Consider the following 115,343-nt stretch of genomic DNA (forward strand, 5'->3'; position numbering starts at 1 on the left):
ACTCGTCATCCAACAAGTGCTTGCCACCCCGGCGAGCGACCCGTTGACCGAACGTGGATCCCCGCTGAACATCCTCGGCGCCGTCAATCGCCTGCCCGAAAAACTCGGCACCGTCCTGGACCGCTTCAAAGTGGATAGGCCCTCAGACCTGAGTGCTCCCATCGCCGAAGCCGGTACTTATCAGCACCTCTACCGTTCAGGGCAGCACTATTACGTGCCCGTGGGCGCACGCTGGTTTCAGGTCTCGGCTCAACCGGACGAGCCGGTGCACATCATCGATCCGAAACAACCGGAACGTAGCGGGCCGATGCTGGTGCACAATGCCGCCGGCCAATGGTTTATCGATACCCGCTTGCGCTTGCGCGGTGGTGGCCCCAAACGGGCGATCAAGCGAGCCAGCCTTGAAGCCGCGGAAAGAGCCAAGCAACTGCGCGACAAACTGCAAGCCTTCGAGAAAGCCAAAAAAACCGCACAGGTTGAATTGCAGCAAGCGCACACAGCCATAACCGATGCCCCCGGCACCTCGACCGAGGCCAAGCGCCAGCTTTACCTGCAAAAGCTCGCCAGCCAGCGCGCGGACTATGAAACCGCACTGCAACAGCTCAAAGAACTGAACGTGTTTGACCCCTTGCCCGATTACCAGCCCAGGGCCATGGCGTACCTCAAGGCACAGCTGGATTTATCCGAAGCCAGCATCAGCGAGACCCAGCGCAGCTTTACCCCGGTGTTCCGCCGCGTGTTGGACCAGATCGAACGCCAGGCTCATGCACCCCAAGAGCGGCATATCGAAGACGCTCGAACCCTCACCGAAATGAACCGAGACATGATCGAACGCCTGGACTACGTGCAGTCGCGCTTCGAACAGTTACGCCAATTGCCCTCCGAAGGGCTGCGCCAGATCCAGGAACGGAAAAAACGCCTGCCCGCCTACAACAGCAGCGATCTACGGGCCATGCAAGTGACCATGGCGCGCAACCTGTGCATGCGTGAAGCCTCGCTGAGCAGCGCGCCCGATGCGTGGGAGGCCTTGGACCAGATCGTCAATGCCGCCGATATCGCGATCCAGGCCCTGCGCGACACCTTGCACGAACGCAGCGAAACACGCCTGGATGAGCGCATCGAGGCGCTGGGGAGTCTGATTGAACAATTTGCCGTGATCGATGAGCGCCTCGAAGACCTGCCGCAAGATTTTGCCGACGCCATCATTCCCGAGCAGCTGGCCAGTTTGCGCAGCAAAATACGCCAATACTCACAAGACACGCAGGTGCAACTGGCCCTCCTGCACCTGGACCGCGATGCCCTCAGGAGCCGCCCCACGCCGCCGCCCACGCCGCCCAAGCCCAAGATGAAATTCATCCACACCCGCTACAACGGCGTATTGATCGGCGAACCGCGCTTGACGCCGGTCGGACTGGAAACCGGCCTGGTGGATATCAAGTCGCCGATCACACAGCAGGTGATCGCGACCTATCACCAGAAAGGTCAGGATGTGTACGTGCAGCGCATCAGCACACCGACGCCAACGCCGCCCGCCGTGCCGGATATCCAGGTTGCCCTCGATAAAGCCAAGGGGTTTCTCGACAATTTGCACAGCTTCAAGACCCGCGCCGACGAACAGGCGGCCAAGCCCACCCGCACCGCAATGGGCATTGAGTACCTGTACCACCAGCACGCCCTGCGGCTGGAAGAGACCGACCAGGCCATCGAGCATGGCTTGGCGTCGGCCAGCCTTACCGCCGACCAGCACCGCGCCGCCGCGATTCTCAGCCGCAAACTCAAAGAGGCCACCGCCGAACTCTACCAAGAGGCCACGCAACATATGCTGCGCATGATCCGCGAAAAGCCGCCGACCATCGCCGGTGTGGATTGGCTGCTGCAACGCCACAAAGTCACTTTGAAGAAAACCATGAGCCGCCGTCGACTCAAGAGCGCCAAGCCCGATTACCTGGATGAATACACCGTCGCCGATCGCACCACCCATGAAGTGCTCTGGTACGCCCACTTCCACTACTCAACGTCATGGACGCCGGCCAAGGCGTTTATTTCCGCTCGGTTGAAAACCCCGGCCGAGCGCCGTCTGGGGCTGGCCGCCGACACCGTCAATGGGCTGAACGCGCAGCAGCGGCTGGATTACTACCGCAGCGAAATCAATCTGGAGCAAGCCCGTCGGTTGTTCTTCAACCTCTGATCGGGCATTGCACGCGGCATGGGAATTGCTCGCTTCTGGCAATCGTCCCAGGGACTTACCCCATGCTGCACTCGCACCTGACCACTCTCAACGCCGTTTCGCTGGTACTCGAAGCCTTCAGCGCCGACGGCATCCATCAGCAGGTGCTGCTGGCCGGCAGCGGCATTGCGAGCGCGGACCTGCACCAGCCCGACACGCGAATCACCACGCGTCAGGAGATGCGGGTCTGCGCCAATGCCGTAGCGCTGCGCCGCGACCTGGGGCTGGACCTGGGCCAGCGCATGCACGTGTCGTCCTACGGCATACTGGGCTATGCGCTGCTCACCAGTGCCACCTTCGGTGACGCTTTGCGCCTGGCGCTGCGCTACCCCGCATTGCTGGGAACACTTTTCGAGCTGAGCCTTGAAGAGGACGGCCAACGGATCTGGTTCACCGCCAGTGATTATCGGGAAGACCCGGCGCTGGCCGCGTTCAATATCGAGCTGTGCCTGGTGTCGCTCAAAGTCATCTGCGACGACCTGCTCGGCCAGCCGCTGCCACTGTTGGGGGCGCGCTTCGACTATCCGGCGCCGGCCTATCAGGCACGCTACCGCGAACGTTTCACCTGCCCGTTGCAGTTCCAGGCCGCCGGCAACGCGTTTGCCTTCGACCGTCACTGGCTCGACCAACCGTTGCCGCTGGCCGATGCCATCACCCATCGCGCCATGGCCGAACGCTGCCGCAAACAGAACACCGAATTCACCGGGCGCCAGGCGTGGCTGGGGCGCGTGCGCCAGTTACTGGCCTCGCAACTGCACGCCGCGCCGGGGCTGGATCGGCTGGCCGAACAGCTGAACTGCTCGTCACGCACCTTGCGGCGGCACCTGCACGATCTAGGCAGCAGCTACCAGGAGTTGCTCGACGAATTGCGGTTCGAGCGCGCCAAGCAATGGCTGGCAGAGGATGCGATGCCGATCCACTGCATCGCCGAGCAGTTGGGTTTCAGTGAAACCGCGAGTTTCCGGCATGCCTTCGTGCGCTGGAGCGGGGTCGCGCCGAGCCAGTTCCGGCCATGAAGGGGGCAAAAGAGGCCAGACTGGACAGCGCGCCTGGCCATATTTATCCCCTTTTGGCCGCTCCTGTCGTTCTCTTGCCGCGCCGGCGCGGCAACACTGCAAGGCATCACCCTCAGCCCGCGAGAACAACAACATGCTGACGATCTACTCGGACGATCATCACCTGCACCACGGCCGCTGCGAACTGATGGATGGGCAACTGATGCCCTGTTTCGAAATGCCCTCCCGCGCCGACCATGTATTGCAGCGAGTCCAGCAACGCGAACTCGGCCCAGTGCAGGCGCCCCACGACTTTGGCCTGGCGCCGCTGGCACGCATTCATGACCCGGCCTACCTGGAATTCTTCAAAGGCGCGTCGGCACGCTGGGCCCTGTCGGGTCAGGAGGGCGACTTGCTGCCCTACACCTGGCCCGCCCGCACGTTGCGCCAGGTAATGCCCACCAGCCTGCACGGGCAATTGGGCTATTACAGCTTCGACGGCGGCGCGCCGATCACCGCCGGCACCTGGCAGGCGGCATACAGCGCGGCGCAAGTGGCGCTCACCGCGCAGCAGGCGATCCAAAACGGTGCCCACAGTTCGTTTGCCTTGTGCCGCCCGCCCGGTCACCACGCCGCCGCCGACCTCATGGGCGGTTATTGCTATCTCAATAACGCAGCCATTGCCGCCCAGGCGTTCCTCGACCAGGGCCATCGCAAAGTCGCGATCCTCGATGTGGATTACCACCACGGCAATGGCACCCAATCGATTTTCTACGCCCGCAACGACGTGCTCTTCGCCTCCATCCACGGCGACCCGCAAGCCGAGTTCCCGTTTTTCCTCGGATATGCCGATGAGCGCGGCGAAGGCGCCGGCGAAGGCTTCAACTTCAATTACCCGTTGCCGGCCGGCACCGGTTGGGCGCGTTGGAGCGCTGCACTGGACAGCGCTTGCGCCGAGATCGAAGGCTATGGCGCCGATATTGTGGTGGTGTCGCTGGGGGTCGACACGTTCAAAGACGACCCGATCTCACAGTTCAAGCTCGACAGCCCGGACTACCTGGCCATGGGGCAACGTATCGCCCAACTCGGCAAGCCGACGCTGTTCGTGATGGAAGGCGGTTATGCGGTGGAAGAAATCGGCATCAATGCCGTCAACGTTCTCGAAGGTTTTGAGGGGTCAGCCGAATGAACATATTCAGGTCTCTGTTGCTCTGCGCCGCCGTGGCGAGCAGCGCCGTGCACGCCGAAGAAAAAACCCTACGGGTCTACAACTGGTTCGACTACATCACGCCCAAGGCGCTGGATGATTTCAAGGCCGCCAACCCGGCCATCAAGCTGATCTACGACATCTTCGATACCAACGAAGCCCTGGAAGCCAAGCTGCTGACCGGCAACTCCGGCTATGACGTGGTGGTACCGTCCAACGTATTCCTGGCCAAACAGATCGAAGCCGGGGTGTTCCAGCCTCTGGACCGCAGCCAGTTACCCAACTGGAACCACCTGGACCCCAAACTGATGAAGCTGATCGAGGCCAACGACCCCGGCAACAAATTCGCCGTGCCCTACATGTACGGCACCATCCTGATCGGCTTCAACCCGGCCAAGGTCAAGGCGGCGTTGGGCGACGATGCGCCGGTGGACAGCTGGGACTTGATCTTCAAGCCGGAAAACATCAGCAAGCTCAAGCAGTGCGGCGTCGCCCTGCTCGACTCGCCTTCGGAAATCCTGCCCCTGGCCCTGCAACACCTGGGCCTGGACCCCAACAGCCAGAACCCCAAGGACTATGAAAAAGCCGAAGCGCTGCTGCTGAAAATCCGCCCCTACATCACCTACTTCCATTCCTCCAAATACATGGCCGACATCGCCAATGGCGACATCTGCGTGGCCGTGGGTTACTCCGGTAGCTTTTCCCAGGCCGCCAACCGCGCCAAGGAAGCCAATAACGGCGTGACCGTGGACATGCGCCTGCCCAAGGAAGGCGCACCGATCTGGTTCGACATGCTGGCCATTCCCAAAGGCGCGAAAAACCCGCAGGACGCCTACACCTTTATCAACTACCTGCTGCAACCCCAAGTGATCGCGCCGATCAGCGATTTCGTCGGTTACCCCAACCCGAACAAGGACGCCACCGCGCAGGTCGACCCAGCGATCCGCAACAACCCCAACCTTTACCCCACCGAAGCAGCGATGGCCACGCTGTACACCTTAAAACCCCTCGACAACAAGGCCGAGCGCGCCAGGACGCGGGCCTGGACCAAGATCAAGTCCGGCACCTGAGCCGGCCGCCACCTGGGCAATGTGCGAACTGTCCTTTACTGAAGTTCGCCACAGTCAGAACCAGGCTTTACGCAGTCGCATCAAGGCCTGGGCGATGGCCGCCTCGGGCACGGCGGCGAACCCCAGCACCAGGCCGGCGCGCTGATCCGGCGCAATGGCCGAGTGCGGCAGCCAATAGCTGCTCAGGCCATTGACCTCGACATCCACCGCGCGGGCCTGTGCCAACAATTGTTGCTCCCGGGCGAGGCTGTCCACCCGCACGGTCAGGTGCAGGCCCGCTGCCACGGTGGGCAACTCGCCTACCCCCGGCAGCGCCGCCGGCCAGCCTGCCAGCAAGGTGTTGCGCCGACTCAGCGCGGCGCGGCGCATGCGGCGGATATGCCGTTGAAAGTGCCCCGCCGCCATGAATTCGGCCATGACTGCCTGGGTACTGACTTCCGAGTGGCGCATATCCACGGCGCGGCGCCGCGAGAACGCATCCACCAGCCCCGGCGGCAACACCAGGTAGCCCAGGCGCAAAGCCGGAAATGCGACTTTGCCGAACGTGCCGACGTACAGCACCCGGCCGCTACGATCCAGCGCCGCCAGGGGCGACAGCGGTGCACCGCTGTAGCGGTACTCGCCATCGTAGTCGTCCTCGATAATCCAGCCGCCCGTGCGCTCGGCCCAGGCCAGCAGTTCCAGGCGCCGCGCCAGGCTCATTACCACCCCGAGCGGGTACTGATGGGACGGCGTGACATAGGCCGCGCGGCAGTCAGTCAAGGTATCGAGCACCTCACACTCGATGCCGTCGGCATCCACCGGCACACCATGCAGGTGCGCACCGGCCAGGGCGAAGGCATGGCCCGCGGCGCGATAGCCCGGATTTTCCACCGCCACGCCGTCACCGGGCTCCACCAGCAGCTGTGCACAAAGGCTGATCGCCTGCTGCGCGCCACTGGTGATCACTATTTGCTCAGCGGAGCACTGCAAGCCCCGCGAACTGCGCAGGTACGCCGCGATCAAGCCACGCAGGCGACCGTCTCCGGCAGGATCGCCGTAGCACAACTGCTCCAGGTTCGGCTTGCGCCAGAAAGCCCCGTTGAGCTTGGCCCATACCTCAAACGGGAACAGATCGAACGCCGGCACGCCGACACGAAAAGCCTTAGGCGGGCCAGCCGGCGGTGGCGGCAAATGGTTGTTTTCCAGACGATCCAATCCCGCCTTGTGGATAACTTTGGGGAGCGAATTAACCGGTAAATCCAGCCAATTTGTGGATAAGGCTGGGGATAAGCCTGGTGATAACCCTGTGGACAGTTTTGTGGATAGTTTTTCAGCGGTCGGCAATTGGGCAACATAGGTGCCGTCTCCCACCCGCCCTTCGATAAAGCCTTCGGCATACAACTGGTCGTAGGCGCGCACCACGCTGTTACGGGAAATCGCCAAGGCCGCCGCCAGATCACGGCTGGCGGGCAAGCGCGTGCCGCCAACCAAGCGCCCATCCAATACACGCTGGCGCAGGGCGTCGTAGAGCTGGCGGGTCAGGCCCTGGCGGCGGTCCAGCTCGATACCGGCGGGGTTGAATGACAACGGTGGTGCAATGGGCGACATATTGGACCTATGAAATTGGCCACAGATGGCTCTTACAACAGACCATTAGCCTGCCTAGGATGCAGCCATTCGCCAAGGAAAATAATCATGTACACACCGCGCGCCTTTGCCCTCGACGACTTGCCAGAAATACAGCAATTGATCCAGCACACCCGTCTGGCGCAACTGGTCAGCGTCGGCGAGCACGGCTTGCAAGCCAGCCACCTGCCGCTGTTGCTCAACCCCGATGAGGGCGCCAATGGCACGTTGTACGGGCATATGGCCAAGGCCAATCCACAGTGGCGCGACTTGCAAAACGGCGCTGAAGCCTTGGTGATCTTTGCTGGCGCCGACGCCTACGTCAGCCCCGCGTTCTACCCGGCCAAGGCCGAACACGGCAAAGTCGTGCCCACTTGGAATTACCTGGCGGTGCACGCCTACGGCAAGGCCGAGGTGTTCACCGATGCCGAGCGCTTGCTGGCCGTGGTCAGCGCTTTGACCGATCGCCACGAAGGCGGCCGCCCGCAGCCGTGGGCCGTCAGCGATGCGCCGGCCGATTACATTGACGGCATGCTCAAGGCCATCGTTGGCTTCGCCCTGCCCATCGAGCGCGTGATCGGCAAACGCAAGCTCAGCCAGAACCGCAGCCAGGCCGACATCAACGGCGTGCGTAACGGCCTGGCGGCCAGCGACGACGTACGCGACCAGACCCTCGCCCGCTTTATTCCACAAGGAGTTGCTGAATGAGCCAGATCGACATCCGCCCAGTCACCGCCGCCGACCATGCCGCATGGCTGCCGCTGTGGCAGGCGTACTTGAAGTTCTACAACACCGAACTGCCGGACGCCGTCACCCAAAACACCTGGCAGCGCCTGATCGACCCCAGCGAACCGACCCATTCGGCGCTGGCCTGGCAGGACGGCAAGGCGGTGGGCATGGTCAACTTCATCTACCATCGCTCCAACTGGAGCATCGAGAATTCCTGCTACCTGCAGGATCTGTTGGTGGACCCCGCCCAACGCGGCACCGGCGTGGGTCGCAAACTGATCGAATTCGTCTACGCCACCGCCAAGGCCGACGGTTGCTGCAAGGTGCACTGGCTGACCCACGAAACCAATGCCACCGCGATCCAACTGTATGAACGCATCGCCGAACGTCCGGGTTTCATTCAATTTCGCCAAGGTCTTTAAGGAGCGCAGCATGCCCACTTCCCTCGCCGACTGGAAAGGTGCCCCGGCCCCCTCCGCTCAACTGCTCGAAGGGCGCTTTATCCGCCTGGAAAAACTCGACCCCGCACGCCACGCCGAGCAACTGTGGCAAGCCCTCGAAGGCCCCGGCGCCGACCCCAAACTGTGGGATTACTTGCCCTATGGCCCGTTTACCGAGCGCACCGCTTTCGATGCCTGGCTGAACAACCACGCGGCCAACAGCGACCCGTATTTCTTCAGCGTGATCGACCGCGCCAGCGGCGAGGTGCAAGGCATCCTCAGCCTGATGTCGATCGTGCCGGCCCAGGGCCGCATCGAAATCGGCCACGTCACCTTTGGCGCACCGATGCAGCGTTCGCCGAAAAGCACCGAAGCGGTGTACCTGCTGGCCAAGTACGCCTTCGAGCAGGGTTATCGCCGCCTGGAGTGGAAATGCAACAACGGCAACGCCCGCTCCAAGTACGCGGCCGAACGGTTGGGGTTCAGTTTTGAAGGGGTGTTCCGCCAGCACATGGTGGTCAAGGGGCAGAACCGGGACACGGCGTGGTATTCGATTTTGGACGGGGAATGGCCGGTGGTGGGCGCGGCTTTTGAGCAATGGTTATCGGAGGCCAATCAGACCGCTTCGGGGCAGCTTAAGAGCCTGGCGGAGTGCCGCCAGGCGCTTTAAACGTCAGTTCAGCTTCTGCGCCAGCACCGCAATATGCTCCGGCCCGATCCCGCAGCAGCCGCCCAGGTGACTGGCGCCACGGGCCTGCCAGTCGGCAGCCCATTGCAGGTAGCCCGGCGGGTCGAGGTCTTCGCGCAGCGGGTCCAGGCCGTCGTTGGCCGTGGCTTCCTTGGGTTGCGGCGGGAAGGCATTGGCGTAGGCGCCGATCTGGATCTGCACGCCCAGGCGTTCGAAGGTCTGACGCGCCGCATCGATCGCCGCGCCAATCACTTCAGGCTGGCTGCAGTTGAACAGCAGCACCTGTACACCCAATTGCGCCGCCGCCTCGGCCGCGTCCGCCACCGGCTCGCCGGAACGTAGGCGCGGCACTTCATCGGTGTCTTCGTCTTTCAAGGTAAACGACAGCCAGAATGGCTTGCCGTCCTTTGGCAGACCGGCGTGGATCGCCCGCGCCTCGGCGATGGAACTCTGGGTTTCCGCCAGCCACAGGTCGACATAGGGCGCCAGGCCCTGCACCAAAGGCGTGAGCAATTCGCACACTCGCGCCGGCTCGAACAGATCCGGCCGGTACGAGCCGAATAACGGCGGCAACGACCCCGCCACGCGCACGGCTTTGCCCGAGGCGTCCGCTGCGCGGCGCGCCAATTCACCCGCCAACGCCGCCAGGGCCTGGCCTTCGGCGGCAAAGCGCGCTTCGCCGATATGGAACGGCACCACGGCGTAGCTGTTGCTGGTGATCACATCGGCGCCGCTGTCGATGTAGGCCGCGTGCACCGCCTCTACCGCTTGCGGGGCCTCGCTCAGGGCCAGTGCCGACCACTCCGGCTGCCGGAAGGGCGCGCCGCGCCGTTGCAGTTCACGGCCCATGCCGCCGTCGAGAATTACTGTGCTTTTAGCGCCCATATAGCTTTTACTCATATGCTTATGAAAATAACTCACTATGAGAGTCGTTCTTATAACTATTTAATGCGTACCAATCGGTTAATAACAACTTCTTTTTTATTCAGGTGTTCATTTTGAAACTCAAACCGCTATTGGCCCTGGGCCTGACGATGCTGGCCGCTTCAACCCAAGCCTTTGGCGGCGCCACGCTGGATCGGATCGAACAGAAAAAAGAACTGGTGGGCGTGCTGATGGAAAGCTACCCGCCGTTTTCGTTTCTCAACGATCAGAACCAGCTCGACGGCTTCGATGTCGACGTGGCCAAGGCCGTGGCGCAGAAACTGGGCGTGAAGCTGCGCCTGGAAACGCCGTCCTGGGACGTGATCGCCGCCGGCCGCTGGAGCGGGCGCTATGACATCTGCATCTGCTCCATGACCCCGAGCAAGGCGCGCGCCGAGGTGTTCGACTTCCCGGTGGAGTACTACGCCTCGCCTGCGGTGATTGTGGTCAACGCCAAGGATGAGCGCATCCACGGCGCCAAGGACCTGAGCGGCAAGAAGGTCGGCCTGACCAGTGCCTCCAGCTATGAAAGCTACCTGAATAAAAACCTGGTGATCGAAGGCGCTGAGGACACGCAGTTGCAGTACCCGTTCGAAGACGTGCAAATCGCACCGTATGACACCGACAACGTGGCATTCCAGGACCTCGGCCTGGGCGCGGGCGTACGCCTGGATGCGATCCTCACCAACCTGGTCACTGCCCAGCCGCGCCTGAATCAAGACAAGCGCTTCAAGCTGGCTGGCGAGCCCCTGTATGCCGAGCCCAACTCGGTAGCCATCGAAAAAGGCGACCCGCAGTGGGACAGCAAAGTGCGTGAAGTCTTCGCGCAGTTGAAACAGGACGGCACCTTGAGCAAGCTGTCGCAAAAATGGATCGGTGCCGACATCAGCCAATGAGTCATCTCCCCAAACCTGCGCGCGGGCTGTTCGGTTTTCGCACGCGCCTGTACCTGACCTGGGCGGCATTGTTCGCCCTGTTCGCCAGCTTTTTCCTGAGCTTCGACCTGAAGTTCTCGATCATCCTCGACAAGCTGCCCAACCTGCTCGGCGTGCACCTGGCGCCCAATGGCTTCCTGCAGGGCGCGGCGCTGACACTGTTCCTGTGTCTGTGCTCGATGCTGGCGTCGTCGGTGCTGGGCTTTATCACCGCCCTGGGGCGCCTGTCGAAAAGCGCCGTGGCCTTTGGCATTGCCAGTTTCTATGCGTCTTTCTTCCGCGGTACGCCGCTGCTGATTCAGATCCTGCTGATCTACCTGGGCCTGCCGCAGCTGGGGCTGGTGCCGGGCGCAATCGTCGCCGGGATCATCGCGCTGTCGCTGAACTACGGCGCGTACCTGAGCGAGATTTTCCGCGCCGGTATCCTTAGCGTCCCCCAGGGCCAACGGGAAGCCGCCCTGGCCCTGGGCATGCGCGACCGCGAGATCTTCTGGCACGTCACCCTGCCCCAGGCCATGCGCACGATCATCCCGCCGGCCACCAACCAGTTCATCTCGATGCTCAAGGACTCGTCACTGATCTCGGTGATGGGCGTATGGGAAGTGATGTTCCTGGCGCAGTCCTACGGCCGTTCGAGCTACCGCTACATCGAGATGCTCACCACCGCCGCGATCATCTACTGGGTGATGTCCCTGGGCCTGGAACTGATCCAGGCACGCATGGAGCGGTACTACGGCAAGGGCTATGCGGGGCGGGGGTGAAGGGGTGTCGATCGCGACTGATTCACCGTGCACTCAATGCTGTGCAGATTTAACGAATTGTTTTATCGCAACGGACTAGAGACATCTCCCGCAAACCCGCAGCAACCGGCCTGACAGTTATCCCCCAGACACCTCGCTAAATTCCCCGCCTCATACATCACGAGGTGGGTTTACATGCCGCTCATACACAAGCAATTCGCACTCGCCATCACCTTGGCATTGGGTGCAATCGGGGCTCAACATGCACAGGCTCGCGGCGATATGGCGCCAGAGGATGAAGTGCTGCAGCCACTTAGAATGAGCAGCACCAAACACCCTTATCAGCCGGTGAAGCCCGCACCGGAAGACTTTTATTTCGCCGACCGTGCCATCAGCCGCAACGGCCTGAGCGTGGCCCGTGTGCTGGATGCGGCGGTAGACGAACTGCTGGCATCGGATGAATTCGGCCCACGGGAGAAATACCATCTGGAACATTACGCGCAGTATCTCGCCAGCCTCGAACCCGGTCGCCTGGGGGTTTGGCTTGAGCAACTGGCGGGCAGCCATAACGCCAACCTGGGCACGGCCACCCAAGCCAGCTTGGAGCCTTTGAACGCCAGCCTGCTTTCGGCCATCCGCCAGTTGGATAACGACACCGACGAGGCAGGCCGCGTGTGGCTGCAGGCCTTTGGAAGCAGCGGCAATCTCGACGCACAACACGGCAGCGCCGGTTTGAAACAGCGTCGCCAAGGCGTGTTGCTGGGAGCCGATTGGTCCCTTGATCACGCTTGGCGGATCGGCCTGGTGGGCGGCAAATCCGCTAGCGACCTCAGCGCCGGTCGTTTCAAGGGCGACGTGGACAGCTGGCACCTGGGCGCTTACGCGGCACGTCAGGACGGGCCGATTGCACTGCGCCTGGGTGCGCTGTACAGCCGCCACGCGGGGCAAAACAAGCGCGAGGTCGATTTCAATTTCATCGATTACCGCGAACATCTCACCGGCCAATACAAGGCCGTCAGCCAGAATGTATTCGCCGAATTGGGCTATCGATTGGACACCGGCGACCTACGCGCCGAACCGTTTGCCGGTATCGGCTTCGCGCGTTATCACCGTCAGGGTTTTCAGGAAAAAGGCGGCTACAGCGCGCTGAATGTCGGGTCTCAGACTCAACAAAACCTCAGCAGCACCTTGGGTCTGCGGGTGGCCAAGAACTTCACGCTGGATAACCAGATGACCCTCAAACCGAACCTGAGCGCCAGTTGGAAACACCTGTATGGCGACGTGAGCAGTCGCGTGCGTCAGTCGTTTGTTGAGGAGAAACGCGAAGACTTCAACAGCGAGTTCACCATCGGCGGCACGTCCCTGGACCGAGATAACCTGACCCTGCGCACCGGCCTGGATCTGGCACTGTCGGCCGAACACAGCGTGGGCCTGACTTACACCGCCGCCTTCGGCAGCCACAGTCGCAACCAAGGCTTGATGGGGCAGTGGGCGATGGCGTTCTAAGGCGTCAAATCCGGCGCAAAAAAAAGGGGAGCACCTGCTCCCCCGAGGATTAAGCGGTTGTATCGAAGGCTGTATCAGCCTTCGATTTCAATCAGGATTTCGCCAGGGTTGACCCGATCGCCCTTGGCCACATGCACGGCCGTCACCTTACCGGCAATGGCGGCCTGCACTTCGGTCTCCATCTTCATGGCTTCGGTGATCAACACAGCCTGACCGGCTTTGACCATGTCGCCTTCCTTGACCAGTACATCGACGATATTGCCCGGCATCGCGGTGCTCACATGGCCCGGCGCCGTGGCGTGCTTGCGCTGGTTACCGCCGCTGCTGACGAATTCATTGAGCGGTTCGAACACCACTTCTTCCGGCATGCCGTCGATGGACAGGTAGAAATGCCGCTTGCCTTCGGCCTTCACGCCCACACCAGTGATGTCGACGCGGTAGCTTTCGCCGTGCACGTCAATGACGAACTCGGTCGGCACCCCTTCGCCACCGGCACGGGCCACGCCGCCGGCTTCTGGGATCGGCAACAGCACTTCCGGCGCCAGCGTCCCGGCTTCGCGCTCTTCAAGGAACTTGCGCCCGATGTCCGGGAACATGGCGTAGGTCAGCACGTCTTCTTCAGACTTGGCCAGCCCACCGATTTCCCCACGCAGCTTGGTCATTTCTGGCTTGAGCAGGTCAGCCGGGCGCACGTCGATCACGTCTTCGCTGCCAATGGCCTGACGGCGCAGTTTTTCGTTCACCACGCCCGGCGCTTTGCCGTAGCCACCTTGCAGGTACAACTTCACTTCGTTGGTAATGGTCTTGTAGCGCTCACCGGCCAGCACGTTGAAGAACGCCTGGGTGCCGACGATTTGCGAGGTCGGGGTCACCAACGGTGGGAAACCGAGGTCTTCGCGTACCCGCGGGATTTCCGCCAGCACTTCGCTCATGCGGTTGAGGGCGCCCTGCTCTTTGAGCTGGTTGGCCAGGTTGGAAATCATGCCGCCAGGCACCTGGTTGACTTGCACCCGGGTGTCGACTGCGGTGAATTCGCTCTCGAACTGGTGGTACTTCTTACGCACCGCGTAGAAGTACAGGCCGATCTCTTGCAGCAGCTCCAGATCGAGGCCGGTGTCGAACTCGCTGCCCTTAAGGGCGGCGACCATCGATTCAGTGCCCGGGTGGCTGGTGCCCCAGGCGAAGCTGGAGATGGCGGTGTCGATATGGTCGGCACCGTTTTCGATGGCCTTGAGTTGGCACATCGCAGCCAGGCCGGCGGTGTCGTGGGAGTGGATAAACACCGGCAGGCTTTGCTCGGCTTTCAACGCCTTGACCAGTTCGCCAGTAGCGTACGGCGTCAGCAGGCCAGCCATGTCCTTGATCGCGATGGAGTCGCAGCCCATGGATTCCAACTGCTTGGCCTGGGCGACGAATGCCTCGACGGTGTGCACGGGGCTGGTGGTGTAGGCGATGGTGCCTTGGGCATGTTTGCCCGCGGCTTTCACCGCTTCGATGGCCACGCGCAGGTTACGCACGTCGTTCATCGCATCGAAAATGCGGAATACGTCGATGCCATTTACAGCCGCCTTGGCTACGAAGGCTTTGACCACGTCATCGCTGTAGTGGCGGTAGCCCAGCAGGTTCTGCCCACGCAGCAGCATTTGCAGGCGCGTGTTGGGCAACGCGGCGCGCAGTTTGCGCAGGCGCTCCCATGGGTCTTCCTTTAGGAAGCGCACGCAGGCGTCGAAGGTTGCGCCGCCCCAGACTTCCAGGGACCAGTAGCCGACTTTGTCGAGCTTGTCGCAGATCGGCAGCATGTCGTCGGTGCGCATGCGGGTGGCCAGCAACGATTGGTGGGCGTCGCGCAGGATGGTGTCAGTAACGAAGATCTTTTTAGTCATTGGTATCTCCTCATAGCGGCAAGCTTCAAGCTACAAGCCGCAAGAAAAAGCCAATCTGCCTTTACTTGCAGCTTGCCGCTGACAACTTGCCGCTGTTTATTCATAAACCCGCATGCGCGGCAATGGCGGCGGCGATGGCCAGGGCCAGCTCTTCGGGTTTGCGCTTGATCGAGTAGTTGGTCAGCTCAGGGTGGCTTTCCACAAAACTGGTGTTGAACTGGCCGCTGCGGAATTCCGGGTTGCGTAGGATTTCCTGATAGTAGGCGGCGGTGGTCTTCACGCCTTGCAGGCGCATGTCGTCCAGGGCACGCAGGCCGCGGTCCATGGCTTCTTCCCAGGTCAACGCCCAGACCACCAGTTTCAGGCACATGGAGTCGTAGAACGGCGGGATGGTGTAACCGGTGTAGATCGCCGTGTCGGTGCGCACGCCGGGGCCGCCGGGGGCGTAGTAACGGGTGATCTTGCCGAAGCTGGGCAGGAAATTGTTCTTCGGGTCTTCGGCGTTGATACGAAACTGCAACGCAAAGCCACGGTGCTGGATGTCTTCCTGTTTCACCGACAACGGCAGGCCCGAGGCGATGCGGATCTGCTCACGAACGATGTCGATCCCGGTGATTTCTTCGGTGATGGTGTGTTCCACCTGCACCCGGGTGTTCATCTCCATGAAGTACACCTCGCCCTCGGCGAGCAGGAACTCCACGGTGCCGGCGTTCTCGTACCCCACGGCTTTGGCCGCGCGCACCGACAGGTCGCCGATGTAGGCGCGCTGTTCGGGGGTCAGCTGCGGGCTGGGGGCAATCTCGATCAACTTTTGGTTACGGCGCTGGATCGAGCAATCGCGCTCGAACAAATGCACCACGTTGCCAAAGCTGTCACCGAGGATCTGCGCTTCGATGTGCTTAGGGTTGACGATGCATTTTTCCAGGAACACTTCCGCCGAACCGAAAGCTTTGGTGGCTTCGGAGATGACGCGGGGGAAGGCTTGTTCGAGTTCTTCGCGGCTGTTGCAGCGACGGATGCCGCGACCGCCACCACCGGACGTGGCCTTGAGCATCACCGGGTAACCGATACGGTCGCCTTCGGTGAGCGCTTCGTGGATGTCGGCCACGTTGCCTTCGGTGCCGGGGGTAACCGGCACGCCGGCCTTGATCATGCTGCGGCGCGCTTCGGTCTTGTCGCCCATGCGGCGGATCACTTCAGCGGCGGGGCCGATGAACTTGATCCCACGTTCGGCGCAGATATCCGCCAATTCAGCGTTTTCCGACAGGAAACCATAGCCAGGGTGCAGGGCATCGCAACCGGTTTCCACCGCCAGGTTCACCAGCTTGCGCGGGTTGAGGTAGCCCGCCAGAGGCTCGGCGCCGATGCTGTGGGCTTCGTCGGCCCGTTTGACGTGCAACGCGTGGCGGTCGGCATCGGAATAGACCGCGACCGAACGGATACCCATCTCGGCGCACGCCCGCACGATGCGGACGGCAATTTCACCGCGGTTGGCGATCAGGATCTTTTTTATCACTTGGAAATTCCCTTGAGCCGATTGCTGCATTCTTCGACCCGCTGGAGCCGGGTCGACGCGTGACCAAATGTTTCAGGTCAGTCGCGAGACACACACTAAGCCGCGCAAGGGATTAACAAAAATCAATAATTATTGGGTCGTGCATAAGTAAAGACTTATAGTTGGCCGGACGGCCTTGGGCGAAAGGAATGAAATAATGCGTAAGTCATTGATGCGTATGACGTTGCGTCAATTGCAAATCTTCAATGAAGTGTGCGATTTGCGTTCTTACAGCCGCGCCGCCGAGGAAATGTCCCTGACACAACCGGCGGTCAGCCTGCAAATCCGCCAGCTCGAAGAGCTGATCGGCCAGCCGCTGTTCGACTATGTCGGCAAGAAACTCTATATGACCGAGGCCGCCGAGGCTCTGCAACGGGCCAGCCGCGATATCTTCGGGCGCCTGGAAAACCTCGATATGCAGTTGTCGGACATGCAGGGCTCGCTGCAAGGCCAGTTGAAGCTGGCGGTGGAGTCCAGCGCCAAGTACTTCGTGCCGCACCTGTTCGCCGCCTTCAAGCGCCAGCATCCGGAGGTGCAACTGCAACTGACCGTGGTCAACCGCGCCCAGGTGATCCGCCGCCTCTCGGACAACCGGGACGACCTGGTGATCATGTCCATGGTGCCCCAGGACATGGGCCTGGAATTCCTGCCCTTCCTGAATAACCCCATCGTCGCCGTGGCGTTGCCGGATCATCCGCTGAGCCTGCAAGGCCCACTGCGCCTGCAAGACCTGGAACCCTACACCCTGCTGCTGCGCGAACCCGGCTCCGGTACACGGCTGGCCTGCGAAGAATACTTCAAGGAAAAACGTGTGCACTTCACCCAGACGGTAGAAGTGGCCTCGGCCGAAGCGCAGCGCGAATGCGTGGTGGCCGGCCTGGGCATCGCCCTGCTGACCCGCCACGCCCTGAACCTGGAACTTGCCACCGGCGGGCTCAAAGAGCTGCCGGTGGAAGAGCTGCCGCTTTACCGCAGTTGGTGCCTGGTGCAGGCCAAGGCCAAGCGCCTGTCACCGGTGGCCCATGCGTTCCTGGGCTTTATCCGCAGCGAACGGGTGCAGATCAGCGCGCTGGCTGAGCGCTTCGCTGGGCGGCCGCGGGTGCCTGCCAATGAAGTTCCGGGTAGTCACTGATGCTCTGGAGCAATTGGCGCTCCTCACAACGGTCTTCGATTGCGCGACGAAACGCCATGCGGCGCTGGTCTTCCTGCTGACGACGGGTCTTGACGGCGCTGTTGCTGTCTTCGTAGGGACGTGCCATTTGGAATCTCCCAATGCGAGTACGGGAGTTCAGGATGGCCTTGGGGGATGACGGGGCGATGACAGCCTGATGAAGATTCTGGACACACAGGACAATCCAATGTCGGAGAGGGCAAGCGCCCTCCCACATTTGCCTGTATCTACAGCGTTCAGTCGTCGAGGGCTTTGACGGATTTGGGCGAGAGACGCAGGCTGCGCAAGCTGCGCTTCACGCTCTTGAGGTGATTGACCAGGCTCGGCCCGCGCGCCATGGCCACGCCCATGGCCAACACATCGATCACCACCAGATGGGCGATACGTGAGGTCAGCGGGGTGTAGATTTCAGTGTCTTCGTGCACATCGATGGCCAGATTGACCGTGGACAGTTCCGCCAACGGTGTCTGGCTCGGGCACAGGGTGATCAACGACGCACCGCTTTCACGCACCAGGTTGGCGGTGATCAGCAGGTCCTTGGAGCGGCCCGACTGGGAAATGCAGATCGCCACGTCGGTCGGCTTCAAGGTCACGGCCGACATCGCCTGCATATGCGGGTCGCTGTAGGCCGCCGCCGTGAGCAATAGACGGAAGAATTTGTGCTGGGCATCGGCCGCTACCGCACCGGAGGCGCCAAAACCGTAAAACTCCACACGCTGGGCCTGAGACATGGCCGTCACGGCTTTTTGCAGCGCCACCGGGTCGAGCTTTTCGCGCACTTCCATCAGGGTGTGCAAGGTGGTGTCGAAGATTTTCAGGCTGTAGTCGGCGACGGAATCGTCTTCGTGAATCGCGAACTGACCAAAGCTGGCGCCAGCAGCCAGGCTTTGGGCCAGTTTGAGTTTTAAGTCCTGGAACCCGGAACAACCGATGGCGCGGCAAAAACGCACGATGGTCGGTTCGCTGATGCCCACGCTGTGGGCCAGGTCGGCCATGGAACTGTGCATCACAGCCGCAGGGTCAAGCAGCACATGATCGGCAACCTTGAGTTCCGATTTGCGTAACAGGTGGCGCGACTGGGCGATATGTTGCAACAGGTTCAAAGGGCAGGACTCTTGTTATTGGCAGGGCCAGGGGATGTAGCAAGCTTGTAGTTATACTACAAGAATTGCGCTTTTGCCCGTCCAACACGTCACTAAATCGCCCTGCTGCCCTCTGATTCAAAGGGCAGACGCTTTGTAGCCACAATGGCGCCCTCGGCGCCCCTAAGGAAAATCCGCATTTTTCCGTAACAAATCCGCCACCCCCTCGGCCTGCATCGGCCGACTGATCAGATAGCCCTGCACCTCGTCGCACTGCTCTGCGCGCAGGAAATCCAACTGCTGGTGATCTTCCACCCCTTCGGCCACCACCTTGAGCGCCAAGCCGTGGGCCATGGCGATGATCGCGCGAGTGATCGCCGCGTCTTCGCGGCCTTGGCCCAGGCCGCGAATAAACGTTTGATCGATCTTTACGTAATCCACCGGAATGCGCTTGAGGTAACTGAGGGACGAATACCCCGTGCCAAAGTCATCGATGGCCAGCTTCACGCCTAGATCGCGTAATTGCTGGAAGGTCGCAATGATGTGTTCGACGCTGTCGAGCAACTGACTTTCGGTCAGTTCCAGCTCCAGGTACTGCGGGTCCAGACCGGTTTCCTCCAACACCTGGCGCACCAGGCTGACCAGTTTGCCCTGACGCAGTTGGTGCACCGACAAATTCACCGACACCCGAATCGGCGCCAACCCCTGACGCTGCCATTCGCACGCCTGCCAGCAGGCTTCACGCAACACGAACTCCCCCAGCGGCACGATCAGGCCGGTCTCCTCGGCCAGGCCGATAAACTCGGCCGGCGGCACCATGCCCCACTGCGGATGCTCCCAGCGGATCAGCGCCTCGGCGGCGTTGAGCTTGCCGGTGGCCAGGCACAACTTGGGCTGGTAGAACACGCTGAGCTGGCGCTCTTCGATGGCTTTGCGCAGGTGGTTTTCCAGCTGCAAGCGCTCCAGGGTGCTGGCTTGCAGGCTGTCGGTGTAGAACTGGAAGTTGTTGCCGCCCAGATGCTTGGCATGTTGCATGGCCATGTTGGCTTGGCTGACCAGCGCGGAAATTTCCCGTGCGTTATCCGGCAAAAGGCTGACACCCATCGACGCACTGACCACCAATTCATGCCCCTCCACCGTGACCGGCACCCGCAGCTTGGCCAGCAGCCGCGTGGCCACCCGCGCCAGGCTCGACAGGCTGCCGTAGGCATCGAACAACACGGCAAATTCATCGCCGGACAAGCGCGCAATAGTGTCGGCCTCGGGCAAGGCGTTGATCAGGCGGCGCGCCATTTTCTGCAGCAACTGGTCGGCCACTTCGTGCCCCAGGCTGTCATTGAGCAGCTTGAAGCGGTCCAGATTGATATGCAGCAGCGCCAGGCTGCGCCCTCCTTTACGCACTCTTTGATGGGCTTCACGCAGCCGTTCACGGAACAGCGAGCGGTTAGCCAGGCCGGTCAGTTCGTCGTAGTGAGTAAGGTGACGCATGCGTTCTTCGGACTCGCGGCGCGCCGACAAATCGGCGAAGAATCCCACGATATGACTGACGTTTCCCCGAACATCGCGCACTACATTCAATTGCAGCCATTGCGGGTAGAGTTCGCCGTTCTTGCGCGTTTCCACCAATTCGCCCTGCCAGGTGCCGTGCGTGAGCAGTGCCTGACGGATCATCGGGAAGTGACGCCGCGCATCGCGGCTGCTGGGCAACTCCACCACGTTGCGGCCCAGCATGTCATCGCGATCAAAGCCGGTGACACGGCTGAACGCCTGGTTGACGGCAATCAGCACGTAGTTCGGGTCGAGGATCACAATGCCTTCGCTGGCCGCCTCGAACACCGTCGATGCCAGGCGCTGTTGCTCTTCCAGGGCTTTGCCGGCGCTGATATCCCGGCGGGTGCCGAGCATACGGATCACGCGCCCGCTGGGGCTATGTTCAACCGCACGGCCGCGGTCTTCGATCCAGACCCAGCGACCGTCGGCGTGCCGCACACGGTATTCCACCTGGTAGTCCTCGCTACGGCCTTTGAGGTGCTCTACCAGTGCGCGCTTGAGCAATGGCAGGTCATCGGGGTGCAGGCGCGGCTTGAGGTGACTGAGCATGGCCGTGATGCATTCAGACTCCAGGCCGAACAGCTCTTTGATCTGGGTGTGATGCACTTCGTCGGTTTGCAGGTTCCAGTCCCACAACCCCAACTCACTGGCCTGCAACGCCATGGCCAGGCGCGCTTCGCTTTTATTCAGGGCCTGACTGGCGAGATCCAGCTCCTGGCTGCGTTGGGCCACGCGATCCTGCAAGCCGACTTGCACATCGCGCAACTCCTGCTCGACCTGGCGCCGTTGCTCGACTTCACGCACCAGGTCCTGATTCAACTGCTCACTGCGCTGCTGCGCCTGCTGCAGATGCTCGATCAATGCCTGGTTCTGAAAGCGACGCAATAAGCCACGCTGAATCAGGCGATTGACCTGCCATGCCACCAGGCTCAAGGACGCCAGCAGAATCAGGCCGAGTACGCCCCAACCTTGTTGCTGCGGCTCGCCGTTCCAGAACAGATAGACAATGGAAGGCACCAGGCAGGGCAAAGCAAATGACAGAAACGCAGGAAAACTTACGGCATACGCCACGCTGGCCGACAACGTGGCTGCACCGATCAGGCCGAACACCCAGGCCTGCTGCATAAAGCTGTTGACCGGCGCCAGGGCGATGGCGGCGGTGGCCAAGGTCAGACCGCTGACTGCCGAGCCGAGCATGAACATGCGTCGCCAAATCGGCCTGGCCTGACGGCTGGGCATGGCCGAATCGAAAGCCGCCACCTGGATCACGCGCAGCGCCACCAATGCCAGCAGCCACACCAGCCAGATGCTGTCGAGCAGGTATTGGGCGGGGTTCCACAACAACCAGGCACACACCACCCCGTTGACCAGCATCAACAAGGTCGGCAGCAGCGACCCCTGATACAACAGGCGTGTGCGTTCGACGGCCATTTCGGTGGCGTACTGTTTGTGAATAACCTGCGCGGGCGCGGGCGCGGCCGAGGAGCTGGGCAGGTCAGTGCTGAGGGTCATAGGCAGTGTTCTTATAATGGTGAGCCCGAAACGTCGACGGAGCATACACAAGCAAGCGCTCCGGCCAAACTGCTCCACGTCATAAAAACCTCACGGCTGCGCCGCGCAAACCTTTGGGCCAGACGGCTTGAGCGAGACACCGCGCGGGCTGCGTCACCTGACCAACCGGTCATCCGCCGCGCCGGCGCATGGAGCATGCCGAAGGTTTTGTCTCGACCGCCCGGCATTGGCATTTGCCCCACTCCCCCGAGGGCCATAGAATGCGCCGATGCGCGATGATCTCTCTCTTTTGCTTAATTCCCTCAACGATGCCCAACGCCAGGCCGTAGCAGCCCCCGTTGGCCGTCAGTTGGTCCTGGCCGGTGCTGGCTCCGGTAAAACCCGAGTGCTGGTGCACCGTATCGCCTGGTTGATCCAGGTCGAGAACGCATCGCCGCACTCCATCCTGTCGGTGACGTTCACCAACAAGGCCGCCGCCGAGATGCGCCATCGCATCGAGCAGCTGATGGGCATCAGCCCGGCCGGTATGTGGGTCGGCACCTTCCACGGCCTGGCGCATCGCCTGTTGCGTGCCCACTGGCAGGAAGCGGGCCTGAGCCAGACCTTCCAGATTCTGGACAGCGACGACCAGCAACGCCTGGTCAAGCGCGTGATTCGCGAGTTGGGCCTCGATGAACAACGCTGGCCCGCGCGTCAGGCCCAATGGTTTATCAACGGCCAGAAAGACGAAGGCCTGCGCCCGCAACATATTCAGGCCAGTGGCGACCTGTTCCTGGCTACCATGCGCAGCATTTATGAAGCCTACGAGGCTGCTTGCGTACGCGCCGGCGTGATCGACTTCTCCGAATTGCTGCTGCGCGCCCTTGACCTGTGGCGCGACAATCCGGGCTTGCTGGCCCATTACCAGAAGCGCTTCCGGCACATTCTGGTGGACGAGTTCCAGGACACTAACGCCGTGCAGTACGCGTGGTTGCGCCTGTTGGCCAAGGGCGGCGACAGCCTGATGGTGGTGGGCGACGACGATCAGTCGATCTACGGCTGGCGCGGCGCGAAAATCGAGAACATCTATCAGTATTCCGAGGATTTCCCGGACGCGGTCACTATCCGCCTGGAGCAGAACTACCGCTCCACCGCCGGCATTCTCAAGGCCGCCAACGCCTTGATCGCCAACAACACCGGGCGTCTGGGCAAGGAATTGTGGACCGACGGCGGCGAAGGCGAAGCGATCAACCTGTACGCCGCATTCAACGAACACGATGAAGCGCGCTATGTGGTCGAAACCATCGAAAGCGCCTTGAAAACCGGCATCGCCCGCAGCGATATCGCCATTCTGTACCGCTCCAACGCCCAATCGCGGGTGCTGGAAGAAGCCTTGTTGCGCGAGCGCATCCCCTACCGCATTTATGGCGGCCAGCGCTTCTTCGAGCGCGCGGAAATCAAGAACGCCATGGCCTACCTACGGTTGCTGGAAGGCCGTGGTAACGACGCGGCGTTGGAGCGGGTGATCAATATCCCGGCCCGTGGCATCGGTGAAAAAACTGTTGAAGCGATCCGCGAGCATGCCCGCCACGCCGGTGTGTCGATGTGGGAGGCCATGCGCCTGCTGATCGCCAACAAGGGTTTGACCGGTCGCGCAGCCGGGGCGCTGGGCGTGTTTGTCGAACTGATCGAGAACCTCGCGGCCAAGTGCGCGGAAATGCCCCTGCACTTGATGACACAGACCGTGATCGAGCAGTCCGGATTGATCGCCTATCACGAAGCGGAAAAAGGCGAGAAAGGCCAGGCCCGGGTGGAAAACCTTGAGGAACTGGTCAGCGCGGCCCGTGCATTCGAGAACACTGAGGAAGACGAAGAACTGACCCCGCTCGCCGCATTCCTCGGCCATGCGTCCCTGGAAGCCGGCGATACCCAGGCCGACGAGCACGAAGACAGCATTCAGCTGATGACCCTGCACAGCGCCAAGGGCCTGGAATTCCCGTACGTGTTTCTGGTGGGCATGGAAGAGGGCCTGTTCCCACACAAGATGAGCCTGGAAGAACCCGGCCGCCTTGAGGAAGAACGCCGGCTGGCCTACGTGGGCATTACCCGGGCCATGCAGAACCTGGTGATGACCTACGCCGAGACCCGACGGCTGTACGGCAGCGAAACCTACAACAAGGTGTCGCGCTTCGTACGCGAAGTGCCCAAGGGTCTGATCCAGGAAGTGCGCTTGTCCAACAGCGTCAGTCGCCCGTTCGGCGGTGGCCAGCAGCAGAACTCCAGCAACATGTTCGCCGGTTCCGAGATTCCGGAAACAACGTTCAGCCTTGGCCAGCAGGTCAAGCATGCGATCTTCGGCGAAGGCGTGATCCTCAACTTCGAAGGCGCCGGTGCCCAGGCCCGCGTGCAGGTGAACTTCGCCGAAGGCAGCAAGTGGCTGATGATGGGTTACGCCAAGCTCGAAGCGATCTGAACCGCGGGCTAGCCGCTCGTTATCCTTGTTTTTAACGAGCGCGAGCCCATACCTGTAATTAGTCCTACAGATCTTTCGGATTCAGTCCTACGCAAAAGCCCGAAACATTATGTCGCTAGCCACTGTCATTACACCTGTGCAACATGGCGCGCGTGCAATCCACAAATGGGAATTCCCTTTATGAAACGTTTTCTTAGCATCGCCATGGCGTTGTGCATCGGCCTGACGATGAGCCTCGACGCCAACGCCAAACGCTTCGGTGGCGGCAAAAGTTCGGGCGCAGCCCCCACTCACCAGACCAGCCAAATGGCCCCATCCGCCGGTGCGGGCGGTGCAGCAGCCACCGCAGGCGCGGCCGGTGCAGCAGGCGCTGCGGCCAAAGCTGGCGGCGCTTCGCGCTGGTTGGGCCCTCTGGCCGGTATCGCAGCCGGTGGCCTGCTGGCATCCATGTTCATGGGTGGTGGCTTCCAGGGCATGCAGATCTTCGACATCCTGATCCTGGCGGTCATCGCCTTCGTGATCTTCCGCTTTATCGCCGCCCGTCGCCGCAAGCAGCAGGAGCACCTGGCTCCGGCCGGCGCGCCGATGCAGCGTGAAGTGTTCGAGCAGAAGCCGGCCATGGGCTCGATCTTCGGTGGTTCGGCAGCGCCTGCCGCCCGTCCGGTGATCAATGCACCGGCCTGGTTCAACGAAGAGCGTTTTATCGAAGCGGCCCGCAGCCACTTCCAGTCCCTGCAGCAGCACTGGGACGCCAACGAAATGGACAAGATCGCCGAGTTCGTGACCCCACAACTGCTGGAGTTCCTCAAGCGCGAACGCGCCGATCTGGGCGACGGTTTCCAATCGACCTATATTGACGACCTGCGCGTCCAGCTTGACGGTGTGGATGACCGCGCCGACAAGACCATCGCCACCCTGACCTTCAGCGGTGTGTCGAAAACCTCGCGTTTCGACCAGGGCGAAGCGTTCAGCGAAAGCTGGAACATGGAACGCGCCCAGGGCGATAACCAGCCTTGGCTGGTCGCCGGTATCCGCCAGAACGGCTGATCCCCGCTCGCTTGAGGCCGCAACAACGAAACCCCGGACCTGTCCGGGGTTTTCTATTTCACGGTTGCACTTATAGCGAGCTACTGTATAAAACGCCCCTATCAACCCGCGCCATCAGCAAGAGGATCCCGGCCGTGGAAGAAATCATCGAACAACTGCGTGAAGCCAACGAACCGGTTCCGGTTCCGCTGGAACTGCCTGACGAAGACCTGCTGGTGGAAATCGAAGAACAGCTGTTCATCGATATCCCCTTTGTCTTCCGCGAATTTCTGCTGACCGTCAGCGACGTGGTCTACGGCAGCCTGGAGCCGGTGACCGTCACCGACCCTCAATCTCATACCTACCTGCCGGACGTGGCCGCCAATGCCTGGGATGCCGGTGTGGAGCGTAGCCTGATCCCGATCTGCCAGGACGGCGACGACTACTACTGCGTTGAGGAAGACGGCACTGTGGTGCTGTGGTCCGCCGAAGAGGAACTTGTCCAGGAAGAAACCTGGGAATCGGTCTGGCACTGGGCGCGGGACGTCTGGCTGGAAAGCTGAGTCCCGTACTCGGCGCTTTAGTGCTCCGGCGTATCGTTATGGTTGTCCAGCGTTTCCAACAACGCGACCTGCATCCGCGTATGCACGCGGATGAACCAGCGCCAGAGCACCGCCGCCACCGCCGCCGCCACCACCGCGATCAGCACCAGCAACTTGTTGGTCGGCAGGATACTGGCCGACAACGCGGCCAAAAGCAGAAAGATCACCAACAGCGACAGAATCGGAATCAGCTCGGCAATCACCCGCCGCACACGCTGGGTATGCCGCCCGGCCATTTCCGGCTTGACGCTCATCTCCGCTAGCAACATCGACAGGGCTTTGAGCTTGCGGTACGCCGCGATCAAAAACGGCAGCGACAACAGCAGCGCCCCGCCCCAGATCAATGCCTTTTGCCAGCTGGGATCGCTGATCCAACCTTCCAGATACCCGCCGATACGTGCGGCGAAATAGCTGCCGGCAAAGAAGATCGCCACCACCAGCGCCAGATTCACTCCCACTTGCAGGACGATTTTGCGGATCATCGCCGCCAGCATCGCGCCCTCTCCCTGAGGCTGAATGCTGCGCAGCCATTCGCCATACATACCGAACACCCGGCTCATGCGCCGAGGCATCACTGCCGCCATCTTCAATGACAACGGGTCGGCCCCACGAATCAGATAGGGGGTGAGCAAAGTGGTAATTGCCGAGACCGCCACCGCCACCGGATACAGAAAGTCGCTGGTCACCTGCAACGTCATCCCCAGCGCCGCGATGATGAAGGAAAACTCACCTATCTGTGACAGGCCCATGCCAACCCGCAATGACGTACGCCCATCGTTACCCGCGATAAACGCCCCCAGGCCACAGGAGAGCATCTTGCCCAGCACCACCGCCACGGTGATCACAGCGATAGGCCAGGCGTACTGAAGCAGGATTTGAGGGTCGATCATCAGACCGATGGCGACAAAGAAAATCGCACTGAACATGTCGCGAACCGGCTCGATCAGGCGCTCAATCTTAAGCAACTGCCGCGACTCGGCCATGATCGCGCCAATCAGGAACGCGCCCAGCACCATGCTGTATTCCAGCTTGACCACCAGCAGGCAGAAACCGAAGCACAGGCCCAACACGGTAATCAGCAACATCTCGTTGCTTTCGAACTTGGCCACATAGGCCAGCAGGCGCGGCACCAGCAAAATACCGATCACCAGCGCGACGACCATGAACAGCGAGAGCTTGCCGACCGTGGAAAACACCTCGCCGGAGCTGACCGTGCCGCTGACGGCGATGCTCGACAACAGCGCGATGATGCCGATCCCGAGGATGTCTTCCACGATCAGCACGCCGAAAATCAGTTGGGCGAAGCGCTGGTCTTTCATCTTCAGGTCATTGAGGGCTTTGACGATGATGGTGGTGGAAGAGATGGCCAGGATCGCGCCGAGGAACAGCGAGTCCATGGTGCTCCAGTCGAACCAGCGGCCAATTTCGTAGCCGATCCAGATCATCAGGATGATTTCCAGGAACGCCGCGATAAACGCAGTGGCCCCCACCTTGAACAACTTGCGTAGGCTGAACTCCAGGCCCAGGCAGAACATCAGGAAGATCACCCCCAGCTCGGCCAGGGTCTTGATGGTGTCTTCGTCGTGGATCAGCCCGAAGGGTGGCGTGTGGGGGCCGATGATAAAGCCGGCGACGATATACCCCAGCACCACAGGCTGCTTAAGCCGATGAAACAGGATGGTAACCACCCCTGCCACCAACATGATCACAGCCAAGTCCTGGATAAAGCTGATGGCGTGCATGGCGAGGGGGCTCCTTGAGGGTACCGGCGCTTTTCCCACTTCAGCTCGCAGCGTTAACTGGTCTTAAAAAGCTGAAGGAAAAGTCTACCTAAATCGTAAGAAATGCCCTGAGACGGGCTTTTGAAGGTTAACACCGCGACTTCCGGCGAAAAGCCGGTGCAATATATGGAAACAGATCGGCCTACGCGTGACGGCAAGCCGCCCGCCGGCGTCCCGTTAGGGCTAGCGCAGTAAAGAGTCCAGCACCCGCAGAGGTGCTCCCCCCACCAATGCCTACAACCCGTGAGTGTGCTATGGAACCCGGAAACGCCCAGCTGTCGATGACGGTCTTGATGACCCCTGATATGGCCAACTTCTCAGGCAATGTCCACGGCGGCACGTTGCTCAAGTACCTCGACGAAGTGGCCTACGCCTGCGCCAGCCGTTACGCCGGGCGCTATGTGGTGACGTTATCGGTGGATCAGGTGATTTTCCGCGAGCCGATCCATGTCGGCGAGCTGGTGACCTTTCTCGCTTCGGTCAACTACACCGGCAATACCTCCATGGAAGTGGGCATCAAGGTGGTCACCGAGAACATTCGCGAGCGCTCGGTGCGGCATACCAACAGCTGCTTCTTTACCATGGTGGCGGTGGACGACCAGCGCAAACCGGCGGCCGTACCGCCATTGCAACCGCATAACAGTGAAAGCAAGCGGCGCTTTGTGCAGGCTCAGCAACGTCGGCAGATCCGCCAGGAGCTGGAAAAGCGCTATCAGGAAATCAAGGCCGACGCACCGTAAGTCCGAGGCCGTAAACCCAACAACAATGTGGGAGCGGGCTTGCGCCCACATTGGGTCAGGTGTGCTTACAAAGTGATGGGTGTCGCTTCGAAGCGAACGCGAGGATGGGCGATACGGTCCTGGGCGCGCACCAGTTCCAATTCATAACTGGCGCAAGCCTGGGTCTCCAGCAGTACTTCGTGGACGGCCGCAGCGGTGAACTCAAAGGCCGCCAGTAAGCTGTCGCCCAACAACACACGGGCCAGGAATAACCCGGATGTCAGGTCTCCCACCCCCACCGGCTGGCGCGGGAAGGCCAGCAACGGCCGGCGCAGGTGCCAACTGGCGTCGGCGGTTACCAGCAGCATCTCGAAGCCGTCCGGCAACTTGCCCGGGTAATCCAAATGCTTGACCAGAACCGCCTTGGGCCCACGGGCTAGCAACGCCTTGGCCATGGCCAGGCAATCGAACAGCGAGCGCGGTTTGCGCCCGGCAAAACTATCCAGTTCCAGTTGGTTGGGGCACAGGAAGTCGGCCATGGCCGCGGCTTCATCAAGCAGAAAATCGCTGACTTCCTGGGGCACGATGCAGCCTTTTTCCGGATGCCCCATTACCGGGTCGCATAAGTAAAGCGCCTTGGGATTGACCGCCTTGATGCGCGCCACACCATTGAGGATCGCCCGGCCCTGGTCCGCACTGCCCAGGTAACCGGACAGGATGGCGTCGCAGTTACCCAGCTCGCCGATGGCGGCAATGCCTTCCACCAACGCAGGAATTTGCTGCGGCGCCAACACTTCTCCCGCCCACTGTCCATACTGGGTGTGGTTGGAGAACTGCACCGTGTTGAGCGGCCAGACGTTTACCCCGACCCGCTGCATGGGGAACACGGCGGCGCTGTTTCCGGCGTGGCCAAAGACCACATGAGACTGGATCGCAAGCAGATGAGGGGTGCGTTTCATGCAGGGGATTTCCGTAAAGCCGTTTGGATTCTGGCCGCGCAGTATGCGACTAAACGCAGCCTGTACGACAGACCGGCGACACAGTTAAGCTGCTCTCACTTTGTTGGAGTTCATCGCATGCTGACCCTGGGAAACATGTTTGTGTTGATGCTGCTGGCGACCGGTGCCGCCTGGGTGTGGCACAACCACGGCTTGCGCGAGCGCGCGTTGGAGCGGGTCAAGCAGCATTGCGCCAAGCTCGACATCGAGCTGCTGGACGGCGCGGTAGCGCTCAAGCGCATCGGCTTTGTAAAAGATGCCAATGGGCGGCGGCGTTTGGCGCGGGTCTACAATTTCGAGTTCACCGTGACCGGCGAAACCCGCCACCCCGGCACCATCACTCAGTTCGGCGCCCATAGCGCGCAGATTGAACTGGCGCCCTACCCGTTCGAGATCAAGACACCTTTGCCCAGCGCCGAGATTATCGAGCTGAGCCAATGGCGCCAGGACCACAGCACCAAGCACCGTCAATAACGGCAGGCCGCCAACTCGGCCTGCAATGCCGCCACGTCCTGTGGCGTGCTGAAGATCAATTCAACACGAGAATCACGGCGCCATTCGCTGGGCAGCCACGCGAGCGAGCAGTTATCCACCGCATTGGCGCTGACCCAACCGTCGCGGCTGTGGATAACCAGCTTGGCGCGCCGCCACGCGAGGTCTGCCAGCCACGCCGCCACGCGTTGAGTGTCGAATTGCTGGCTAGGATGCCAACGCCAACCCACACTCCAGCCGCCGTCCTGGGCATGGCTCAAGCAGATCGGCACGGTCGGATCGCTCCAGATCGCCGGTATATGCGCCAAGCCTTGAGACTCATGACCTTTATCCACAGCCTCGCCCGCGTGCTGATCCAACCCCGGCAGCAGGGCCAATGGCAGATGCGCCTGATGGGTCCAGTAACGCGGGCAATCGGGTAACCGGGCCTCAATCGCCTGACGCTGCACCGCGTCCAGCCCCTCCTCCTTGTTCAAGACCAGCAGCCCAGCATTGGTCAGCGTTTCCTGTTGTGCCGGCGGCAAGGGGTTGCCTCTGGCCAGGGCCTGGGCATCCAGGACCAGCACACACGGCTGGACCGTCAACACGCCCTGCCACGGCGCCTGGCGCAACTGCTTGAGCAACTGCGCCGGGTGGCCCAACCCCGATGGCTCGATAAACAAACGATGCGGCTTGGCCTTACGCAACAAACGGCCAAGACCTACCTGGAACGGTGCACCGTTCACACAACACAGGCAGCCACCGGCGACCTCGCCCAAGGCAATACCGTCGTCATCCTGGGTCAGCAGCGCGGCGTCCAAGCCGATCTGGCCGAACTCATTGATCAATACTGCCCAGCGCTCATCTTCCGGGCGTTGGGCCAGCAGTTGCTTGATCAGGCTGGTCTTGCCGGCACCTAATGGCCCGGCTATCACATGAGTGGGAATGTTCTGCAGCATAGAGGGCATCATTCAGGCCGTGTAGAGCGCTTGATCCTACGCGGTTATGCCAGCCAATCCAGCGTCAGGATCAATCGGCGCTCGCCTTCTTTGAGCGCCGGCGAACGATGGATCAAACCGTGGCCTTCGTTACCGTGCCACTTGCTGCCTTTGAGCAAGGCCACTTCGCCACAATGGATCTGCTCAACACGCGAGGTGGGTTCGGCTTCGGGTTGTCCCAAGCGACGCCGGTCCATGACCCCCTCCCGCAACCACTGGCTGCCGACCCCGGCATAGGTGGTGATCAGCCGCACCGGTACGTGGTCGACGTGAAACCGTGGGCACATGGCTTTATCCAGCAAGCGCAGGCGCACGCCTATGCGTCGGGCGCCGAGCAGGCAGGCAAAGGCGCTGGTCAACCAGGACACATCGGCAATAAATCCCTCATAGCCTTCAAGATCGCGGCAATTGCCCGCCAATCCTTGCAAATTCGGCACTGCCTCATCACTGCCCAGTTCCACCACCAACGAATCGGCTACGGGCTCGTTGAGCGAAACCAGCAAGGCGCCGAATTCGGCAATGTGCAGGGGTAATTGGCGCTGCCACAGCGCCAGATTTACGCCATCTTCGAGGATCTCAGACAGCGCCAACGGGGTTTCGCCGCGGGTTTGGCGAATCAGCGGGCGCAAGGGCGTCAGTGCAGCGAGCATCAGGCCACCTCGTCGTACCAAGGGCCAAAAGGATCGGCCAGCAAGCGCCATCCATCGACACCCAGAGCCATTTCTGCATCGGTGAGCAAGCACGCATCCAACTCGGCGCGTAGCTGGGCAAAGTCGATGTGTTGCCCGATAAACACCAGTTCCTGGCGGCAATCGCCGCTGCTCAGTTGCCAATTGCCCATGATTGCCGCGACGCTTTCTTCATCCTGCGGCCACTGGTTTTTCGGCACGAAACGCCACCAGCGCCCGGCGAATCCATGGCGCATCAAGCCACCGGCCTGGGACCAACTGCCCGCATCCTGATGCTTGCTGGCCAGCCAGAAAAAGCCTTTGGAACGCAGCAATTTGCCGTTGACCCAGGGGCGGTCAATAAAGTCGTAGAAACGCTGCGGGTGGAACGGGCGCCGCGCACGATAAGCGGTGGACGCGATACCGTACTCTTCGGTTTCCGGCACATGCTCGCCGCGCAATTCCTGCAGCCAGCCGGGCGCCTGGGCGGCGCGCTCGAAGTCGAAGCGGCCGGTGTTGAGGATCTGGTCCAGAGGCACCTCGCCCATCACCATCGGGATGATCTTGGCGTGAGCGTTGAGGCGCTCAAGGATCGCCATCAACTCCTCGCGCTCGTGCTGGCTGATCAGGTCGATCTTGCTGATCAGAATCACGTCGGCGAACTCGATCTGCTCGATCAGCAGGTCGGTGATCGAGCGCTCGTCCTCTTCACCCAACGTCTCACCGCGCGAGGCCAGGCTTTCGGCAGCCTGGTAGTCGAGCAGGAAGTTGATGCCGTCGACCACGGTGACCATGGTGTCCAAACGTGCGATATCCGCCAGGCTTTGCTGGTTTTCATCGCGGAAGGTGAAGGTTTCGGCCACCGGCAGAGGCTCGGAAATACCCGTGGATTCGATCAGCAGGTAATCAAAGCGCCCGTCCCTGGCGAGCTTGGCGACTTCTTCCAGCAGGTCTTCACGCAAGGTGCAGCAGATGCAGCCGTTGCTCATCTCCACCAGTTTTTCTTCGGCGCGGTTGAGGGTGACATCGCGCTGCACTTGGCTGCCGTCGATGTTGATTTCACTCATGTCGTTGACGATCACCGCCACCCGCAGGTTGTCGCGGTTGCGCAGGATGTAGTTAAGCAGCGTACTTTTACCGGCGCCGAGGAAGCCGGACAGCACGGTAACGGGGAGTCGATTGGGCATCAGGTCATACTCATCAGGCCGCCCGTTCGAATCGGGCTGTTATTAATGTTATAGTATAACAACACAAATAAGCCAACCCCCGCTTGCTCAACGTGATGAAGACGGCAATGCTGGCGCCTGCTGATGTCGAGAACGCCCATGAACTATCTGCTGTATGGCCTGCTGCTGATTTTCGCGACCCAGGCCAATGCCCAAACACCAAGCCTGTTGGCCAACTGCACGCGCAGCGCCAACCTGCTGGCCTGCGTAGACCCGCTGGGCAACGCCTACAGCGTAGCGACGGTTGGCAGCACCACATATTTGCGTGGCTTTGAGGTGATAGGTAAACGCTACTGGGCGCAGACCAACAGCCGTTACGGACAATTGACGTTCTTTACCGGCCTGGCGTCGGACGGCGAAGCGTGGGTCGGTTACACACGCAGAGTCGGTTGGACCACGATCAACCGCTTCTCCAGTTCCGGGGGCGCCGGCGCCACCTTCACCTGCAGCCGTCTCACCGGCTGCTAAGCACGGGCGTTTTTCTGGTCTTGCACCCAGGCCATATAGCTGTTGATCGGCGGATTCTTCTGGAAGTAATTTCTCAGGCCCTCGAATAATCCGTCAGCCACAGCCTGCTGGTGACGTGCAGTCACAAGCCGCTGCGCGTCCCGGGCATTGGAGATAAACCCGGTCTCCACCAGAATCGACGGCACATCCGGTGACTTGAGCACCGCAAAACCGGCCTGTTCCACACGCTTCTGATGCAACGACGTGATGCTCTGCAAGCTGCCCAGCACCGAACTGCCCAATTGCAGGCTGGAAGCGATGGTGGCGTTCATCGACATATCAAGAATCACCCCGGCCAGCATCGGGTCCTTGTCCTTGAGATTGAGCAGCGTGGTGGCGCCCAGCAGGTCCGCGCCGTTTTCGCGCTGAGCCATAAAGCGCGCCGTGGCGGAGGTGGCGCCGCCTTCGGACAACGCATACACCGAAGCCCCCGACGCGGTCAGGCGTGGCGCGGCGTCGGCGTGTACTGAGATGAACATATCGGCTTTGTGTCGACGGGCGATGTCCACGCGCTTGCGCAGCGGCACGAAGAAGTCGTCGTTGCGCACCAGCTTCACATCAAAGCCCTTTTCGCGCTTCAAGCGCTTGGCCAGCAGTTGGGCGATGGACAACACCACATCTTTTTCGCGCTGGCCCTTGGAGCCAATGGCGCCGGGGTCTTTGCCGCCGTGACCGGGGTCGACCACTACGATGATGTCGCGCTTGGGATGGGCTTTGTCCACCGAAGCCACTAAAGGCGCCGATTCAGCTGCGATTTGACGGGGCGCCTGAGTCGCGCGGGTCAAGTCCAGCACCAGACGGTGCCCTTGGCCATCCTGGGGCGGCAGCACAAAGCTGTTGAGCTGCATCGGCGCCGCCAGGTCCAGCACGATGCGCGTGTCGTTCTGGCCGAAATGTCCCGAACGAATCGAAGTGATGCCGCTGTTTTTCAGCACCAACTGCGAAAAATCCCCACTGAGCCCGGCGCCGCTCAGGTCGATGATCAAACGCTCCGGCGCGGTCAGCGAGAATGTCTTGTACTGCACCGGTCCACTAAGGTCGAACACCAGCCGTAGCTTGTCGTCCGAACGCCATAAGCGCGCGTTGCGGATTTGCGTGGCGTGAACCGTGAACGGCAGGACGAAGAGTGGGCTGGCCAGGAGCAGGTTAAGAAGCTGACGTCTGTGCATGACAAATACCGCAAATAAAGGAGCGTCCCTGCTCGACATGGCTGAACAAAGGCGGGCGTAGAAAATTCATCGTCGATTTGATTGTTATACTATAACATGTCGAATTATTTCCAACGATGGACCTGCTTATGAACGCGCTGACCTTGCCGGACATTGCCGCGCAGGCTTCACGCCAAGCCTTGCCACTCGACTGGGTCGGCATGTGCGGCATTGCCCTGCCAATTCTGATAGACGGCCAGCGCCTGGCCGCCACCGCCGACGCGGGTGTCAGCCTCGACGACGGCACCGCACGCGGCATCCACATGTCACGCCTGTACCTGGCACTGGAGATGCTCGACCAGCAGCCCCTCACCCCTGCACTTCTGCGCACTGTACTGCAGCGTTTTCTCGACAGTCATGAAGGTTTATCTAAGAACGCTTACCTGCGCATCCACACTGATTTGCTGCTCAAGCGCCCAGCGTTGGTCAGCCCGTTGGCCGGCTGGAAAAGCTATCCGGTCAGCATCGAAGCGCAGTTGAAAAACCAGATGTTCCACGTGGAACTAAAAATTGACGTCGCGTACTCCTCAACCTGCCCATGCTCCGCTGCGCTCGCCAGGCAGTTGATTCAGCAGCAATTTATCGATGATTTCGCCAACACAGCCTTGCAGCATGCAGACGTGCTGACCTGGCTCGGCAGCGCCAAGGGGATTGTCGCCACACCCCACAGCCAGCGCAGCAGCGCGCAACTACATGTGCACCTACAAGGTGAGCAACTGCCCTTGGTGGAACTGATCAACGACGTCGAAGCCGCCCTCGGCACCGCCGTGCAAACCGCGGTGAAACGCGCCGACGAGCAAGCCTTCGCCCTGGCCAACGGGCAGAACCTGATGTTCTGCGAAGACGCCGCCCGCCGCGTCAACCTCGCCTTGAAACGCTCGGACGCGATCAACGCCTTTCATCTCAAAGTGATCCACGCCGAAAGCCTGCACGCGCACGATGCCGTGGCTGAAAGCCGCTGGACGAGACACTCTGCATGATCACCTGCACCGCTTTGCGCTGGGGCGCCCCCGGCCAACCGCTGACGCCACCTGTGGATTTCACCCTGGAAAAAGGCAGCCTCACCGGCGTGATCGGCGCCAATGGCACCGGCAAGAGCAGCCTGCTCAAAGTCATTGCGGGCCTGCAAAAGCCGTTGACCGGTAAGGTCAGCGTGAACGTGCCGCGACGTGGCGGCCTGGCGTTCCTGCCGCAGCAACAGCACTTGGATCGCCAGTTCCCCATCAGCCTGCAAGAACTGGTCGCCGCCGGTTTCTGGGGTTTGCAGCTCAGCCCGCAACAGCGCAGCCAGCGCCTGCAAGCCGTACTTGAAGACTGGTGCCTCAGCGGCCTGGAACAGCGCCCGTTAATGGCCTTGTCTGGCGGCCAGTTGCAGCGTGCGCTGCTGGCACGCATGAGCCTGTCGGAGTCGTCGGTGCTGCTGCTCGACGAACCCCACGCTGCCCTTGATGAAGAGGGTCAGGCGCTGTGCTGGAAACACATCCATGCCTGGCACGCGTCGGGCCGCACCTTGTTGGTGGTCTGCCATGACCTGGCATCCGTGCGCCATCACACCCAGAACGTATTGCAGATCAAAAGCACCGGCTGCTTGTTGGGCCCGAGCAAAGAGCTGATCCGCCCCCAGCCCCAAATGCAGGTGGCCTGATGCACTTCGCCGCCCACCTGTGGATGCCATTCTTTGACTTCGTGTTTATGCGCCGCGCACTGATTGGCGGGCTGGTGCTGGCGTGCAGCACCGCGCCGCTGGGCGTGTTCCTGATTCTGCGGCGCATGAGCCTGATCGGCGACGCCGTGGCCCACGGCATCCTGCCCGGCGCCGCTCTGGGGTTTTGGTTCGCCGGTTTGAGCCTGCCGGCGCTGACCCTGGGCGGGCTCGGTGCCGGCCTGGGCATGGCCGGATTGTCGGCGTGGATCACCCGCCGCACCGGCCTGCGCGAGGACGCCAGCCTCGCCGCCATCTACCCCATTTCCCTAGCCGCCGGCGTGTTGATCCTCGGCATCGCCGGCAAACGCCTGGACCTGTTGCACCTGTTATTCGGTTCTGCCCTGGCGGTGGATGAAACCACCCTTACCGGCATGCTGTGGGTGTCAGGGTTCAGCCTGATCGCCATGACGCTGATCTACAAACCGCTGCTGCTGGACACACTCGACCCACTGTTCCTGCAAACCGTCAGCCGCCTCGGCCCTCTGGCTCACGGGCTGTTTTTGACCCTGGTGGTGCTGAACCTGGTGATCGGTTTCCAAGCCATCGGCGCGCTGATGGTGGTGGGGTTGATGATGCTGCCGGCCATCGCTTCACGGTTCTGGAGCCGGCGCCTGCCGGTGTTGATCGCGGTATCGGCGGTGCTTGGATGCCTGTCGGTATGGCTTGGCTTGTTGCTGTCGTTCTACTACTCGTTGCCCAGCGGCCCAGCAATCGTGCTGGTGGCGGGCGCCGGGTACTTGTTGTCTGTGGTCTTCGGTCCGGTGCACGGCTTGCTGCGCCGCCCGCCCCTACTGTCATCCCAATGAGGTGTTTGCCGATGCGCGCTCTACTCGTGCTGTTCAGTTTGTTGCTACCGCTGTCGATGGCCCAGGCCGCCGACAAACTCCAAGTGGTCACCAGTTTCAGTATTCTCGATGACATCACCCACCAGATTGGTGGCGATCACATCCAGATCAGCAATATGGTCGGCCCCGACGCCGACGCCCATACTTACGAACCCACCCCGGACGATGCCAAGGCGCTGCTCAAAGCCAAGCTGATTATCAAGAACGGCCTGGGCTTCGAGCCGTGGCTGGACCGCCTGGTGGCGAGTACCGAAACCCGGGCCACCGTGGTCACCGCCAGCAAAGGCGTGATCTCTCGCACCATGGAAGAAGACGGCGAAACCATCCCCGACCCGCACGCCTGGCACAACCTGGCCAACGCCGAAATCTACGTGAACAACATCACCAAGGCGCTGATAGCCGCCGACCCGGCCAACCAAGCCGATTACCAGCGCAACAGCCAAGCCTATCTGAAACAAATCTACCGCCTGCTGGCCGAAGCCAAAGCCAAGTTCGGCGCGCTACCGCCGGGTAATCGCCGCATCGTCACCTCCCATGATGCCTTCGGTTACCTGGGCCAGGCCTATGGCATTCAGTTCCTCGCCCCCCAAGGTTTGTCCACCGAGCGGGAGCCTTCCGCAGCCGAGGTCGCCGCGCTGATTACGCAGATTCGCAAGGACAAGGTCAAAGCGGTGTTTATGGAGAACATCAAGGACGCGCGCCTGCTCAAGCAGATCGCTGACGAAAGTGGCGCGCAGATCGGCGGGACGCTGTACTCCGACGCCCTCGCCGCCGAAGGCCCGGCCAGCACCTTTATCGGGCTGTTCGAATACAACCTCAACACCCTGTGCAACACATTGGGCAAGCCATGATCCGTAAGAACCCTTCAGGCGATCTGCCGGTGATTGCCGAATCGGCCTACGTGGATAAAACCGCGATCATCTGCGGCAAGGTGATCATCGGCGAGAACGTATTCGTCGGCCCTTACGCCGTGATCCGCGCCGATGAGGTCGACGCCAGCGGCGCCATGGACCCGATCACCATCGGCGCCAACTCCAATATCCAGGACGGGGTGGTGATCCACTCCAAGTCCGGCGCGGCGGTGACCATCGGCGAGTTCACCTCCATCGCCCACCGCTCCATCGTCCACGGGCCTTGCACCGTGGGCGACCGCGTGTTCATCGGGTTCAACAGCGTGTTGTTCAACTGCGCGGTGGGTGACGGCTGCGTGGTGCGGCATAACTCGGTGGTCGACGGCCGCGATTTGCCGGACGCCTTCTACGTACCCTCCACCACCCGCATCGGCCCGCACACCGACCTGTCGCAGTTCCCGCCGGTCAGCGTCAGTGCCTCGGAATTTTCCGAAGACGTGGCGCGCACCAATGTCGATCTGGTGCGCGGCTACAAAGCCCTGCAAAACGAGTTCTGAACCATGAGCCGGCTGCTGATTCGCAACGCACGCTTGGTCAACGAAGGCCAGATCCGAGACGCCGATGTGCTGGTCGCCAACGGCCGCATCGAAAAGATCGCCGACAGCATCACCGGCTGTAACGCCGCCGTGGCGATCGACGCCCAGGGCCAGTGGCTGCTGCCCGGCATGATCGATGACCAGGTGCATTTCCGTGACCCCGGTGCGCCGGACAAAGGTAGTTTCTACAGTGAATCGCGGGCGGCGGTGGCCGGGGGTATCACCAGCTTTATGGACATGCCCAACACCTCCCCCGCCACCTTGAACCTGGCGGCCCTGGCCGACAAAAAACGCCGCGCGGGGCTGCATTCGGTGGCCAACTATGGCTTTCACTTTGGCGTCAGCCACGACAACCTCGATACGGTTGCCGCCCTCGACCCGCGCGAGGTCGCCGGGGTCAAAGTGTTTATGGGGGCCTCAACGGGCAATATGCTGGTGGACCACCCGCGGATTCTGGAGCGGCTGTTCGCCGAAGTGCCGACCCTTCTGCTCGCCCATTGCGAACACAGCCCCAGCATCCAGGCCAATGAGCAGCGCCTGCGCGCACGCTTCGGCGATGGAATCCCAGCGGTGGCGCACCCGCTGATCCGCGATGCCGAGGCGTGCTATCGCTCGTCGTCTTATGCGGTGGAGCTGGCCAGGCGGTACGGCACGCGGCTACATGTGCTACACCTGACCAGCGCCCGCGAGCTGGCGTTGTTCGAAGACAAACCCCTGACGGAAAAACGCATCACCGCCGAGGTGTGCCTGCACCATCTGCTATTCGATGACCGTGACTATCACCGCCTCGGCCATCAAATCAAATGCAACCCAGCGATCAAGACTCGCGCCGACCGCGACGCACTGCGCCAGGCCTTACTCAGTGATCGTCTGGACGTGATTGGCAGTGACCATGCGCCGCATACCTGGGCACAAAAGCAGTTGGGTTATCGCGAGGCACCGGCGGGCTTGCCTCTGGTGCAGCATGCGCTACCGGCTTTGATGGAATTGGTGGCCGATGGGCTATTGCCGTTGACCACGCTGGTGGCCAAAACCAGCCACCGAGTGGCCGATCTTTTCGCCATCCCGGATCGAGGCTATGTACGCGAAGGCTATTGGGCCGACTTGGTGCTGATCAAACCTGAGCCCCAAGGCAAGCCGGTCAGTGAGGAACCGATCCTGGCCCGCTGCGGCTGGACGCCCTTCGCCGAGCGCCGCTTTCGCCACAGCGTCAGTACCACGTTAGTCTCCGGTCACCTGGCGTGGCACAACGGCCAGGTGGTCGACAGTTGCCAAGGCTTGCCGCTGTACTTCCAGCGTTAGGCGCGCGGCTTGACGGTGCCGCAATCGTTGCCCAGCCATTGGGCATGGCTGTCCAGGCTGCCCTTTTGTTGCATGCCAGTGGCATTGAAAGTGCCATTGACGGTGGTAGTGAATTCTTTCTGGCTCTGGAAGGTGGCCACGCCCGTACCCTGGGCTTTGGGGCAACTGAAGCGGAATTTCCACTGGTTGCCGGTCTTGTCGGTCACTTCCTGGCGGCAGCCCGATTGTGGGTCGGTCAGGGGGATCGAATCGGACGCTACCTGCGCCGGCGTCAGACACACCTGCACGCCTTTACCGGCCATGGTGATGCCCTGTTTTTCCAGCATGGCGCGCTGTTCGGGGGTCATCTGTTGCTTGAGCTGGCCGAGGATCAGCGACAGATCCGGCAGCTCCTGGTTATCGACTTTCATATTGCTGGTGGTCACTTCCCACAAGCCCGGCGCCAACATCTGGGCCTGCGCCGCCACGGGCAACGACAAACCAACAACCATGGTCATACACAGCAGACGAGCATTCATCGGGTAACTCCTGGGTAAAGGTGGAGCGTTAGACGCCGCAAAACAGCCAGTGTTGCACGGCAAATAAAATAGCGACATTCGTGGCCGAACATGGTCTGTTAGGCACTGGATTGCCTGGAGTAACGTCGTCCATGGATTTTTTTGGCCCGCACCTGCTGGCGTACTTTATCGCCACCCTGCACTTCTTCGGCACCCTCGCCGCGATCCACGCGGTGCTGACCGTCCGGACCGCCCAAGGCTCCATCGCCTGGGCCTTGTCGCTGATGTTCATGCCGTACCTGACCCTGATCCCTTACCTGATTTTCGGCCGCAGCACCTTCGATGCGTATATCCAGGCGCGCCGCCAGGCCAACCAGGAAATGCACAGCGCCATCGCCGCGCTCAACTGGCGCCCGTGGGTCGAGGAAGCACTGGCCGCGCGTCACTCCAGCGCCTACGGCTCATTGCGCGCCATGCCCAAACTGGGCCGCATGCCGTGCCTGGCCAATAACCAAGTGCAACTGCTGGTCAATGGGGATGCCACTTTCAGCGCGATTTTCGACGCCATCCGCAACGCCAAGTCCGCTGTGCTGTTCCAGTTTTTCATCATTCATGACGACGAACTTGGCCGGCAATTGCACGCCCTTTTGAAGGAAAAGTCCGCGCAAGGCGTGGCCATTCATGTGCTGTACGACCGCATCGGCAGCCACGCCCTGCCCCATCACTACGTGCAATCACTGCGTGACGCGGGTGTGCAGGTCAAAGCCTTCGCCACCCGCAGCGGCTGGCTCAACCGCTTCCAGGTCAACTTCCGCAACCATCGCAAGATCGTGGTAGTGGACGGCATCACGGGGTTTGTCGGCGGGCACAACGTGGGGGACGAATACTTGGGCAAAAAGCCGCCGCTGGCACCGTGGCGTGACACCCATGTGCAAGTCATCGGCCCGGTGGTGGCGTGCCTGCAGGAGTCGTTTGCCGAGGACTGGTTCTGGGCCGCGCGGGAACTGCCGCCGCTGATCCTGCCGGATGCCTATCCCGAGGATGGCGTGCTCTGCCAATTGCTGTCCAGCGGTCCGGCCGACCCGTACGAAACCTGCTCACTGTTTTTCGTCGAGGCGATTCACGCCGCTACCGAACGGGTGTGGATCACCAGTCCGTATTTCATCCCCGACGAAGCCGTGTTCGCCGCCCTGCGCCTGGCGGTGTTGCGCGGCGTGGATGTGCGCCTGCTGCTGCCATCGCGCCCCGACCATCGCATCGTCTACGCCGCCTCTAGCCTGTACGCGATTGAAGCCGTGCGCGCCGGGGTGCGCGTGTTCCGCTATACCCCCGGTTTTCTGCATCAGAAAGTGGTACTGGTGGATGGCGAAATCAGCGCCATCGGCAGTGCGAATATGGACAACCGTTCGTTCCGCCTGAATTTCGAAGTGATGCTGCTGACCGTCGACGAAGCCTTCGCCCAGCAGGTGGAGCAGATGTTGCTCGACGACTTCGCCCAAGCCCATGAAGTCAGCCAGGAAGAGAGCCGCGAAACCCGCCAGTTGCAGCATTTGGGAATGCGCGTCGCGCGCTTGATCTCACCGATTCTCTAACAGCCAACACGGTAGAAAAATGGTGGGAGGGGCTTGCCCCCCTCCCACCTCTGTATCACCGGTTCAGCGGTAGATATCTTCCCGCGTCCACGGCAGTTCATGACTGCCATCGGCATGGGGTTTGACCGCCAGGATCTGGTGCAGGTTGATCCAGCCCCGGGCGAACGCATAAGCACAGCCTGCCAGGTACAGCCGCCAGATACGCAGTGCCTGTTCCGGCACCATTTTGGCTGCGGCTTCCAGGTTGTCTTCCAGGCGCTCGCTCCAGTGGTCCAGCGTGCGCGCGTAGTGCAGGCGCAGGCTCTCGACATCGACCACTTCCAGCCCCACTTCGCTGAGCTCGGCGGTCATCATCGCCAGATGCGGCAGCTCTCCGTTGGGGAACACGTAGCGCTCGATAAAATCACCCGCGCCGCGCCCGACCGGGCGGCCGTCGGTGTGCTTGGCGGTAATGCCGTGGTTCATCACCAGGCCGCCTTCACGCACGGCGCCGAACAAGGTCTTGCAGTATTGCGCCAGGTTGGCGTGGCCAACGTGTTCGAACATGCCCACGCTGACCACTTTGTCGAAGCGGCCATCCTGGGGCAGATCGCGGTAGTCGAGCAGTTGCAGGTCGATCTGATCCTGCAGGCCATCGGCCTTGACCCGCTCCCTGGCCAGTTGCAATTGCTCTTTGCTCAGGGTGATGCCGAACACCTTGACCCCAAACTCCCGCGCCGCAAACCGCGCCAGCCCACCCCAGCCGCAACCGACATCCAGCAGGTATTCGCCCGGCTGCAACCGCAGCTTGCGGCATAGGTGGCGGAATTTGTCCTGCTGGGCCTGGTCGATGGATTCGCTGCCGGTTTCGAAATAGCCGCAGGAGTACGCCATGTCCTGATCGAGCCACAGCTGATAGAAGGCGTTGGACAGGTCGTAATGGTAGGAAATGGCCGCTGCGTCTGTGGCCTTGTCGTGGATCGAGCGCACCGGACGACTGCCTTCGTCGTCATCGACCAAGGCGTGACTTAACTCGTCGCACACCCGGATCACTTCGGTGATGGAGCCTTCAAGCTCCAATTTGCCCACCACAAAGGCTTCGCCCAAGGTATCGAGCGTGGGATGGGAAAGCTGAGACACGACCGTGGGGTCCTTGACCACGATGGTGACGCTGGGCTCTGGGCCCAAGTTGAATTCATGGCCATCCCAGAGTCGAAGACGCAGCGGCAGCTGAAGATTCTGTAAGGCCGGTGGAAGTTGCGCGAGCATGAGTAGTCCCCCCTTGTTTCAGACGTCTGCTGTGAGGGTAGACCATCTCAAGACGCGTAGGAGGCTATCGATTTAATAGCGCCTGACTATGCCGCTCGATGCTGCAGCAAACCGTCCTGGACCCACTGTTTCAGCCACGTAACAGCCTGCAATGGGGCACCCTCTGCATAAGTGACTGCCAGTTGGGCACACAGTTCTGCAAAACACCCACCGGTCGTCACCATGGCCGCCAGGGCGCTGGCTTCCGCCGGCTCCAGCGTGCGGTAGCGACACACCTGTTCATGGCGCCATACCAGGCAGGTCTGCGCAGGTTCCACCGCATGGCTGCCCGGAAAGTCACCGTTATCTTTGGCCGCGCGCCAGATTGCCAGGGAGTTGAAATGGCAACCCAGTTGCTGCACCGACGGAACCCACGCCACTTGCAGCCCCGGCCACGCCTGCGGCGGTAGCTCGGCCATGTCCGCCAGGGTCAACGGCTCGCCATGGGGCGCATCGAAGGCCAGAGTAAACGCCCATTCCAAACGGGCCAGTTCGGCCAGCGGCGCGCCGTGTTCTTGCGCCAGGTGCTCAAGGATAAACGTCGCGAACCGCTCACCGAGCCAGCGCAAACTGTAATGCTCGGACGGATAACGCCGCACATAAGCGCCGGCCAGCGCGGCAAACTCATCATCCCCCAACCAGTAGCGCACGGCGCTGAAATCATGCCGCAGCACGTCCAACAGGCGCGCGCGATAAGCGTTGTGGTAGATCGCCAAGCCCGTGTCCACATCCAGGCTCGGCCCGCCGCGCAATGTCGCGGCAAACCCGTGGTCTTGCGCCGGCGCGTCGTTAAGCAGGTGCGCCTCGAACGCCAGCTGCCAGTCGGTCAGGCGCATAAGGCTCTCCCGGCCAAGGCGGATGCGCCTAATTGGCGAGCCTTAGCCAATTCGTCGAGCAGTTCCTGAAACGGCGGGAAATGGTCATCGCGCTCCAATAAGGTCGACACCGGCCCGATGTGCGCGAGGGTTTGTTGATACAGCGCCCACACCGGATCACACACCGGGTGGTCATGGGTATCGACCACGTAATCGCCATAATCGCGATGCCCGGCCAGGTGCAATTGGCGGATGCTCTGCGGCGGCAGGTTACGGATAAAGGTCCACGGGTCGAACCCATGGTTACGCGCGCTGACATAGACGTTGTTCACGTCCAGCAGCAATTGGCACCCCGACAAATGGGCCAGGGCATTGAGGAATTCCCACTCGCTGAACTCATCGGCCTTGGCACGCACATAGCTGGAGACGTTTTCCAGCACCAAAGGCCGCTGCAATACGTCCTGCACCTGACGAACGCGGCCGGCCACGTAATAAAGGCTTTCCTCGGTGTAGGGCAACGGCAGCAGGTCATGCAACTGGTGCGCGTTGCCGCGGCTCCAGCACAAATGGTCGGACACCCACGCCGGCTGGATGCGCTCGGCGAGCTGTTTGATCTGCTTCAGATAATCGAAATCGAGGGCATGGGGCCCACCGATGGACAGGGACACGCCGTGCATCACCAATGGGTAGCGCTCAGCGATGGCGTCCAGGTAGTACAAGGCTTTGCCACCCTGCACCAGGTAATTCTCGGAGATCACTTCAAACCAATCCACCGCAGGGGATTGCTCAAGAATCTGTTCGTAATATTCGTTGCGTAGACCCAGGCCGTAACCCAGGAAGGGAAGAGAGGTGGCCATCATGGACTCCGGAAAAAGTGTCCGCAGCGGTCGCAAAACACGCTGCGGGAGCACTTGGCTTGCGTTTATTCGCCGACTTTGCCGCCCGCCTTATCGCATTCCGCCTTGGTCATGGCCTTGAAACCGTGGCCCTTGCACACCGCCTGGCCTTTGCAGGCGTTTTCCGCGGTCTTGCAGTCGTTCATGCCTTTGCAAGACGTGACGCCGTAGCAATGCACCTGAGCATCAGCCGCTTGTGCCTGGGTGGCGACACCGGCAAACATGGAAGCGGCGGCGATCGCCAGGGCAGCACCGGAAACGGCTTGTTTGATATTCATGGGGTCATCCTCATTGTTCAGTTGGGAAGTCGGCCGAGCACTGCGCTCGGTCCTGACATGCCACTAGAGTGAGGCCCCCCATCGGCGTTACAGCCGTTCGCAATTATTTCTGAAAATTTATTCTTCCGGTTTCAGCAGCGGCTCCTGAAACCGCAGCAAACGCCCGGCATTGCCCAGTACCAGTAGCGTGCTGAGGTTATGCAACAGCGCCGCAATCATCGCCCCCGCTGCGCCCAGCCAGCCGAAGGCCGCGAATACGACGATGGCCAGCGTCCAGCCCAGGCCAATGATCACATTGACCTGCAACGTCTGCCGGCACTGGCGACTCAAGCGCAAACAGGTGCCCAAGCGCCGCAGATCGCTGCCGATCAGCACCACGTCCGCCGAGGCCAGCGCGATATCCGCCCCGCCCGCGCCCATGGCCACGCCGACCACGCCGGCCTTGAGCGCCAGGCTGTCGTTGATGCCGTCACCCACCACCATTGGCCGGAAGCCGCTATCGATCTCGGCCAGCACGCGGTTGAGCTTGTCCTCCGGCAGCGCCTGGGCGGCGACATCACTGATGCCCACCTCCAACGCCAGGCTGTCGGCGACACTTTGGCGGTCGCCGGTGAGCAGCAACTGACGCCCCAGGCCCAGCTCGCGCAGCTCTTGCAGAGCCTGGCGGGCCTCCGGTTTGACGCTGTCGGCCAGCAGCAGCCAGGCCAAAAATTGCCCGTTCAGCGCCAACCCGGCAATCGGGCCGTCATGGGTCGGCACTGCGCTGGTCACGATGCCCAATTGCTTGAACAACTCAGGGCGTCCCAGGGCCGCTTCGCCCTCCTCGGTCTGTGCCACCACGCCCAGGCCCTGGCGTTCGCGGATGTCGGTCAGCACCCACATCTGTTCCTGCGTCGCCAACCCCGCCAACGCCCGGCTGACCGGATGGCTGCTGGCCGAGCCCAGGCTGGCTGCCAGGTTCAGCAACACCTGCCGATCGGGCGCAGTGGTTTCGATGGATTGCAGGCGCAGGGTGCCAAAGGTCAGGGTGCCGGTCTTGTCGACCACCAGGGACGTCAGGTCCGCCAATTCCTCTAGAAATGCCGAGCTGCGAATCAAAATTCCATGGCGCGCCGCCACGGCAATCCCGGCAATCGCCGTGGCCGGTGCCGACAACACCAACGCACACGGGCACGCCGCCACCAGCACGGCGAGCATCGCCTGGGCGTCGTTGGTCACAAACCAGGTGACCGCCGCCAACAGCAACACCAGCACCATGTAACTGCCCGCATAGCGCTCCAGCAGCCGCGTGATCGGCGGCTTGGAGCGTTCCGCGTTCTGCATCAATGCAATGACTTTGCCCAAGGTCGACTCATGACCGGTACGCGTCACTTCAAGACGCAACAAGCCATCTAGATTGATCGCCCCGCCAAACACCTGCACACCGGCGCTGGCCTCCAGTGGCACCGATTCACCGGTGATGGGCGCCGTGTCCAGGCTGGCCTGGCCCGACAGCACCACGCCATCGGCTGGCACCCGGTCGCCCGCGCGCACTTCGACGATATCACCGGTGTTCAGCGTGCCGTTGTCCACTTCATGAATACTGCCGTCGGCCTGCACAAGCCGCGCGTGGCTGCGGGTCAGCTTGCCCAGGGCGTGGATCGCCTCTTGGGAGCCGATCACACTGCGTTCTTCCAACACATGGCCGAAAATCATGATGATCGGCAGCAACGCCGCGGTCAGCAGATCGCCAGTGGCCCAGGCGCCGAGCATGGCCAAGGCGATCAGTTGGTCGGTGATGCCATGCAGGCTGGGAAAACGCAGGCTGTACCAGGCCGAACGCATCACCGGCACCGCCACCAGCAGCGAGGCCACGCCCAGCAGCAACTGGCTCACCCCGCTCTGGTCCGGCGCCAGCCAGCGCCACACCAGGCCCAGTATCAATAAGCCCAGCGCCAGCATCGCCAGGGTCAATTGCCGCGCTGCACTGCGCTGCTCGGCGGACGTCAGCATCGCTGCGCTCATTGTTCGGCTCCCTGGATGATCAAGCGGGAATCGTCTTTAGGATCGACGGTGGTCACGGAGCCGGCCTGGCCAAGTATTTTCGGCAGGCGCTCGCGGTACAGGCGCAACAGCAGGCCAGGATCTTTCACCTGGGCCAGGCTGGCCACCGTAGCGGTTTGCGCCTGGGCATTGGCCAAGCGTTCGCTGGCCTGGGCATGGGCCACTTGCACCAGCCGGTCGGCCTGCTGGGTGGCGGCCTGGGTGAGTTTCTCGGCTTCGGTGCGCGCATTCGCCACGGCTTTATCGGCCTGTTGGCTGGCGGTGAGCACCGCGTTGAACGCATTCACCGCCGGGCCCGGCAGGCTCGATTGCACATCCACACGGGTGACTTCGATACCCAGGCCTAGCCCACTGGCGGTCAACTCGGCCAGGCGTTTGTTAATGCCCTGCACCAAATCGCCGCGCAAGCGCTCGCGGCGTTCGGCGGCGCCGTTGTCACTGCCGATCAATTCCGGGCGGGCCACCAGGATCGTGTCCAGGTCCCGCGCCGCCGTCAGCGCCACCGCGCTGCGGGTCACCAAGCGATCCAGCGCGGGCAGCACATGTTCGCCCTGCAACACAAAGGCATAGGGTTCGGTGACCTTGTAGAACACCCGCACATCCAGTTGCACCACGCCGGCATCGCCGGTCAACAGATAACCGGAACCGGCCAAAGCGTCGCTGAGCGGCGTGGCGAAACTGGCCACGCGGTCGGCCTGGAGTGCCGCGTCCGAACGCAACAACCCTTCCACCCGACGCTCGATCACGCGATCCGCCGCCGGCAGCAACACCACCTGTTCGAACGGCTGCGGCCAGGCCAGCAACAACCCGGCATTCTGGATGCGGTCCAGCGCGCCGAAGTGCAACACCACCGCGCGATTCTGCGGGTCGATCTGGCGCACATTGGAAAACGCCCAGGCCAACGCCGCCAGCACCGTCACCGCGTACAGCGCCATAAAGGTCAAGCGCCCGGCCTGGATCCAGGGGCTGACCGGGCTGTCACGCTCGGTCATGGCTGAACATCCTTGGGCCCGTCCACCAGCGCGCGAAACGGCGCGGCATCGGTGCGCAGGATGATTTTGCTGCCCGGCGTGACCACCGTGCCCAGGGTGTCGAGCGAGCGCAGCAGGTTATACAACTGCGGATTGCTGGCGTAGGCGCGCCCGTAGATCTGCGCCGCTTCGACCCGCGATTGGGCTTCGATATCGGCGGCCTTGACCGTGGCATCCGCTTGCACGATCCGTGCGTCACGCTCGGCGGCCGAACGGATCTGCGCCGCTTCACGCTTGCCCACGGCGGTACGTTCAGTGGCAATGGTTTCACGCTCGGCGCGCATGCGGTCGACGGTGGCGGTGAGGGTCACCGACGGCAAGGTCAGCCGTTCGATTCCCACCTGCGCGACGCGCACGCCGTACGTGGCGAGCAATTGTTGATCGATCTGCTGGCGCAACTGCGCCTCGAAATCGGCGATACGCACCTGGCCAGCGTCGGTGTTGACCAGGCTGGACAGGTCGAAGCTGGCGGCGGTGGTTTCCAGCGCCGAACCGACAAACGTACGAATCTGCCGCGCGGCTTCATCCGGTTGGTTCTGCACCGCGCGCATAAAGCGCTGCACATGCTCGGCGTCGCCCTGCACCTGCCAGGCCACGTAGGCCTGCACGATGATGCGCAGGCCATCGCGCGTACCCACATCCTGCAAACCGCTGGAAGTGGTGCGCAGGCGCAGGTCCACCGGGATCGCCGCTTCGAACGGCGCCGGCCAGCGCCAGCCCAGGCCCGGTTCCAGCAATACCCGCGACGGGTTGCCGAAACGGGTGATCACCGTGGCCTCGCCGGAACGCACCTGCACCAGGCTTGCCGCCGCCAGCGCAAACAGCACCAGCAACGCGGCCCAGCCCATGCGCCGCCAAGGGAACGGCCCGGCGGCGTGTTCCTCGCCATGGTGATGGTGGTGATGATGGCCGTGGTGATGACCGTGATCGTGGGAATGAGCGCTCAACAGACAGACTCCTTATTGCACGGCTTCACGCGGCGCCATGGGGTCGGCCGGCAAAGTGAAAGAACGCAGATCGATGGTCGGCGCGCCATCGGCGCCCAGACGGTGATCCAGAATGAGCAACTTGGCGTGGGCCAGGCCCTGGCTGAGCTGGCTGAAATACTGCTCCAGCACAAACGCCCGGCCCGCCGTGGCATAGGCCTTTTGTTCGGCCGTGAATCGCAGGTCCGCGGCCTGTGCAGCGGCATTCACTTCACGAGCGCTGGCCTGGGCCTGGTCACGGGCGGTGCTGGCTTGCAGTTGGGCCTGGTTGGTCTGCTCGCTGGCGGCGCCGCGTTCGCGGGCAATCAGGGCCTGGGCACCGATCTGCGCGGCCTGTACGGCGTGGTAGGCGTTGGCGGCGCCGGCCGGCGGGTGGATGGCTTCCACCACCGTGGCAAGGATTTCCACCCCGCTGTTCAGACGCTGCAAATCTACTTGCACGGCGCAACCGATTTCATCCGCCAGGCGGGTGCGCTGCTCACCGAGCAATTCATCAAGGGTGCGCGAGGCAAACTCATGCACGAGGATGCGGCTGGCGGTGCTGCGGATCAGCGTCGGCACATCCGCGCTGTGATAGGTAGCGGCGAGCGCGGCCTGGTCGCTGAGGCCGATGCGGTAGACGAAACGCACGTCCATATTGACGATCTGAAAGCCCTGGGTGTCGCCCCGACGGCTGGCGATGACCTGGGATTTGTCGTTCACATGGCTGGCGTCCCAAAGACGATTGGCAATCAGCGGCGGCGGCCCTTCGGCGGGCGCCAGTGCCGGGGCGGCGGCGTCGCTGGCGCTGGTCGCCAGCTCATGCACCACGCCGTTTTCCACTGGCAACACACGCCCTAATGGCCAGGGCAATCCGGCGTGCAGCCCAGGGCCGAACACCTCGACCGGTTTACCGAAGCGCTCATAAATCCCACGGCCTTGCAGCGGGACTTCATGCACACCGGTCAACGCCCAGCCAATCGCCAGCACCACCAGCAACACCGGTAAAAACGCTCGGCGCATGTAGGTAAATGCCCAGATCTGGCGCAGATCGATGCCGAAGCGGTTGTGCAATTCGTGCTGCAGCGCCAGCAACGGGCGCGGCGGCCAACGCAGCAGATCGGCGATAAAGCTCTGCGCCAGCAGGCGCGGCTCGCGTCGTGGCTGGCGCGGGCTGAACAGCGACAGCACGGCCCTGAGCAAAAACTCCAGCGCCACCAGCGCCGGCAATAACCCAATCAGGGTCGCCAGACGCAGCGGCCACACCGATGCCTCACTGGCAAACAGCAGGCAAACCGCACTGATCACCAGGCAACCGATCGCCACCCGGCACAACTGCGCCAGCTGCGCGGCTTCCGGCCATTGCGCGGAGGTTTCCTGGGCCAACCGACGCTCGAACACCAGCACGCCAAACGCCAGGGCCAAGGCCAGCGCGGCGCCGATACTGGCGGATTGGCCGACCTGGGCGGCCGGCAACGTCAGGTTCCAGAACTCCACCACGCTGATCAGCGCCAGCAGCGACCAACCGCACAGCCACAACACCGGCGTACCGACCTGCGCCAGTAGCCCGCTACCGAAGCGCTCGAACAGCCGCGCCGACCAGCCGTTGGGCGCCTCGGAGGAGGCGATGGGCTCAGCCGTCGTCGGCTCCAGCGCCTGCGCGCGCCAATCCGCCACCCACCATGCCGATTGCAACCCAGCCACCAGCACCAGCAACGCCGAAGCGCAATTGATCAACACCACCGGCCAGATCGACAGCGGCGCAAACAGCGCGACAAACAACGCCAGTACCCAGCCGGTCACCGCCAGCACCGTCAGGCTGATACCGGCCTGGCGCAATCGACGGGCATGGAACAGCCCCTGCTGAAAACGCGGCAGGCCCTCCACCGAGGCGCCGTCAGCTTCTAGATCCACTTGCATCCCAACACGCCTGCTCGTACACAATTCGTTACGATATAACACAGAGCGTGAAATTTTTGTTCGCTTTGGGAGGGGCTTGCCCCCGATGAGGTGGGGTCAGCCTACACACGCATCGACTGCCAGGCAGCTATCGGGGGCAAGCCCCCCTCCCACCGTTGAGTGTCAGTCAAGAGCGTGATTAAACCCCCATAAACACGCGCTATCACTGGTGTAGGCCCGGAATAATCGGCACACTCCAGCGGGCTCACGGACAAGGAAGCGTCACCTCCCATGATTTCGATCTATCAGCTCAAACCGCGGTTTCAAAACCTGCTGCGTCCCCTCGTGCAGCGCCTCTACGACAACGGCACCACCGCCAACCAGATCACCGTGCTGGCCGGTGTTATTTCACTGCTGGTCGGCCTGTTGATCGCCGGCTTTGCCCAACACTTGTGGCTGTTTGCGTTGATCCCGCTGTGGATGATCCTGCGCATGGCGCTCAATGCCATCGACGGCATGCTCGCGCGGGAATTCGGCCAGCAGTCGCGCCTTGGTGCGTACCTCAATGAACTGTGCGACGTGATCGCCGACAGCGCGCTGATCCTGCCGTTTGCGCTGATCCCCGGCGTCAGCCTGGCGCCGGTGTTGCTGGTGGCGTTGCTGGCGGTGTTCAGCGAATACGCCGGCGTGCTGGGCCCGATGGTCGGTGCATCGCGCCGCTACGACGGGCCGATGGGCAAAAGCGACCGGGCCTTTGTGCTGGGCGTGTTGGCCACCGGTGTGGCGCTCGGCTGGTTGGGGGCCGTTTGGGTCGACACGGTGATGTGGCTGGTCGCCGCGCTGCTGGCCTACACCCTGGTCAACCGGGTACGCCAAGGCATTAAAGAAGCTCAAACCACCTCCCCTTCTGCATAAAGGATTCTGCGATGCGCGAACAGCAAGAGCACACCTTCAGTACCCATGATGGCGTCGAGCTTTTCTATCGGCACTGGCCGGCCACCGCCCCAGCGGGCGGCGAGCCGCGTAAGGCAATCGTGTTGTTCCATCGCGGCCATGAGCATTCGGGGCGTATCGCGCATTTGGTCGACGAACTCGACCTGCCTCAGTTCGACTTCTTCGCCTGGGACGCCCGTGGCCATGGTCAGTCACCCGGCGAACGCGGCGACAGCCCCAGTTTTGCTACCAGTGCTCGCGATGTGCAGACCTTTTGCGACCATATCGGCGTCACCTACGGCATCGAGCAAGAGAACTTCGCCGTGGTCGCCCAAAGTGTCGGCGCGGTGATCGCTGCCACCTGGGTACATGATTACGCGCCGAAAATCCGCGCACTGGTGCTCGCCTCCCCGGCGTTCAAGGTCAAGCTGTATGTGCCGTTCGCGCGGCCGGGCCTGGCCTTGATGCGCAAGTTTCGCGGCAACTTTTTCGTCAACAGCTATGTGAAGGCCAAGTTCCTAAGCCACGACCCGGAGCGCGTGGCGTCCTACGACAGCGACCCGCTGATCACCAAGGCGATTTCGGTCAACGTACTGCTGGGCCTGTACGAAGCTGCCGACCGGGTAGTAGCCGACGCCCAGGCGATCCAGGTGCCAACTCAGTTGCTGGTGTCCGGCGCCGACTTCGTTGTGCACCGCAAACCCCAGCAGCAGTTTTTCGACCGCCTCGGCAGCCTGAAAAAAGAACTGCACATCCTCCCCGGTTTCTTTCACGACACCCTCGGCGAACGCGACCGCGCGGTGGCGGTGAGCAGCGCACGGCGGTTTATTCTGCAGAACTTCACCCAACCGCTGGACCGCGCTTCGCTGCTGGATGCCGACAAACTGGGCGCCACCTGCGCCGAGTCCGAAGCCCTCGCCGCACCGCTGCCGCGCAACTCCCTGCGTGACCTGTACTGGCGCATGACCCGCGCCAGCATGGGCCTGGGCAAGAACCTGTCCGAAGGGGTCAAGCTGGGCTTCGACACCGGTTTCGACTCGGGCAGCACCCTGGATTACGTATACCGCAACACCCCCACCGGCAAAGGCGCCCTGGGGCGGATGATCGACACCAATTACCTCAACTCCATCGGCTGGCGCGGCATTCGCCAACGCAAGTTGAACGTCGAAGAACTGCTGCGCCTGGCCATGGCCAGGTTGCGCGATGAACAGCGCGCGGTGCGCATCGTCGACATCGCCGCCGGCCATGGCCGTTACATCCTAGAGGCGTTGCAAGGGGTGACGCCGCTGCCGGAATCAATCCTGCTGCGCGACTACAGCGACATCAACGTGCGCGACGGTGGCGCGCTGATCCGCGAAAAGGGCCTGGGGGATATCGCGCAGTTCGTCAAAGGCGACGCGTTTGACCGCCAGGATCTGGCGGCGCTGGACCCCAAGCCGACCCTGGCCGTGGTGTCCGGGCTGTACGAGTTGTTCGCCGATAACGCCATGGTCGGCGGCTCGCTGGCCGGCTTGGCCGAGGCGGTGGAGCCTGGCGGTTATCTGGTCTACACCGGCCAGCCATGGCACCCGCAGCTGGAGCTGATCGCCCGCGCGCTGACCAGCCATCGCCAGGGTCAAGCCTGGGTCATGCGTCGCCGCAGCCAGGCGGAAATGGACCAACTGGTGGAGGCCGCCGGTTTCCGCAAGATTACCCAGCGCGTGGATGAGTGGGGCATTTTCACAGTGTCCCTGGCCCAGAAGATCTGATCATGCGCGAACCCGGCCTGTTAAAGCCTGCCGTTCTGTGGCTGCTACTGTTGGCACCGCTGTTTTTCAGCACCTACGGCTTTGCCACCTGGGTCACCAGCCAGCGCAGCGATGTCGGCACACTGGTGTTCGATTGGGAAAGCCATATGCCCTTTTGGGCCTGGACCATCGTGCCCTACTGGTCCATTGACCTGCTGTATGGCTTCTCCCTGCTGCTGCCCAACAGCCGCCATGAGTTGAAACAACACGCCCTGCGCTTGCTGTCCGCCCAGGTCATCGCTGTCAGCTGCTTTTTGATCTGGCCGCTGCGCTTCACCTTCGAGCGGCCCGAACTGCACGGCGTATTCGGCTGGTTGTTTGCCGTACTGGCGGGCTTCGACAAACCCTTCAACCAGGCGCCCTCACTGCATATCGCGCTGCTGGTGATTCTGTGGGTGATGTACCAGCGTCACGCTCAAGGCGTGTGGCGCTGGGTGGTGCATGGCTGGTTCGCCTTGATCGGTATTTCGGTACTGACTACTTATCAACACCACTTTATCGACTTACCCACAGGCGCCCTTGCCGGCTGGCTGTGCGTGTGGTTATGGCCGGTGGAGCACCCGAGCCCGCTGTTAAATGCCCACCTGGCCCGCGACCATAAGCGCTGGCGACTGGGGTTGCGCTACGGGCTGATGGCCATGGCCCTGGCAATACTGGCCTTGGCGTTTGGCGGCAGCTGGTTATGGCTGCTGTGGCCGGCGGTGTCGCTGGGGTTGGTCAGCACGAACTATTGCGTGCTGGGCGCTGCCGGTTTTCAAAAATGCAGCGATGGTCGACTGACGCCAGCCGCTCGCTGGCTGTACGCACCTTACCTGGCCGGGGCGTGGATAAATTCGCGGCTGTGGACACGCAAACATCCCCAGCCGGATCTGATTGTGGATAACGTCTGGCTCGGGCGAATTCCCACAACTGGCGAGCAAACCTCCTTCAACGCCATCGTCGATCTATGCGCAGAGTTACCGATTCATCCACAGGGTCGTGCCTATCAGTGCATTCCGGTGTTGGACCTGACCACGCCCACACCCGCCGAATGCCTGCAAGCGGCCCAGGCCATCGAGCGTTTGCACGACGACGGCCCATTGCTGGTGTGCTGCGCCCTGGGTTATTCGCGCAGCGCCACCGCCGTCGCCGCCTGGTTGCTAAACAGCGGGCGCGCCGCAACGGTGGATGAGGCGCTGGCTATGATTCGTACAGCGCGGGCCGAAGTGGTCCTGCATCCTGCTCACCGTTTAGCGCTGGAGGGTTTGCCCCATGCCCGCTGATATGGAACTCCAGGTCGTCGCCAGCCTGCTGCGCCGCGGCCGCTCGCTGGATCAGTTATCCACAGGCCTTACGCTGGTCGGTGTATTGTTCGGCCTCGCTCAGTTGCTGATGGCCAGCGTGTCGCCGATCTGCCTGTTGCTCAGCCTGTGGATGATTATTCTTGGCTTGCTGCAAAAGTATTGGGCGCTGCGCGTGGCCTTCGATGCAGACCTGTTTGCGTTGCTGGCCCGCGACACCGAACGCACCGCCGACCTCGACCAAGCACTGCAAAGCCTGGGCCTGCAATCGGCCAAGCGCGCCGGCCGGCCTTGGGCCGAGCGCCGTCGCGGCGCCCTCAAACTGCTGCGCAAACAAGCCTGGTTGCTAGGCGCGCAAGCCCTGCTGACCCTGGCCGTGATCCTCGCCAGCCCTTGGCTGCCTTTTGCCGGATAAGGAATTCCCATGTTCGAACCTGTGGTTGCCACGCTGATTACCTCCATGGCCCGCACCGTCACCGGCGCCCGCAGCCTGTGGCTGGGTTGCGCGCCGGTGCCGGTGCAACGTATCTACTTCGCCAACCACAGCAGCCACGGCGACTTTGTGCTGCTGTGGGCCTCGCTGCCGCAAAATCTGCGCGCATTCACGCGCCCCGTGGCCGGTAGCGACTACTGGAACAAGAGCGCCCTGCGTCGCTACATCATCAACCGCGTATTCAATGGCGTGCTGATTGATCGGGAGCGCAAAGAGCCTGTGGATAACCCCTTGCAGCCGATGCTCGATGCCCTTGAGGGCGGCGATTCACTGATCATTTTTCCCGAAGGCACGCGCAATCTGGAAGACGGACTGCTGCCATTCAAAAGCGGCCTGTACCACCTGGCAAAAAGTTACCCACAGGCCGAACTGGTGCCGGTGTGGATAGCCAACCTCAACCGGGTCATGCCCAAGGGCCGCGTTCTGCCGCTGCCGCTGCTGTGTACCACCAGCTTCGGCGCACCGCTGCACCTGGAGGACGGCGAAGACAAAGCCACGTTCCTCGCCCGTACCCGCGATGCCCTGCTCGCCCTCGCCCCGGAGCATTTCTGATATGCCTAGCCAAACCCTGATGTTGTTCGGCGGGATCGGCGCGATCCTGGTGCTGGCGTCGTTGATCGGGCTGATCCTCAAACTGCGCACCCGTGGCACGCCAAACGCGGTGATCGACAACCTCAACGCACGCATCAATGCCTGGTGGGTGATGGTGGTGGTGATCGGCATTGCCTTCTGGCTCGGCACCGGCGCGGTGATCCTGTTGTTCTACGCCGTGTCGTTCTATGCCCTGCGCGAATTCCTGACCCTCACGCCCACCCGACGCAGCGACTACCCCGCGCTGGTGGCCGCGTTCTACCTGGCGCTGCCGCTGCAATACCTGCTGATTTACTCGGACTGGTACGGCTTGTTCTCGATCTTTATCCCGGTGTACGTGTTCCTGCTGCTGCCGATCCTCGCGTCCCTGGGCGGCGACAGCACGCACTTTCTGGAGCGCGCGTCGAAAGTGCAGTGGGGGCTGATGATTGCGGTGTTCTGCGTGTCGTTCGTGCCGGCGCTATTGACCCTCGACATTCCCGGCTACGAAGGCCGCAACCTGCTGCTGATCGCCTACCTGGTGATCGTGGTGCAACTGTCGGACGTGCTGCAGTACGTGTGCGGCAAGTTATTCGGCAAACGTAAGATCGCGCCCAACCTGTCGCCGTCCAAAACCGTGGAAGGCTTCGTCGGCGGCATTCTGCTGTCCTCCCTGATCGGCGCGGCGTTGTGGTGGACCACGCCGTTCAACCCGTGGCAGTCATTCCTGATCGCCTTGCTGATCAATCTGCTCGGCTTCGCCGGCGGGATTGTGATGTCGGCGATCAAGCGCGACCGGGGGGTGAAGGACTGGGGGCATATGATCGAAGGTCATGGCGGCATGTTGGATCGGCTGGATTCGGTGTGTTTTGCTGCGCCGATTTTCTTTCATCTGGTGCGCTACTGGTGGACCTGACATCACCGCACTCAAACAACTAATGATCAAACGGTGGGAGGGGTAAAACCCTCCCACTTTTTGTTACAAAGACCCGTGTAAGATACGCCTCACTCAGCCAGGGATGCTCACCATGTTCGATTCGCTTAAAGCCATCAGCCGCCGTGTTGTGGGTGTGTTTCTGACTCTGGTGGGGGCCGTGTTTGGCCAGTGGCATCCGCCGCGCTGGCTGCGTGCTATTGGCCATGGCCTGGCGAATCTGGGCCGCAAGGCGCGTGCTTATCCACGCCAAGCCGGTGCCGGGATTTTGGGCCTGATGCTGCTGGCGGCCATGGGCTTTTATGGTTGGCAGTGGTATTCCAACCTGCCGCAGCCGCACACCGTGGACTATTCGCTGCACAAACCCAATCTGACCGACTACACACAGCCATCCCCCGTTGTGGATAACTTGCAGGTGCGTTTTGCCGAATCGGTGGCCCCATTGGCGGCCATCGGCAAACCGGTGAGCGAAGGCATCAGCCTCAAGCCTACCGTGGACGGCACCTGGCGCTGGGCCGATGACCGCACCTTGTTGTTCGTACCAGAGAAAGACTGGCCTGTGGATGCGGGTTACACCCTGGACCTGGCTAAGAAAAACCTGCTGGCCGATGGCGTATTGCTCAGCCAATACAGCAGCCAGTTTTCCACCCAGCCCTTCCGCGCCACCCTGGCGCAAAACGAGTTGTATCAAGACCCGTCCAACCCGACGCTAAAACAGCTGGTGGCGACCTTCCATTTTTCCCACCCGGTAGATGAAGACAGCCTACGTAAGCGCGTGTCGGTCATCCTCGGCAAAGGCCTGGCGTACCGTGATGCGCAGCTGCCCAATCGCCCGGAAATCACCTTCGACGAGCACAAACTCAACGCCTACGTGCGCTCCGCCGCACTGGCCACACCGCTGGAAAGCACGCCCGTCAGTGCCAAGTTGGATGAAGGCATCAAGGCCCGCGACGGTGGCAACGCCAGCACTGCACCGCTGGTAGCGGAAGTGACTGTGCCCGGGCGTTATCGCCTGACGTTTACCGGTGCCGAAGTGAGCTTTGTGGACAATGCGCGCGGCGAGCCGGAGCCGGTGCTGATGTTCAGCAGTTCCAGCGCCGTAGCCGATGACACCATCGCCGGTAAGGTGCAGGCCTGGCTGTTGCCAGAAAAAGCCGAGGACGACACCCGTCCCTACACCACCGTCGACATTGACGATGCCCTGCTCGCCCGCAGCACCAAAGTCAGCCTCACCCACGTGCCCAGCGTGGAACCGCTGAACACCCTGCACGCGTTCAAGTTCAAAGCCCCGGCCGGCCGGGCCCTTTATGTGCGCGTACCCGCCAATTTGGAAGCTATCGGCGGCTACTTGGCGAAAAATCCCACGGCGTCCCTGATAAGCATGCCGGCGTATCCGCGCACGTTGCAGTTTCTGTCCGACGGCGCGTTGCTCAGCCTCAACGGCGAAAAGCGCTTGGGCTTCATGGCCCGTGGCGTGCCCGGCGCCCATGTGGAAATTGCGCGCCTGCTGCCTAATCAACTGCAGCACCTGGTGGACCAGAGCAGCGGCAGCTTCGCCCGCCCTAATTTTGGTAACGAGTACTTCGATCGCATGGTCGAGCGTCAGGCTCTGGACATTCCCCTGTCGTCCAATGACCCGGCCAAAACCGTCTACGACAATGTGGACCTGAGCCACTACCTCACCGCCAATGGCGGCCGGCGCGGTATTTTTGTACTTAAGCTCAGCCCCCAGGATGAACAGGCCGAACGCACCTTCGACTATGACCGCAGCGGCACCCGCGACCTGCGGTTTATCGTGGTGACCGACCTGGGCATCATCGCCAAACGTTCCAGCGATGGCAGCCACGATGTGTATGTACAATCCATCGGCAGCGGTTCTCCGGTGGCCGATGCGCAGGTCGACATCATCGGTCGCAACGGCCTGCCGGTCGCCAGTGGCCATTCGGATGCCGAAGGCCATGCGCATTTCGCCAAGCTCGATGAACTGCGCCGTGAGAAAACGCCGCTGATGTATGTGGTCACTCGCGGCAATGACCAGTCCTTCCTGCCCATTGCCCGTCAGTCCCAACAACTGGATTTATCGCGTTTTGATGTAGGCGGTTTGGAAGAAGACGGTGCGATCGATCGCCTCAGCGCTTACCTGTTCACCGACCGCGGCCTGTACCGGCCCGGCGAAACCGCGCACCTGGGCATGATCGTGCGCAGTGGTAACTGGAAAGGCGCCCTGCAAGGCTTGCCGGTGGAACTGCAAATCACCGATCCACGCGGCCTGGAAGTGATCCGCCAGCCGCTGAAGCTGTCCGCCAGCGGTTTTGAGAGTTTTGATTTCCCCAGCAGCGAAGTCGCCCCCGCCGGGGATTACACCGCAACGCTGCAGCTGATCGGCCAGAAACAGACGCGCACCGACCTGGGCAGCGTCAACTTCAAGGTGCGTGACTTCGAACCGGACCGCATGAAAGTCAGCCTGAGCCTGCACGACACCCCGGTGGCGGGTTGGATTGCGCCGGACCAAGTGGTGGCCAAGGTCACTGCCATGCACCTGTTCGGCGCGCCGGCGGCGGACCGTCGCGTCACCGGCAAAATGTCCCTGAGCCCGACGCTCGCGGCCTTTGATCGCTACCCCGATTACCGCTTCCGTCTTAACGACTCTCTGGAAGACGCAAGCACCGAAGACCTCGCCGAAAGCAAACTCGACGACAAAGGCCAAGCCGTGCTCGACCTCAACCTGCAACGTTTCGCCAACAGCACTTACCGCCTGCAAGTGATGACCCAGGTGTATGAAGCCGAGGGCGGTCGCAATGTGGCAGCGCAGAGTGCCTTGCTGGTGTCGTCCGCGCCCTACCTGGTGGGTGTGAAAAGTCAGGATTCGCTGTCGTACGTCGCCAAGGATGCGCCGCGCCAGGTGCAATGGCTGGCCGTGGCGCCGGACCTCACGCCGCTGGCGGTGGATGGCCTGACCAGCGAAGTGGTCGAGCACCGCTATGTCTCGGTGCTGGTGAAACAATCCAACGGTACCTACAAGTACGAGTCGCGTATCAAGAACATCAGCCAGCCGGCCTCACCGCTGGCGATGACCAAGGAGGGCGCTACACAGACGTTGAACACCGCGACACCGGGCGACTTCACCCTGCAAGTCAAGGACGCCAACGGGAACCTGCTCAACCAGATCGACTACAGCGTCGCTGGCCATGGCAATACCTCACGCTCTCTGGAGCGCAACGCCGAACTGCAATTGCGCCTGGATAAACGCAGCTATGCCACCGGTGACGAGATCGCTATCAGCCTGCGGGCGCCGTACACCGGGGCGGGCCTGATCACCATCGAACGCGACAAGGTCTACACCCAGCAGTGGTTCAAGGCCGACAGCACCACCAGCGTGCAACATATCCGCGTACCTGCGGGCCTTGAGGGCAATGCCTACGTTAACGTGCAGTTCGTACGCGATATGGGCTCGCCGGAGGTGTACATGAGCCCGTTGTCCTACGGGGTGGTGCCGTTCAGCATCAACCTGGATGCACGGCGCATGGCGTTGAAAGTGGAAGGCCCGGCGAAGATCGAGCCGGGGCAGACATTGGACATCAAAGTCAGCACCGATCGGCCGGGCCGTGCATTGGTGTACGCGGTGGACGAAGGCATCTTGCAGGTGGCGCGCTATCAGACGCCGGACCCGCTGGGCTTCTTCTTCCAGAAGCGCGCGTTGGAGGTCGGCACCAGTCAGATCCTTGACCTGATCCTGCCGGAATTCAGCCGCCTGCTCAGTGGGGCGGCGCCCGGTGGCGATACGGAAGGCGCCCTGGCCAATCATCTCAACCCGTTCAAGCGCAAACACCAGCCACCAGTGGCCTGGTGGTCCGGCCTGGTGGATTTGCCGGCCGGTGAAACCGTGCTGCACTACCAGGTGCCGGACAGCTTCAACGGCAAGTTGCACCTGTTTGCGGTGGCGGTAGACAGCGACAGCGTTGGCGTCAGCGAAGCCAACACCGAAGTGCGCGGCCCCATCGTGATCACGCCAAACGTACCCGCCTTCGTGGCGCCGGGTGACGTGTTCAATGTCAGCGCCGGGGTGTTCAGCAACCTCGACGCCGCGGCGGACGTGAAGTTTGAACTGCAAACCAGCACCGGTCTGGTGGTACAGGGTGACAAGGGCAGCACGTTGTCCTTGCAACCGCGCAAGGAAGGCACCGCCGAATTCAAGATCAAGGTCGGCGAAACCCTGGGTTCGGCAGACCTGCGCTTTGTCGCGGTGCTGCCGGACGGCAAACGTATTCAAGTGGCCGAAACCACGTCGATCCGTCCTCTGAGCGAGCATCGCGTGGCCCTGAGCCTGGGTCGCTTCGACAGCGCCAGCAAAGAACTGAAACCGACCCGCGAACTGTTCGGCCAACTGCGCGACGTGCAACTGGGCGTGGCTGCTTCGCCGCTGGTATGGGCCAACGGCCTCAAGCATTACTTGGATGACTACGGCTACGCGTGCACCGAGCAATTGGTGTCCAAGGCCATGCCGGCGTTGATTTGGGGCGGCACGGCACCGGAGGCTGAGCAAGCCTTCGGCAGTGCGGTACGCATGCTGCGCCAGCGCCAGAACCAGGCCGGTGGCTTCGGTTTGTGGGCTGCCAACCCCGACGTGGCGCCGTACGCCAGCCTATACGCCACCGACTTCCTGATCGAAGCCAAGGAGCGCGGGCTGCCGGTACCGGAAGACCTGTTGGTACGCTCGAATGCTTATCTGACAGACCTGGCCAATGGTCCTAGCGAGGGCCTGTCGGAATTGCGCAATCGCGCCTACGCCAGTTACCTGTTGAGCCGTCAGGGGATTCTGGTCAGCGGCGCCTTGAGCGATATCCGCGAACGTTACGAAAGCTACTTTAAGGACACCTGGCAGAACGACCTGGGCGCAGCTTACTTGGCCGCCAGCTACAAGTTGCTCAAACAGGATCGTCAGGCCGATGCCTTGTTCCGCAAAATCCCATGGCGCGCCCTTGTGGATAAGTGGAACAGCGACGGCCTTTATTACGACCCGCTGGTACACGATGCTGAACACCTGCACCTGCTGGCCCGGCACTTCCCGCAAATGCTGGACGACGTACCGACAGCGTTGCTGGATAAACTCGGCAAGCGCCTCAACGAACAGCGCTACAACTCGCTGTCGGCCGCCCTGCTGCTGCGCGCCCTGGACAACTACGGCCAGCGGGCGCAAAGCGACATGACCCTCAAGGCCAGCGCCTGGTTGAGCGACAAGCAGCAACAACTGTTGGAGATGGCCGGCCAGCCGCCGCGGGCTGCCGTGCCGGCGGCCACGAAGAAGCTGGTGATGGAGAAGTCCGACGGCCCGGCGGCGTTTTACATGCTCAGCGAAGCCGGTTTCGACAAGGGTGCCAAGCTCAAGCCGATCAACAATGGCCTGGAAATCATCCACGAGTACCTCGATCTCAAGGGCGAGCCCGTAAGCAAGGTGGCCGTGGGCGATGAATTCTTGGTGCGCCTGCGTCTGCGTGCCACTGACCGCGATCAAGTGCAGCAAGTGGCGGTGGTCGATCTGCTGCCTGGCGGCGTCGAGCCTGTGTATAACTTGCCGCCGGAGCCGGAAGCGGCGAGCACTGAGGAAAGTGAAGGCGAAGGTGACGACGCCGAGTACGTGGAAACCAGTGAAGACAGCCAAGAGGCGGACACGTGGCAAGCCCCCATCGGCGAAACCGAGCTAAGTAATTGGCAGCCGGACTATGTGGACGTACGCGATGATCGAGTGGTGCTGTACGGCACTGCCCTGCGTGACGCAGGCACCTTCGTGTACCGCGTGCGCGCCACCAACGCGGGGACCTTCAATACCCCACCGGCCTACGCCGAAGGCATGTACGAAACCACCCTGCAAGGGCGCGGCAAAGTAGGCCAGCTTGAAATTACCAAGCCTTAAGCGCCTGACGCCGCTGCTCGCAGCGGCGGTGGTGGTGGCGGGGCTGCGCCTGTGGCCCCATGCCCCGCTGGAACAGGCCGTCACCTCATCGCGGGTGGTGCTAGCCGACGACGGCGCGTTACTGCGCATGACCTTGGCGGATGACGGCCAATACCGTCTATGGCTACCGCTGGAGCGGATATCGCCTTCATTGATCGAAGCCTTATTGCTCAAGGAGGATCGCAACTTCTACTGGCACCCGGGGATCAATCCCCCGGCATTGCTGCGCGCGGCCCTTGCTACCTACAGCGGCGGCCAACGCCAGGGTGGGTCGACCCTGAGCATGCAACTGGCGCGGCGCCTGTGGGACCTGAACACTCGCCAGGTACCGGGCAAGTTGCAGCAGATGGCCTTGGCGCTGTGGCTGGAGGCGCGCTACAGCAAGCACGACATCCTTGAGGCCTACCTCAACCTGGCGCCCATGGGCGGCAATATCGAGGGGGCCGAGGCGGCCAGTCGTATCTACTTCGGTAAATCGGCAGCGCAGTTATCGCTGTCCGAAGCGCTGGCGCTGGCGGTGATTCCGCAGCAACCGGGGCGGCGTGCGCGCTTCGGGCCGTCGCTGCAAAACGCACGGCTGCGCTTGATGGCCGACTGGCGCGAGACTTATCCACAAGACCCGCGCAACGACAGTCTGCTCGACCTGCCGCTGGAGGCGCGCAATCGCCAGCAGATCCCGTTTCTGGCGCCGCACCTGAGCGAACAGCTGCTGGCCTCCGAGACCGGCACGCAAATCAACAGCACCCTCAACCTGCCGCTCCAGCAATTGCTGGAACGTCTGATCAGCGGTTTTATTGCCGAGCGCCGCAGCACCGGCGTGGAAAACGCCACGGCCATCCTGATCGACAGCCGCGACCAGAGCGTCAAGGCGCTGGTGGGCTCGGCGGATTACTTATCCACAGGCATCCATGGCCAGGTCAATGGCGTGTTGTCGCGACGCTCGCCGGGGTCGACGCTCAAGCCCTTTCTGTACGGGCTAGCGCTGGACCAAGGGATTATCCATCCCATGAGTATCCTCAAGGATTTGCCCAGTAACTTCGGCTACTTCCAGCCGGAAAATTTCGACGGCAGCTTTGTCGGCCCGCTGACGGCGCGGGATGCTTTGATCCGTAGTCGCAATATCCCAGCGGTGTGGCTGGCCAGCCAGGTCAAGTCGCCGTCGTTGTATGGTTTGCTGCAACGCGCCGGCATCAAAGGCCTGCGCGATGAGAGCCATTACGGCCTGGCCCTCGCCCTTGGCGGCGGCGAAATGACTCCGGAAGAGTTGGCGCGGCTATACGTAATGCTGGCGGGTGACGGGCATCTGCGGGCGTTGCGCTATGTGCAGGAACAAGCGCCATCCACAGGGGCGCAATTGCTCACCCCTCAGGCCGCCTTCATGGTGCGCGATATGCTGCGCCGCAACCCGCGTCCGGATGGCCTGCCCGCGCGCCATTGGCGCACCGCATGGAAAACCGGCACGTCCTGGGGCTTTCATGATGCGTGGAGCGCCGGCCTGGTGGGTCCGTATGTGTTGGTGGTGTGGGTAGGTAACTTCGACGGGCGCCCGAACCCGGCGTTTATCGGCGCCAAGACCGCCGCGCCGCTGTTCTTCCGTATCGCCGACGCCTTGCCCCTGGCCTTGCCCAACGTGGTGATCAAACCCGACAAACCGCCCACCGGGCTGGTGCGCATTGACGTCTGCGCCGCCTCCGGCGAACTGCCCAACCGCTGGTGCCCGCAAACCCGCAAGACCTGGTACATCCCTGGCGTCTCACCGATTCGCGTGTCCAACCTGCACCGCCCGGTACTTATCGACACCCGCACCGGCAAAGCGGCGTGCCCACCGTTCGAGGCGCAGTACACCCGCGAGGAAGTCTTCGAATTCTGGCCCAGCGACGTACAACGCCTGTACCGCGCCGCCGGCCTGCCGCGCCGCACACCGCCCAACGTGATGAAGAACTGCCAGCCCAACCGCATCAGCGACCAGAGCGAAGCGCCGCAGATTCGATCGCCGTTGACCCAAGTGAGCTACCAACTGCGCCTGTCCCAGCCCCAGGAAAGCATCCCGCTGAACGCGAACGCGGCCAGCGACGCGGTGACCCTGTACTGGTTTGCTGACCAAACGTTGATCGGCCAGGGCCCACCACAGGCCACGCTGAATTGGCGACCGGGAAAGTCGGGGGAGTATCGGTTGCGGGTCAGCGACGATCAGGGGCGCAGTGCGAGTCGGGGGTTGCGGGTGGAGTTTGTGCCTTAGGCATGCCGCTTGTTCTCAACAACCTCTACGTAGCTTGACTCCCCTCCTCCCACAGCCCCCGACAACCAACCCCAGACAAAACTCAGGATAGTACGCCCGGTCTGATCCACACCCACCGTGCCCCGCGACCAACCGGACAGCAGTTCACCGTCCAGTGTCAGACAATGAAAAAGCAGCTCGATGGTATCGACTCCGGTTACGCGTCCGACTTGCATGCCTAGGCGAATTCGACCGCCCTTGTAGGTGCTGGAAATAGCGTCACCCTCAACAAGGTAGTGAAACACCGTGCCGGCACCGGATAGCCCGTGGGTATTGTTGGTGACCGCAAATCGACGATTGTGCAAACGCTCGCCAAGTTGGGAAAAGGTTGGTGTCATCTGCGTCGCGTCCTTGCATAGGCGCCTGGTGACCCAGAATGGGCCCCAGGCGCGTGCGGTATTACTCCACCGTCACCGACTTCGCCAAGTTACGCGGCTGGTCGACGTCAGTCCCCTTGAGCACGGCCACGTAGTACGACAGCAGTTGCAGCGGGATGGTGTAAAGGATCGGCGACAGGGTGTCGTGGATGTGCGGCATGTTGATGACGTGGGTGCCTTCGCCATTGGTCATGCCGGCCTTTTCGTCGGCGAACACAATCAGTTGGCCGCCTCGGGCACGCACTTCCTGCAGGTTGGACTTGAGCTTTTCCAACAGTTCATTGTTCGGCGCCACGGTGACCACTGGCATGTCGTCATCCACCAGGGCCAGCGGGCCGTGTTTGAGTTCGCCGGCTGGGTAGGCTTCGGCGTGGATGTACGAGATTTCCTTGAGTTTGAGCGAGCCTTCCATCGCCACCGGGTACTGCGCGCCACGGCCGAGGAACAGGGTGTGGTTCTTGTCGGCGAACAGTTCGGCGACTTTCTCCACGGTGCTGTCCATGGCCAGGGCTTCGCCCAGGCGGGTCGGCAGGCGACGCAGTTCTTCGACCAGGGTGGCTTCCACGCCAGCGGCGAGAGTGCCACGCACTTGGCCCAGGGACAGGGTCAGCAGCAACAGGCCGACCAGCTGGGTGGTGAATGCCTTGGTGGAGGCCACGCCGATTTCGCGACCGGCCTGGGTGAGTAGGGTCAGGTCCGACTCACGCACCAGGGAACTGATGCTGACGTTGCAGATCGCGAGGCTGGCCAGGAAGCCCAGCTCCTTGGCGTTGCGCAGGGCGGCCAGGGTGTCGGCGGTTTCGCCGGACTGGGAGATGGTCACGAACAACGTATCGGGCTGTACCACCACCTTGCGGTAACGGAACTCGCTGGCCACTTCGACCTGGCACGGGATGCCGGCCAGTTCTTCCAACCAGTAACGCGCGACCATGCCAGCGTGGTAGCTGGTGCCGCAGGCAACGATCTGCACGTTGCGGACCTTGGCGAACAGCTCGGCGGCCTGTGGACCGAAGGCGTTGACCAAGACCTGGTTCTGGCTCAAGCGACCTTCCAGGGTGCGTTGCACCACGGATGGTTGCTCATGGATTTCCTTGAGCATGAAGTGGCGAAACTCGCCCTTGTCGGCGGCTTCGGCGCCATCACGGTATTGCACCGCCTCGCGCTCGACAGAGTTGCCGTTGACGTCCCAGATCGCCACGCTTTCGCGACGGATGTCGGCAATATCGCCTTCTTCCAGATACATGAAGCGGTCAGTCACCTGGCGCAGGGCCAGTTGGTCGGAAGCCAGAAAGTTTTCACCCAGGCCCAGGCCAATCACCAACGGGCTGCCACTGCGGGCGGCCACGACGCGGTCGGGCTGGCTGGCGCTGATCACCGCCAGGCCGTAAGCGCCGTGCAGTTCCTTGACGGTGGCCTTGAGGGCGGTGGTCAGGTCGCCGAGGTCTTTGAGCTTATGGTTGAGCAGGTGGGCGATCACTTCGGTGTCGGTGTCCGAGGTGAACACATAACCCAGACCCTTGAGTTGCTCGCGCAACACTTCGTGGTTTTCGATGATGCCATTGTGCACCACCGCCAAATCACCGGAAAAATGCGGGTGGGCATTGCGCTCGCACGGTGCACCGTGGGTAGCCCAGCGGGTATGGGCGATGCCCAGGCGGCCGACCAGCGGCTCGCCGGCCAGGGCCTGCTCCAATTCGCTGACCTTGCCCGGGCGACGGGTGCGCTCAAGCTTGCCGGCGTTGGTAAAAACCGCCACACCGGCGCTGTCATAGCCGCGGTATTCCAGGCGCTTGAGGCCTTCGATCAGGATGGGCGTTACGTTACGTTCAGCGACTGCGCCAACAATGCCACACATGGTATTTCTCCTAGATGATTGCCGCGCATATCAGCGTAATGCCGCGGGCTTGGATCTGGTCGCGGGCCTCAAGCGGCAGGCGATCATCGGTAATAAGGGTATGGACGCTGCTCCAGGGCAGTTCCAGGTTGGGAATTTTGCGGCCGATCTTGTCGGACTCGACCATCACCACCACTTCACGGGCGACCTCGGCCATTACGCGGCTCAGGCCCAGCAATTCGTTGAAGGTGGTGGTACCGCGCTGTAAATCGATGCCGTCGGCGCCGATGAACAGTTGATCAAAGTCGTAGGAACGCAGCACCTGCTCGGCGACCTGGCCTTGGAACGAGTCCGAATGCGGGTCCCAGGTGCCGCCGGTCATCAACAGCACTGGCTCGTGTTCCAGTTCGCTCAACGCGCTGGCCACATGCAAGGAGTTGGTCATCACCACCAGGCCGGGCTGATGGCCCAGCTCGGGGATCATGGCCGCTGTGGTGCTGCCGCTGTCGATGATGATTCGCGCATGCTCACGCAAGCGCTTGACCGCAGCACGGGCGATGGCGCGTTTGTACGCGGAAATGGGTTGGGCAGGATCACCGACCAATTCCTGAGGCATGGTGATTGCGCCACCGTAGCGCCGCAGTAACAGGCCATTGCTTTCCAGCGCGGCCAGATCCTTGCGAATGGTGACTTCCGAGGTTTCGAAACGCTTGGCCAATTCATCCACACTGACTTCGCCTTGCTCGTTGAGCAAGGTGAGGATGTTGTGGCGCCGTTGGGGGGTATTACGTTTCGACATGGTAGTGATAAGTTTCGTTTCGAAAGATAACGAAGGCAATCAAAACCTATTGGGATGGTATCGTCAAGCGTCGAGAAGAGATTTTTTAAACGACACATATGAAAATGTGGGAGGGGGCTTGCCCCCGATAGCGCTGGGTCAGTCAGCTCATCTGCCACTGACGCACCGCCATCGGGGGCAAGCCCCCTCCCCCTTTGAAGCTAGCTGCTTATGTAACTGTGGATAACTCAGGTCTTCTTGATCTTGACCGGGCGCTTCCAGCCGTCGATGTTGCGCTGGCGAGCGCGTGCGACGCCCAGCTGCAAGTTATCCACATCCTGGTTGATGGTGGAACCGGCGGCAGTAGTCGCGCCATCGCCCACTTTGACCGGCGCGACCAACGAATTGTTGGAGCCGATAAATACGTCTTCGCCCAATACGGTCTGGTGTTTATTGGCGCCATCGTAATTGCAGGTGATGGTGCCAGCGCCGATATTGGTGCGCGCACCGATGACCGCGTCCCCAAGGTAAGTCAGGTGACCGGCCTTGGCGCCTTCCCCCAGATGGGCATTTTTCAGTTCAACGAAATTACCCACATGGGCCTTGGCTTCCAGCACACTGCCAGGGCGCAGCCGCGCAAACGGGCCGGCATCGCTGCCCTCGCCCATTACGGCACCGTCGATATGGCTGTTGGCCTTGATCACCACGCCTTTGCGCAGGGTGCTGTCCTTGATCACACAGTTCGGGCCAATCACTACGTCGTCTTCGATGATCACGCGGCCTTCGAGGATCACGTTGATATCGATCAGCACGTCGCGGCCCACGGTCACCTCACCACGGATGTCGAAACGTGCCGGATCACGCAGGGTAACGCCCTGGGCCATCAGGCGACGACCTTCGCGCAGTTGGTAGTGACGCTCAAGCTCGGCCAGTTGCTTGCGGTCGTTAGCACCCTGCACTTCCATCGGGTCGTGGGGCTGCTCGGTGGCCACCAGCAAACCATCGCTCACCGCCATTTCGATGACGTCGGTGAGGTAGTACTCGCCCTGGGCATTGTTGTTGGACAGGCGGCCCATCCAATCCGCGAGGTTCTTGGCAGGCACAGCCAGAATCCCGGTGTTGCCTTCGGTAATGGCGCGTTGGGCTTGGGTGGCGTCTTTGTGCTCAACAATAGCCGCGACCTTGCCGTCGGCGTTGCGCACGATGCGACCGTAACCGGTCGGGTCATCCAGTTCCACGGTGAGCAGGCCCATTTGGCCTGGAACTACGTGCTGGAGCAGACGTTGCAACGTGTCGACTTCAATAAGCGGCACGTCGCCATAAAGGATCAACACAGTATCTGCGCTGATAAAGGGTACCGCCTGCGCAGTGGCGTGCCCGGTGCCCAATTGCTTGTCTTGGAGGACGAAGTTGAGATCGTCCGCCGCCAGGCGTTCGCGCACCACATCGGCACCGTGGCCAATAACCACGTGGATACGCTGGGGCTGCAGTTGCCGGGCGCTGTGGATAACGTGACCCAGCATTGAATGACCGGCGACCGGGTGCAGCACCTTAGGCAGGGCCGAACGCATACGGGTGCCCTGGCCTGCGGCGAGAATGACGATTTCAAGAGACATGAATGGCTACCAATCCTGGGCGGTCCGACTTCAGACCAAAGAAGTGTTTTGCAAAAAAAGAAAAAGGGTAGCCGAGGCTACCCTTTTTAATCAATCGCGCATGAAGCATGACGGCGTGGCCGCTTACTTCTTGCGGATCTGCTGGAGCGTGCGCAGCTGAGCTGCAGCCTCGGCCAGACGTACAGCTGCAGCGCTGTAGTCGAAGTCCGCACCCTTTTCGTTCAGGGCCTTCTCGGCAGCCTTGACGGCTTCCTGAGCGGAGGCTTCATCCAGGTCACTAGCACGTTGCACGGTGTCGGCAAGTACCTTGACCATGTTCGGCTGAACCTCGAGGAAACCGCCGGAGATGTAAAACACCTCCTTTTCCCCGCCTTGCTTGGTCAGAGTGATCGGACCTGGCTTCAAGCTGGTGATCAATGGCGCGTGGCCCATGGCAATACCCAGGTCACCGAGTTCGCCGTGTGCAATCACCATTTCTACCAGACCGGAGAAGATTTCCCCTTCCGCGCTGACGATATCGCAATGGACTGTCATAGCCATCTGATTGCCTCAACCTGATGAGCGCCCGTTTCCGGGCGCCTGGATTACAGTTTCTTGGCTTTCTCGATCGCTTCTTCGATGCCGCCGACCATGTAGAACGCTTGTTCTGGCAGGTGGTCGTAGTCACCGTTGAGGATGCCTTTGAAGCCAGCAATGGTGTCTTTCAGGGAAACGTATTTACCCGAAGCACCGGTGAAGACTTCAGCCACGAAGAACGGCTGCGACAAGAAGCGCTGGATCTTACGAGCACGGTTTACCAACTGCTTGTCGGCTTCCGACAGCTCGTCCATACCCAGGATCGCAATGATGTCCTTCAGTTCTTTGTAACGCTGCAGCACGTACTGAACGCCGCGAGCGGTGTCGTAGTGCTCCTGGCCGATCACGTTCGGGTCCAGCTGGCGCGAAGTCGAGTCCAGTGGATCGACCGCTGGGTAGATACCCAGGGAAGCGATGTCACGGGACAGTACAACGGTGGCGTCCAAGTGGGCGAAGGTGGTCGCTGGGGACGGGTCGGTCAAGTCATCCGCAGGTACGTATACCGCTTGGATCGAGGTGATCGAACCTTCCTTGGTCGAAGTGATACGTTCTTGCAGAACGCCCATCTCTTCAGCCAGGGTCGGCTGGTAACCTACTGCAGAAGGCATACGGCCCAGCAGTGCGGATACTTCAGTACCGGCCAGGGTGTAACGGTAGATGTTGTCGACGAACAGCAGAACGTCGTTACCTTCGTCACGGAACTTCTCGGCCATGGTCAGGCCAGTCAGTGCTACGCGCAGACGGTTTCCCGGCGGCTCGTTCATCTGACCGTAAACCAGTGCCACTTTGTCCAGAACGTTGGAGTCCTTCATCTCGTGGTAGAAGTCGTTACCCTCACGAGTACGCTCACCCACACCGGCGAACACGGAATAACCGCTGTGCTCGATGGCGATGTTACGGATCAGTTCCATCATGTTTACGGTCTTGCCTACACCGGCACCACCGAACAGACCGACTTTACCGCCTTTGGCGAACGGGCAAACCAGGTCGATAACCTTGATGCCGGTTTCCAGCAGGTCGTTGCCGCCCGCCTGTTCTGCGAACGACGGCGCGGCGCGGTGGATACCCCAACGTTCGTCGGTGGCAATCGGGCCAGCTTCGTCGATCGGGTTGCCCAGTACGTCCATGATCCGGCCCAGGGTCGCTTTACCGACCGGTACGGAGATGGCTGCGCCAGAGTCGATAACGTCCAGACCGCGCTTCAAGCCTTCGGTGGAACCCATCGCAATGGTACGAACTACGCCGTCGCCCAGCTGCTGCTGAACTTCCAGGGTAGTGTCCGCGCCTTGTACTTTCAGCGCGTTGTAGATGCTCGGTACGCTGTCGCGTGGAAATTCCACGTCGATAACGGCGCCGATGATTTGAACGATACGTCCGCTACTCATAGCTGGATCCTCTGAATATTTGAACCGTTAAACCGCGGCAGCGCCGCCGACGATTTCCGAGATCTCTTGGGTGATCGCAGCCTGACGCGCCTTGTTGTAGATCAGCTGCAAATCGCTGATCAGATCACCGGCGTTATCGGTAGCGTTTTTCATCGCGATCATCCGCGCTGCTTGTTCAGCTGCGTTGTTCTCGACCACCGCCTGGTACACCTGCGACTCCACGTAGCGCACCATCAAGCCGTCAAGCAGCTCTTTGGCGTCTGGTTCGTAGAGGTAGTCCCAGTGGTGCTTGAGTTCCTGATCCGGGGTCGCCACCAGTGGAATCAATTGCTCCACGGTCGGCTGCTGGGTCATGGTGTTGATGAATTTGTTGGATACCACGGACAGGCGGTCAATCCGGCCTTCCAGATACGCATCCAGCATCACCTTCACACTGCCGATCAAATCATTGATCGACGGCTCTTCACCCAGGTGGCTGATAGCTGCAACGACGTTACCGCCGAAGTTACGGAAAAAGGCCGCACCCTTGCTACCAACAACACACAGATCGATCTCGACGCCTTTTTCGCGGTTTACCGCCATGTCCTTGACCAGGGCCTTGAACAGGTTGGTATTCAAACCACCGCACAAACCACGGTCACTGCTCACTACGACATAACCAACACGCTTAACTTCGCGGTCGATCATGAACGGGTGGCGGTATTCCGGGTTGGCGTTGGCCAGATGCCCAATTACCTGGCGGATACGCTCCGCATAAGGACGGCTAGCAGCCATGCGCATTTGTGCCTTGCGCATTTTGCTGACCGCCACTTTTTCCATGGCGCTGGTAATTTTTTGCGTGCTTTTGATGCTCGCAATCTTACTGCGAATCTCTTTTGCGCCTGCCATGTAACACCTATCAGGTTAGCAAGCGGGAGCCTTGCGGCTCCCGCTGCGGCTTACCAGGTTTGGGTGGCCTTGAACTTCTCGATACCGGCTTTCATGCCAGCGTCGATATCGTCATTGAAGTCACCCTTCACGTTGATCTTCGCCATCAAATCGGCGTGATCGCGGTTGAAGTAAGCAATCAGCGCTTGTTCAAAGCTGCCGACCTTGGCGATTTCAACGTCGGTCAGGAACCCACGCTCAGCGGCATACAGCGACAACGCCATGTCAGCGATCGACATTGGGGCGTATTGCTTCTGCTTCATCAGCTCGGTAACGCGCTGACCATGCTCAAGTTGCTTACGGGTCGCTTCGTCCAGGTCAGAAGCGAACTGGGCGAATGCCGCCAGTTCACGGTACTGAGCCAGAGCGGTACGGATACCACCGGAGAGCTTCTTGATGATCTTGGTCTGAGCGGCACCACCCACACGGGATACCGAAACACCGGCGTTCACTGCAGGGCGGATGCCCGAGTTGAACATGGCCGATTCCAGGAAGATCTGACCGTCGGTGATGGAAATCACGTTGGTCGGAACGAACGCGGAAACGTCGCCAGCCTGGGTTTCGATGATCGGCAGTGCGGTCAGGGAACCGGTTTTGCCGGTCACTGCGCCGTTGGTGAACTTCTCTACGTACTCTTCCGAAACGCGGGATGCGCGCTCCAGCAGACGGGAGTGGAGGTAGAACACGTCGCCTGGGTAAGCTTCACGGCCTGGTGGACGGCGCAGCAGCAGGGAAATCTGGCGGTAAGCCACTGCTTGCTTGGACAGATCGTCATAAACGATCAGCGCGTCTTCACCGCGGTCGCGGAAGAATTCACCCATGGTGCAACCGGAGTACGGTGCCAGGAATTGCAGCGCAGGAGATTCCGAAGCACTGGCAGCCACGATGATCGTGTTGGCCAGGGCGCCGTTTTCTTCCAGCTTGCGAACCACGTTGGCGATGGTCGATTGCTTCTGACCGATGGCTACGTAGACGCAGAAAATGCCGCTGTTCTTCTGGTTGATGATCGCGTCGATCGCCAGAGCGGTTTTACCGATCTGACGGTCACCGATGATCAGCTCACGCTGGCCACGGCCGACAGGGATCATGGCATCGACAGCCTTGTAGCCAGTCTGTACAGGCTGGTCTACCGACTTACGCCAGATCACGCCTGGAGCAACTTTCTCGACCGCGTCAGTCTCGGTGTTGCCCAGTGGACCTTTGCCGTCAACAGGGTTACCCAGTGCGTCGACTACGCGACCCAGCAGTTCCTTACCAACCGGAACTTCCAGGATGCGGCCAGTGCACTTGGCGCTCATGCCTTCAGCCAGACTGGTGTATGCGCCCAGTACAACGGCACCTACGGAGTCTTGCTCCAGGTTGAGGGCCATACCGTAGACGCCGCCCGGAAACTCGATCATCTCGCCGTACATAACGTCGGCCAGACCGTGAATCCGCACGATGCCGTCAGATACGCTGACGACAGTGCCTTCGTTACGGGCTTGGGAGGTCACATCGAGCTTGTCGATGCGGCCCTTGATAATTTCACTTATTTCGGAAGGATTGAGTTGCTGCATTGCTCTGCTGCCCCTTCAAACTCAAGATTTCAATGCTTCGGCAAGTTTCGCGATTTTGCCGCGAATCGAGCCATCGATAACCAGGTCGCCGGCACGGATAACAACACCACCAATCAGGGATGCGTCCTCCGAAGCTTGCAGGCGCACTTCCCGATTGAGTCGTGCACTGAGAACCTTGGCGAGTTTGTCTTGCTGTTCTTGGTTCAATGCGAAAGCACTGGTCACTTCAACGTCTACCGATTTCTCTGCTTCAGCCTTGTACAGGTCGAACAGCGCGGCGATCTCCGGCAACAGCGGGAGACGGTCGTTTTCGGCAATGACGTGAATGAAGTTCTGCACCTTCACATCAAACTTGTCGCCGCACACTTCAATAAAAGTGGCGGCCTTGTCTGCGCTCGTCAGGCGCGGGGCCTTGAGCACGCGCTGCATGGTGTCGTCTTGCGACACTGCTGCAGCCAGGCCGAGCATGGCTGACCAAGAGGCCAGCTGCTGGTGGGCCTGGGCGTGCTCGAAGGCTGCCTTAGCGTAAGGTCGGGCCAACGTGGTCAGTTCTGCCATGATCGCCCTCGCTTAAATTTCAGCAGCCAGTTTGTTAACCAGCTCCGCGTGCGCGTTTTGATCGATTGTGGCACCGAGGATCTTCTCAGCACCGCCGACCGCCAGAGCACCCAGTTGGGCACGCAGCGCGTCTTTGACGCCGTTCAGTTCCTGTTCGATCTCGGCATGAGCCGAAGCCTTCACACGGTCAGCTTCGACGCGGGCTTTTTCAACAGCCTCTTCGACGATCTGGTTACCGCGTTTCTTGGCTTGCTCAATGATCTCAGCTGCCTGTGCTTTAGCTTCGCGCAGTTGATGACCCACTTTCTCTTGGGCCAACTCCAGGTCGCGAGCTGCACGGCTGGCAGCGTCCAAGCCGTCCGCGATCTTCTTCTGACGTTCGTGCAAAGCCGCGATGACCGGAGGCCACACGAACTTCATGCAAAACACTACAAAAATGAAGAACGCAACGGATTGGCCAATCAGGGTTGCATTAATGTTCACGCCAACACCTCGCTCATTCGTTGTCCATCACCCCAATCACTCGAAATCGAGTGATTAGCCAGCGAGTTGACCAACGAAGGGGTTCGCGAAGGTGAAGAACAGTGCGATACCAACGCCGATCATGGTCACGGCGTCGAGCAGGCCGGCGACGATGAACATTTTAACTTGCAGCATTGGGACCATTTCTGGCTGACGCGCTGCGCCTTCCAGGAACTTGCCGCCCAGCAGGCCGAAACCAATGGCAGTACCCAGGGCGCCCAGGCCGATCAACAGTGCAACAGCGATAGCGGTTAGACCAACTACAGTTTCCATCTTTCCTCCCGACTTTTACGTCGTATGGTTTAGGTTTTTTAGATTTTAAAGCGGTAAAACAAATCGTTTCATTAGCCCTGGTGGGCCACCTTCCCGTTTCACCGGGAAGGACATCAGACTGGTCGAGACCGGCCTTAATGGTTCTCTTCGTGCGCCATCGACAGGTAGACGATGGTCAGCATCATGAAGATGAAGGCCTGCAGGGTAATGATCAGGATGTGGAATACAGCCCACGCCCACTGCAGAACAACGCCCAGGCCGCTAAGCCAGAGCAGACCGCTGCCGAACATCACAGCGATCAGAATGAACACCAGTTCGCCGGCATACATGTTGCCGAACAGTCGCAGCGCCAGGGAAATCGGCTTGGCGACCAGGGTGACGAACTCCAGCAGGAAGTTCACCGGAATCAGCAGGGCCTGAACGAAAATGTTCTTGCTGCCGAACGGGTGCAAGGTCAGCTCGCCGATGAAGCCGCCGATGCCCTTGACTTTGATGCTGTAGAAAATGATCAACGCGAACACCGACAGGGCCATGCCCAGGGTGGCGTTAGGGTCCGTGGTGGAAACGGCACGGAATGGAATGTGGTGATCGCCGGAGATCAGGATCGCCAATTGAGGAATCCAGTCGACCGGAATCAGGTCGACGGCGTTCATCAGGAACACCCAGACGAAGATGGTCAGTGCCAGCGGTGCGATCACCGGGCTACGGCCATGGAAGCTGTCTTTCACGCTGCCATCGACGAATTCGACCAATACCTCAACGAAGTTTTGCAGGGCACCCGGCTGACCGGAAGTCGCCTTTTTCGCCGCCATGCGGAAAATCAGGACGAAGATCAGACCCAGTGCGACCGACCAGCCCAGAGTATCCAGGTGGAAAGCCCAAAAGCCCATTTCTTTGGCTTCTGCTGCGGTGTGGGCGAAGCCCCAGCCGCCGTTGGGAAGCTGACCGAAGGTCAGGTTCTGCAAGTGGTGCTGGATATAGCCCGAAGCGGTTGTTTCTGCCATGGTTGCCTCAAACGCCCTAAGGTTTCGAAAGTCTTGTTTTCATTAGCAGGGGAGCGAACCAGCTGACCAGTTGGGTCAACACGAAGACACCGAATACAGCCAGCGGCGCCAATGGCTTCACACCTGCAAAGGTCAGTGCAAACAGCACTGCCGTCAAAATCAGTTTCCCCGCCTCGCCGGCATAAAAAGACCGGACGATGGCCTGGGCTGCTCGGGCGCCGGAAAACCGAAAGGCCCTGTGAGCAAAGTACATATTGGGCAGCAAGGCTATCAGGCCTCCGCAGAGTCCTGAATATCCGGCTACGACTCCATGCCAATACCAAAGCGCCAATGCGGCGATCAGCAGGATGACAAATTGAGCCAATAAAACCGGGAAAACGGCCAAGCGATGGAACGGCAACGTGTTTGGCGTGCGGGTTTCCATCACTCTTGCTCCTCAATGGTCGGCTGCCGGAAATCAATAACTTGGCATAATTTGTGCCGACAAAATGCGCGCAGAGTATAGGGGCGGTTCAGCCCCTATTCAACTGTCGGGTAGTGATTTCCGATCACGCGCTACATAAGCAAATGTTTCAGCGGATGTGGGCAAGGACGCCCTGAAGCTCATCGAGGGAGTTATATCCGATGACCAATTGGCCTTTGCCTTTCTTGCCATGGCGAATTTGCACCGCAGAGCCCAGGCGCTCGGCCAGGCGCTGCTCGAGGCGTGCGATATCCGGATCAGGTTTGGCCGTTTCGACCGGTGCAGGTTTACCACTGAGCCACTGCCGAACCAATGCCTCGGTCTGACGAACAGTGAGCCCTCGTGCGACAACGTGTCGCGCCCCTTCAACCTGTTGATTTTCCGGCAAACCGAGCAACGCACGGGCATGGCCCATTTCCAGGTCACCATGGGACAACATGGTCTTGATGACTTCCGGCAGCGCGATCAGACGCAGCAGGTTGGACACAGTTACGCGGGATTTACCTACCGCCTCGGCCACCTGTTGCTGGGTCAGCTGGAATTCTTGCTGCAGACGCTGCAACGCAATCGCTTCTTCGATGGGGTTGAGGTCTTCACGCTGGATGTTCTCGATCAAGGCCATGGCAATCGCGGTTTCGTCCGGCACATCGCGGACCATCGCCGGGATCGTCTCTTTGCCGGCCTGCTGGCTGGCACGCCAGCGGCGCTCGCCGGCGATGATCTCAAAACGGCCCCCACCGATCGGGCGAACCACGATCGGTTGCATCACACCCTGGGCCTTGATCGAATTGGCCAGCTCTTCCAGCGCCTGGGGATCCATGTCCCGGCGCGGCTGGTATTTGCCGCGCTGGATCAGGTCCAGGGGCAAGTGCTGCAACTCGCGCTCGTCAGCCTGCACCGCTTGTTCTTCAAGGGATGTAACGGTCGGACCACTCAACAGTGCATCCAGTCCACGTCCGAGACCTCGTTTCTTGACGGCCATGGGGATTCCTTAAGTTGGCTGGGCGGCAGCGGTGCGTGAGTTGCGGCGTTGGCGACGGACCATCTCGCCGGCCAGTGCCAGGTAGGCAATGGCGCCACGGGACGATTTGTCGTAAGCCAGGGCAGGCATGCCGTAGCTCGGGGCTTCGGCCAAACGGATGTTGCGCGGGATCACCGTATCGTAGAGCTGGTCGCCGAAGTGTTCCTTGAGCTGCGCCGACACATCGTTCATCAGGCTCAGGCGCGGATCGAACATAGTCCGCAAAAGACCTTCGATCTGCAGGTTCGGGTTGAGCAACTCGGCAATCCGCTTGATGTTATCCACAAGGTCACTCAAGCCTTCGAGCGCGTAGTACTCGCACTGCATGGGAATGATTACCCCATCGGCAGCGACCAGCGCGTTGAGCGTGAGCATCGACAATGAGGGTGGGCAGTCGATCAAAATGTAATCGTAATTCTCGCGGATCGGTGCCAAGGCGCTGCGCAGACGGCTTTCTTTCATCTGCATTTCCAGCAGCACCACTTCGGCCGCAGTCAGATCGCGGTTGGCCGGCAGTAGCTGATAACCGCCGTGTTCGGAATAGTGCATGGCCTGGGCCAGGTCGCACTCGCCGATCAGCAAGTCATAGACTGAGTTTTCCAGGCCGTGTTTATCCACACCGCTACCCATGGTGGCGTTGCCCTGTGGATCAAGATCGATCAACAGCACCCGGCGCTTGGTGGCCACCAGGGATGCTGCGAGGTTGATGCAGGTGGTGGTTTTGCCCACGCCACCTTTTTGGTTCGCTATCGCGAATACCTTAGCCATTCTTGCTTGTGTTCCCAATCATGCCGTGCGGCGCAGTATCAGCAGATGGCGTTGGCCTTGGCAACCGGGTACGGCCAAGGCGTGTTCGCTATCAAGGTGGAAGTCCGTCGGCAATGCTAACAGCTCATCGCTTGGATGGACGCCCTTCATTGCCAGCCAACGGGTGTCTTGGTCGCCCAGGTGGCGGGTCCAGTTGCTGAAGTTTTCCATGCTACTGAACGCCCGGGAAACAATTCCGTTGAAGGGCTGTTCAGGCGTAAAGGCTTCGACGCGGCTGTGGATAACCTGCAGGTTATCCAATTTGAGTTCGAGTTTGACCTGAGTCAGGAAGCGCGTCTTCTTGCCGTTACTGTCCAGGCAAGTGACTTGGGACTCAGGAAACAGGATGGCCAGAGGGATGCCCGGCATGCCTCCGCCACTGCCCACGTCCAGCCAGCGACCATTTTCGATAAAGGGCATCACGCTCAAGCTGTCGAGCAAATGACGCGACACCATCTCGTCGGGATCGCGCACGGCCGTCAGGTTGTAAGCCTTGTTCCACTTGATCAGCAGGGCCAGATAGCCCAGCAGCAAGTCATGCTGGGCCGGGGTAAGGTCGACGCCCAACTGGCGCGCACCTGTGGATAACTCTTCGGCGTGTTGCGAGGTGACCAACGAACTCAAGCGCTTTGCTCCAACTGACGGCCCGCGCCGCGTTTTTTCAAATGAATCATCAACAGCGAGATCGCTGCCGGGGTAACGCCGGGGATCCGCGAAGCCTGGCCCAGGGTTTCAGGGCGAGTTATCCCCAGCTTGCTTTGGATCTCCTTCGACAGCCCGGAAATGCTGGTGTAGTCGATATCCACAGGTAACTTGGTGTCTTCACTGGCGCGCAAGCGGGCAATTTCATCCTGCTGGCGGTCAATGTAACCGGCGTACTTGGTTTTGATTTCAACCTGTTCGGCGACCTGTGGATCTTCTGCGCCCTGCCCCGTCACTTCGACCAAGCCAGCGTAGTCGATTTCCGGACGGGACAGCAGGTTCAGAAGGTTGTACTCGTGGGTCAGTGGCGTGCCGAACTTTTCGGCAATCGCGTCACCCTGCTCGGTGCCCGGGCGAACCCAAGTACTTTTCAGGCGTTGCTCTTCCAGCGCGATGCTCTCGCGTTTTTTGCAGAAAGCAGCCCAACGCACATCGTCAACCAGGCCCAGTTCGCGGCCTTTTTCGGTCAGGCGCAGATCGGCATTGTCTTCACGCAGGATCAAACGGTATTCCGCCCGCGAGGTAAACATCCGGTACGGTTCCTGGGTGCCCAGGGTAATCAGGTCATCGACCAATACACCGATGTATGCCTCATCGCGACGCGGGCACCAGCTGTCCTTGCCCTGGGCACGCAATGCTGCGTTTGTCCCGGCCAGTAAACCCTGGGCCCCGGCTTCTTCGTAACCGGTGGTGCCGTTGATTTGCCCGGCGAAGAACAAACCGCCGATCACTTTGGTTTCCAGGCTGTATTTCAGATCGCGGGGGTCGAAGTAGTCATATTCGATGGCGTAACCCGGGCGCACGATGTGTGCGTTTTCCATGCCGCGAATCGATTGCACGATCTGGATTTGCACATCGAAGGGCAGCGAAGTGGAAATGCCGTTCGGATACAACTCGTGGGTCGTCAGGCCTTCGGGCTCGATAAAGACCTGATGGCTTTCCTTGTCGGCAAAGCGGTGGATCTTGTCTTCGATCGATGGGCAATAGCGCGGGCCGACGCCTTCGATGACCCCGGAATACATCGGCGAGCGGTCGAGGTTCGCCGCGATGATTTCGTGGGTACGGGCATTGGTGTGGGTGATCCAGCAACTGACCTGTTTAGGGTGTTGCTCTTTGGAGCCCATGAACGACATCACTGGAATCGGCGTATCGCCCGCTTGTTCGGTCATCACCGAAAAGTCCACAGAACGTCCATCGATACGCGGCGGCGTCCCGGTTTTCAAGCGACCGACACGTAGCGGCAATTCACGTAGGCGTTTTGCCAGGGCAATCGACGGCGGGTCGCCGGCGCGACCGCCGGAATAATTCTGCATACCGATGTGGATAAGTCCGCCCAGGAACGTACCTGTGGTCAACACCACGGATTCTGCAAAGAAACGCAGGCCCATTTGGGTGACGACACCGCGCACCTGGTCTTGCTCAACGATCAGGTCATCGGCTGCCTGTTGAAATATCCACAGGTTCGGCTGGTTTTCCAGGGTTTCGCGCACCGCCGCCTTGTACAGGATGCGGTCGGCTTGTGCCCGAGTCGCTCGCACGGCAGGGCCTTTGCGGCTATTGAGTACGCGAAATTGAATACCGCCCTTGTCGGTGGCCATGGCCATCGCGCCGCCGAGGGCGTCGATTTCTTTGACCAGATGGCTTTTACCAATGCCACCGATGGCAGGGTTGCAACTCATCGCACCGAGGGTTTCCACGTTGTGCGTCAGCAGCAGGGTTTTGACGCCCATGCGCGCTGACGCCAGTGCTGCCTCGGTACCGGCATGACCGCCGCCGATGACGATCACTTCAAAACGGGAAGGGAAATCCACCGCGCACCTCGTGCCTGCTTATGTAGGTAATCAGGAATTGTCTGTTGAAAGGGTTTTGGAGCTTTGGCGGCAAGTATAGGGACTTAGCCCCTCCTAAAGAACCCTTTGCACAAAATTTAACCAGCTGTGGATGAATCACAGACAATAGAAATTAAAAGAGAGAAATTTATTAAATCTTTGTTTTTATGTTTATTTCTACTGAGCAAGCTTTCTGTGGATAGATTGCTGTAAGCCTTTATATTCGATGTGTACAGAGGTTCAAAAGTCTGTGGTCATGTGCCGATAAGCCCGTTGGATAACTGCGTTAAGCCTGTGGATTAAAGTGATGGTTATCCACAGACGGGTTTATCCTTGGTTTTTAAGCCCTGTTATCAACTGGGTACAGTGCCGCTTACCCACAGGGCTTAATCCACAGATTTTCGCCATTCACCCTAGATTCGCCCATGGCGAAGCCACACCTATCTTCCGATTGGAGCCGATGACCTCATTGGGAGACCTATTGTGGGAAAACCACAGCGCAGTTAATAATAGCGATTATCATTAACCTACCTAACGCGCCCTATGCCTCTTCCTTCTCACACGGCAGCCGTCCAGCACATCTACGAGCAACACCACACGTGGCTGCGCGGATGGCTCAAAGGCAAATTAAATAACGCCTGTGATGCGGCCGATGTGGCCCACGATACGTTCGTGCGCATCTTGGGTGGACGACACGCCTCCCAGATTCTGGAACCGCGTGATTATCTGGCAACCATCGCCAGGGGCCTGGTGATTGATCGTTATCGACGAAGTGCCGTTGAACAGGCCTATAAGGAGGCCCTGGCTGAACGTCCTGAGATCACCGTCGTTAGTGAGGAGGACAAAGCGCTCATCATCGAAACATTAGTCGCTGTGGATAAAGCCCTGCACGCGCTTGGCGGGCGTGCACGAACAATCTTCATGCTGTCCCAGATCGATGGGCTGACTTATCAACAGATCGCCGATCAACTGCAGGTTTCGCTCACAACGGTGAAAAAACACATGATCCGAGCGTTTACCGAGTGTTCATTGATCATGGCCAACTCCTGATGGCCGCCCCCGACCGCGACACCTTTGAAGCCGCCGCCACTTGGTATGTGCAATTTCAGTCTCAAGCTCCCACACCCGCCGAACACCATGCCTGGCAGCAATGGTTGAGGCGCGACCCTTCCCATCTGGCCGCTTGGAACCAGCTCGAACAGCTGCAACGCAGTCTGGGCGGGTCACCACAGGACGTTACTCGGCGTGCGCTGTCGACGACTCAACAACGCCGGCAAGTACTTAAATGGATGCTGGTGCTTGGCGGTGGGGGCTATCTCGGTTGGAATCTTCAGCAACACAGTGGCGTGGGAACGTTGTTGGCTGACTACCGCACGCCGATTGGCAAACATCAACGTATCCAATTGGCCGACGGCACCCGAATCGAACTCAACACTCGCTCAGCAATCGATGTGATATTCGACGAACGGCAGCGGCTTATTCGTCTGCGCGAGGGTGAGGTACTTATCCACACCGGCAGGTTGGCGGCGCAGCTACCCTTCTATGTTGAAACCCGCCAAGGTCGGGTTCAGGCATTGGGCACCCGCTTTACCGTACGTCAGCTGGCCGATTCCACTCGCGTTGGAGTGTTGGAGGATCGCGTACAGGTGTCACCCGTAGACAATCCTTCCTCTGGCCAACTCCTCAAGGCGGGGCAGAGCGCCGACTTTGATCGGCTTAATGTCGGCCCGATCCTTCCCTTCACCGCAACCCAGACCGCCTGGATCGACGGTCAATTAATCGTGCTGGATGCGCGGCTTGGCGATGTAATCGACGAGTTGTCACGCTATCGTCCCGGAGTCCTGCAATGCGATGCCGTCTCGGCCCGTCTGCGCGTATCCGGTACGTTCCGTCTGGACGCCACCGATGCAGTACTGACCAACCTGCAAGCCACCTTGCCTATCCAAGTGAAATACTTCACCCGCTATTGGGTTTCGATAACGCCAATCGGTTGATCGAAAATAATTCACCAGGAGGGTTACCTTTTTTTCACCTGGCGCGGCCCTACAGGTAATTACGACAATACCTTTAGGGTTTATCCGCCAATGCGCCTCCCCATCCAGCTACGCCAGCGACTTTCCTGCCATGGCATGACCTATGGTCTGCTGATTGCCACTGCCACCGCAGCCAGTACCCTGTCTGCCACCGGCGTCTTGGCCGCCAACATGGTGCAGCATTACGCCGTTGCGGCCGGTTCGCTGGACAGGGCTTTAAGCCAGTTTGCGGCCAGCGCAAATGTGATCTTGTCTTTTTCGCCGGAGCAGGCCGCACGGCTGACGACACCTGGGCTCGAGGGCGACTACTCGATTGATCAGGGGTTCGCTTTGCTGCTGCAAAACACTGGGTTGTCGGCGGTCGCCCAAGCTCCTGGCAGCTACGTATTGCAGGTCGCTCCCGCAGACCAACTCACGCTTGCGCCAACGACGGTGAGTACTTATCAACAGGATGGTTTCAACCGGGATATCTCTGGGGATGTGGGCTACAAGGCGCAGAACAGTCGGATCGGTACCAAAACCAGTACGCCCTTGTCGGAAACACCGCGTTCAGTCTCGGTTGTCACCGGTCAGCGCATCAAGGATCAGAAGGCGCAAAGCCTGACGGAAGTGTTGGGGTACGTGCCTGGCATCTTCGCGCCACCCTTTGCCGCCGGCGACAGTCTGGCAGGCGACCTGTTTTTCATCCGCGGTTTCAACGCCACTGACTACGGCTACGGCCTGCTGCGAGATGGCCTACGCGTGCAAGGCAATCGATACGACACCACCAGCGAGCCTTACGGCCTAGAGCGCGTTGAAGTTTTCCGCGGTCCCTCCTCCCTGCTCTATGGCGAAAACGCGCCGGGCGGCCTGGTTAATCTGGTGAGCAAACATCCGACGGCCACGCCCCAAGGTGAGGTGCAACTCGGGTATGGCTCCAATAATCGCCGCCAGTTGGGTGTGGATATCTCGGGTCCGCTCAATGGTGATGACAACGTCCTCGGCAGGCTGGTGATGCTGGGGCGAAAATCCGATACGCAAACCGACCATGTACCGGATGATCGGCTCTATCTAGCACCGTCCTTGACGCTCAACTTCGACGATTACAACACCTTGACCCTGCTGGCCAATTACCAGAAGGATCACACCAACCTGGAACTCGGCCTCCCGGCTGCGGGAACTCTGCTTACCAACCCTAACGGCAAGTTATCCAAGCACACGATGCTGGGTAATCCGGACTGGAACACCTTCGAACGTGAAGCCTGGAGCACGGGTTACGAATTCAGTCACAGCTTCAACGACGACTGGCAGTTCAGGCAGAACTCCCGTTACATGCAGTCGCGCATCAACCGCCATGAAACCTGGCCCAGCGCCCTGAACAATCGCGGCTTTGGCACGCAACTGAACATGACCGCCTACGATCGCTATAACAAATCAATGGTTTACTCCCTGGATAACCAACTGGAGGGAAAATTCCGACTCGGCGATTTGGAAAATACCGTGCTGTTGGGCGCCAGCTACGACCGTACCTCGTTCAACCAAGATTGGGACGCAGGGTTTGCGGGGACCATTAATGTGTATAACCCCGTGTACCTGCGCGATCCGCTGACCCCCATCGCAGTACAAAACACCCTGCTTGAGCAACAAATGAAAGGGGTTTATGCACAGGTACAGAGCAAATACGAGCACTGGTTGTTCTTACTCGGCGGTCGTCAGGACTGGGTGGACAGCGAATTCCGCGACAAGGTGAACAAGGCCAGCAACACCCAGGCGGAAGACCGCAAATTCACCTATCAGGGCGGAGTCATGTACCAGTTCGACAACGGCCTGACGCCGTATGTCAGCTATTCCACCGCGTTCGTCCCTGTACAGCAGATCTCCAACGCCGGCTCACCGTTAAAACCGATCACCAGCAGCCAATACGAAGTGGGCGTTAAATACGAACCGCTCGGCTGGGACACGGCGATGACGCTGTCGGTGTATGACCTACGTAAACAGGACGACACCTACCTCGACGCCACCACCAACAGCTATCGGCAGGTAGGTGAAAGTCGCGCCAAGGGTGTGGAAGTGGAGGTCAACAGTAACCTCACGCAGAATCTCAATGTGACAGCAGCTTATACCTACACCGATGCGCGTATTACCAAGGATTCGGCCACGTCTTTGGTCGAAGGGCATCAGATGACGGGCGTCCCGCGCAACCAGGCTTCGGTGTGGAGCAAGTATCGCTTCCTCGACGGTCAGCTTAAGGGGCTCTCCCTAGCTGGGGGTGTTCGCTATTTCGACAGTACTTTTTCCTACACCGCGCCGACGTTGTACGGCAAATTGGACGCAGGAAGCGTCACATTGGTGGATGCCGCGGTTGGTTACCAGATTGATAAACACTGGTCTGTGGATCTGAATGCGAAAAACCTGTTCGACAAGGAATATGTGTCCGGTTGCAACGATGCGGGGCGTTGCTACTGGGGTGACAGCCGTACCTTGCTCGGTACGGTGTCTTACAACTGGTGACCAGGTTGTGGATAACCGGTTATTTGCCGATGCAGAAGCTGGAGAAGATCCGCCCAAGTAAATCATCTGAGCTGAAGGCGCCGGTGATTTCGCCCAAAAGCTGCTGAGCCTGTCTCAAGTCTTCGGCCAGCAGCTCCCCTGCTCCTGCCAAGGTCAACTGCGCGCGTCCGTGCTCCAAGGCCGCGCTGGCCTGACGCAGCGCTTCAAGGTGCCGACGGCGAGCGCTGAAGCTGCTTTCCGAGGTCTGTTCGTAGCCCATGCAGGCTTTGAGGTGATCGCGCAGCAGCTCCAAGCCTTCCCCTGCCGATTTGGCGCTCAGACTGAGGGTGACATGGCCATCTTCGCTGGTTTGCAGAGCGATCGCTTCTCCCGTCAAGTCGGCTTTGTTACGGATCAACGTGACCTTGGCCGGATCCGGCCGCTGCTCCAGAAACTCCGGCCATAGGGCAAAAGGATCCACAGCCTCCGGTGCCGTGGCGTCCACGACCAACAGCACGCGATCAGCTTCACCGATGGCCTTGAGTGCTCGCTCAACGCCAATTTTTTCCACCTGGTCATCGGTATCACGCAAACCAGCCGTATCGACGACGTGCAACGGCATGCCATCGATGTGGATATGTTCGCGCAGGATATCTCGGGTCGTGCCGGCGATCTCAGTCACGATGGCCGCTTCCCGACCTGCCAACGCGTTGAGCAGGCTGGATTTACCGGCGTTGGGGCGACCTGCGATCACCACCGTCATGCCGTCACGCAGCAATGCCCCCTGACCGGCCTCACGCAGAACTGTGGATAACTCGTCGCGGACTTTGTCCAGCATCGCCAACACGTGGCCATCGGCAAGAAAGTCGATTTCTTCCTCTGGGAAATCTATCGCCGCCTCAACGTAGATACGCAGACCGATCAACTGTTCCGTAAGGTTATGCACACGCAAAGAAAATGCGCCTTGAAGCGAGCGCAGCGCATTGCGCGCCGCCTGTGCGGAACTGGCCTCAATCAAATCCGCGATAGCTTCGGCCTGGGCCAGGTCCAGCTTGTCATTCAAGAACGCTCGCTCGCTGAATTCCCCTGGCCGAGCCAGACGGCAACCCAATTGCAGACAGCGCTGCAGCAGCATATCCAACACAACCGGGCCGCCGTGTCCCTGCAGTTCCAGAACGTCTTCACCGGTGAACGAATTCGGGCCAGGAAAATACAGCGCCAGTCCTTCGTCCAACACCTCGTTCTCGGCATCCAGAAACGGGCCGTAATGCGCGTATCTGGGCTTCAGGTCTCGCCCGCTGATGGCCTTGGCGGCTACGCCAGCAAGCGGCCCGGAAATACGAACGATACCGACGCCGCCACGACCTTGAGCGGTAGCGACAGCAGCGATGGTTTCACGAGGAGCGCTCATCAACAGGTTCCAGAACAAATGTGACGGAAAGCAAAACGCCCCACTAGGGGGCGTCTTGAGTGGTTATCCACAGAGTAATTACGCCGCAGCTTTTTGGGTAGCCGCTTCGATTTTACGTGTGATGTACCACTGTTGAGTAATCGACAACACGTTGTTGACCACCCAGTACAGCACCAGACCCGCCGGGAACCACAGGAAGAAGAAGGTGAAGATGATCGGCATCATTTTCATCACTTTGGCCTGCATCGGATCCGGAGGCGTTGGGTTCAGACGCTGCTGGATAAACATGGTCGCGCCCATGATGATCGGCAGGATAAAGAACGGGTCTTTGATCGACAGGTCAGTTATCCACAGCATGAACGGTGCCTGACGCATTTCCACGCTTTCCAGGAGTACCCAGTACAGCGACAGGAATACCGGCATCTGTACGAGAATCGGCAAGCATCCACCCAGCGGGTTGATCTTCTCTTTCTTGTACAGCTCCATCATGGCCTGCGACATTTTCTGCCGGTCATCACCATGTTGCTCTTTCAATGCAGCCAGTTTCGGCGCCACGGCACGCATGCGGGCCATCGACTTGTAGCTGGCGGCCGACAGAGGGAAGAAGATGCCCTTGATCAGCATGGTCAGGAAGATGATCGACCAGCCCCAGTTACCGACGATGCTGTGGATATGTTGCAACAACCAGAAAATCGGTTGTGCAATGAACCACAGAATGCCGTAGTCCACCGTCAGTTCCAGACCTGGGGACAACTCTTTGAGCACAGCCTGGCTTTTCGGGCCGGCATACAGAGTCGCGCTGGTTTCGCCGGTGGCACCTGGCGCGACGGTCAACGACGGGCCGGTGTAGCCAATGATGTAGTTACCCTTGGAGTCCTTGCGGGCCAGAACCACATTATTCTGGCCTGGCTGTGGAATCCAGGCGGTCACGAAATAGTGCTGCAACCAGGCAACCCAACCGCCGTTCACGTTGTAGGTGATGGCTGGCTTGGTCTTGTCTTCGCTCACCTTGTCCATGTCTTTCATGGACACTTTTTTGTACGGTTCCGAACTTGTCCACAGGGCGGCGCCCAGGTAAGTCGCGGTGCCCGTAGCTGTACTGGACGAAGGATCGGAGCTGGCGTCGCGCTTGAGTTGCGCGAACATCGCGCCGTTCCAAGGCTGAGCGCTTTGGTTGTCGATCAGGTAGGTGACAACAATGTCATACAGGCCACGCTTGAGCGTGAACCGCTTGATGTAGTTGACGCCATCCTTGCTGAACTTCAGGTCTACGACCAATTGGTCCTGACCGTCAGCCAGTTGATAACTTTTCTTCTCCGAAGAGAAAACCGGACGACCGGCTTGGCTTGCATCGGGACCGTTGGTACCGATCAGACCGCTTTGAGCCTGGTAAATACGCTCGCCACCGTTATCGAACAGCTGGAAAGGGATTTCCGGATGGTCTTGGCGGCGTGGATACAGCGGCAGGGTCAGCTTGGCAACGTCACCACCTTGTGGGTCGACTGCCAGGTCCAACACATCCGTTTTGATCTGGATGAGGTCGGTGCTTGCTGCAACTGGAACTTCGGCGGGCGCCTTGGCTTCGCCTGCTGCGCGTGGAATGTCATCACTGGCGGCAGCGTTAGTGCCACTTGCCGTGTCGGGAAGTCCCGCAGGTGCAGTGTTGACGGCAACATTCTGAGTCGGCAGGGCAGCTTGGCCATAGTCTTGGTTCCACTTAAGAACCATAACGTAGGACACGATTGCCAGGGCGACGATCAGGATCGTGCGTTTAATATCCATGATTACTCGGCCATCGAAGAAGAACGGGAGGTGGGGACAGGTGGAACCGGGTCATAACCACCGGGATTCCACGGATGACAGCGACCTAAACGACGAAAGGTCAGCCAGCCACCGCGCAGAAGACCATGATTTTCTATGGCCTCTAACGCGTAGCAGGAACAACTGGGGTAGAAACGACAGTGATTGGCCATCAGAGGACTAATGGCGTAGCGGTAAAACTGGATCGGAACGAGGGCCAGTTTACGCATCGTTGCTGTCTACCCCTACAGTTTCGGGGCTGGCTGGAGGTGCTGGCTTGTGGGTACGCGCCAAACGTTTCCAGAGCTTGCCGAAATGCTGAATCAATTCGGGGTTTTCTACATCCCCCAAGCCTTTACGCGCGACGATAACAATATCCCAACCAACCAGTGTGTCCTGGTGGAGGCGAAACGATTCGCGCATCAGACGCTTGAGGCGATTGCGCTCAACGGAGAGCTTTACGCTCTTTTTGCCGATCACCAACCCGAGACGGGGGTGATCCAGATCGTTGTTACGCGCAAGGAGCAGGAGATTTTTCCCCGGAACCTTGCCGGTGGGGGAGTCAAAGACTGCCTTGAAATGCCGGGGAGTTAGCAGACGCTTTTCCCGACTGAAGTCCTGACTCACCACCAGTGCCGGATTATCAAACTGCCAGACGCGCACGACCTTTGGCGCGGCGACGCGACAGGACGGCACGACCGTTCTTGGTAGCCATGCGGGCACGGAAGCCGTGGGTACGGGCGCGTTTGATGGTGCTGGGTTGGAAAGTACGTTTCATGGCGTTGTTACCTGGTTCGTCACAACGGGCCGGAATGGCCCCCGTTTTAAGAGACCGGCGATTCTAGAGAAAGCAAGCCTCTAGGTCAATTTCCAACCAGCTATTCCTTTAATTAGATCTGAATACGGCAGCGTCGCTGTTTTCACCGTTCAGACACTCATCAACACGAATCTAGATATAGAAATAAAGAAGGAAGTTATTTAAAGCTTTTCTGTAAAGCTTATAAAAGCTATGCAGTCCACCATCTGTGGATAACTGCCTCAAGCCCTTATTCCACTTGATGTACAGAGAATGACAACACAGGGGAGAAACGGTGTTCTGCCTGTGCTGCGCTGTCGGATAAGCTGTGGGTGGAATGGCCTGTTATCCACAGTCCAGTTACCCACAGACTTTCGGACCTACTTGTGCAACGAGCTCAGGTACGCTTATCCACAGAGCTTATGCACAGACCATCGGTCGGCTTTTTCAAGGTTAAGGCATTGATTTTGGCTGGGGTGTCAGCAAGCTACATGTGGATAAGTGGACAGCTGATCGCTACAATGGCGGCTGTTTTTGCCTCACCGGCTTTCAACTTAGGGGATATCCGTGTCAGTGGAACTTTGGCAGCAGTGCGTGGAGCTTTTGCGCGATGAGCTGCCTGCCCAGCAATTCAACACCTGGATCCGTCCGCTACAGGTCGAAGCCGAAGGCGACGAGTTGCGTGTCTACGCGCCCAATCGGTTTGTGCTCGACTGGGTCAACGAGAAGTACCTGAGCCGTGTTCTCGAATTGCTCGACGAACATGGCAATGGTCTCGCCCCAGTGCTCTCCTTATTAATAGGTAGCAAACGCAGCTCCGCGCCTCGCGCTGCACCTAATGCGCCGCTGGCGGCTGCGGCGTCTCAAGCCCAGGCGGCGACCGCACCCGCTGCCCCGACGCCTTCCGTTGCGCCGACGCCCTCCAAATCGTCGACGCAAAAAAATGCGCCGGAGCATGAAGAGCCGTCCCGCGATAGCTTCGACCCGATGGCAGGAGCCAGTTCCCAACAGGCCCCTGTTCGTGCCGAGCAGCGCACTGTGCAGGTCGAAGGTGCGCTCAAGCACACCAGTTACCTGAACCGCACATTCACCTTTGAAAACTTCGTCGAGGGTAAATCCAACCAGCTGGCGCGCGCCGCTGCCTGGCAGGTCGCCGACAACCCCAAGCATGGTTACAACCCGCTCTTCCTTTATGGTGGCGTTGGCTTGGGTAAGACCCACTTGATGCACGCTGTGGGTAACCATCTATTAAAGAAAAATCCGAATGCCAAGGTCGTATACCTGCACTCGGAGCGCTTCGTGGCTGATATGGTCAAGGCCTTGCAGCTCAACGCTATCAACGAATTCAAGCGTTTTTACCGCTCTGTTGATGCCTTGCTGATCGATGACATTCAATTCTTCGCCCGCAAGGAACGTTCCCAGGAAGAGTTTTTCCACACGTTCAACGCTCTGCTCGAAGGCGGTCAGCAGGTTATTCTGACCAGCGACCGTTACCCGAAGGAAATCGAAGGTCTGGAAGAACGCTTGAAGTCCCGCTTCGGCTGGGGCTTGACGGTTGCCGTAGAGCCGCCGGAGCTTGAAACCCGCGTCGCGATCCTGATGAAAAAGGCCGACCAGGCCAAGGTCGAGCTTCCCCACGATGCGGCGTTCTTTATCGCCCAACGCATTCGCTCCAACGTGCGTGAGCTGGAAGGTGCGCTGAAGCGGGTAATTGCCCACTCGCATTTTATGGGCCGCGATATCACGATTGAGCTGATTCGCGAATCTCTGAAAGACCTGCTGGCTCTGCAAGACAAGCTGGTGAGTGTGGATAACATCCAGCGCACTGTGGCCGAGTACTACAAGATCAAGATTTCCGACCTGCTGTCCAAGCGTCGTTCGCGCTCGGTAGCACGTCCGCGTCAGGTGGCCATGGCCCTCTCCAAGGAGTTGACCAACCATAGCCTGCCGGAAATCGGTGATGTATTTGGTGGTCGCGACCACACCACGGTCTTGCACGCGTGCCGCAAGATCAACGAACTTAAGGAATCCGACGCGGATATTCGCGAGGACTACAAGAACCTGCTGCGTACACTGACTACGTGATGACACCAGCGCAGCTTATTAAGGCAAGGGACTAGACCATGCATTTCACCATTCAACGCGAAGCCCTGTTGAAACCCCTGCAACTGGTCGCAGGCGTCGTCGAGCGCCGTCAGACCTTGCCGGTACTCTCTAACGTATTGCTGGTGGTCGAAGGCCAGCAATTGTCCTTGACCGGTACCGACCTGGAAGTCGAGTTGGTGGGCCGTGTGCAGTTGGAAGAGCCTGCTGAACCGGGCGAGATCACCGTACCGGCGCGCAAGTTGATGGATATTTGCAAAAGCCTGCCGAACGATGCGCTGATCGACATCAAGGTTGATGAACAGAAGCTGGTGGTAAAAGCTGGCCGTAGCCGTTTCACTCTGTCCACGCTGCCGGCCAATGATTTCCCGACCGTCGAAGAGGGTCCTGGCTCGCTGACGTGCAGCCTGGAACAGAGCAAACTGCGTCGTTTGATTGAGCGCACCAGCTTCGCCATGGCCCAGCAGGATGTGCGGTATTACCTGAACGGCATGTTGCTTGAAGTATCCGAAGGCGTTATCCGCGCGGTCGCTACCGACGGTCACCGCTTGGCGATGTGCTCGATGCGCGCCGATATCGGTCAGCCCGACCGTCATCAAGTTATCGTGCCACGCAAAGGTATTCTTGAACTGGCACGCCTGCTCACTGAGCCGGACGGCAATGTGAGCATCGTGTTGGGGCAGCATCACATCCGCGCCACTACGGGCGAATTCACGTTCACCTCCAAGCTGGTTGATGGCAAGTTCCCGGATTACGAGCGTGTATTGCCTAAAGGTGGCGACAAGCTGGTGATCGGCGATCGCCAGGCGCTGCGCGAAGCGTTCAGTCGTACTGCCATTCTGTCCAACGAAAAGTACCGTGGTATCCGTCTGCAATTGGCCAATGGTCAGCTGAAGATCCAGGCTAACAACCCAGAACAGGAAGAAGCGGAAGAAGAAGTGGGCGTCGACTACAACGGTGGCTCGCTGGAAATCGGCTTCAACGTGAGCTACCTCTTGGACGTGCTGGGTGTTATGACTACCGAACAGGTTCGCCTGATTCTGTCGGACTCCAACAGCAGCGCGCTGGTGCAGGAATCCGATAACGACGACTCGGCTTACGTTGTCATGCCGATGCGCCTGTAACCATGCTCAGCAGAAGCTAGATGTCCCTCAGTCGCGTCTCGGTCACCGCGGTGCGCAATCTGCACCCGGTGACCTTCTCCCCCTCCCCCCGCATTAACATCCTCCACGGCGCCAATGGCAGTGGCAAAACCAGTGTGCTGGAAGCCATTCATTTGTTGGGGCTCGCGCGTTCCTTTCGTAGCGCTCGTCTTTTACCGGTTATTCAATACGAACAGTTGGCTTGCACCGTGTTTGGCCAGGTCGAACTGGCTGAGGGTGGGCACAGCAGTTTGGGAATATCCCGTGATCGCGGGGGCGAGTTTCAGATCCGCATAGATGGGCAAAATGCACGCAGCGCGGCTCAGTTGGCCGAAATTCTGCCGCTGCAGCTGATCAATCCGGATAGCTTCCGGCTACTGGAAGGTGCGCCAAAAATACGTAGGCAATTCCTCGATTGGGGAGTGTTCCACGTGGAACCGCGATTTATGGCCACATGGCAGCGCCTGCAGAAGGCCCTGCGGCAGCGGAACTCGTGGCTGCGGCATGGTACACTTGACGCCGCTTCGCAAGCGGCCTGGGACCGTGAACTGTGCCTGGCCAGCGACGAAATAGATGAATACCGCCGTGCCTACATCAAAGCCTTGAAACCAGTCTTTGAACAGACCTTGAAAGAGTTACTGGATCTCGAAGGGCTGACGTTGAGCTACTACCGTGGTTGGGACAAAGAGCGTGAACTCAGTGCAGTTCTCGCCACTTCCTTGCAGCGGGATCAGCAGATTGGCCACACCCAGGCCGGCCCTCAACGGGCTGATTTGCGTCTTAGGTTAGGCGCTCATAATGCCGCGGACATCTTGTCCCGCGGTCAGCAAAAGTTGGTGGTGTGCGCTCTGCGTATCGCCCAGGGCCACTTGGTGAGCCAGGCCCGGCGCGGTCAATGTATTTATCTGGTGGATGACTTGCCGTCCGAACTCGACGAGCAACATCGCCGTTCGTTATGCCGCTTGTTGGAAGACTTACGCTGCCAAGTGTTTATCACTTGTGTAGACCACGAATTATTGAGGGAAGGCTGGCAGACGGAAACGCCAGTCGCTTTGTTCCACGTGGAACAAGGCCGTATCACCCAGACCCACGACCATCGGGAGTGAAGGCATGAGCGAAGAAAACACGTACGACTCGACCAGCATTAAAGTGCTGAAAGGTTTGGATGCCGTACGCAAACGTCCCGGTATGTACATTGGCGACACTGATGACGGTAGCGGTCTGCACCACATGGTGTTCGAGGTGGTCGACAACTCCATCGACGAAGCTCTGGCCGGTCACTGCGACGACATCAGCATCATCATCCATCCGGATGAGTCCATCACCGTGCGCGACAACGGTCGTGGTATCCCGGTGGATGTGCATAAAGAAGAAGGCGTATCTGCAGCAGAGGTCATCATGACCGTGCTCCACGCTGGCGGTAAATTCGACGACAACTCCTATAAAGTTTCCGGCGGATTGCACGGTGTAGGTGTTTCGGTGGTGAACGCTTTGTCTGAAGAGCTGATCTTGACCGTACGTCGTAGCGGCAAGATCTGGGAGCAGACCTATGTGCACGGTGTGCCTCAAGCGCCTATGGCCATCGTGGGAGACAGCGAAACCACGGGCACCCAGATTCACTTCAAGGCTTCCAGCGAGACCTTCAAGAATATTCATTTCAGCTGGGACATTCTGGCCAAACGCATCCGTGAACTGTCTTTCCTTAACTCCGGTGTAGGTATCGTCCTCAAAGACGAGCGCAGCGGTAAGGAAGAACTGTTCAAGTACGAAGGCGGTTTGCGTGCGTTCGTTGAGTACCTGAACACCAACAAGACTCCGGTCAACCAGGTGTTCCACTTCAACATCCAGCGTGAAGACGGCATCGGCGTGGAAATCGCCCTGCAATGGAACGACAGCTTCAACGAGAACCTGTTGTGCTTCACCAACAATATTCCGCAGCGCGACGGGGGGACTCACCTTGTGGGTTTCCGTTCGGCGCTGACGCGTAATCTCAATACCTACATCGAAGCCGAAGGCCTGGCCAAGAAGCATAAAGTCGCCACTACGGGTGACGATGCACGCGAAGGCCTGACGGCGATCATCTCGGTGAAAGTGCCGGACCCTAAGTTCAGCTCCCAGACCAAAGACAAGCTGGTGTCTTCCGAAGTGAAGACCGCTGTGGAACAGGAGATGGGTAAATACTTCTCCGACTTCCTGCTGGAGAACCCGAACGAGGCCAAGCTGGTTGTCGGCAAGATGATCGATGCCGCTCGCGCGCGTGAAGCTGCGCGTAAGGCTCGTGAGATGACCCGTCGTAAAGGCGCGCTGGATATCGCTGGCCTGCCGGGCAAATTGGCGGACTGCCAAGAGAAAGACCCTGCCCTCTCCGAACTGTACCTGGTGGAAGGTGACTCTGCTGGCGGTTCCGCCAAGCAGGGTCGTAACCGCCGTACCCAAGCCATCCTGCCGTTGAAAGGTAAGATCCTCAACGTTGAGAAGGCGCGCTTCGACAAAATGATTTCCTCTCAGGAAGTCGGCACCTTGATCACGGCGTTGGGCTGCGGTATTGGCCGCGAAGAGTACAACATCGACAAATTGCGTTATCACAACATCATCATCATGACCGATGCTGACGTCGACGGTTCGCACATTCGTACCCTGCTGCTGACGTTCTTCTTCCGTCAACTGCCAGAGCTGATCGAGCGCGGCTACATCTACATCGCTCAGCCACCGTTGTACAAAGTGAAAAAAGGCAAGCAAGAGCAATACATCAAAGACGACGACGCCATGGAAGAGTACATGACGCAGTCGGCCCTGGAAGATGCCAGCCTGCACTTGAATGACGAAGCGCCAGGCATTTCCGGTGAAGCGTTGGAGCGCCTGGTTAACGACTTCCGAATGGTGATGAAGACCCTCAAGCGCCTGTCGCGCCTGTACCCGCAGGAGTTGACCGAGCACTTCATCTACCTGCCGGCCGTTAGCCTGGAACAGCTGAGCGACCACGCAGCAATGCAAGATTGGCTGGCTCAGTATGAAGTGCGTCTGCGCACCGTTGAGAAATCCGGTCTGGTCTACAAGGCCAGCCTGCGTGAAGACCGTGAGCGTAATGTCTGGCTGCCTGAGGTCGAGCTGATTTCCCACGGCCTGTCGAACTACATTACCTTCAACCGCGACTTCTTCGGCAGCAACGATTACAAGACCGTGGTGACACTGGGCGCACAACTAAGCACCCTGCTCGACGACGGTGCTTACATCCAGCGTGGCGAGCGTAAGAAGCAGGTTAAGGAATTCAAAGAAGCTCTTGACTGGCTGATGGCAGAAAGCACCAAGCGTCACACCATCCAGCGGTACAAAGGTCTGGGCGAAATGAACCCCGATCAATTGTGGGAAACCACCATGGACCCAAGCCAGCGTCGTATGCTGCGCGTGACCATCGAAGATGCGATTGGCGCGGACCAGATCTTCAACACCCTCATGGGTGATGCGGTCGAACCTCGTCGTGACTTCATCGAAAGCAACGCCTTGGCAGTTTCTAACTTGGATTTCTAAGTTCGATTAACGCGCCATAAACAAGAAAGGCCAACGCTCTGCGTTGGCCTTTTTTATTATTTGGATGACCGCATTTTTGCAAATGCTCCACGTGGAACATCGGTCTACTCAACCCGCCGAGCTGGTAGGAACACTTTCCAAGCGATAGCCATATCCATAAATGGTTAACAGCTGCCATCCCCTATCGGCAGTCAGTCCCAGCTTATTACGCAGTCGATAGATATGGGTATCTAACGGCCGAGACGAGACCATTTCTTCGTGCGTCCAGAATCGCTCATAGAGGTATTCACGAGACAGCGGACGCGCCAGATTGGCGAACAGGCAGCTGGCCAATCGGTACTCGCGCTCGGTGAGGTTGATCGGTTTTCCTGCGCGAGTGACTGTCAGTTCAGCATCGTCAAAAGTCAGGTCGTTGAAACTTTGCACTTCATGGGTCGTGGATTTTTGCAGGCCATGGCGGCGAAGAACCGCGCTGACACGCGCCTTCAATTCATTCGGGCGAAACGGTTTGCTGACATAGTCATCGGCACCGCTGTTCAACGCCGTGACAATATCGCTTTCAGCGTCACGGCTGGTCAGCATGATGACCGCAGGGGGCGCATCCATGTGTTCGCGTGTCCAGCGGAGCAGTGCGATACCCGTGATGTCTGGCAATTGCCAGTCGAGTATCAGCAGATCAAAGGTTTCTCGACGTAACTGGCGTAGCAGGTCTTCACCCCGCTCGAAACAATGCAGGGTCCAAGGCTGTTCAGTGGTACCAGGAATTTGTCGCAGTGTCTGTTCCACCCGGCGCAATTCCGCGGGTTCGTCATCCAGTATTGCGACACGCATGGGTGGGTCCTTTCATTGAAGAGTACGGCAGCCGTCAGCCTGTTCAAGGCACGTACTGCGCAGATGCCGGCCGTTGAATCTGAAGAATTGTGCTCAGAAACGGCGCTCCCTGGATCTCTCGGTAGGCTGAAGTCCATGAGCGGTTAACCCATTGGAAATTCTCGCTACCTAGGAAGGGAAGATACCGACTCCCGATAGTAAGGAAAAGGCTCAGCCGACGCATGTGCTGTCGTAGACTCCTGTCCTCAGGAACGAGTTACCGCCCCATAATCCCATCGTGCTCAATTCGCCACGGCCAATGCCTTCATGAACATCAAGCAGCAAACATCGTCCCGCGGGTCGAAAATGAGCTTCACTGGGTTCAAGGCGTGTGTGCCTATCCAGCCACTGCTTAGATACGGTGACCTATGATGCTTTGGGGCAAGGCCGAAAAACGCCAACCCACCCACGCCCAGCGCTTGTTTCACGGCTTGGTGCGCGAATGGGTGTGGATCGGCTTGCTGCTGCTGCCTATGACGGCCTACCTGTCGGTGAGTTCGGGGTTGGCGCTGAACAACTCCTTCTATGACACTTTTCGCCGCCTCACTCCTCTACCGGTGGACCCGCGCGTGTTGCTGGTGACCATCGACGAACCGAGCCTCAAGAAACTAGGACCGTGGCCATGGCCACGCAGCTTGCACGCCGATTTGATTGACCGCCTCAATGCCGCGCAACCGGCAGGGATTCTTTTCGATGTCATCTTCAGCGAACCAGAGGAACCTGCGAGCGACAAGCGCCTGTCTGACGCCGTATGTAACGCCGGCAATGTAGTGCTGCCGTTGGTTCGCGAAGGCTCTACTCGCTATAGCCAGGCCGACGCGCAAATGTTGCCCCTGCTTAAATGTGCCAGAGGGCTGGGTCATATCAACGTAGAAGCCGACAACGACGGTGTGGTGCGACGCCTGTACCTGCGTGAGGGACCTGTCGGTGCCACGGTCCCGCAGTTGGCCTGGTTGGCTTATGAAATGAGCGATGAAACGAAGCCGATGCCAGGCAACCCGCAGGCGTCGATATTGCAACATTGGCAGCGCGAACATGGGGTTCGCGTCCCTGTTATTGCGCCTGGTGCCCGATTTCCCAGTGTGTCCTATGTCAGCGTATTGCATGGCGAAGTACCGCCGGAAATGCTGCATGGTCGCTTGATTCTAGTGGGGGGGATGGACTCAGGCTTGGGCGATTATTTTTTCAGCCCGCTCTCTTCCACTGTCGGCGCCACGGCCGGGTTGGACATCCAGGCCAACGTTCTCAATGCCTTGCTCCAGGGACGCAGCGTCGTGGATCTGCCTGGATGGCTGGCGGCACTGATAGCGACGAGTCTTGTGGCGGTGCTGCTGGGCCTGCTGCTTCATCGTCCCCGCTATGCCTTGTGGATGACCGTGGGCTGCATGCTTGCGGCGTTGCTTATCGCTTTGGGGTTACTGCGGTTGGGCCACTGGTGGTCACCCGCCGCGTGTTTGATCGGTTTGCTGCTCAGCTACCTGATCTGGAATTGGCGTCGCCTGAGTGTGATCCTGGCGTATTTCGGTTGGGAACTGGCGCGTCTGGATAACGAGCCCAAGGTGCTTCCCGAGCGTCGCCGCGCACCCGCGAGCCGCGGTGATGTGTTGCAAGCGCGTATTTTTGCCTTGGAACAGGCCGTCAGCCGCACGCGGGATACCCGCCGTTTTATGGCTGATGGGTTGGAATGCCTGCCGGTGGCCACGCTGATTACCGACCCCCGCGGCAATATTCTGTTGGCTAACCGCATTGCCCGTGAGGTGTTCGGTAATGACCTGGTCGCCGAAAACCTGCTGGAGCAACTTGCCGATCTGGGCTATCCACCGCTGCACAATGGCGTGCGCCCCGCCCTGTCGGCGTTGGAATTGGTGGAGTTTCGCGATATCCATCAACGCAGTCTGCGCATGGAGCTTGCCCCTTTGCTCCCGGCTGAAGGGGACATCGCCCTCGGCTGGCTGCTGAGCCTCACCGACCTGAGCAAAGAGCGCGAGGCCCAGCAGCATCGAGAAACCATGCTGCGCTTCCTGTCCCATGACCTGCGCGCGCCCCACTCGGCCATCCTCGCGTTACTGGATGTGCACAGCGGTGAGTCGCCGGTGTTTGCCCAGGTCGAACAACAAGTTCGACGTGCGCTGAGCCTTACGGAGTCATTTGTGCAGTTGGCGAAAGCCGAGGCTGACGGTTACCAATTCCAGCCGACCTTATTCGCCATGTTGGTGATGGATGCCTTCGACCAAGTGGCAGTGATCGCCCAGCTCAAAGGCATACATCTGGTTCATGACCTGGATGAAACTGACGAAGGCATGGTGTCAGCGGACCAATCGCTGCTGACGCGTGCGTTGTTTAACGTGCTGGAGAATGCCGTCAAATACTCACCTTCCGGGACTACCGTCAGGTTGAGTCACGCCAGTGAGCAGGGCTGGTTGGAATGCCGGATCAGCGACCAGGGCCCAGGTATAGCACCAGAGGATTTGCCGGAGCTGTTCAGCCAGTACCGACGCTTTGATTCTGCACAGGGCAGCGAAGGGCTTGGGTTGGGGCTAACGATGGTTAAAGCGGTGGTTGAGCGCCATAGAGGCCGGATCGACTGCGAAAGTACCCTGGGTAAAGGCACCGCCTTCAGCCTACGTTTGCCCCTTTTGGATGAATGAGTAACGGCTTTTTCACAGACACAAAAAAACCGGTCATCAGGACCGGTTTTTTTATAGCTGGAAAAACTTATGCACGGTTTTGGTGATTTTATTCTTTTTTTGAATATTCAATAAAATCAGCTAGTTATGTTTAAAAAAGAGCCATTTGCCAACAATCCGTGCACAGGTTATCCACAGACCTTCAAACGACGGGCGTGTCCACCACCACGGGCTCCGGAGGCAGCGAACCCATGGCCCGTTGCTGCGCTTCATTCCACGCCTGAGCACGGTCGTTCAGCGCTGCAATAGCCCTCGGGCCCTCTCCTTCGGCGTACATCGGTTCGCCAATCACCACGGTGATCGTGCCTTCGCGTTTGGCCCAGCCAGTTTTTGGCCAGAATTTGCCGGCGTTATGGGCAATCGGCAATACCGGCAGATTAGCGTTGACCGCCAAAGCAGTCCCGCCACGGGAGAACTTGCCCACAGTGCCGTAGGGTACTCGTGTGCCTTCGGGGAAAATCAGTACCCACACACCATCTTTGAGTAGCTCATCGCCCTTCTTGGCAACGTGCTTGAGCGCGGCCTTGGGGTTGTCTCGGTCAATAGCGATCGGCCGCAACATGGCCATGGCCCAACCGAAGAACGGGACATACAGCAGTTCGCGCTTGAGCACCTGGCTCAAGGGCGAAAAGTATGCCGAGAGAAAGAACGTTTCCCAGGTGCTCTGATGGTTCGACAGAATCACGCAAGGCTGCTGCGGGACGTTTTCCGCGCCCTTGACCTCGAAACGGATATTCAGGAATACCTTGGCCAACCACAAAGCGCAGCGGCACCAGTAGACGTTGATAAAGCGATAGCGCGCCTTGAACGGCAGGAACGGCGCAATAAAAAAGCTCAGGGTGCACCAGAGAAACGAACTGGTGCCCAGCAGCAGGTAAAAGAAAAAGGTTCTGATGGCCTGCAAGATCGACATGGCGGCATTTACCGTTGCGGGACACGGCCCGCCTGTTGAACAGCGCACTCCCGAACAATCCTTGGTCAGGAAGTCGAGGGCGGCTAGTTGTTGATAAGTTCTGCGGCAACTGCCGCCAGATCGTCAAAAATCAAAGTGCCTACCGGCAGGTTTTTCGCCTGGGTCTTTTCGCCTTTCCCGGTCTTTACCAAAACTGGCTGAGAGTCGACGGCCTTGGCCGCCTCCAGGTCACCGAGGCTGTCCCCGACGAACCATATCCCAGCCAATGGCACGTTGTAATGTTTTGCAATGGTTTTCAACATGCCCGGCTTGGGTTTGCGGCAATCGCAGCCTTCGTCCGGTCCATGGGGGCAGTACACCACCAACCCCACCTCACCGCCCTGCTCGGCCACCAACGTGCGCAAGCGCGCGTGCATGGCGTCCAGGGTGGCGAGGTCATAGTAGCCACGGGCAATGCCGGACTGGTTGGTGGCGACGGCCACCGTCCAGCCGGCTTTGCTCAACTGCGCAATGGCCTCGATCGAGCCGGGCAGTGGAATCCACTCCTCCACCGACTTGATGTAAGCGTCGGAGTCGTAATTGATCACCCCGTCCCGATCGAGAATCAGCAGTTTCAGCATGGTCAGCTCAGGGTCGAAATATCGGCGATATTGACGAACAAGCCGCGCAGACGCGCGAGCATGGCGTAGCGGTTTTTCCGTACACCGGCATCTTCGGCATTGATCATCACCGCTTCGAAGAACGCATCCACCGGCTCACGCAAGGTAGCCAGGCGCGCCAGTGCTTCGGCGTAATTGCGTTCTGCAATCAGCGGTTTCACCGCATTCTCGGCCTTGGCGATGGCCGAGTTCAGCGAGAACTCCTTGGCATCGGCAAACAGGCCAGGGTCGACGTCGGCATTGCCCAGGCCTTCGGCCTTGCTCAGCAGGTTCGACACACGCTTGTTCACGGCCGCCAGCGCATCGGCTTCCGGCAACTTACGGAACGCCTGCACGGCTTGTACGCGCTGGTCGAAGTCCAGTGCCGAACCCGGTTGCAGAGCGCGAACCGACAGGTATACCGACACGTCCACGCCCTCGTCTTCATAACGCGCACGCAGACGGTCGAACACGAATTCCAGCACTTGCTCAGCCAGGCCGGCCTGCTTGACCTTGCCGCCGAACTGGCCGACTGCGAACACCACGGCCTGGGTCAGGTCGAGGTCGAGCTTTTTGTCGATCAGAATGCGCAGCACGCCCAAGGCCGCACGGCGCAGGGCATAGGGGTCTTTGCTACCGGTCGGCAGCATGCCGATACCGAAGATGCCGACCAGGGTGTCCAGCTTATCGGCGATGGCCACGGCCGCGCCGGTCAGGGTGGACGGCAACTCGGCGCCGGCACCGCGCGGCATGTACTGCTCGTTCAGCGCCAGAGCCACGTCGTTCGGCTCGCCGTCGTTGAGGGCGTAGTAGTAACCGGCGACGCCTTGCATCTCGGGGAACTCACCGACCATCTCGGTGGCCAGGTCGCACTTGGACAGCAAGCCCGCACGCGCGGCCCAGGCGGCATCACCGCCAATGCGCGGTGCAATGTAAGCGGCCAGTTTCGAAACCCGTACGGCCTTGTCATAGACACTGCCGAGTTTTTCCTGGAACACCACGTTCTGCAGGCGCAGGTTGAAGTCTTCCAGCTTCTGCTTCTTGTCTTGCTTGAAGAAGAACTCGGCGTCGGTCAGGCGCGGGCGAACGACTTTCTCGTTACCGGCGATGATCTGCTGCGGGTCCTTGCTCTCGATGTTGGCCACGGTGATAAAGCGCGGCAGCAACTTGCCGTCCATGTCCAGCAGGCAGAAATACTTCTGGTTGTCCTGCATGGTGGTGATCAGGGCTTCCTGCGGCACGTCGAGGAAGCGCTCTTCGAACGAGCACACCAACGGCACCGGCCATTCAACCAGCGCGGTCACTTCGTCGAGCAGGTTCGGCGGCACGATGGCGGTGCCTTCCTGCAGGCGGGCCAGCTCTTCGGTGCGCTTGCTGATCAGTTCACGACGTTCATTGGCATCGGCCAATACGTAAGCGCCGCGCAGGTCATTGAGGTAATTGGCCGGCGAGGTGATGCGCACGCTTTGCGGATGATGGAAACGGTGACCGCGGGAGTCGCGGCCGGCCTTCTGGGCGAGGATGGTGCAGTCGATGACCTGATCACCGAGCAGCATCACCAGCCACTGGGTCGGACGCACGAACTCTTCCTTGCGCGCGCCCCAGCGCATGCGCTTGGGAATCGGCAGGTCGTTCAGAGAGTCTTCGACAATGGTCGGCAACAGGCTGGCGGTCGGCTTGCCGGTAATCACCTGGCTAAAGCGCAGTTTCGGACCGCTTTGATCGATGTCGCTCAGCTCGACACCACATTTTTTGGCAAAGCCAAGGGCGGCTTGGGTCGGGTTACCTTCGGCGTCGAACGCGGCCTGGCGCGGCGGGCCGTCGAGGTTGATGCTGCGGTCCGGCTGTTGGGTTTCCAGCGCGGTCAGCAACACGGCCAGGCGGCGCGGCGCGGCGTAGACTTTTTTCGCCTCAAACTTCAAACCTGCGGTCTGCAGGCCTTTTTCGATCCCGGCCAGGAACGCATCGGCCAGGGTATTGAGTGCCTTGGGTGGCAGCTCTTCGGTGCCCAGTTCAACCAGGAAATCTTGAGCACTCATTGTGCAGCCTCCAGCTTAGCCAACACTTCATCACGCAGGTCCGGGGTTGCCATCGGGAAGCCCAGCTTGGCGCGTGCCAGCAGGTAGGCTTGGGCGACGGAACGCGCCAGGGTGCGTACACGCAGGATGTATTGCTGACGCGCGGTCACCGAGATGGCGCGGCGGGCGTCCAGCAGGTTGAAGGTATGGGAAGCCTTCAACACCATTTCATAGCTCGGCAACGGCAGCGGCTGATCCAACTCGATCAGGCGCTTGGCTTCGCTTTCATAGAAATCGAACAGTTCGAACAGCTTGTCGACATTGGCGTGTTCGAAGTTATAGGTCGACTGCTCCACTTCGTTCTGGTGGAACACGTCGCCATAGGTGACTTTGCCGAACGGGCCGTCAGCCCATACCAGGTCGTAGACCGAGTCCACACCTTGCAGGTACATCGCCAGGCGTTCCAGGCCGTAGGTGATTTCGCCGGTCACCGGGTAGCACTCGATGCCGCCGGCCTGCTGGAAGTACGTGAATTGCGTCACTTCCATACCGTTGAGCCAGACTTCCCAGCCCAGACCCCAGGCGCCCAGGGTCGGCGATTCCCAGTTGTCTTCGACGAAACGGATGTCGTGTACCAGAGGGTCCAGGCCCACATGCTTGAGCGAGCCCAGGTACAGTTCCTGGAAATTGTCCGGGTTGGGCTTCAATACCACCTGGAACTGGTAGTAGTGCTGCAGACGGTTCGGGTTTTCGCCGTAGCGGCCGTCAGTCGGGCGGCGACTGGGCTGCACATAAGCGGCGTTCCAGGTTTCCGGGCCGATGGCCCGCAGGAATGTTGCGGTGTGGAAAGTGCCGGCGCCTACTTCCATATCGTAGGGCTGAAGTACCACACAACCTTGCTCGGCCCAGTATTGCTGGAGGGCGAGGATCAAGTCTTGGAAGGTACGCACGGCTGGCGTAGGCTGGCTCACGAAATTCACCTGTTACTTGGGCTGCGATTTAAAGAGCGGGAGTATACCCGATTCGGCCGCGCCACCATCCCCTGGAGCCTTATGCCACGCTGCTTTTGGTGTTCTGAAGATCCGCTGTACATGGCTTATCACGATCAAGAGTGGGGAACGCCGCTGCGCGATGCGCAGGGTTTGTTCGAGTTGTTATTGCTCGAAGGGTTCCAGGCGGGCCTGTCCTGGATCACCGTTTTACGCAAACGCGAGCATTATCGAAAGGTGTTGTTCGGCTTCGACGCCCAGCGCCTGGCGCGCTTGAGCGATGATGAAATCGAAGCGTTGATGCAGGACCCAGGCATCGTGCGCAATCGCTTGAAGCTCAACGCCACGCGCCGCAATGCGGCCGCCTGGCTGACGCTGGAAGACCCGGTGGGCTTGCTATGGTCTTTCGTCGGTGGCGTGCCCAAGATCAATCACTTCAAGGATCGCAGTGAAGTTCCGGCGATCACGCCAGAGGCCGAGGCGATGAGCAAAGCCTTGAAAAAAGCCGGTTTCACCTTTGTCGGTCCGACCATTTGCTACGCCTTTATGCAGGCCTCGGGCATGGTCATGGATCACACTCAGGATTGCGACCGTTACGCGCAGTTGGTCAACGCCGGTTAGAATGCGCGCTTTGCGCACCGCACACGATCAGGAGTGACCTGTGGAAAAGTTTAAAGGCGCCTTGCTGGTAGGCGCTCTCCGGTTGTTCGCCCTACTGCCCTGGCGCGCTGTCCAGGCCGTCGGTACCGCGATTGGCTGGGTCATGTGGAAAACCCCCAACCGCTCTCGCGACACGGTGCGGATCAACCTCTCCAAATGCTTTCCGGACATGGACCCCGCCGAGCGCGAGCGCCTGGTCGGCCGCAGCCTGATGGACATCGGCAAGTCCCTGACCGAAAGCGCCTGCGCCTGGATCTGGCCGGCCCAGCGCTCCATCGACCTTGTGCGTGAAGTCGAAGGACTGGAAGTCCTGCACGAGGCTCTGGCGTCGGGTAAAGGCGTGGTGGGCATCACCAGTCATCTGGGCAACTGGGAAGTGTTGAACCACTTCTATTGCAGCCAGTGCAAACCGATCATTTTCTACCGCCCGCCCAAGCTCAAGGCGGTGGACGAATTGCTGCGCAAGCAGCGGGTGCAACTGGGCAACCGCGTAGCTGCCTCCACCAAGGAAGGCATCCTGAGTGTGATCAAGGAAGTGCGCAAAGGTGGCCAGGTGGGTATTCCCGCCGACCCGGAACCGGCGGAGTCCGCGGGAATCTTCGTACCGTTCTTCGCCACCCAAGCCCTCACCAGCAAATTCGTGCCCAACATGCTCGCCGGCCACAAGGCTGTGGGCGTGTTCCTGCATGCCCTGCGCCTGCCGGACGGTTCGGGCTACAAAGTGATCCTGGAAGCGGCGCCGGAAGACATGTACAGCACCGACACCGCCACGTCCTGCGCGGCGATGAGCAAGGTGGTGGAACGTTATGTCGGCGCCTACCCGAGCCAGTACATGTGGAGCATGAAGCGCTTCAAGAAACGTCCGCCGGGTGAAGCACGGTGGTACTGACCCACTGCTGACCGAAAAACAACGGCAAACCAAATGTGGGAGGGGGCAAGTCGAATCGTCGGACCGCCCCTCCCACATTTTCGATCTGCTCGGGTTTAGCGGTCGAGTTTCTTCAGGAACACCATCATCTCTTTCTCGGCCTGCTTGTCGCCGTGGGCTTGGGCCGCTTCGATGCCCTTCTCCCACGCCTGCCGCGCTGCGGCGTTATCGCCCAGGCCCAACTGTGCCTTGCCTAACAACTTCCACGCCGCCGAATATTTCGGATCAAAGCCGACGCACCGCTGCAAATGCTCGGCTGCCTTGGCGTTGTCCTTCAAATCCAAATAACCCTTGCCCAGACCAAAGCGCAATAGCGAGTTATCCACACCCTTGGCGAGCATTTTCTCCAGGGATTCAAGCATGCCGGCGTACTCCTAAATCAGAAAAAGCTCAGCCCCACGTGGAACAGTTTCTCCACGTCACGGATATGTTTCTTATCCACAAGGAAAAGGATGACGTGGTCACCAGTGGCGATCACCGTGTCGTCGTGGGCAATGAGCACCTCTTCATCGCGAATGATCGCGCCAATGGTGGTGCCCGGCGGCAGGCCGATGTCGCGAATGGCCTTGCCGATGACCTTGCTCGACTTCGAATCGCCGTGGGCAATCGCCTCGATGGCTTCCGCCGCGCCCCGACGCAGGGAGTGCACGCTGACGATATCGCCACGGCGCACATGGGCGAGCAAAGTGCCGATGGTCGCCAGTTGCGGGCTGATGGCGATGTCGATATCGCCACCCTGGATCAGGTCCACATAGGCCGGATTGTTGATGATGGTCATCACCTTTTTTGCCCCCAGGCGCTTGGCCAGCAGGGAGGACATGATGTTGGCCTCGTCATCGTTGGTCAGCGCCAGGAAAATATCGGCGTCGGCGATGTTCTCTTCCACCAGCAGGTCGCGGTCTGAAGCGCTGCCTTGGAGTACGACCGTACTGTCCAAGGTGTCGGATAAATGCCGGCAGCGTGCAGGGCTCATCTCGATGATCTTGACCTGGTAGCGGCTTTCGATGGCCTCTGCCAAACGCTCACCGATTTGCCCGCCGCCGGCGATGACGATGCGCTTGTAGGTTTCGTCCAGTCGGCGCATTTCGCTCATGACTGCGCGAATATTCGCTTTGGCGGCGATGAAAAACACTTCGTCGTCGGCTTCGATCACCGTGTCGCCCTGGGGCAGGATCGGCCGATCACGACGGAAAATCGCCGCCACGCGGGTTTCGACGTTCGGCATATGTTCGCGCAATTGGCGCAACTGCTGGCCCACCAAAGGCCCGCCGTAATAGGCCTTCACCGCTACCAGCTGCGCTTTGCCTTCGGCGAAGTCGATCACCTGCAAGGCGCCGGGGATCTCGATCAGGCGCTTGATGTAGTGGGTAACCACCTGCTCCGGGCTGATCAAGACATCCACCGGGATCGCATCGTTATCAAACAGCCCGGCGCGGGTCAGGTAGGCCGCCTCACGCACCCGGGCGATCTTGGTCGGCGTGTGAAACAGTGTGTGAGCGACCTGGCAGGCGACCATGTTGGTTTCGTCGCTATTGGTCACGGCGACCAGCATGTCGGCGTCGTCGGCACCGGCCTGGCGCAGTACGGTAGGAAACGAGGCGCGGCCTTGTACGGTTCGGATATCCAGGCGGTCACCCAAATCCCGCAGACGCTCGGCGTCGGTGTCGACCACGGTGATGTCATTGGCTTCGCTGGCCAAATGTTCAGCCAACGTGCCACCGACCTGCCCTGCGCCTAGGATGATGATTTTCATCCGGTCACTCCCTCAAAGCCTTTAGCCGCGCGCGGCGGCGATCTTGATCAGTTTGGCGTAGTAGAAGCCATCGTGCCCGCCTTCCTGCGCAAGCAGTTGGCGGCCATGGGGCTGTTTGATACCGGCCGCGGTGGCGAGGTCCAGCTCCCGCGCGCCGCTGGTGCGCGCGAGAAAGGCTTCAATAACCTCGGTGTTCTCGGTGGGTAAAGTGGAGCAGGTGGCGTAGAGCAGAATGCCGCCGACTTCCAGGGTTGGCCACAGGGCATCGAGCAACTCGCCTTGCAGCGCGGCGAGGGCGGCGATGTCATCGGCTTGGCGGGTGAGTTTGATGTCCGGGTGGCGGCGGATCACGCCGGTGGCGGAGCATGGCGCATCGAGCAGAATGCGCTGGAAAGGTTTGCCGTCCCACCAAGTGGCGGTGTCGCGTCCGTCGGCGGCAATCAGTTCGGCGCTCAGGCCCAGGCGCGCGAGGTTTTCCCGTACACGCACCAGGCGCTTGGCTTCCAAGTCGACGGCGACTACCTGTGCCAGGTCTTTTTCCACTTCCAGAATGTGACACGTCTTACCGCCCGGCGCGCAGCAGGCATCCAGCACACGTTGGCCTGGCGCCAGATCGAGCAGGTCGGCGGCCAGCTGTGCGGCTTCGTCCTGCACGCTGATCCAACCCTCGGCAAACCCCGGCAGGCCGCGCACATCGGTGGCGGTTTCGAGCACGATGCCGTCGACGCTGTAGGCGCATGGCGTGGCGCTGAGGCCGGCATCGCTGAGCAGTTTCAGGTAGGCATCGCGCTGATGATGGCGGCGATTGACTCGCAGGATCATCGGCGGGTGCGCATTGTTGGCTGCGCAGATGGCTTCCCACTGCTGCGGCCAAAAAGCTTTCAGGGATTTCTGCAACCAGCGTGGGTGCGCGGTACGCACCACCGGGTCATGTTCAAGCTCGGCCAGCAGCGCTTCGCTTTCACGCTGGGCGCGGCGCAGCACGGCGTTGAGCAGGGCCTTGGCCCAGGGCTTTTTCAGTTTGTCGGCACAGCCGACGGTTTCTCCGATGGCGGCGTGGGCCGGCACCCGGGTGTAGAGCAGTTGATAGAGGCCCACCAACAGCAGCGCTTCGACATCTGCATCCGCCGCCTTGAACGGCTTTTGCAACAGCTTGGCCGCCAACGCCGACAAACGTGGTTGCCAGCGGGCTGTGCCGAAGGCCAGGTCCTGAGTGAAACCGCGATCGCGATCTTCAACCTTATCCAACTGTGTGGGCAGCGAACTGTTGAGCGATGCCTTGCCGTTGAGAACGGCGGCGAGTGCCTTGGCGGCGGCCAGACGCGGGTTCATTGGACGGCCGCCCCGAGGACAGTACCCAGGGAAAACTTCTCACGTCGGCTGTTGAACAAATCGCTGAAATTCAGCGCTTTGCCACCGGGCAATTGCAGACGAGTCAGGCATAGCGCCTGTTCGCCGCAGGCCACCAGCAGGCCGTCCTTGCTGGCGCCGATTATCTCACCGGGCGCGCCGTTGCCATCGGCCAAGGTAGCGGCCAGCACTTTCAGGGCTTCGCCACTGAGGGTGCTGTGGCAGATCGGCCACGGGTTGAAGGCACGCACGAGGCGCTCTAGCTCCACGGCCGGGCGGCGCCAGTCGATGCGTGCTTCGTCTTTGTTCAATTTGTGTGCGTAAGTGGCCAGGCTGTCGTCCTGCACGTCGCCTTGCAGGGTTCCGGCGGCCAGGCCGGCGATGGCCTGGATCACAGCCGGTGGGCCCAGCTCGGCGAGGCGGTCGTGCAGGCTGCCGCCGGTGTCTTCGGCGGTGATTGGGGTGGTGACTTTCAACAGCATCGGACCGGTGTCCAGGCCTGCTTCCATGCGCATCACGGTCACGCCGCTTTCGCTGTCGCCGGCCTCGACGGCACGCTGGATCGGCGCCGCACCGCGCCAGCGCGGCAATAGCGAGGCGTGGCTGTTGATGCAGCCAAGGCGTGGGATATCCAGGACGGCCTGAGGCAGGATCAGACCATAGGCCACCACCACCAGCAGGTCCGGTTGTAACGCGGCCAATTCGGCCTGAGCCTCGGCGTTGCGCAGGGTCGGCGGCTGCAGCACGGGGATGTTGTGTTCCAGCGCCAGTTGCTTGACCGGGCTCGGCATCAGTTTTTGCCCACGCCCGGCCGGGCGATCCGGCTGGGTGTACACCGCGACCACCTCATAGGGGCTGGCGAGCAGCGCCTTGAGGTGTTCGGCGGCAAATTCGGGTGTACCGGCAAAAACAATGCGCAGTGGCTCGGTCATGGGCGTTCTCGGTTAAAAACAGTCACAAAAGAAAAAGGCTTGCCGCAGCAAGCCTTTGGAAGAGGGGCATCAAGCTTGCTGGCGATGCTTTTTTTCCAGCTTCTTCTTGATCCGGTCACGCTTAAGCGTGGACAGGTAATCGACAAACAGTTTGCCGTTGAGGTGGTCGCACTCGTGCTGGATACATACCGCCAGCAGGCCGTCGGCGATCAGTTCATAGGGCTTGCCATCACGGTCCAGCGCCTTGATCTTCACGCGCAACGGGCGCTCGACGTTCTCGTAGAACTCCGGCACCGACAGGCAGCCTTCCTGGTATTCGCCCATCTCGTCGGTCAGCGGTTCGAATTCGGGGTTGATGAACACCCGTGGTTCGCTGCGATCTTCCGACAGGTCCATGACCACGACGCGCTGATGCACGTTGACCTGGGTCGCGGCGAGGCCGATGCCCGGGGCTTCATACATTGTTTCAAACATGTCATCGACCAACTGACGAACCTTGTCGTCCACTACGGCCACCGGTTTGGCGATCGTGCGCAGGCGCGAGTCGGGAAATTCGAGGATGTTCAAAATAGCCATAAGCGTAATTGCTGCACATGTGAGGTAAAGGCAAATCGGCGGTGGGATGGACCCATACGGCCGGTGTGAAACGCTCGAAAGCCGCGAAGGCCAAGGCATTTCACGCGAACGCACATAATAAAGGAGATTGACCCCATGAGGAAATCGCTACTCGTCTTGCTGCTGTGGGCGCCGTTTGCCATGGCGTTATTGCCGCGGCCAGACCAGCCTCTCGATCCATCGACGCAACAGGCAATCCAACGCTTCCTGCTGCATAACCGCATTCTGGATAAACCCGAGGATCTGGACACAGCGCCTTACATTATCGCGGCCGACAACGGTCGGGTCATGGGCGCCAACGGTGAGCGTGTGCATGCCCGTGGCGTTTTGGATCCCGCCCAGCCCGCCTACGCCGTGGTGCGGCGCGGCAAGCTTTACACTGACCCTGCCACCCAAGAATTGCTGGGCGTCAATGCCGACGATATCGGCACTGCTCGATTTATCTACGCTGGTGATCTGAGCACCCTGGCGCTGCAACGGGTGACCCAGGAGGTACGCCCCGGTGATCGCTTGCTGCGTGTCGAGCCTGCGGTGGACCTGGCAAGGCTCAAAGTGCCGCTGAATGCGGCGTTTATCGAAGGGCGCATCATCGATGTCCCCCGAGGCGTCACCCAGATTGGGGTGCTCGACGCCGTCACTCTGGACAAAGGTCGTCGCGATGGCTTGGTCGAAGGCCAGTTGCTGACCGTCATCAAAGCCGGTGCCACCGTCAGGGACCCCCTGAGTGACTCCCCGGTAACGCTTCCCGATGAACCCGCCGGCACCCTGCTGGTGTTTCGCACCTATGAAAAGCTCAGCTTTGGCCTGGTGCTCAGCGCTTCACACTCATTGGCGGTGATGGACCGTTTCGAGACTGCCCGTCAAAGCCAATAAGTAGCCTGCTAAATAAGTTACCAACAGACTTATCCACAGCTTGTTCCGGTCAAGGATGATCAGATGAATCCGATTAATAGCCATGAAATTTCCCCGTCAGAACTGGAGGCTCGCCTACGGCTGCACAGGCTGCCGGAGCTGGGTCCGAAGCGTTTCCGTTTGTTGATTGAGGCGTTCGGTTGCGCCTCCAAAGCCATCAGCGCCCCTGCCAGTGCCTGGCGATCTCTGGGCTTGCCGGCCATCAGCGCCGAGGCACGGCGAAGCCAGGACATCCGCGACGGTGCCAGCGCGGCATTGGCGTGGCTTGAGCATCCGGCCCAGCATTTGTTGATGTGGGATCAGCCTGAATACCCGGCACTGCTGGCCCAGATCGATGATGCGCCGCCGTTGTTATTCATCGCCGGCAACCCTGGCATTCTGGAAAAACCGCAGTTGGCGGTGGTCGGCAGTCGTCGCGCGTCCCGCCCAGGCATGGATACCGCCGCTGCGTTTTCCCGCAGCCTGGCGGGCGCCGGGTTTGTCATCACCAGTGGCTTGGCCTTGGGTATCGACGGCGCGGCGCATCAGGCTGCGCTGGAGGTGGGCGGTCAGACAATCGGCGTGCTGGGCACGGGACTGGAAAATTTTTATCCACAACGTCATCGGCGCCTTGCCGTGGCGATGATTGCTCAAGGCAGCGCGGTGGTTTCTGAGTTTCCGCTGGATGCCGCACCCCAGGCTGCCAACTTTCCACGGCGTAACCGGATCATCAGTGGCCTGTCCTTGGGCGTACTGGTGGTGGAAGCCAGCATGGCCAGCGGTTCGCTGATTACGGCCAAACTGGCGGCCGAACAGGGCCGTGAGGTGTACGCAATCCCCGGCTCCATCCATCACCCTGGCGCCAAGGGCTGCCATCAGTTGATCCGCGAGGGTGCGGTGCTGGTGGAAACCATCGAGCATATTCTGGAAGGCTTGCGTGGCTGGCAGGCGTTATCACAGCCGGCGCCGATCCCGGTTACTCATCCGCTGGTCGCACTGCTGCACGCTGCGCCCCAGACCAGCGAGGGGTTGGCCATTGCCAGCGGGCGCACATTATCCCAAGTGCTGGCGACGCTGACCGAGCTGGAGCTGGAAGGCCAGGTCATCTGCGAGGGCGGGCGCTGGCTGGCGCGTGGCTAGGTTTTTGTGCTGCTAGGTTTTGCAAAGAAGATGGGTAAACTGCGCACAGCTTTAGTCCGGAGAGTTAAACCATGGTCAACAGGTGGCGTGTGCTGAAAGCCGCACAAGAGGTTCGCGCAGGCGCGGTGATTGCCTATCCGACCGAGGCGGTCTGGGGCCTGGGCTGCGACCCTTGGAACGAAGAGGCGGTGGATCGGCTGCTGGCGATCAAGAATCGCTCGGTGGACAAAGGCCTGATCCTGGTGGCGGACAACATCCGCCAGTTCGATTTTCTGTTCGAAGACTTCCCGCAGGCCTGGATCGAGCGCATGGCCAGTACCTGGCCCGGGCCCAATACCTGGCTGGTGCCGCATCAGGATCTGTTGCCGGAATGGGTCACCGGCGTGCACGACACGGTGGCGTTGCGGGTAAGCGATCATCCGCTGGTACGGGATTTGTGCGCACTGGTGGGGCCGCTGATTTCCACCTCCGCCAACCCCCAGGGCCGCCCGGCCGCGCGCACGCGGATTCGCGTGGAGCAGTACTTCCGTGGCCAGCTAGACCTGGTGTTGGGTGGTGCCCTGGGCGGGCGCAAGAACCCGAGTCTGATTCGCGACCTGGCGACGGGCAAGGTGGTCCGCCCGTCTTGATCCCCGCACCTACCCTGGGGCGACGGCGCTGGTTCCGGTTGGCCTGTTAAGCAGGCCAACCAGCCCAGGCACCTCAGCCCGTCAAGGCAACAGGATGGTCGACCCCGTTGTACGCCGCCCCGACAGCTCGGTCTGCGCCTTGGCAGCCTCGGCCAGCGCATACCGCTGGTTGATATCGATGCGTACCTTGCCGCTTTGGATCATCGAGAACAGATCGTCAGCCATTGCCTGCAAGTTTTGTGGATTGTTGGCGTAGGTCGCCAGGGTTGGCCGGGTGACATACAGCGAACCTTTCGCCGCCAGAATCCCCAGGTTTACCCCATCCACCGCGCCCGATGCGTTGCCGAAGCTCACCACCAGCCCGCGTGGTGCGGCGCTGTCCAGCGAGGTCAGCCAGGTGTCCTTGCCGACGCCGTCATACACCACCGGGACTTTTTTGCCGTCGGTCAATTCCAGCACGCGCTGTGCGACATCTTCCTTGCTGTAGTCGATGGTTTCCCACGCGCCGAGGGATTTGGCCAATGCGGCTTTCTCCGGCGAACTTACGGTACCGATCAACTTAACGCCCAGGGCCTTGGCCCATTGGCAGGCCAGCGAGCCCACGCCACCGGCGGCGGCATGGAACAGGATGGTTTCACCACCCTTCAATTCATAGGTTTGGCGCAGCAGGTACTGCACCGTCAGACCCTTGAGCATGGCCCCGGCAGCTTGTTCGAAGCTGATGTCGTCGGGCAAGTGCACCAAGTTGGCGGCAGGCAGCACATGCAACTGGCTATAAGCGCCCAACGGGCCGCTGCCGTAGGCGACGCGATCGCCGACCTTGAATTGCGTGACCTCGCTGCCCACTGCATCCACCACGCCGGCCCCTTCTGCGCCCAGCCCCGATGGCAGGGATGGCGGTGCGTAGAGGCCGCTGCGGAAATAGGTGTCGATGAAGTTCAGGCCTATCGCCTCATTACGTACGCGAACCTGCTGTGGGCCCGGTTCCGCCGGCGTGTAGTCCACATATTCAAGTACTTCGGGGCCGCCATGGGCACTGAACTGGATACGCTTGGCCATCTGCACTTCTCCTTGGGTCGTTTTCACGAAGGCCCCTATCGGACTCCTATGCTTGATCTTCGTCAACTGCGGCGCACCTAAGTGCAGTGCTCATTAAGCGCGGTGGTATCCTGTGCGCCCATTTGCCGCCGACGCCTGATGGCCTCGCGTAGCTTTGCCCGATTCAAGGTGATGCCATGACTACCCGCACCGAGGCTGTAAAGGCCTACCTGCTTGACCTGCAAGACCGCATTTGCAGCGCCCTGGAAACCTTCGAGACGGACACTCGCTTTATCGAAGACGCCTGGACCCGGCCTGCCGGCGGCGGCGGTCGCACCCGTGTGATCGCGAACGGGACGGTGATCGAAAAAGGCGGCGTTAACTTTTCCCACGTGTTCGGCAGCGGCCTCCCACCGTCCGCCAGCGCCCATCGCCCAGAGCTGGCCGGTCGCGGGTTTGAAGCGCTGGGCGTGTCA

Annotated in this window: 101 protein-coding genes (2 of these 101 cut by a window edge); 46 read left to right on the forward strand and 55 right to left on the reverse strand. The window is 60.4% G+C overall.

The window, feature by feature from the left end:
- The 4 genes from HRH33_RS00510 to HRH33_RS00525 all read left to right on the forward strand — a co-directional run.
- Window positions 1–2,188, forward strand: the end of a protein-coding gene (locus HRH33_RS00510; protein ID WP_167417336.1) for a coiled-coil domain-containing protein. 2,414 nt of this gene lie to the left of the window's left edge; only the last 2,188 of its 4,602 coding nucleotides appear in the window; its start codon lies off the left edge, out of view; its stop codon occupies window positions 2,186–2,188.
- A 62-nt stretch (window positions 2,189–2,250) separates the two neighbouring features.
- Complete coding sequence (locus tag HRH33_RS00515; RefSeq protein ID WP_167417337.1) at window positions 2,251–3,243, forward strand: AraC family transcriptional regulator; 993 nt, start codon at window positions 2,251–2,253, stop codon at window positions 3,241–3,243.
- 133 nt (window positions 3,244–3,376) lie between these two features.
- Window positions 3,377–4,411, forward strand: coding sequence for a histone deacetylase family protein (locus tag HRH33_RS00520; protein WP_167417338.1), 1,035 nt, complete (start codon window positions 3,377–3,379; stop codon window positions 4,409–4,411).
- The gene (locus HRH33_RS00525; RefSeq protein WP_040266697.1) at window positions 4,408–5,499 is read left to right on the forward strand and encodes a polyamine ABC transporter substrate-binding protein; all 1,092 of its coding nucleotides are present in this window, start codon (window positions 4,408–4,410) and stop codon (window positions 5,497–5,499) included. The genes HRH33_RS00520 and HRH33_RS00525 overlap by 4 nt, the downstream gene beginning before the upstream one ends.
- 54 nt (window positions 5,500–5,553) lie before the next feature.
- On the opposite strand, the gene pdxR is transcribed toward HRH33_RS00525, so the two are convergent.
- Window positions 5,554–7,089, reverse strand: coding sequence for a MocR-like pyridoxine biosynthesis transcription factor PdxR (pdxR, locus tag HRH33_RS00530; protein WP_167417339.1), 1,536 nt, complete (start codon window positions 7,087–7,089; stop codon window positions 5,554–5,556).
- A gap of 87 nt (window positions 7,090–7,176) precedes the next feature.
- Here pdxR and HRH33_RS00535 point away from each other — a divergent pair, with 87 nt between their 5' ends.
- The 3 genes from HRH33_RS00535 to HRH33_RS00545 are packed head-to-tail and all read left to right on the forward strand — an operon-like array spanning window position 7,177 to window position 8,946.
- Window positions 7,177–7,815 carry an FMN-binding negative transcriptional regulator gene (locus HRH33_RS00535; protein ID WP_034139855.1) on the forward strand — a complete coding sequence of 213 codons (639 nt, stop codon included), beginning with the start codon at window positions 7,177–7,179 and terminating at the stop codon, window positions 7,813–7,815.
- Complete coding sequence (locus HRH33_RS00540; protein ID WP_167417340.1) at window positions 7,812–8,258, forward strand: GNAT family N-acetyltransferase; 447 nt, start codon at window positions 7,812–7,814, stop codon at window positions 8,256–8,258. The genes HRH33_RS00535 and HRH33_RS00540 overlap by 4 nt, the downstream gene beginning before the upstream one ends.
- A 10-nt stretch (window positions 8,259–8,268) precedes the next feature.
- The gene (locus tag HRH33_RS00545; protein WP_034115480.1) at window positions 8,269–8,946 is read left to right on the forward strand and encodes a GNAT family N-acetyltransferase; all 678 of its coding nucleotides are present in this window, start codon (window positions 8,269–8,271) and stop codon (window positions 8,944–8,946) included.
- A 3-nt stretch (window positions 8,947–8,949) separates the two neighbouring features.
- On the opposite strand, the gene HRH33_RS00550 is transcribed toward HRH33_RS00545, so the two are convergent.
- Window positions 8,950–9,849, reverse strand: a complete 900-nt coding sequence (locus HRH33_RS00550; RefSeq protein ID WP_167417341.1) for a homocysteine S-methyltransferase family protein — start codon at window positions 9,847–9,849, stop codon at window positions 8,950–8,952.
- Between the two features lie 113 nt (window positions 9,850–9,962).
- Here HRH33_RS00550 and HRH33_RS00555 point away from each other — a divergent pair, with 113 nt between their 5' ends.
- From HRH33_RS00555 to HRH33_RS00565, 3 genes are all read left to right on the forward strand, one after another.
- Window positions 9,963–10,784 carry an ABC transporter substrate-binding protein gene (locus tag HRH33_RS00555; protein ID WP_034101542.1) on the forward strand — a complete coding sequence of 274 codons (822 nt, stop codon included), beginning with the start codon at window positions 9,963–9,965 and terminating at the stop codon, window positions 10,782–10,784.
- A complete protein-coding gene (locus HRH33_RS00560; protein WP_167417342.1) occupies window positions 10,781–11,584 on the forward strand; it encodes an amino acid ABC transporter permease in 804 nt (267 codons plus the stop codon). The genes HRH33_RS00555 and HRH33_RS00560 overlap by 4 nt, the downstream gene beginning before the upstream one ends.
- 174 nt (window positions 11,585–11,758) lie before the next feature.
- Window positions 11,759–13,069, forward strand: coding sequence for an autotransporter outer membrane beta-barrel domain-containing protein (locus tag HRH33_RS00565; RefSeq protein WP_167417343.1), 1,311 nt, complete (start codon window positions 11,759–11,761; stop codon window positions 13,067–13,069).
- Between the two features lie 74 nt (window positions 13,070–13,143).
- Here the strand turns inward: HRH33_RS00565 and oadA are convergent, their stop codons facing one another.
- Complete coding sequence (gene oadA, locus HRH33_RS00570; protein ID WP_034139860.1) at window positions 13,144–14,952, reverse strand: sodium-extruding oxaloacetate decarboxylase subunit alpha; 1,809 nt, start codon at window positions 14,950–14,952, stop codon at window positions 13,144–13,146.
- 100 nt (window positions 14,953–15,052) lie between these two features.
- Window positions 15,053–16,468 (reverse strand): acetyl-CoA carboxylase biotin carboxylase subunit, encoded by a 1,416-nt coding sequence (locus tag HRH33_RS00575; RefSeq protein WP_034101546.1) that lies wholly within the window; start codon window positions 16,466–16,468, stop codon window positions 15,053–15,055.
- 196 nt (window positions 16,469–16,664) lie between these two features.
- Here HRH33_RS00575 and HRH33_RS00580 point away from each other — a divergent pair, with 196 nt between their 5' ends.
- Window positions 16,665–17,639, forward strand: coding sequence for a LysR family transcriptional regulator (locus tag HRH33_RS00580; RefSeq protein ID WP_034101547.1), 975 nt, complete (start codon window positions 16,665–16,667; stop codon window positions 17,637–17,639).
- Here the strand turns inward: HRH33_RS00580 and HRH33_RS00585 are convergent.
- The 3 genes from HRH33_RS00585 to HRH33_RS00595 all read right to left on the reverse strand — a co-directional run bounded on the left by HRH33_RS00585 (window position 17,569) and on the right by HRH33_RS00595 (window position 21,823).
- Entirely contained in the window at window positions 17,569–17,766 is a 198-nt protein-coding gene (locus HRH33_RS00585; RefSeq protein ID WP_080761500.1) for a PA3496 family putative envelope integrity protein, read from the reverse strand. The genes HRH33_RS00580 and HRH33_RS00585 overlap by 71 nt on opposite strands.
- Before the next feature lie 148 nt (window positions 17,767–17,914).
- Window positions 17,915–18,781, reverse strand: a complete 867-nt coding sequence (gene hexR, locus HRH33_RS00590) for a transcriptional regulator HexR (protein WP_003187110.1) — start codon at window positions 18,779–18,781, stop codon at window positions 17,915–17,917.
- A 162-nt stretch (window positions 18,782–18,943) separates the two neighbouring features.
- Window positions 18,944–21,823, reverse strand: a complete 2,880-nt coding sequence (locus HRH33_RS00595; RefSeq protein WP_034139861.1) for a GGDEF domain-containing phosphodiesterase — start codon at window positions 21,821–21,823, stop codon at window positions 18,944–18,946.
- A gap of 268 nt (window positions 21,824–22,091) precedes the next feature.
- Here HRH33_RS00595 and uvrD point away from each other — a divergent pair, with 268 nt between their 5' ends.
- From uvrD to HRH33_RS00610, 3 genes are all read left to right on the forward strand, one after another.
- On the forward strand, window positions 22,092–24,275 hold the full coding sequence (gene uvrD / locus HRH33_RS00600; RefSeq protein ID WP_173603345.1) for a DNA helicase II: 2,184 nt from the start codon (window positions 22,092–22,094) through the stop codon (window positions 24,273–24,275).
- 180 nt (window positions 24,276–24,455) lie between these two features.
- Window positions 24,456–25,322: a Tim44 domain-containing protein gene (locus HRH33_RS00605; RefSeq protein ID WP_034101550.1), complete on the forward strand. Its 867-nt coding sequence runs from the start codon at window positions 24,456–24,458 to the stop codon at window positions 25,320–25,322.
- 134 nt (window positions 25,323–25,456) lie between these two features.
- A complete protein-coding gene (locus HRH33_RS00610) occupies window positions 25,457–25,864 on the forward strand; it encodes an SMI1/KNR4 family protein (protein WP_034101551.1) in 408 nt (135 codons plus the stop codon).
- A gap of 17 nt (window positions 25,865–25,881) precedes the next feature.
- Here HRH33_RS00610 and HRH33_RS00615 read toward each other — a convergent pair whose 3' ends face one another.
- Window positions 25,882–27,645: a cation:proton antiporter gene (locus tag HRH33_RS00615; protein WP_034101552.1), complete on the reverse strand. Its 1,764-nt coding sequence runs from the start codon at window positions 27,643–27,645 to the stop codon at window positions 25,882–25,884.
- A gap of 293 nt (window positions 27,646–27,938) precedes the next feature.
- On the opposite strand from HRH33_RS00615, the gene HRH33_RS00620 reads away from it, so the two are divergent.
- Entirely contained in the window at window positions 27,939–28,424 is a 486-nt protein-coding gene (locus HRH33_RS00620; RefSeq protein ID WP_034101553.1) for an acyl-CoA thioesterase, read from the forward strand.
- Window positions 28,425–28,489: 65 nt separating this feature from the next.
- On the opposite strand, the gene pdxY is transcribed toward HRH33_RS00620, so the two are convergent.
- Window positions 28,490–29,362, reverse strand: coding sequence for a pyridoxal kinase PdxY (pdxY, locus tag HRH33_RS00625; RefSeq protein WP_167417345.1), 873 nt, complete (start codon window positions 29,360–29,362; stop codon window positions 28,490–28,492).
- Window positions 29,363–29,479: 117 nt separating this feature from the next.
- Here pdxY and HRH33_RS00630 point away from each other — a divergent pair, with 117 nt between their 5' ends.
- Window positions 29,480–29,875: a DUF3301 domain-containing protein gene (locus tag HRH33_RS00630; RefSeq protein WP_034101555.1), complete on the forward strand. Its 396-nt coding sequence runs from the start codon at window positions 29,480–29,482 to the stop codon at window positions 29,873–29,875.
- On the opposite strand, the gene HRH33_RS00635 is transcribed toward HRH33_RS00630, so the two are convergent.
- Genes HRH33_RS00635 through zigA form a run of 3 tightly spaced genes read right to left on the reverse strand, consistent with a single transcriptional unit; the run spans window position 29,869 to window position 32,725 of the window.
- Window positions 29,869–30,831: a CobW family GTP-binding protein gene (locus tag HRH33_RS00635; RefSeq protein ID WP_167417346.1), complete on the reverse strand. Its 963-nt coding sequence runs from the start codon at window positions 30,829–30,831 to the stop codon at window positions 29,869–29,871. The two genes, HRH33_RS00630 and HRH33_RS00635, sit on opposite strands and share 7 nt — an antisense overlap.
- A 44-nt stretch (window positions 30,832–30,875) precedes the next feature.
- Window positions 30,876–31,520, reverse strand: coding sequence for a DUF1826 domain-containing protein (locus HRH33_RS00640; RefSeq protein WP_167417347.1), 645 nt, complete (start codon window positions 31,518–31,520; stop codon window positions 30,876–30,878).
- Window positions 31,520–32,725: a zinc metallochaperone GTPase ZigA gene (gene zigA / locus HRH33_RS00645; protein WP_034139866.1), complete on the reverse strand. Its 1,206-nt coding sequence runs from the start codon at window positions 32,723–32,725 to the stop codon at window positions 31,520–31,522. The genes HRH33_RS00640 and zigA overlap by 1 nt, the downstream gene beginning before the upstream one ends.
- A gap of 138 nt (window positions 32,726–32,863) precedes the next feature.
- Between zigA and HRH33_RS00650 the strand changes: the two genes are divergently transcribed.
- Window positions 32,864–33,232 (forward strand): glutamine synthetase, encoded by a 369-nt coding sequence (locus HRH33_RS00650; RefSeq protein ID WP_094064434.1) that lies wholly within the window; start codon window positions 32,864–32,866, stop codon window positions 33,230–33,232.
- Here the strand turns inward: HRH33_RS00650 and HRH33_RS00655 are convergent.
- Window positions 33,229–34,440 carry an N-acetylmuramoyl-L-alanine amidase gene (locus HRH33_RS00655; protein WP_034115489.1) on the reverse strand — a complete coding sequence of 404 codons (1,212 nt, stop codon included), beginning with the start codon at window positions 34,438–34,440 and terminating at the stop codon, window positions 33,229–33,231. The two genes, HRH33_RS00650 and HRH33_RS00655, sit on opposite strands and share 4 nt — an antisense overlap.
- Before the next feature lie 128 nt (window positions 34,441–34,568).
- Between HRH33_RS00655 and folE2 the strand changes: the two genes are divergently transcribed.
- Genes folE2 through HRH33_RS00685 form a run of 6 tightly spaced genes read left to right on the forward strand, consistent with a single transcriptional unit; the run spans window position 34,569 to window position 39,778 of the window.
- Window positions 34,569–35,459, forward strand: a complete 891-nt coding sequence (folE2, locus tag HRH33_RS00660; RefSeq protein WP_034139869.1) for a GTP cyclohydrolase FolE2 — start codon at window positions 34,569–34,571, stop codon at window positions 35,457–35,459.
- Entirely contained in the window at window positions 35,456–36,124 is a 669-nt protein-coding gene (locus tag HRH33_RS00665; protein WP_167417348.1) for a metal ABC transporter ATP-binding protein, read from the forward strand. Before folE2 ends, HRH33_RS00665 begins: the two co-directional genes overlap by 4 nt.
- Complete coding sequence (locus HRH33_RS00670) at window positions 36,124–36,990, forward strand: metal ABC transporter permease (RefSeq protein ID WP_094064437.1); 867 nt, start codon at window positions 36,124–36,126, stop codon at window positions 36,988–36,990. Before HRH33_RS00665 ends, HRH33_RS00670 begins: the two co-directional genes overlap by 1 nt.
- An 11-nt stretch (window positions 36,991–37,001) precedes the next feature.
- The gene (locus HRH33_RS00675) at window positions 37,002–37,880 is read left to right on the forward strand and encodes a metal ABC transporter substrate-binding protein (protein WP_167417349.1); all 879 of its coding nucleotides are present in this window, start codon (window positions 37,002–37,004) and stop codon (window positions 37,878–37,880) included.
- Window positions 37,877–38,437, forward strand: a complete 561-nt coding sequence (locus tag HRH33_RS00680) for a gamma carbonic anhydrase family protein (protein ID WP_034139873.1) — start codon at window positions 37,877–37,879, stop codon at window positions 38,435–38,437. The genes HRH33_RS00675 and HRH33_RS00680 overlap by 4 nt, the downstream gene beginning before the upstream one ends.
- Before the next feature lie 3 nt (window positions 38,438–38,440).
- Window positions 38,441–39,778 (forward strand): dihydroorotase, encoded by a 1,338-nt coding sequence (locus tag HRH33_RS00685; protein ID WP_167417350.1) that lies wholly within the window; start codon window positions 38,441–38,443, stop codon window positions 39,776–39,778.
- Here the strand turns inward: HRH33_RS00685 and HRH33_RS00690 are convergent.
- On the reverse strand, window positions 39,775–40,296 hold the full coding sequence (locus HRH33_RS00690) for a DUF3617 domain-containing protein (RefSeq protein ID WP_034139875.1): 522 nt from the start codon (window positions 40,294–40,296) through the stop codon (window positions 39,775–39,777). The genes HRH33_RS00685 and HRH33_RS00690 overlap by 4 nt on opposite strands.
- A 131-nt stretch (window positions 40,297–40,427) precedes the next feature.
- Between HRH33_RS00690 and cls the strand changes: the two genes are divergently transcribed.
- A complete protein-coding gene (gene cls, locus HRH33_RS00695) occupies window positions 40,428–41,867 on the forward strand; it encodes a cardiolipin synthase (RefSeq protein WP_167417351.1) in 1,440 nt (479 codons plus the stop codon).
- Window positions 41,868–41,930: 63 nt separating this feature from the next.
- On the opposite strand, the gene cfaB is transcribed toward cls, so the two are convergent.
- From cfaB to hflK (HRH33_RS00735), 8 genes are all read right to left on the reverse strand, one after another.
- On the reverse strand, window positions 41,931–43,115 hold the full coding sequence (cfaB, locus tag HRH33_RS00700) for a C17 cyclopropane fatty acid synthase CfaB (RefSeq protein ID WP_167417352.1): 1,185 nt from the start codon (window positions 43,113–43,115) through the stop codon (window positions 41,931–41,933).
- Between the two features lie 86 nt (window positions 43,116–43,201).
- Window positions 43,202–43,990 (reverse strand): HvfC/BufC N-terminal domain-containing protein, encoded by a 789-nt coding sequence (locus tag HRH33_RS00705; RefSeq protein WP_167417353.1) that lies wholly within the window; start codon window positions 43,988–43,990, stop codon window positions 43,202–43,204.
- Complete coding sequence (gene bufB / locus HRH33_RS00710) at window positions 43,981–44,826, reverse strand: MNIO family bufferin maturase (protein WP_034115495.1); 846 nt, start codon at window positions 44,824–44,826, stop codon at window positions 43,981–43,983. Before bufB ends, HRH33_RS00705 begins: the two co-directional genes overlap by 10 nt.
- Before the next feature lie 65 nt (window positions 44,827–44,891).
- Window positions 44,892–45,143, reverse strand: coding sequence for a BufA2 family periplasmic bufferin-type metallophore (gene bufA2 / locus HRH33_RS00715; protein ID WP_034101572.1), 252 nt, complete (start codon window positions 45,141–45,143; stop codon window positions 44,892–44,894).
- 117 nt (window positions 45,144–45,260) lie between these two features.
- On the reverse strand, window positions 45,261–47,147 hold the full coding sequence (locus HRH33_RS00720) for a cation-translocating P-type ATPase (protein WP_167417354.1): 1,887 nt from the start codon (window positions 47,145–47,147) through the stop codon (window positions 45,261–45,263).
- A complete protein-coding gene (gene hflK / locus HRH33_RS00725; RefSeq protein ID WP_167417355.1) occupies window positions 47,144–48,178 on the reverse strand; it encodes a protease modulator HflK in 1,035 nt (344 codons plus the stop codon). Before hflK (HRH33_RS00725) ends, HRH33_RS00720 begins: the two co-directional genes overlap by 4 nt.
- Entirely contained in the window at window positions 48,175–49,167 is a 993-nt protein-coding gene (gene hflC, locus HRH33_RS00730) for a protease modulator HflC (protein ID WP_167417401.1), read from the reverse strand. The genes hflK (HRH33_RS00725) and hflC overlap by 4 nt, the downstream gene beginning before the upstream one ends.
- 9 nt (window positions 49,168–49,176) lie before the next feature.
- Entirely contained in the window at window positions 49,177–51,102 is a 1,926-nt protein-coding gene (hflK, locus tag HRH33_RS00735) for a protease modulator HflK (RefSeq protein WP_167417356.1), read from the reverse strand.
- Window positions 51,103–51,372: 270 nt separating this feature from the next.
- Here hflK (HRH33_RS00735) and HRH33_RS00740 point away from each other — a divergent pair, with 270 nt between their 5' ends.
- The 8 genes from HRH33_RS00740 (at window position 51,373) to pbpC (ending at window position 65,267) form a co-directional block, all read left to right on the forward strand.
- The gene (locus HRH33_RS00740) at window positions 51,373–51,996 is read left to right on the forward strand and encodes a CDP-alcohol phosphatidyltransferase family protein (protein ID WP_034101577.1); all 624 of its coding nucleotides are present in this window, start codon (window positions 51,373–51,375) and stop codon (window positions 51,994–51,996) included.
- Window positions 51,997–52,007: 11 nt separating this feature from the next.
- The gene (locus tag HRH33_RS00745) at window positions 52,008–53,762 is read left to right on the forward strand and encodes a bifunctional alpha/beta hydrolase/class I SAM-dependent methyltransferase (protein ID WP_167417357.1); all 1,755 of its coding nucleotides are present in this window, start codon (window positions 52,008–52,010) and stop codon (window positions 53,760–53,762) included.
- A 2-nt stretch (window positions 53,763–53,764) separates the two neighbouring features.
- Window positions 53,765–55,063: a phosphatase PAP2/dual specificity phosphatase family protein gene (locus tag HRH33_RS00750; protein WP_167417358.1), complete on the forward strand. Its 1,299-nt coding sequence runs from the start codon at window positions 53,765–53,767 to the stop codon at window positions 55,061–55,063.
- Window positions 55,053–55,496, forward strand: a complete 444-nt coding sequence (locus HRH33_RS00755; RefSeq protein WP_034101580.1) for a hypothetical protein — start codon at window positions 55,053–55,055, stop codon at window positions 55,494–55,496. The genes HRH33_RS00750 and HRH33_RS00755 overlap by 11 nt, the downstream gene beginning before the upstream one ends.
- Window positions 55,497–55,505: 9 nt before the next feature.
- On the forward strand, window positions 55,506–56,126 hold the full coding sequence (locus HRH33_RS00760) for a lysophospholipid acyltransferase family protein (protein ID WP_034101581.1): 621 nt from the start codon (window positions 55,506–55,508) through the stop codon (window positions 56,124–56,126).
- 1 nt (window position 56,127) lies between these two features.
- Window positions 56,128–57,060, forward strand: coding sequence for a phosphatidate cytidylyltransferase (locus tag HRH33_RS00765; RefSeq protein WP_034101582.1), 933 nt, complete (start codon window positions 56,128–56,130; stop codon window positions 57,058–57,060).
- A gap of 112 nt (window positions 57,061–57,172) precedes the next feature.
- Complete coding sequence (locus HRH33_RS00770) at window positions 57,173–62,989, forward strand: MG2 domain-containing protein (protein ID WP_167417359.1); 5,817 nt, start codon at window positions 57,173–57,175, stop codon at window positions 62,987–62,989.
- Window positions 62,970–65,267, forward strand: a complete 2,298-nt coding sequence (gene pbpC, locus HRH33_RS00775; protein WP_167417360.1) for a penicillin-binding protein 1C — start codon at window positions 62,970–62,972, stop codon at window positions 65,265–65,267. Before HRH33_RS00770 ends, pbpC begins: the two co-directional genes overlap by 20 nt.
- Here the strand turns inward: pbpC and HRH33_RS00780 are convergent.
- The 17 genes from HRH33_RS00780 to mnmG all read right to left on the reverse strand — a co-directional run bounded on the left by HRH33_RS00780 (window position 65,264) and on the right by mnmG (window position 81,516).
- The gene (locus HRH33_RS00780; protein ID WP_034115504.1) at window positions 65,264–65,644 is read right to left on the reverse strand and encodes an avidin-fold protein; all 381 of its coding nucleotides are present in this window, start codon (window positions 65,642–65,644) and stop codon (window positions 65,264–65,266) included. The genes pbpC and HRH33_RS00780 overlap by 4 nt on opposite strands.
- 61 nt (window positions 65,645–65,705) lie before the next feature.
- On the reverse strand, window positions 65,706–67,538 hold the full coding sequence (gene glmS, locus HRH33_RS00785; protein WP_034101596.1) for a glutamine--fructose-6-phosphate transaminase (isomerizing): 1,833 nt from the start codon (window positions 67,536–67,538) through the stop codon (window positions 65,706–65,708).
- A 10-nt stretch (window positions 67,539–67,548) separates the two neighbouring features.
- A complete protein-coding gene (locus tag HRH33_RS00790; RefSeq protein WP_040266624.1) occupies window positions 67,549–68,316 on the reverse strand; it encodes a DeoR/GlpR family DNA-binding transcription regulator in 768 nt (255 codons plus the stop codon).
- Window positions 68,317–68,543: 227 nt separating this feature from the next.
- Window positions 68,544–69,911 (reverse strand): bifunctional UDP-N-acetylglucosamine diphosphorylase/glucosamine-1-phosphate N-acetyltransferase GlmU, encoded by a 1,368-nt coding sequence (glmU, locus tag HRH33_RS00795; protein ID WP_034101599.1) that lies wholly within the window; start codon window positions 69,909–69,911, stop codon window positions 68,544–68,546.
- Window positions 69,912–70,034: 123 nt separating this feature from the next.
- The gene (locus HRH33_RS00800; RefSeq protein ID WP_034101601.1) at window positions 70,035–70,451 is read right to left on the reverse strand and encodes a F0F1 ATP synthase subunit epsilon; all 417 of its coding nucleotides are present in this window, start codon (window positions 70,449–70,451) and stop codon (window positions 70,035–70,037) included.
- A gap of 44 nt (window positions 70,452–70,495) precedes the next feature.
- Window positions 70,496–71,872 (reverse strand): F0F1 ATP synthase subunit beta, encoded by a 1,377-nt coding sequence (gene atpD, locus HRH33_RS00805; protein WP_034101603.1) that lies wholly within the window; start codon window positions 71,870–71,872, stop codon window positions 70,496–70,498.
- Window positions 71,873–71,899: 27 nt separating this feature from the next.
- Window positions 71,900–72,760 carry a F0F1 ATP synthase subunit gamma gene (gene atpG / locus HRH33_RS00810; RefSeq protein WP_010207685.1) on the reverse strand — a complete coding sequence of 287 codons (861 nt, stop codon included), beginning with the start codon at window positions 72,758–72,760 and terminating at the stop codon, window positions 71,900–71,902.
- 50 nt (window positions 72,761–72,810) lie between these two features.
- On the reverse strand, window positions 72,811–74,355 hold the full coding sequence (atpA, locus tag HRH33_RS00815; RefSeq protein ID WP_034101605.1) for a F0F1 ATP synthase subunit alpha: 1,545 nt from the start codon (window positions 74,353–74,355) through the stop codon (window positions 72,811–72,813).
- A gap of 21 nt (window positions 74,356–74,376) precedes the next feature.
- The gene (locus HRH33_RS00820) at window positions 74,377–74,913 is read right to left on the reverse strand and encodes a F0F1 ATP synthase subunit delta (RefSeq protein WP_003195833.1); all 537 of its coding nucleotides are present in this window, start codon (window positions 74,911–74,913) and stop codon (window positions 74,377–74,379) included.
- A gap of 12 nt (window positions 74,914–74,925) precedes the next feature.
- The gene (locus HRH33_RS00825) at window positions 74,926–75,396 is read right to left on the reverse strand and encodes a F0F1 ATP synthase subunit B (protein WP_003177066.1); all 471 of its coding nucleotides are present in this window, start codon (window positions 75,394–75,396) and stop codon (window positions 74,926–74,928) included.
- 54 nt (window positions 75,397–75,450) lie between these two features.
- The gene (gene atpE, locus HRH33_RS00830) at window positions 75,451–75,708 is read right to left on the reverse strand and encodes a F0F1 ATP synthase subunit C (protein ID WP_002555987.1); all 258 of its coding nucleotides are present in this window, start codon (window positions 75,706–75,708) and stop codon (window positions 75,451–75,453) included.
- Window positions 75,709–75,842: 134 nt separating this feature from the next.
- On the reverse strand, window positions 75,843–76,712 hold the full coding sequence (atpB, locus tag HRH33_RS00835; RefSeq protein ID WP_034101609.1) for a F0F1 ATP synthase subunit A: 870 nt from the start codon (window positions 76,710–76,712) through the stop codon (window positions 75,843–75,845).
- Window positions 76,713–76,728: 16 nt separating this feature from the next.
- On the reverse strand, window positions 76,729–77,136 hold the full coding sequence (locus HRH33_RS00840; RefSeq protein ID WP_010565865.1) for a F0F1 ATP synthase subunit I: 408 nt from the start codon (window positions 77,134–77,136) through the stop codon (window positions 76,729–76,731).
- A 148-nt stretch (window positions 77,137–77,284) separates the two neighbouring features.
- Window positions 77,285–78,157: a ParB/RepB/Spo0J family partition protein gene (locus tag HRH33_RS00845; RefSeq protein WP_016970690.1), complete on the reverse strand. Its 873-nt coding sequence runs from the start codon at window positions 78,155–78,157 to the stop codon at window positions 77,285–77,287.
- 9 nt (window positions 78,158–78,166) lie between these two features.
- The gene (locus HRH33_RS00850) at window positions 78,167–78,964 is read right to left on the reverse strand and encodes a ParA family protein (protein WP_016978715.1); all 798 of its coding nucleotides are present in this window, start codon (window positions 78,962–78,964) and stop codon (window positions 78,167–78,169) included.
- Window positions 78,965–78,982: 18 nt separating this feature from the next.
- Window positions 78,983–79,627, reverse strand: a complete 645-nt coding sequence (rsmG, locus tag HRH33_RS00855; RefSeq protein WP_034139932.1) for a 16S rRNA (guanine(527)-N(7))-methyltransferase RsmG — start codon at window positions 79,625–79,627, stop codon at window positions 78,983–78,985.
- Window positions 79,624–81,516 (reverse strand): tRNA uridine-5-carboxymethylaminomethyl(34) synthesis enzyme MnmG, encoded by a 1,893-nt coding sequence (gene mnmG / locus HRH33_RS00860; RefSeq protein ID WP_034115588.1) that lies wholly within the window; start codon window positions 81,514–81,516, stop codon window positions 79,624–79,626. Before mnmG ends, rsmG begins: the two co-directional genes overlap by 4 nt.
- Before the next feature lie 561 nt (window positions 81,517–82,077).
- Between mnmG and HRH33_RS00865 the strand changes: the two genes are divergently transcribed.
- The 3 genes from HRH33_RS00865 to HRH33_RS00875 all read left to right on the forward strand — a co-directional run bounded on the left by HRH33_RS00865 (window position 82,078) and on the right by HRH33_RS00875 (window position 86,057).
- A complete protein-coding gene (locus HRH33_RS00865) occupies window positions 82,078–82,584 on the forward strand; it encodes a sigma-70 family RNA polymerase sigma factor (RefSeq protein ID WP_034139933.1) in 507 nt (168 codons plus the stop codon).
- Window positions 82,584–83,528, forward strand: coding sequence for a FecR domain-containing protein (locus HRH33_RS00870; protein ID WP_167417361.1), 945 nt, complete (start codon window positions 82,584–82,586; stop codon window positions 83,526–83,528). The genes HRH33_RS00865 and HRH33_RS00870 overlap by 1 nt, the downstream gene beginning before the upstream one ends.
- Before the next feature lie 90 nt (window positions 83,529–83,618).
- On the forward strand, window positions 83,619–86,057 hold the full coding sequence (locus HRH33_RS00875) for a TonB-dependent siderophore receptor (protein WP_167417362.1): 2,439 nt from the start codon (window positions 83,619–83,621) through the stop codon (window positions 86,055–86,057).
- 19 nt (window positions 86,058–86,076) lie between these two features.
- Here HRH33_RS00875 and mnmE read toward each other — a convergent pair whose 3' ends face one another.
- From mnmE to rpmH, 5 genes are all read right to left on the reverse strand, one after another.
- Window positions 86,077–87,447, reverse strand: a complete 1,371-nt coding sequence (mnmE, locus tag HRH33_RS00880) for a tRNA uridine-5-carboxymethylaminomethyl(34) synthesis GTPase MnmE (protein ID WP_034101618.1) — start codon at window positions 87,445–87,447, stop codon at window positions 86,077–86,079.
- A 78-nt stretch (window positions 87,448–87,525) separates the two neighbouring features.
- The gene (gene yidC / locus HRH33_RS00885) at window positions 87,526–89,229 is read right to left on the reverse strand and encodes a membrane protein insertase YidC (protein ID WP_034115592.1); all 1,704 of its coding nucleotides are present in this window, start codon (window positions 89,227–89,229) and stop codon (window positions 87,526–87,528) included.
- Window positions 89,230–89,231: 2 nt separating this feature from the next.
- Window positions 89,232–89,477 (reverse strand): membrane protein insertion efficiency factor YidD, encoded by a 246-nt coding sequence (gene yidD, locus HRH33_RS00890; protein WP_080758814.1) that lies wholly within the window; start codon window positions 89,475–89,477, stop codon window positions 89,232–89,234.
- Window positions 89,470–89,874, reverse strand: a complete 405-nt coding sequence (gene rnpA / locus HRH33_RS00895; protein ID WP_198712244.1) for a ribonuclease P protein component — start codon at window positions 89,872–89,874, stop codon at window positions 89,470–89,472. The genes yidD and rnpA overlap by 8 nt, the downstream gene beginning before the upstream one ends.
- 16 nt (window positions 89,875–89,890) lie before the next feature.
- The gene (rpmH, locus tag HRH33_RS00900; protein ID WP_003213577.1) at window positions 89,891–90,025 is read right to left on the reverse strand and encodes a 50S ribosomal protein L34; all 135 of its coding nucleotides are present in this window, start codon (window positions 90,023–90,025) and stop codon (window positions 89,891–89,893) included.
- Between the two features lie 585 nt (window positions 90,026–90,610).
- On the opposite strand from rpmH, the gene dnaA reads away from it, so the two are divergent.
- From dnaA to gyrB, 4 genes are read left to right on the forward strand one after another with little or no spacing between them, the layout of a single operon-like run.
- Window positions 90,611–92,128 carry a chromosomal replication initiator protein DnaA gene (gene dnaA, locus HRH33_RS00905; RefSeq protein ID WP_034139938.1) on the forward strand — a complete coding sequence of 506 codons (1,518 nt, stop codon included), beginning with the start codon at window positions 90,611–90,613 and terminating at the stop codon, window positions 92,126–92,128.
- A gap of 38 nt (window positions 92,129–92,166) precedes the next feature.
- A complete protein-coding gene (gene dnaN / locus HRH33_RS00910; protein ID WP_034139939.1) occupies window positions 92,167–93,270 on the forward strand; it encodes a DNA polymerase III subunit beta in 1,104 nt (367 codons plus the stop codon).
- Window positions 93,271–93,290: 20 nt separating this feature from the next.
- Entirely contained in the window at window positions 93,291–94,394 is a 1,104-nt protein-coding gene (gene recF, locus HRH33_RS00915; RefSeq protein WP_034139940.1) for a DNA replication/repair protein RecF, read from the forward strand.
- Between the two features lie 4 nt (window positions 94,395–94,398).
- Window positions 94,399–96,816 carry a DNA topoisomerase (ATP-hydrolyzing) subunit B gene (gene gyrB, locus HRH33_RS00920; protein WP_034139941.1) on the forward strand — a complete coding sequence of 806 codons (2,418 nt, stop codon included), beginning with the start codon at window positions 94,399–94,401 and terminating at the stop codon, window positions 96,814–96,816.
- Window positions 96,817–96,924: 108 nt separating this feature from the next.
- On the opposite strand, the gene HRH33_RS00925 is transcribed toward gyrB, so the two are convergent.
- Complete coding sequence (locus HRH33_RS00925; RefSeq protein ID WP_034136312.1) at window positions 96,925–97,647, reverse strand: response regulator transcription factor; 723 nt, start codon at window positions 97,645–97,647, stop codon at window positions 96,925–96,927.
- 407 nt (window positions 97,648–98,054) lie between these two features.
- Between HRH33_RS00925 and HRH33_RS00930 the strand changes: the two genes are divergently transcribed.
- A complete protein-coding gene (locus HRH33_RS00930; RefSeq protein WP_167417363.1) occupies window positions 98,055–100,334 on the forward strand; it encodes a CHASE2 domain-containing protein in 2,280 nt (759 codons plus the stop codon).
- A 181-nt stretch (window positions 100,335–100,515) separates the two neighbouring features.
- On the opposite strand, the gene HRH33_RS00935 is transcribed toward HRH33_RS00930, so the two are convergent.
- From HRH33_RS00935 to glyQ, 4 genes are all read right to left on the reverse strand, one after another.
- A complete protein-coding gene (locus HRH33_RS00935) occupies window positions 100,516–101,286 on the reverse strand; it encodes a lysophospholipid acyltransferase family protein (RefSeq protein WP_034101628.1) in 771 nt (256 codons plus the stop codon).
- A gap of 83 nt (window positions 101,287–101,369) precedes the next feature.
- A complete protein-coding gene (gene gmhB / locus HRH33_RS00940) occupies window positions 101,370–101,906 on the reverse strand; it encodes a D-glycero-beta-D-manno-heptose 1,7-bisphosphate 7-phosphatase (RefSeq protein ID WP_162276705.1) in 537 nt (178 codons plus the stop codon).
- A 2-nt stretch (window positions 101,907–101,908) separates the two neighbouring features.
- Complete coding sequence (gene glyS / locus HRH33_RS00945; protein WP_034136314.1) at window positions 101,909–103,963, reverse strand: glycine--tRNA ligase subunit beta; 2,055 nt, start codon at window positions 103,961–103,963, stop codon at window positions 101,909–101,911.
- Entirely contained in the window at window positions 103,960–104,913 is a 954-nt protein-coding gene (glyQ, locus tag HRH33_RS00950; RefSeq protein ID WP_003187265.1) for a glycine--tRNA ligase subunit alpha, read from the reverse strand. Before glyQ ends, glyS begins: the two co-directional genes overlap by 4 nt.
- A gap of 81 nt (window positions 104,914–104,994) precedes the next feature.
- On the opposite strand from glyQ, the gene HRH33_RS00955 reads away from it, so the two are divergent.
- Both HRH33_RS00955 and HRH33_RS00960 read left to right on the forward strand, forming a co-directional pair.
- The gene (locus HRH33_RS00955; protein ID WP_034101630.1) at window positions 104,995–105,552 is read left to right on the forward strand and encodes a DNA-3-methyladenine glycosylase I; all 558 of its coding nucleotides are present in this window, start codon (window positions 104,995–104,997) and stop codon (window positions 105,550–105,552) included.
- Window positions 105,553–105,592: 40 nt separating this feature from the next.
- Window positions 105,593–106,480: a lysophospholipid acyltransferase gene (locus HRH33_RS00960; RefSeq protein ID WP_034101631.1), complete on the forward strand. Its 888-nt coding sequence runs from the start codon at window positions 105,593–105,595 to the stop codon at window positions 106,478–106,480.
- Window positions 106,481–106,575: 95 nt separating this feature from the next.
- On the opposite strand, the gene HRH33_RS00965 is transcribed toward HRH33_RS00960, so the two are convergent.
- The 5 genes from HRH33_RS00965 to def form a co-directional block, all read right to left on the reverse strand.
- Window positions 106,576–106,881: a tetratricopeptide repeat protein gene (locus HRH33_RS00965; protein WP_034136316.1), complete on the reverse strand. Its 306-nt coding sequence runs from the start codon at window positions 106,879–106,881 to the stop codon at window positions 106,576–106,578.
- A gap of 17 nt (window positions 106,882–106,898) precedes the next feature.
- Window positions 106,899–108,272, reverse strand: coding sequence for a Trk system potassium transporter TrkA (gene trkA, locus HRH33_RS00970; RefSeq protein WP_123479141.1), 1,374 nt, complete (start codon window positions 108,270–108,272; stop codon window positions 106,899–106,901).
- A 21-nt stretch (window positions 108,273–108,293) separates the two neighbouring features.
- Window positions 108,294–109,604 (reverse strand): 16S rRNA (cytosine(967)-C(5))-methyltransferase RsmB, encoded by a 1,311-nt coding sequence (rsmB, locus tag HRH33_RS00975; protein ID WP_034136317.1) that lies wholly within the window; start codon window positions 109,602–109,604, stop codon window positions 108,294–108,296.
- Window positions 109,601–110,554: a methionyl-tRNA formyltransferase gene (gene fmt / locus HRH33_RS00980; RefSeq protein WP_167417364.1), complete on the reverse strand. Its 954-nt coding sequence runs from the start codon at window positions 110,552–110,554 to the stop codon at window positions 109,601–109,603. The genes rsmB and fmt overlap by 4 nt, the downstream gene beginning before the upstream one ends.
- A gap of 69 nt (window positions 110,555–110,623) precedes the next feature.
- Window positions 110,624–111,130 carry a peptide deformylase gene (gene def / locus HRH33_RS00985; protein WP_034101640.1) on the reverse strand — a complete coding sequence of 169 codons (507 nt, stop codon included), beginning with the start codon at window positions 111,128–111,130 and terminating at the stop codon, window positions 110,624–110,626.
- 135 nt (window positions 111,131–111,265) lie between these two features.
- Here def and HRH33_RS00990 point away from each other — a divergent pair, with 135 nt between their 5' ends.
- The 3 genes from HRH33_RS00990 (at window position 111,266) to tsaC (ending at window position 113,829) form a co-directional block, all read left to right on the forward strand.
- A complete protein-coding gene (locus tag HRH33_RS00990) occupies window positions 111,266–112,042 on the forward strand; it encodes a peptidoglycan-binding protein (RefSeq protein ID WP_167417365.1) in 777 nt (258 codons plus the stop codon).
- Between the two features lie 63 nt (window positions 112,043–112,105).
- Window positions 112,106–113,200, forward strand: a complete 1,095-nt coding sequence (dprA, locus tag HRH33_RS00995; RefSeq protein WP_167417366.1) for a DNA-processing protein DprA — start codon at window positions 112,106–112,108, stop codon at window positions 113,198–113,200.
- Between the two features lie 71 nt (window positions 113,201–113,271).
- On the forward strand, window positions 113,272–113,829 hold the full coding sequence (gene tsaC / locus HRH33_RS01000; RefSeq protein ID WP_034136321.1) for an L-threonylcarbamoyladenylate synthase type 1 TsaC: 558 nt from the start codon (window positions 113,272–113,274) through the stop codon (window positions 113,827–113,829).
- Window positions 113,830–113,910: 81 nt separating this feature from the next.
- Here tsaC and HRH33_RS01005 read toward each other — a convergent pair whose 3' ends face one another.
- Window positions 113,911–114,888 carry a quinone oxidoreductase family protein gene (locus HRH33_RS01005; protein WP_034101646.1) on the reverse strand — a complete coding sequence of 326 codons (978 nt, stop codon included), beginning with the start codon at window positions 114,886–114,888 and terminating at the stop codon, window positions 113,911–113,913.
- 176 nt (window positions 114,889–115,064) lie between these two features.
- On the opposite strand from HRH33_RS01005, the gene hemF reads away from it, so the two are divergent.
- A protein-coding gene (gene hemF, locus HRH33_RS01010) for an oxygen-dependent coproporphyrinogen oxidase (protein WP_034101647.1) crosses the window boundary here: on the forward strand, window positions 115,065–115,343 show its 5' end (the start). Its footprint extends 654 nt past the window's final position; the window shows 279 of its 933 coding nt (coding positions 1–279); the start codon lies at window positions 115,065–115,067; the stop codon falls past the right edge of the window.

The organism is Pseudomonas rhodesiae, from assembly GCF_013285305.1.
GTDB classification, from domain to species: Bacteria; Pseudomonadota; Gammaproteobacteria; order Pseudomonadales; family Pseudomonadaceae; genus Aquipseudomonas; species Aquipseudomonas rhodesiae.

Bases quoted from the DNA above. Each gene is read 5' to 3' on its own strand.
- HRH33_RS01005 (WP_034101646.1), bottom strand. From the start codon at position 114,888: ATGGCCAAGCGTATCCAGTTCAGTGCCCATGGCGGCCCCGAAGTACTT.
- HRH33_RS00850 (WP_016978715.1), bottom strand. From the start codon at position 78,964: ATGGCTAAGGTATTCGCGATAGCGAACCAAAAAGGTGGCGTGGGCAAA.
- HRH33_RS00740 (WP_034101577.1), top strand. From the start codon at position 51,373: ATGATTTCGATCTATCAGCTCAAACCGCGGTTTCAAAACCTGCTGCGT.
- HRH33_RS00820 (WP_003195833.1), bottom strand. From the start codon at position 74,913: ATGGCAGAACTGACCACGTTGGCCCGACCTTACGCTAAGGCAGCCTTC.
- folE2 (WP_034139869.1), top strand. From the start codon at position 34,569: ATGAACGCGCTGACCTTGCCGGACATTGCCGCGCAGGCTTCACGCCAA.
- atpG (WP_010207685.1), bottom strand. From the start codon at position 72,760: ATGGCAGGCGCAAAAGAGATTCGCAGTAAGATTGCGAGCATCAAAAGC.
- rpmH (WP_003213577.1), bottom strand. From the start codon at position 90,025: ATGAAACGTACTTTCCAACCCAGCACCATCAAACGCGCCCGTACCCAC.
- HRH33_RS00745 (WP_167417357.1), top strand. From the start codon at position 52,008: ATGCGCGAACAGCAAGAGCACACCTTCAGTACCCATGATGGCGTCGAG.
- oadA (WP_034139860.1), bottom strand. From the start codon at position 14,952: ATGACTAAAAAGATCTTCGTTACTGACACCATCCTGCGCGACGCCCAC.
- trkA (WP_123479141.1), bottom strand. From the start codon at position 108,272: ATGAAAATCATCATCCTAGGCGCAGGGCAGGTCGGTGGCACGTTGGCT.
- HRH33_RS00840 (WP_010565865.1), bottom strand. From the start codon at position 77,136: ATGGAAACCCGCACGCCAAACACGTTGCCGTTCCATCGCTTGGCCGTT.
- glmS (WP_034101596.1), bottom strand. From the start codon at position 67,538: ATGTGTGGCATTGTTGGCGCAGTCGCTGAACGTAACGTAACGCCCATC.
- pdxR (WP_167417339.1), bottom strand. From the start codon at position 7,089: ATGTCGCCCATTGCACCACCGTTGTCATTCAACCCCGCCGGTATCGAG.
- HRH33_RS00635 (WP_167417346.1), bottom strand. From the start codon at position 30,831: ATGCTGCAGAACATTCCCACTCATGTGATAGCCGGGCCATTAGGTGCC.
- cls (WP_167417351.1), top strand. From the start codon at position 40,428: ATGGATTTTTTTGGCCCGCACCTGCTGGCGTACTTTATCGCCACCCTG.
- HRH33_RS00545 (WP_034115480.1), top strand. From the start codon at position 8,269: ATGCCCACTTCCCTCGCCGACTGGAAAGGTGCCCCGGCCCCCTCCGCT.
- pdxY (WP_167417345.1), bottom strand. From the start codon at position 29,362: ATGAAACGCACCCCTCATCTGCTTGCGATCCAGTCTCATGTGGTCTTT.
- HRH33_RS00935 (WP_034101628.1), bottom strand. From the start codon at position 101,286: ATGTCGATCTTGCAGGCCATCAGAACCTTTTTCTTTTACCTGCTGCTG.
- bufA2 (WP_034101572.1), bottom strand. From the start codon at position 45,143: ATGAATATCAAACAAGCCGTTTCCGGTGCTGCCCTGGCGATCGCCGCC.
- zigA (WP_034139866.1), bottom strand. From the start codon at position 32,725: ATGCCCAATCGACTCCCCGTTACCGTGCTGTCCGGCTTCCTCGGCGCC.
- HRH33_RS00780 (WP_034115504.1), bottom strand. From the start codon at position 65,644: ATGACACCAACCTTTTCCCAACTTGGCGAGCGTTTGCACAATCGTCGA.
- uvrD (WP_173603345.1), top strand. From the start codon at position 22,092: ATGCGCGATGATCTCTCTCTTTTGCTTAATTCCCTCAACGATGCCCAA.
- yidD (WP_080758814.1), bottom strand. From the start codon at position 89,477: ATGCGTAAACTGGCCCTCGTTCCGATCCAGTTTTACCGCTACGCCATT.
- HRH33_RS00750 (WP_167417358.1), top strand. From the start codon at position 53,765: ATGCGCGAACCCGGCCTGTTAAAGCCTGCCGTTCTGTGGCTGCTACTG.
- HRH33_RS00595 (WP_034139861.1), bottom strand. From the start codon at position 21,823: ATGACCCTCAGCACTGACCTGCCCAGCTCCTCGGCCGCGCCCGCGCCC.
- HRH33_RS00770 (WP_167417359.1), top strand. From the start codon at position 57,173: ATGTTCGATTCGCTTAAAGCCATCAGCCGCCGTGTTGTGGGTGTGTTT.
- mnmE (WP_034101618.1), bottom strand. From the start codon at position 87,447: ATGAGCGCTCCTCGTGAAACCATCGCTGCTGTCGCTACCGCTCAAGGT.
- hflK (WP_167417356.1), bottom strand. From the start codon at position 51,102: ATGCAAGTGGATCTAGAAGCTGACGGCGCCTCGGTGGAGGGCCTGCCG.
- glyS (WP_034136314.1), bottom strand. From the start codon at position 103,963: ATGAGTGCTCAAGATTTCCTGGTTGAACTGGGCACCGAAGAGCTGCCA.
- hflK (WP_167417355.1), bottom strand. From the start codon at position 48,178: ATGACCGAGCGTGACAGCCCGGTCAGCCCCTGGATCCAGGCCGGGCGC.
- HRH33_RS00845 (WP_016970690.1), bottom strand. From the start codon at position 78,157: ATGGCCGTCAAGAAACGAGGTCTCGGACGTGGACTGGATGCACTGTTG.
- HRH33_RS00515 (WP_167417337.1), top strand. From the start codon at position 2,251: ATGCTGCACTCGCACCTGACCACTCTCAACGCCGTTTCGCTGGTACTC.
- HRH33_RS00720 (WP_167417354.1), bottom strand. From the start codon at position 47,147: ATGAGCGCAGCGATGCTGACGTCCGCCGAGCAGCGCAGTGCAGCGCGG.
- HRH33_RS00665 (WP_167417348.1), top strand. From the start codon at position 35,456: ATGATCACCTGCACCGCTTTGCGCTGGGGCGCCCCCGGCCAACCGCTG.
- HRH33_RS00655 (WP_034115489.1), bottom strand. From the start codon at position 34,440: ATGCACAGACGTCAGCTTCTTAACCTGCTCCTGGCCAGCCCACTCTTC.
- glmU (WP_034101599.1), bottom strand. From the start codon at position 69,911: ATGTCTCTTGAAATCGTCATTCTCGCCGCAGGCCAGGGCACCCGTATG.
- HRH33_RS00580 (WP_034101547.1), top strand. From the start codon at position 16,665: ATGCGTAAGTCATTGATGCGTATGACGTTGCGTCAATTGCAAATCTTC.
- atpA (WP_034101605.1), bottom strand. From the start codon at position 74,355: ATGCAGCAACTCAATCCTTCCGAAATAAGTGAAATTATCAAGGGCCGC.
- HRH33_RS00790 (WP_040266624.1), bottom strand. From the start codon at position 68,316: ATGTCGAAACGTAATACCCCCCAACGGCGCCACAACATCCTCACCTTG.
- HRH33_RS00540 (WP_167417340.1), top strand. From the start codon at position 7,812: ATGAGCCAGATCGACATCCGCCCAGTCACCGCCGCCGACCATGCCGCA.
- HRH33_RS00670 (WP_094064437.1), top strand. From the start codon at position 36,124: ATGCACTTCGCCGCCCACCTGTGGATGCCATTCTTTGACTTCGTGTTT.
- bufB (WP_034115495.1), bottom strand. From the start codon at position 44,826: ATGGCCACCTCTCTTCCCTTCCTGGGTTACGGCCTGGGTCTACGCAAC.
- HRH33_RS00675 (WP_167417349.1), top strand. From the start codon at position 37,002: ATGCGCGCTCTACTCGTGCTGTTCAGTTTGTTGCTACCGCTGTCGATG.
- HRH33_RS00875 (WP_167417362.1), top strand. From the start codon at position 83,619: ATGCGCCTCCCCATCCAGCTACGCCAGCGACTTTCCTGCCATGGCATG.
- HRH33_RS00520 (WP_167417338.1), top strand. From the start codon at position 3,377: ATGCTGACGATCTACTCGGACGATCATCACCTGCACCACGGCCGCTGC.
- HRH33_RS00560 (WP_167417342.1), top strand. From the start codon at position 10,781: ATGAGTCATCTCCCCAAACCTGCGCGCGGGCTGTTCGGTTTTCGCACG.
- HRH33_RS00765 (WP_034101582.1), top strand. From the start codon at position 56,128: ATGCCTAGCCAAACCCTGATGTTGTTCGGCGGGATCGGCGCGATCCTG.
- atpD (WP_034101603.1), bottom strand. From the start codon at position 71,872: ATGAGTAGCGGACGTATCGTTCAAATCATCGGCGCCGTTATCGACGTG.
- HRH33_RS00760 (WP_034101581.1), top strand. From the start codon at position 55,506: ATGTTCGAACCTGTGGTTGCCACGCTGATTACCTCCATGGCCCGCACC.
- HRH33_RS00690 (WP_034139875.1), bottom strand. From the start codon at position 40,296: ATGAATGCTCGTCTGCTGTGTATGACCATGGTTGTTGGTTTGTCGTTG.
- HRH33_RS00925 (WP_034136312.1), bottom strand. From the start codon at position 97,647: ATGCGTGTCGCAATACTGGATGACGAACCCGCGGAATTGCGCCGGGTG.
- HRH33_RS00640 (WP_167417347.1), bottom strand. From the start codon at position 31,520: ATGCTCGCTGCACTGACGCCCTTGCGCCCGCTGATTCGCCAAACCCGC.
- dnaN (WP_034139939.1), top strand. From the start codon at position 92,167: ATGCATTTCACCATTCAACGCGAAGCCCTGTTGAAACCCCTGCAACTG.
- atpB (WP_034101609.1), bottom strand. From the start codon at position 76,712: ATGGCAGAAACAACCGCTTCGGGCTATATCCAGCACCACTTGCAGAAC.
- HRH33_RS00585 (WP_080761500.1), bottom strand. From the start codon at position 17,766: ATGGCACGTCCCTACGAAGACAGCAACAGCGCCGTCAAGACCCGTCGT.
- HRH33_RS00800 (WP_034101601.1), bottom strand. From the start codon at position 70,451: ATGGCTATGACAGTCCATTGCGATATCGTCAGCGCGGAAGGGGAAATC.
- HRH33_RS00650 (WP_094064434.1), top strand. From the start codon at position 32,864: ATGAACTATCTGCTGTATGGCCTGCTGCTGATTTTCGCGACCCAGGCC.
- def (WP_034101640.1), bottom strand. From the start codon at position 111,130: ATGGCTATTTTGAACATCCTCGAATTTCCCGACTCGCGCCTGCGCACG.
- HRH33_RS00535 (WP_034139855.1), top strand. From the start codon at position 7,177: ATGTACACACCGCGCGCCTTTGCCCTCGACGACTTGCCAGAAATACAG.
- HRH33_RS00615 (WP_034101552.1), bottom strand. From the start codon at position 27,645: ATGCACGCCATCAGCTTTATCCAGGACTTGGCTGTGATCATGTTGGTG.
- HRH33_RS00550 (WP_167417341.1), bottom strand. From the start codon at position 9,849: ATGGGCGCTAAAAGCACAGTAATTCTCGACGGCGGCATGGGCCGTGAA.
- atpE (WP_002555987.1), bottom strand. From the start codon at position 75,708: ATGGAAACTGTAGTTGGTCTAACCGCTATCGCTGTTGCACTGTTGATC.
- HRH33_RS00755 (WP_034101580.1), top strand. From the start codon at position 55,053: ATGCCCGCTGATATGGAACTCCAGGTCGTCGCCAGCCTGCTGCGCCGC.
- cfaB (WP_167417352.1), bottom strand. From the start codon at position 43,115: ATGCTCGCGCAACTTCCACCGGCCTTACAGAATCTTCAGCTGCCGCTG.
- recF (WP_034139940.1), top strand. From the start codon at position 93,291: ATGTCCCTCAGTCGCGTCTCGGTCACCGCGGTGCGCAATCTGCACCCG.
- HRH33_RS00955 (WP_034101630.1), top strand. From the start codon at position 104,995: ATGCCACGCTGCTTTTGGTGTTCTGAAGATCCGCTGTACATGGCTTAT.
- HRH33_RS00930 (WP_167417363.1), top strand. From the start codon at position 98,055: ATGATGCTTTGGGGCAAGGCCGAAAAACGCCAACCCACCCACGCCCAG.
- HRH33_RS00605 (WP_034101550.1), top strand. From the start codon at position 24,456: ATGAAACGTTTTCTTAGCATCGCCATGGCGTTGTGCATCGGCCTGACG.
- rsmB (WP_034136317.1), bottom strand. From the start codon at position 109,604: ATGAACCCGCGTCTGGCCGCCGCCAAGGCACTCGCCGCCGTTCTCAAC.
- gyrB (WP_034139941.1), top strand. From the start codon at position 94,399: ATGAGCGAAGAAAACACGTACGACTCGACCAGCATTAAAGTGCTGAAA.
- HRH33_RS00620 (WP_034101553.1), top strand. From the start codon at position 27,939: ATGGAACCCGGAAACGCCCAGCTGTCGATGACGGTCTTGATGACCCCT.
- HRH33_RS00965 (WP_034136316.1), bottom strand. From the start codon at position 106,881: ATGCTTGAATCCCTGGAGAAAATGCTCGCCAAGGGTGTGGATAACTCG.
- tsaC (WP_034136321.1), top strand. From the start codon at position 113,272: ATGGTCAACAGGTGGCGTGTGCTGAAAGCCGCACAAGAGGTTCGCGCA.
- HRH33_RS00630 (WP_034101555.1), top strand. From the start codon at position 29,480: ATGCTGACCCTGGGAAACATGTTTGTGTTGATGCTGCTGGCGACCGGT.
- HRH33_RS00990 (WP_167417365.1), top strand. From the start codon at position 111,266: ATGAGGAAATCGCTACTCGTCTTGCTGCTGTGGGCGCCGTTTGCCATG.
- gmhB (WP_162276705.1), bottom strand. From the start codon at position 101,906: ATGCTGAAACTGCTGATTCTCGATCGGGACGGGGTGATCAATTACGAC.
- dprA (WP_167417366.1), top strand. From the start codon at position 112,106: ATGAATCCGATTAATAGCCATGAAATTTCCCCGTCAGAACTGGAGGCT.
- HRH33_RS00870 (WP_167417361.1), top strand. From the start codon at position 82,584: ATGGCCGCCCCCGACCGCGACACCTTTGAAGCCGCCGCCACTTGGTAT.
- HRH33_RS00565 (WP_167417343.1), top strand. From the start codon at position 11,759: ATGCCGCTCATACACAAGCAATTCGCACTCGCCATCACCTTGGCATTG.
- fmt (WP_167417364.1), bottom strand. From the start codon at position 110,554: ATGACCGAGCCACTGCGCATTGTTTTTGCCGGTACACCCGAATTTGCC.
- yidC (WP_034115592.1), bottom strand. From the start codon at position 89,229: ATGGATATTAAACGCACGATCCTGATCGTCGCCCTGGCAATCGTGTCC.
- HRH33_RS00705 (WP_167417353.1), bottom strand. From the start codon at position 43,990: ATGCGCCTGACCGACTGGCAGCTGGCGTTCGAGGCGCACCTGCTTAAC.
- HRH33_RS00525 (WP_040266697.1), top strand. From the start codon at position 4,408: ATGAACATATTCAGGTCTCTGTTGCTCTGCGCCGCCGTGGCGAGCAGC.
- HRH33_RS00685 (WP_167417350.1), top strand. From the start codon at position 38,441: ATGAGCCGGCTGCTGATTCGCAACGCACGCTTGGTCAACGAAGGCCAG.
- HRH33_RS00865 (WP_034139933.1), top strand. From the start codon at position 82,078: ATGCCTCTTCCTTCTCACACGGCAGCCGTCCAGCACATCTACGAGCAA.
- HRH33_RS00680 (WP_034139873.1), top strand. From the start codon at position 37,877: ATGATCCGTAAGAACCCTTCAGGCGATCTGCCGGTGATTGCCGAATCG.